At 59.5% G+C, this 115,343-nt stretch carries 98 protein-coding genes and 6 pseudogenes (2 of these 104 cut by a window edge); 44 read left to right on the top strand and 60 right to left on the bottom strand.

The genetic code is table 11. The features are described from left to right. The 4 genes from ASC85_RS01755 to ASC85_RS01740 all read right to left on the bottom strand — a co-directional run. On the bottom strand, positions 1-734 hold the 5' portion of the coding sequence (locus ASC85_RS01755; protein ID WP_057447997.1) for an ureidoglycolate lyase. The gene continues 115 nt to the left of window position 1, outside the view; 734 of the gene's 849 nt are visible here — the first part of the coding sequence; the start codon lies at positions 732-734; its stop codon lies beyond the left edge, outside the window. 31 nt (positions 735-765) lie between these two features. Beyond that, entirely contained in the window at positions 766-1,506 is a 741-nt protein-coding gene (locus ASC85_RS01750; RefSeq protein ID WP_057447996.1) for an SDR family oxidoreductase, read from the bottom strand. Next, positions 1,503-2,885, bottom strand: coding sequence for an MFS transporter (locus ASC85_RS01745; protein ID WP_057447995.1), 1,383 nt, complete (start codon positions 2,883-2,885; stop codon positions 1,503-1,505). Before ASC85_RS01745 ends, ASC85_RS01750 begins: the two co-directional genes overlap by 4 nt. 274 nt (positions 2,886-3,159) lie before the next feature. Continuing rightward, complete coding sequence (locus ASC85_RS01740; protein WP_057447994.1) at positions 3,160-4,110, bottom strand: LysR family transcriptional regulator; 951 nt, start codon at positions 4,108-4,110, stop codon at positions 3,160-3,162. Between the two features lie 113 nt (positions 4,111-4,223). Here ASC85_RS01740 and ASC85_RS01735 point away from each other — a divergent pair, with 113 nt between their 5' ends. Together ASC85_RS01735 and ASC85_RS01730 are read left to right on the top strand one after the other, a co-directional pair. Continuing rightward, the gene (locus tag ASC85_RS01735; protein WP_057447993.1) at positions 4,224-5,405 is read left to right on the top strand and encodes a fumarylacetoacetate hydrolase family protein; all 1,182 of its coding nucleotides are present in this window, start codon (positions 4,224-4,226) and stop codon (positions 5,403-5,405) included. Positions 5,406-5,454: 49 nt separating this feature from the next. After that, positions 5,455-7,239, top strand: coding sequence for an IlvD/Edd family dehydratase (locus ASC85_RS01730; RefSeq protein WP_057447992.1), 1,785 nt, complete (start codon positions 5,455-5,457; stop codon positions 7,237-7,239). A gap of 107 nt (positions 7,240-7,346) precedes the next feature. Here ASC85_RS01730 and pqqA read toward each other — a convergent pair whose 3' ends face one another. The 4 genes from pqqA to feaR all read right to left on the bottom strand — a co-directional run bounded on the left by pqqA (position 7,347) and on the right by feaR (position 11,724). Next, positions 7,347-7,418: a pyrroloquinoline quinone precursor peptide PqqA gene (pqqA, locus tag ASC85_RS30710; protein WP_082534305.1), complete on the bottom strand. Its 72-nt coding sequence runs from the start codon at positions 7,416-7,418 to the stop codon at positions 7,347-7,349. A 78-nt stretch (positions 7,419-7,496) separates the two neighbouring features. After that, entirely contained in the window at positions 7,497-8,387 is an 891-nt protein-coding gene (locus ASC85_RS01725) for a transporter (protein ID WP_236712304.1), read from the bottom strand. 87 nt (positions 8,388-8,474) lie between these two features. Next, positions 8,475-10,592, bottom strand: a complete 2,118-nt coding sequence (locus tag ASC85_RS01720) for a PQQ-dependent dehydrogenase, methanol/ethanol family (protein ID WP_057447991.1) — start codon at positions 10,590-10,592, stop codon at positions 8,475-8,477. Positions 10,593-10,764: 172 nt separating this feature from the next. Beyond that, a complete protein-coding gene (gene feaR, locus ASC85_RS30705) occupies positions 10,765-11,724 on the bottom strand; it encodes a transcriptional regulator FeaR (protein WP_082534288.1) in 960 nt (319 codons plus the stop codon). 315 nt (positions 11,725-12,039) lie between these two features. On the opposite strand from feaR, the gene ASC85_RS01705 reads away from it, so the two are divergent. Next, positions 12,040-12,258 (top strand): tautomerase family protein, encoded by a 219-nt coding sequence (locus tag ASC85_RS01705; protein ID WP_003200762.1) that lies wholly within the window; start codon positions 12,040-12,042, stop codon positions 12,256-12,258. Between the two features lie 73 nt (positions 12,259-12,331). Further along, positions 12,332-12,802 (top strand): DoxX family protein, encoded by a 471-nt coding sequence (locus tag ASC85_RS01700; RefSeq protein ID WP_057447988.1) that lies wholly within the window; start codon positions 12,332-12,334, stop codon positions 12,800-12,802. Between the two features lie 24 nt (positions 12,803-12,826). Here ASC85_RS01700 and ASC85_RS01695 read toward each other — a convergent pair whose 3' ends face one another. After that, positions 12,827-13,504 carry a TetR/AcrR family transcriptional regulator gene (locus ASC85_RS01695; RefSeq protein WP_057447987.1) on the bottom strand — a complete coding sequence of 226 codons (678 nt, stop codon included), beginning with the start codon at positions 13,502-13,504 and terminating at the stop codon, positions 12,827-12,829. A 148-nt stretch (positions 13,505-13,652) separates the two neighbouring features. On the opposite strand from ASC85_RS01695, the gene phlG reads away from it, so the two are divergent. Next, positions 13,653-14,534, top strand: coding sequence for a 2,4-diacetylphloroglucinol hydrolase (gene phlG / locus ASC85_RS01690; RefSeq protein WP_057447986.1), 882 nt, complete (start codon positions 13,653-13,655; stop codon positions 14,532-14,534). 19 nt (positions 14,535-14,553) lie between these two features. Here phlG and ASC85_RS01685 read toward each other — a convergent pair whose 3' ends face one another. Beyond that, positions 14,554-15,180, bottom strand: a complete 627-nt coding sequence (locus ASC85_RS01685) for a TetR/AcrR family transcriptional regulator (protein ID WP_057447985.1) — start codon at positions 15,178-15,180, stop codon at positions 14,554-14,556. Positions 15,181-15,598: 418 nt separating this feature from the next. Between ASC85_RS01685 and ASC85_RS01680 the strand changes: the two genes are divergently transcribed. From ASC85_RS01680 to ASC85_RS01655, 6 genes are all read left to right on the top strand, one after another. After that, positions 15,599-16,681 (top strand): hydroxymethylglutaryl-CoA synthase, encoded by a 1,083-nt coding sequence (locus ASC85_RS01680; RefSeq protein WP_003200752.1) that lies wholly within the window; start codon positions 15,599-15,601, stop codon positions 16,679-16,681. Positions 16,682-16,712: 31 nt separating this feature from the next. Then, positions 16,713-17,909 carry a thiolase family protein gene (locus tag ASC85_RS01675; RefSeq protein WP_057447984.1) on the top strand — a complete coding sequence of 399 codons (1,197 nt, stop codon included), beginning with the start codon at positions 16,713-16,715 and terminating at the stop codon, positions 17,907-17,909. 10 nt (positions 17,910-17,919) lie between these two features. Further along, positions 17,920-18,360 carry a Zn-ribbon domain-containing OB-fold protein gene (locus ASC85_RS01670; RefSeq protein WP_014337947.1) on the top strand — a complete coding sequence of 147 codons (441 nt, stop codon included), beginning with the start codon at positions 17,920-17,922 and terminating at the stop codon, positions 18,358-18,360. Between the two features lie 159 nt (positions 18,361-18,519). Beyond that, on the top strand, positions 18,520-19,569 hold the full coding sequence (locus tag ASC85_RS01665) for a type III polyketide synthase (protein ID WP_057447983.1): 1,050 nt from the start codon (positions 18,520-18,522) through the stop codon (positions 19,567-19,569). Positions 19,570-19,700: 131 nt separating this feature from the next. Next, positions 19,701-20,966: an MFS transporter gene (locus tag ASC85_RS01660; protein WP_057447982.1), complete on the top strand. Its 1,266-nt coding sequence runs from the start codon at positions 19,701-19,703 to the stop codon at positions 20,964-20,966. Then, on the top strand, positions 20,966-21,889 hold the full coding sequence (locus ASC85_RS01655) for a hypothetical protein (protein ID WP_057447981.1): 924 nt from the start codon (positions 20,966-20,968) through the stop codon (positions 21,887-21,889). Before ASC85_RS01660 ends, ASC85_RS01655 begins: the two co-directional genes overlap by 1 nt. A gap of 55 nt (positions 21,890-21,944) precedes the next feature. Here the strand turns inward: ASC85_RS01655 and ASC85_RS01650 are convergent, their stop codons facing one another. Next, positions 21,945-24,170, bottom strand: coding sequence for a TonB-dependent receptor (locus ASC85_RS01650; RefSeq protein WP_057447980.1), 2,226 nt, complete (start codon positions 24,168-24,170; stop codon positions 21,945-21,947). Positions 24,171-24,415: 245 nt separating this feature from the next. On the opposite strand from ASC85_RS01650, the gene ASC85_RS01645 reads away from it, so the two are divergent. From ASC85_RS01645 to ASC85_RS01610, 8 genes are all read left to right on the top strand, one after another. After that, the gene (locus ASC85_RS01645) at positions 24,416-25,642 is read left to right on the top strand and encodes an MFS transporter (protein ID WP_057447979.1); all 1,227 of its coding nucleotides are present in this window, start codon (positions 24,416-24,418) and stop codon (positions 25,640-25,642) included. Between the two features lie 87 nt (positions 25,643-25,729). After that, positions 25,730-26,245 carry a sigma-70 family RNA polymerase sigma factor gene (locus ASC85_RS01640; protein WP_057447978.1) on the top strand — a complete coding sequence of 172 codons (516 nt, stop codon included), beginning with the start codon at positions 25,730-25,732 and terminating at the stop codon, positions 26,243-26,245. Next, the gene (locus tag ASC85_RS01635; protein WP_057447977.1) at positions 26,246-27,223 is read left to right on the top strand and encodes a FecR domain-containing protein; all 978 of its coding nucleotides are present in this window, start codon (positions 26,246-26,248) and stop codon (positions 27,221-27,223) included. It begins immediately after the preceding gene. A gap of 99 nt (positions 27,224-27,322) precedes the next feature. Beyond that, positions 27,323-29,734, top strand: coding sequence for a TonB-dependent receptor (locus ASC85_RS01630; RefSeq protein WP_057447976.1), 2,412 nt, complete (start codon positions 27,323-27,325; stop codon positions 29,732-29,734). A 64-nt stretch (positions 29,735-29,798) separates the two neighbouring features. Continuing rightward, entirely contained in the window at positions 29,799-30,986 is a 1,188-nt protein-coding gene (locus ASC85_RS01625) for an ABC transporter substrate-binding protein (RefSeq protein ID WP_057447975.1), read from the top strand. After that, positions 30,983-32,044, top strand: a complete 1,062-nt coding sequence (locus ASC85_RS01620) for a FecCD family ABC transporter permease (protein ID WP_053187518.1) — start codon at positions 30,983-30,985, stop codon at positions 32,042-32,044. Before ASC85_RS01625 ends, ASC85_RS01620 begins: the two co-directional genes overlap by 4 nt. Continuing rightward, positions 32,038-32,793 (top strand): ABC transporter ATP-binding protein, encoded by a 756-nt coding sequence (locus tag ASC85_RS01615; protein ID WP_057447974.1) that lies wholly within the window; start codon positions 32,038-32,040, stop codon positions 32,791-32,793. Before ASC85_RS01620 ends, ASC85_RS01615 begins: the two co-directional genes overlap by 7 nt. Before the next feature lie 192 nt (positions 32,794-32,985). Beyond that, positions 32,986-33,498 (top strand): sensor histidine kinase, encoded by a 513-nt coding sequence (locus ASC85_RS01610; protein ID WP_057447973.1) that lies wholly within the window; start codon positions 32,986-32,988, stop codon positions 33,496-33,498. 1 nt (position 33,499) lies between these two features. Here ASC85_RS01610 and ASC85_RS01605 read toward each other — a convergent pair whose 3' ends face one another. The 3 genes from ASC85_RS01605 to ASC85_RS01595 all read right to left on the bottom strand — a co-directional run bounded on the left by ASC85_RS01605 (position 33,500) and on the right by ASC85_RS01595 (position 37,108). Continuing rightward, positions 33,500-33,985, bottom strand: a complete 486-nt coding sequence (locus ASC85_RS01605; RefSeq protein ID WP_032833219.1) for an ester cyclase — start codon at positions 33,983-33,985, stop codon at positions 33,500-33,502. A 64-nt stretch (positions 33,986-34,049) separates the two neighbouring features. Beyond that, positions 34,050-35,528, bottom strand: coding sequence for an APC family permease (locus tag ASC85_RS01600; protein ID WP_057447972.1), 1,479 nt, complete (start codon positions 35,526-35,528; stop codon positions 34,050-34,052). Positions 35,529-35,614: 86 nt separating this feature from the next. Continuing rightward, positions 35,615-37,108, bottom strand: coding sequence for an aldehyde dehydrogenase (locus tag ASC85_RS01595; protein ID WP_057447971.1), 1,494 nt, complete (start codon positions 37,106-37,108; stop codon positions 35,615-35,617). Between the two features lie 235 nt (positions 37,109-37,343). Here ASC85_RS01595 and ASC85_RS01590 point away from each other — a divergent pair, with 235 nt between their 5' ends. Together ASC85_RS01590 and ASC85_RS01585 are read left to right on the top strand one after the other, a co-directional pair. Next, on the top strand, positions 37,344-38,075 hold the full coding sequence (locus ASC85_RS01590; RefSeq protein ID WP_013693026.1) for a FadR/GntR family transcriptional regulator: 732 nt from the start codon (positions 37,344-37,346) through the stop codon (positions 38,073-38,075). A gap of 107 nt (positions 38,076-38,182) precedes the next feature. Then, positions 38,183-38,926, top strand: coding sequence for a PDC sensor domain-containing protein (locus tag ASC85_RS01585; protein ID WP_057447970.1), 744 nt, complete (start codon positions 38,183-38,185; stop codon positions 38,924-38,926). A gap of 52 nt (positions 38,927-38,978) precedes the next feature. Here ASC85_RS01585 and ASC85_RS01580 read toward each other — a convergent pair. The 4 genes and pseudogenes from ASC85_RS01580 to ASC85_RS01560 all read right to left on the bottom strand — a co-directional run bounded on the left by ASC85_RS01580 (position 38,979) and on the right by ASC85_RS01560 (position 44,296). Further along, positions 38,979-40,254 (bottom strand): annotated as a pseudogene (locus tag ASC85_RS01580) (MFS transporter). A gap of 251 nt (positions 40,255-40,505) precedes the next feature. Next, entirely contained in the window at positions 40,506-41,759 is a 1,254-nt protein-coding gene (locus ASC85_RS01570) for an OprD family porin (protein ID WP_057447968.1), read from the bottom strand. A 93-nt stretch (positions 41,760-41,852) separates the two neighbouring features. Continuing rightward, entirely contained in the window at positions 41,853-43,157 is a 1,305-nt protein-coding gene (locus tag ASC85_RS01565; RefSeq protein ID WP_057447967.1) for a CitMHS family transporter, read from the bottom strand. Positions 43,158-43,213: 56 nt separating this feature from the next. Continuing rightward, positions 43,214-44,296 (bottom strand): 4-oxalomesaconate tautomerase, encoded by a 1,083-nt coding sequence (locus ASC85_RS01560; protein WP_057447966.1) that lies wholly within the window; start codon positions 44,294-44,296, stop codon positions 43,214-43,216. A gap of 169 nt (positions 44,297-44,465) precedes the next feature. On the opposite strand from ASC85_RS01560, the gene ASC85_RS01555 reads away from it, so the two are divergent. Continuing rightward, complete coding sequence (locus ASC85_RS01555) at positions 44,466-45,356, top strand: LysR family transcriptional regulator (RefSeq protein ID WP_003200706.1); 891 nt, start codon at positions 44,466-44,468, stop codon at positions 45,354-45,356. Here ASC85_RS01555 and ASC85_RS01550 read toward each other — a convergent pair. Further along, the gene (locus tag ASC85_RS01550; protein WP_156395601.1) at positions 45,281-46,522 is read right to left on the bottom strand and encodes an MFS transporter; all 1,242 of its coding nucleotides are present in this window, start codon (positions 46,520-46,522) and stop codon (positions 45,281-45,283) included. The two genes, ASC85_RS01555 and ASC85_RS01550, sit on opposite strands and share 76 nt — an antisense overlap. Positions 46,523-46,833: 311 nt before the next feature. Here ASC85_RS01550 and ASC85_RS01545 point away from each other — a divergent pair, with 311 nt between their 5' ends. Beyond that, positions 46,834-47,292 (top strand): winged helix-turn-helix transcriptional regulator, encoded by a 459-nt coding sequence (locus ASC85_RS01545; protein ID WP_057447965.1) that lies wholly within the window; start codon positions 46,834-46,836, stop codon positions 47,290-47,292. Positions 47,293-47,363: 71 nt separating this feature from the next. On the opposite strand, the pseudogene ASC85_RS33485 reads toward ASC85_RS01545, so the two are convergent. Next, positions 47,364-47,582 (bottom strand): annotated as a pseudogene (locus ASC85_RS33485) (LysE family translocator); the annotation flags it as partial. A 167-nt stretch (positions 47,583-47,749) separates the two neighbouring features. Next, entirely contained in the window at positions 47,750-48,019 is a 270-nt protein-coding gene (locus ASC85_RS01540) for a YceK/YidQ family lipoprotein (RefSeq protein ID WP_057447964.1), read from the bottom strand. Positions 48,020-48,229: 210 nt separating this feature from the next. Here ASC85_RS01540 and ASC85_RS01535 point away from each other — a divergent pair, with 210 nt between their 5' ends. After that, positions 48,230-48,871, top strand: coding sequence for a LysE family translocator (locus ASC85_RS01535; RefSeq protein WP_057447963.1), 642 nt, complete (start codon positions 48,230-48,232; stop codon positions 48,869-48,871). Positions 48,872-48,880: 9 nt separating this feature from the next. On the opposite strand, the gene ASC85_RS01530 is transcribed toward ASC85_RS01535, so the two are convergent. From ASC85_RS01530 to ASC85_RS01495, 8 genes are all read right to left on the bottom strand, one after another. Next, positions 48,881-49,927 (bottom strand): M28 family peptidase, encoded by a 1,047-nt coding sequence (locus tag ASC85_RS01530; RefSeq protein WP_177343153.1) that lies wholly within the window; start codon positions 49,925-49,927, stop codon positions 48,881-48,883. 109 nt (positions 49,928-50,036) lie between these two features. Continuing rightward, complete coding sequence (locus ASC85_RS01525) at positions 50,037-51,242, bottom strand: DSD1 family PLP-dependent enzyme (RefSeq protein ID WP_162254862.1); 1,206 nt, start codon at positions 51,240-51,242, stop codon at positions 50,037-50,039. A 182-nt stretch (positions 51,243-51,424) separates the two neighbouring features. After that, entirely contained in the window at positions 51,425-52,309 is an 885-nt protein-coding gene (locus ASC85_RS01520; RefSeq protein WP_057447960.1) for an alpha/beta fold hydrolase, read from the bottom strand. Beyond that, on the bottom strand, positions 52,296-53,201 hold the full coding sequence (locus ASC85_RS01515; protein WP_057447959.1) for a DMT family transporter: 906 nt from the start codon (positions 53,199-53,201) through the stop codon (positions 52,296-52,298). Before ASC85_RS01515 ends, ASC85_RS01520 begins: the two co-directional genes overlap by 14 nt. Positions 53,202-53,206: 5 nt before the next feature. Next, positions 53,207-53,818 carry a flavodoxin family protein gene (locus tag ASC85_RS01510; protein ID WP_003200650.1) on the bottom strand — a complete coding sequence of 204 codons (612 nt, stop codon included), beginning with the start codon at positions 53,816-53,818 and terminating at the stop codon, positions 53,207-53,209. Between the two features lie 3 nt (positions 53,819-53,821). Further along, the gene (locus tag ASC85_RS01505) at positions 53,822-54,505 is read right to left on the bottom strand and encodes an iron-containing redox enzyme family protein (protein WP_003200648.1); all 684 of its coding nucleotides are present in this window, start codon (positions 54,503-54,505) and stop codon (positions 53,822-53,824) included. Position 54,506: 1 nt separating this feature from the next. Further along, complete coding sequence (locus ASC85_RS01500) at positions 54,507-55,052, bottom strand: hypothetical protein (protein ID WP_046062793.1); 546 nt, start codon at positions 55,050-55,052, stop codon at positions 54,507-54,509. A gap of 8 nt (positions 55,053-55,060) precedes the next feature. After that, entirely contained in the window at positions 55,061-56,413 is a 1,353-nt protein-coding gene (locus ASC85_RS01495; protein WP_057447958.1) for a phenylacetate--CoA ligase family protein, read from the bottom strand. A 657-nt stretch (positions 56,414-57,070) separates the two neighbouring features. Here ASC85_RS01495 and ASC85_RS01490 point away from each other — a divergent pair. From ASC85_RS01490 to ASC85_RS01480, 3 genes are all read left to right on the top strand, one after another. Continuing rightward, a complete protein-coding gene (locus tag ASC85_RS01490) occupies positions 57,071-58,540 on the top strand; it encodes an anthranilate synthase component I family protein (protein ID WP_057448221.1) in 1,470 nt (489 codons plus the stop codon). Continuing rightward, positions 58,537-59,121 (top strand): anthranilate synthase component II, encoded by a 585-nt coding sequence (locus ASC85_RS01485; protein ID WP_003200640.1) that lies wholly within the window; start codon positions 58,537-58,539, stop codon positions 59,119-59,121. Before ASC85_RS01490 ends, ASC85_RS01485 begins: the two co-directional genes overlap by 4 nt. An 80-nt stretch (positions 59,122-59,201) precedes the next feature. Further along, positions 59,202-60,020, top strand: coding sequence for an autoinducer binding domain-containing protein (locus tag ASC85_RS01480; RefSeq protein WP_057447957.1), 819 nt, complete (start codon positions 59,202-59,204; stop codon positions 60,018-60,020). Here the strand turns inward: ASC85_RS01480 and ASC85_RS01475 are convergent. Further along, the gene (locus ASC85_RS01475; RefSeq protein WP_046062795.1) at positions 59,959-60,972 is read right to left on the bottom strand and encodes an AraC family transcriptional regulator; all 1,014 of its coding nucleotides are present in this window, start codon (positions 60,970-60,972) and stop codon (positions 59,959-59,961) included. The two genes, ASC85_RS01480 and ASC85_RS01475, sit on opposite strands and share 62 nt — an antisense overlap. Positions 60,973-61,173: 201 nt before the next feature. On the opposite strand from ASC85_RS01475, the gene ASC85_RS01470 reads away from it, so the two are divergent. Both ASC85_RS01470 and ASC85_RS01465 read left to right on the top strand, forming a co-directional pair. Further along, positions 61,174-62,025, top strand: a complete 852-nt coding sequence (locus tag ASC85_RS01470; RefSeq protein ID WP_057447956.1) for a 3-hydroxybutyryl-CoA dehydrogenase — start codon at positions 61,174-61,176, stop codon at positions 62,023-62,025. Beyond that, on the top strand, positions 62,018-62,632 hold the full coding sequence (locus ASC85_RS01465) for a TetR/AcrR family transcriptional regulator (RefSeq protein ID WP_057447955.1): 615 nt from the start codon (positions 62,018-62,020) through the stop codon (positions 62,630-62,632). The genes ASC85_RS01470 and ASC85_RS01465 overlap by 8 nt, the downstream gene beginning before the upstream one ends. A 9-nt stretch (positions 62,633-62,641) precedes the next feature. Here the strand turns inward: ASC85_RS01465 and ASC85_RS01460 are convergent, their stop codons facing one another. Further along, positions 62,642-63,277, bottom strand: coding sequence for a response regulator transcription factor (locus tag ASC85_RS01460; RefSeq protein WP_057447954.1), 636 nt, complete (start codon positions 63,275-63,277; stop codon positions 62,642-62,644). 4 nt (positions 63,278-63,281) lie between these two features. Further along, a complete protein-coding gene (locus ASC85_RS01455) occupies positions 63,282-65,567 on the bottom strand; it encodes a PAS domain-containing sensor histidine kinase (protein ID WP_057447953.1) in 2,286 nt (761 codons plus the stop codon). Between the two features lie 238 nt (positions 65,568-65,805). Between ASC85_RS01455 and ASC85_RS01450 the strand changes: the two genes are divergently transcribed. Together ASC85_RS01450 and ASC85_RS01445 are read left to right on the top strand one after the other, a co-directional pair. Further along, positions 65,806-67,428, top strand: coding sequence for an acyl-CoA synthetase (locus ASC85_RS01450; RefSeq protein WP_057447952.1), 1,623 nt, complete (start codon positions 65,806-65,808; stop codon positions 67,426-67,428). Positions 67,429-67,591: 163 nt separating this feature from the next. Then, positions 67,592-69,364 carry an acyl-CoA dehydrogenase C-terminal domain-containing protein gene (locus tag ASC85_RS01445; protein WP_057447951.1) on the top strand — a complete coding sequence of 591 codons (1,773 nt, stop codon included), beginning with the start codon at positions 67,592-67,594 and terminating at the stop codon, positions 69,362-69,364. A gap of 96 nt (positions 69,365-69,460) precedes the next feature. Here the strand turns inward: ASC85_RS01445 and ASC85_RS01440 are convergent, their stop codons facing one another. Next, the gene (locus ASC85_RS01440; RefSeq protein ID WP_057447950.1) at positions 69,461-72,484 is read right to left on the bottom strand and encodes an EAL domain-containing protein; all 3,024 of its coding nucleotides are present in this window, start codon (positions 72,482-72,484) and stop codon (positions 69,461-69,463) included. Next, entirely contained in the window at positions 72,472-73,491 is a 1,020-nt protein-coding gene (locus ASC85_RS01435; protein WP_057447949.1) for a substrate-binding domain-containing protein, read from the bottom strand. Before ASC85_RS01435 ends, ASC85_RS01440 begins: the two co-directional genes overlap by 13 nt. A gap of 735 nt (positions 73,492-74,226) precedes the next feature. Between ASC85_RS01435 and ASC85_RS32010 the strand changes: the two genes are divergently transcribed. Continuing rightward, complete coding sequence (locus tag ASC85_RS32010) at positions 74,227-74,367, top strand: hypothetical protein (RefSeq protein WP_156395600.1); 141 nt, start codon at positions 74,227-74,229, stop codon at positions 74,365-74,367. A gap of 393 nt (positions 74,368-74,760) precedes the next feature. Here the strand turns inward: ASC85_RS32010 and ASC85_RS01425 are convergent, their stop codons facing one another. From ASC85_RS01425 to ASC85_RS01395, 8 genes and pseudogenes are all read right to left on the bottom strand, one after another. Beyond that, positions 74,761-76,503, bottom strand: coding sequence for an OPT family oligopeptide transporter (locus ASC85_RS01425; RefSeq protein WP_057447947.1), 1,743 nt, complete (start codon positions 76,501-76,503; stop codon positions 74,761-74,763). A 198-nt stretch (positions 76,504-76,701) separates the two neighbouring features. Next, positions 76,702-77,109 (bottom strand): VOC family protein, encoded by a 408-nt coding sequence (locus ASC85_RS01420; protein ID WP_057447946.1) that lies wholly within the window; start codon positions 77,107-77,109, stop codon positions 76,702-76,704. A gap of 23 nt (positions 77,110-77,132) precedes the next feature. After that, the gene (locus ASC85_RS01415) at positions 77,133-77,558 is read right to left on the bottom strand and encodes a YciI family protein (RefSeq protein ID WP_057447945.1); all 426 of its coding nucleotides are present in this window, start codon (positions 77,556-77,558) and stop codon (positions 77,133-77,135) included. A 244-nt stretch (positions 77,559-77,802) separates the two neighbouring features. Continuing rightward, a complete protein-coding gene (locus tag ASC85_RS01410; RefSeq protein WP_057447944.1) occupies positions 77,803-79,185 on the bottom strand; it encodes a J domain-containing protein in 1,383 nt (460 codons plus the stop codon). Between the two features lie 6 nt (positions 79,186-79,191). Further along, entirely contained in the window at positions 79,192-80,883 is a 1,692-nt protein-coding gene (locus ASC85_RS01405; protein WP_057447943.1) for an Hsp70 family protein, read from the bottom strand. A 2-nt stretch (positions 80,884-80,885) separates the two neighbouring features. Next, the gene (locus tag ASC85_RS32000; protein ID WP_269085235.1) at positions 80,886-81,395 is read right to left on the bottom strand and encodes a hypothetical protein; all 510 of its coding nucleotides are present in this window, start codon (positions 81,393-81,395) and stop codon (positions 80,886-80,888) included. A gap of 7 nt (positions 81,396-81,402) precedes the next feature. Next, positions 81,403-81,588 (bottom strand): annotated as a pseudogene (locus ASC85_RS33665) (amino acid permease); the annotation flags it as partial. A gap of 28 nt (positions 81,589-81,616) precedes the next feature. Further along, positions 81,617-82,525, bottom strand: a complete 909-nt coding sequence (locus ASC85_RS01395) for a LysR family transcriptional regulator (protein WP_057447941.1) — start codon at positions 82,523-82,525, stop codon at positions 81,617-81,619. Positions 82,526-82,630: 105 nt separating this feature from the next. On the opposite strand from ASC85_RS01395, the gene epsC reads away from it, so the two are divergent. From epsC to ASC85_RS01360, 7 genes are all read left to right on the top strand, one after another. Then, positions 82,631-83,395, top strand: coding sequence for a serine O-acetyltransferase EpsC (gene epsC, locus ASC85_RS01390; RefSeq protein WP_057447940.1), 765 nt, complete (start codon positions 82,631-82,633; stop codon positions 83,393-83,395). Between the two features lie 15 nt (positions 83,396-83,410). Further along, on the top strand, positions 83,411-84,301 hold the full coding sequence (locus tag ASC85_RS01385; RefSeq protein WP_057447939.1) for a VOC family protein: 891 nt from the start codon (positions 83,411-83,413) through the stop codon (positions 84,299-84,301). Between the two features lie 15 nt (positions 84,302-84,316). Continuing rightward, positions 84,317-85,213: an NAD(P)-dependent oxidoreductase gene (locus ASC85_RS01380; RefSeq protein WP_057447938.1), complete on the top strand. Its 897-nt coding sequence runs from the start codon at positions 84,317-84,319 to the stop codon at positions 85,211-85,213. Further along, positions 85,210-86,727, top strand: a complete 1,518-nt coding sequence (locus tag ASC85_RS01375; RefSeq protein ID WP_057447937.1) for an aldehyde dehydrogenase family protein — start codon at positions 85,210-85,212, stop codon at positions 86,725-86,727. Before ASC85_RS01380 ends, ASC85_RS01375 begins: the two co-directional genes overlap by 4 nt. A gap of 5 nt (positions 86,728-86,732) precedes the next feature. Next, complete coding sequence (locus tag ASC85_RS01370) at positions 86,733-87,890, top strand: M20 aminoacylase family protein (RefSeq protein ID WP_057447936.1); 1,158 nt, start codon at positions 86,733-86,735, stop codon at positions 87,888-87,890. A 223-nt stretch (positions 87,891-88,113) separates the two neighbouring features. Beyond that, positions 88,114-89,154, top strand: a complete 1,041-nt coding sequence (locus ASC85_RS01365; protein WP_057447935.1) for an amino acid ABC transporter substrate-binding protein — start codon at positions 88,114-88,116, stop codon at positions 89,152-89,154. A 187-nt stretch (positions 89,155-89,341) separates the two neighbouring features. Then, complete coding sequence (locus ASC85_RS01360; protein WP_057447934.1) at positions 89,342-90,592, top strand: MFS transporter; 1,251 nt, start codon at positions 89,342-89,344, stop codon at positions 90,590-90,592. 32 nt (positions 90,593-90,624) lie between these two features. Here the strand turns inward: ASC85_RS01360 and ASC85_RS01355 are convergent, their stop codons facing one another. After that, a complete protein-coding gene (locus ASC85_RS01355; protein ID WP_057447933.1) occupies positions 90,625-91,686 on the bottom strand; it encodes an HD-GYP domain-containing protein in 1,062 nt (353 codons plus the stop codon). Then, positions 91,671-94,571, bottom strand: a complete 2,901-nt coding sequence (locus tag ASC85_RS01350) for a sensor histidine kinase (RefSeq protein WP_057447932.1) — start codon at positions 94,569-94,571, stop codon at positions 91,671-91,673. The genes ASC85_RS01355 and ASC85_RS01350 overlap by 16 nt, the downstream gene beginning before the upstream one ends. Positions 94,572-94,802: 231 nt before the next feature. On the opposite strand from ASC85_RS01350, the gene ASC85_RS01345 reads away from it, so the two are divergent. Both ASC85_RS01345 and ASC85_RS01340 read left to right on the top strand, forming a co-directional pair. Further along, complete coding sequence (locus tag ASC85_RS01345; protein ID WP_236712302.1) at positions 94,803-97,799, top strand: sensor histidine kinase; 2,997 nt, start codon at positions 94,803-94,805, stop codon at positions 97,797-97,799. Then, entirely contained in the window at positions 97,796-98,425 is a 630-nt protein-coding gene (locus tag ASC85_RS01340; protein WP_014338979.1) for a response regulator, read from the top strand. The genes ASC85_RS01345 and ASC85_RS01340 overlap by 4 nt, the downstream gene beginning before the upstream one ends. Positions 98,426-98,440: 15 nt before the next feature. On the opposite strand, the gene ASC85_RS01335 is transcribed toward ASC85_RS01340, so the two are convergent. The 13 genes and pseudogenes from ASC85_RS01335 to ASC85_RS31990 form a co-directional block, all read right to left on the bottom strand. Continuing rightward, entirely contained in the window at positions 98,441-99,517 is a 1,077-nt protein-coding gene (locus tag ASC85_RS01335) for a protein-glutamate methylesterase/protein-glutamine glutaminase (RefSeq protein ID WP_014338978.1), read from the bottom strand. Beyond that, a complete protein-coding gene (locus ASC85_RS01330; RefSeq protein ID WP_236712301.1) occupies positions 99,514-99,882 on the bottom strand; it encodes a chemotaxis protein CheD in 369 nt (122 codons plus the stop codon). The genes ASC85_RS01335 and ASC85_RS01330 overlap by 4 nt, the downstream gene beginning before the upstream one ends. Positions 99,883-100,027: 145 nt before the next feature. Continuing rightward, positions 100,028-100,831: a CheR family methyltransferase gene (locus ASC85_RS01325; protein ID WP_057447929.1), complete on the bottom strand. Its 804-nt coding sequence runs from the start codon at positions 100,829-100,831 to the stop codon at positions 100,028-100,030. Then, complete coding sequence (locus ASC85_RS01320) at positions 100,828-101,352, bottom strand: chemotaxis protein CheW (protein ID WP_057447928.1); 525 nt, start codon at positions 101,350-101,352, stop codon at positions 100,828-100,830. The genes ASC85_RS01325 and ASC85_RS01320 overlap by 4 nt, the downstream gene beginning before the upstream one ends. 75 nt (positions 101,353-101,427) lie before the next feature. Further along, entirely contained in the window at positions 101,428-101,940 is a 513-nt protein-coding gene (locus tag ASC85_RS01315; protein ID WP_057447927.1) for a chemotaxis protein CheW, read from the bottom strand. Positions 101,941-101,943: 3 nt separating this feature from the next. Beyond that, positions 101,944-103,296 (bottom strand): annotated as a pseudogene (locus ASC85_RS33660) (methyl-accepting chemotaxis protein); the annotation flags it as partial. A 33-nt stretch (positions 103,297-103,329) separates the two neighbouring features. After that, positions 103,330-103,464 (bottom strand): annotated as a pseudogene (locus tag ASC85_RS33655) (hypothetical protein); the annotation flags it as partial. Between the two features lie 894 nt (positions 103,465-104,358). After that, positions 104,359-106,485, bottom strand: coding sequence for a chemotaxis protein CheA (locus ASC85_RS01305; RefSeq protein WP_057447925.1), 2,127 nt, complete (start codon positions 106,483-106,485; stop codon positions 104,359-104,361). A gap of 16 nt (positions 106,486-106,501) precedes the next feature. Further along, positions 106,502-106,819: an STAS domain-containing protein gene (locus tag ASC85_RS01300; protein ID WP_013692987.1), complete on the bottom strand. Its 318-nt coding sequence runs from the start codon at positions 106,817-106,819 to the stop codon at positions 106,502-106,504. 32 nt (positions 106,820-106,851) lie between these two features. Then, positions 106,852-107,220: a response regulator gene (locus ASC85_RS01295; protein WP_013692986.1), complete on the bottom strand. Its 369-nt coding sequence runs from the start codon at positions 107,218-107,220 to the stop codon at positions 106,852-106,854. An 11-nt stretch (positions 107,221-107,231) separates the two neighbouring features. After that, positions 107,232-107,834: pseudogene (locus tag ASC85_RS33650) on the bottom strand (methyl-accepting chemotaxis protein); the annotation flags it as partial. Between the two features lie 832 nt (positions 107,835-108,666). Beyond that, entirely contained in the window at positions 108,667-109,890 is a 1,224-nt protein-coding gene (locus ASC85_RS01285; RefSeq protein WP_057447924.1) for an HD-GYP domain-containing protein, read from the bottom strand. Between the two features lie 540 nt (positions 109,891-110,430). Next, positions 110,431-110,520 carry a YHYH domain-containing protein gene (locus ASC85_RS31990; RefSeq protein ID WP_100264172.1) on the bottom strand — a complete coding sequence of 30 codons (90 nt, stop codon included), beginning with the start codon at positions 110,518-110,520 and terminating at the stop codon, positions 110,431-110,433. Positions 110,521-110,712: 192 nt separating this feature from the next. Here ASC85_RS31990 and ASC85_RS01280 point away from each other — a divergent pair, with 192 nt between their 5' ends. After that, on the top strand, positions 110,713-112,020 hold the full coding sequence (locus tag ASC85_RS01280; RefSeq protein WP_057447923.1) for an MFS transporter: 1,308 nt from the start codon (positions 110,713-110,715) through the stop codon (positions 112,018-112,020). Between the two features lie 39 nt (positions 112,021-112,059). Here ASC85_RS01280 and ASC85_RS01275 read toward each other — a convergent pair whose 3' ends face one another. From ASC85_RS01275 to ASC85_RS01265, 3 genes are read right to left on the bottom strand one after another with little or no spacing between them, the layout of a single operon-like run. Then, positions 112,060-112,803: a TraX family protein gene (locus ASC85_RS01275; protein ID WP_057447922.1), complete on the bottom strand. Its 744-nt coding sequence runs from the start codon at positions 112,801-112,803 to the stop codon at positions 112,060-112,062. Between the two features lie 5 nt (positions 112,804-112,808). Continuing rightward, positions 112,809-113,945 carry a nickel/cobalt efflux protein RcnA gene (locus tag ASC85_RS01270; protein ID WP_057447921.1) on the bottom strand — a complete coding sequence of 379 codons (1,137 nt, stop codon included), beginning with the start codon at positions 113,943-113,945 and terminating at the stop codon, positions 112,809-112,811. Between the two features lie 7 nt (positions 113,946-113,952). Then, entirely contained in the window at positions 113,953-114,249 is a 297-nt protein-coding gene (locus ASC85_RS01265; RefSeq protein WP_014338967.1) for a metal-sensing transcriptional repressor, read from the bottom strand. A 106-nt stretch (positions 114,250-114,355) separates the two neighbouring features. Here ASC85_RS01265 and ASC85_RS01260 point away from each other — a divergent pair, with 106 nt between their 5' ends. Further along, the gene (locus ASC85_RS01260) at positions 114,356-114,718 is read left to right on the top strand and encodes a hypothetical protein (RefSeq protein ID WP_057447920.1); all 363 of its coding nucleotides are present in this window, start codon (positions 114,356-114,358) and stop codon (positions 114,716-114,718) included. Positions 114,719-114,765: 47 nt separating this feature from the next. Then, positions 114,766-115,343, top strand: partial view of a HupE/UreJ family protein gene (locus tag ASC85_RS01255; RefSeq protein ID WP_057447919.1) — the 5' portion only. Its footprint extends 160 nt past the window's final position; the window shows 578 of its 738 coding nt (coding positions 1-578); it begins with the start codon at positions 114,766-114,768; the stop codon falls past the right edge of the window.

Here is a 115,343-nt window from a genome sequence, read left to right as displayed (position 1 = left end):
GGCGGCGTGCCGGTAGAGATCACATCCCCCGGTTGCAGGCTCATGCAGCGGCTCAGGTAGGCAATCAGTTGCGGCACGCTGAAGATCAGCGTTCGGGTATTGCCGTTCTGATAGCGGTGTCCGTCGACCTCCAGCCACAGGTCCAGCGTATGTGGGTCGGCAACTTCGTCCCGGGTCACCAGCCACGGCCCGAGGGGGCCGAAGGTGTCGAAGCCCTTGCCCTTGTCCCAGGTGCCACCGCGCTCCAGTTGCCACTCGCGCTCGGACACATCGTTGATGACGCAGTAGCCGGCGACATGCTCCATGGCGTTCGCTTCGTCGATGTAGCGCCCGCCTTTCCCGATGACCACGCCCAGCTCGACTTCCCAATCGGTCTTGAGCGAGCCGCGCGGGATCTGGATGTCGTCGTTCGGCCCGCAGATGGCACTGGTCCACTTGTTGAAGATGATCGGCTCTTTTGGCACCTCCATGTTCGACTCGGCCGCATGGTCGGCGTAGTTCAGGCCGATGCAGATGAATTTGCCGACCTGCCCGACGCAGGCACCGATCCGTGGCTGGCCGGCCACGATCGGCAGGCTGCGCGGGTCGAGGGCGGCGAGCGCTGCCAGGCTGTCCGGGCCGAGGACCTGCCCGGCGATGTCCGGCACATGGGCCGAGAGGTCGCGGATCTGATTGTCGGCATCCAACAGCCCGGGTTTTTCCGAACCTTTTTCGCCGTAGCGCAATAGTTTCATGTCGTGCTCCTGCTCAAGTGAAGACCGGGGTTCAGATGCTCATGCCACCGTCGATGATGTGGATGGCACCCGTGGTGTAGGCGGACGCATCACTGCCCAGGTACAACGCCAACTGCGCGATCTCTTCAGTATGGCCGATGCGGCCCATGGGCTGGCGGTCGAGAAATTGCCGGTAGACCTGCGCCTCATCGACGCCCTGCTGCGCGGCCTGGTCAGCAATGCGCTGGCGCAACGAGGGGGAATCCACGGTGCCCGGGCAGATCGCGTTGCAGCGGATGCCCTGGCTGACGAAGTCGATGGCGACGGCCTTGGTCAGGCCCACTACCGCGGCTTTGCTGGTGGCATAGGCGAAGCGATTGGGCACGCCCTTGACGCTGGAGGCCACCGACGACATGTTGATGATCGAACCGCCGCCACGGGCCAGCATGCCCGGCAGGAACGCATGGATCATCCGGTACATGGCCGTGACATTGAGGTCCATCGAGCGTGTCCAGGCGGCTTCGTCGCAGTCGAGAATGTTGCCGCTGTGCACAAAGCCTGCGCAGTTGAACAGCACATCAAGCCCACCGATGCGGTCGCAGGCGGCGCTGATGGCAGCGGGCGACGTGACGTCCAGGGTCATGGCGGTGATCCCTTCGATCCCCGCCAGTGCCTGGATATCGATGTCAGTGGCGAACACCTCGGCCCCGGCCCGGGCGAAGGCTATGGCGCTGGCCAAGCCAATGCCCTGCCCCGCTGCCGTCACCAGTACGCGCTTGTTTTGTAGGTTCATGCGGTCTCCAGTTGCGCTGCCGTGGTGGCGTGCTTGGGTGTCCTGCCGAGCATCGAGGCGGGAATGGCCAGGATCAGTCCACCGCTGACCAAAAGACACAAGGCCAGTACATAGGTGCCGTTGTTGATGTTGCCCGTGAGGGTCTCGGCCACGGCGGTGATCATCGAACCGGTGAAGCCCGACAGGTTGCCGATGGCGTTGATCATGCCAATGCCGGCTGCAGCGGCGACGCCCGACAGCACGGTGCCCGGCAGGGTCCAAAAGATCGGCATCAGGCTGAGGATCCCCGAGGCGGAGACACTGAGGAACAAGACTGACAGCACCAGGTTATCCGCAAAGAACGCACTGAGGATCAGGCCGGCGCCGCCAATGAACGCCGGGATTGCCGCGTGCAGGCGCCGCTCACCGGTGCGGTTGGAGTGCCGGGCGTTGAGCAGCATCGCCACCACTGCCACCGAGTAAGGAATGGCGGTCAGCAAACCGATGTGCAAGCTGTTGGTGATGCCGGTGCTCTTGATGATCGACGGCATCCAGAAAGCCAGGCCATAGAAACCGGTGTTGAAGGTCAGCAGGATCAATACCAGCAACCACACCCGAGGGTTGAAGAACACCTCGCTCAAGCGCGTGGCCTTGCCCTGGTTGTCGGTTTGCAGATTGGCCTTGAGCAGGTTTTTTTCCGCGACCGACAGCCATTTGGCTTTGTCGATGTTGTCGGCCAGGCAGACGATCACCACGAACGCCATGATGATCGAAGGGATGCCTTCGATGAGCAGCATCCATTGCCAGCCCGACAGGCCATGCACCCCTTGCATGCTGTTCATCAGCCAACCGGAGAGTATCCCGCCCAGGGTCAGGCTAACCGGCAACGCCAGCAGGAACCCGGACATCACTCGGCTCTGCCGATGGGTCGGGAACCAGTAGTTGAGGTAGAGGATCACGCCAGGGAAGAAGCCGGCTTCGCAAATGCCCAACAGGAAACGCAGCACATAGAACATCGTGCTCGATTCGATGTGAAAGAAAGCCGCCAGCGGCACGGTGTAGGCCACGGCCATGGAAATCACCGCCCAACTGAGCATGATCCGAGCGATCCAGAACCGTGCGCCAAAGCGATGCAGCAACAGGTTGCTGGGGACTTCGAAGAGGAAATAGCCCCAGAAAAACATACTGGCGCCCAAGGCATATACGGTGTTGCTGAACTGCAGCTCGTTGAGCATGTCGAGCTTGGCGAACCCGATGTTCACTCGATCGAGGTACGCCGCCATGTAGCACAACAGCAAGACCGGAAGGATGCGCCAGATGACCTTGCGGTAGGTCCGGTCTTCAAAATCGAGCTCGCAGGCGGGAGCCTGGGCGGGCAACTGCTCGGAGATGGTTTGCATGAGGTAACCCCTGATTGTTTTTATTGGGTCACGTCGAATGAGCGAATCATCCGGCGATTGAACGAGGACTCTACTGTCGGGGAGCGATTCTTTCCCAATGGCATTTTTGGATTAGTTGATAACGAGGCGTTATCGAAATGATCTTCAGACCATGGAACCTGTGACGAGTCATCTGTGGGAGCAAGGCTTGCCCGCGATGAAGACGACGCGGTCTGAGGGGAAACGAGGCGCCTGCATCGCAGGCAAGCCTTGCTCCCACAGATTCATACTGCCCTTAAGCAGGCTGCATGGCGGCCAGGCGGGCGTTGTCCTTGAGGATTTCGGCAAACTCCAGCGCCACGCCCACCAACGGCTCATCCTTGCGCGTGAGAATGCCGTAATCCTGCGGCACCAGGTGCAACGGGGTATCGAGAGTCTTGAGCTGACCGCTTTCGAGCAGCGGATCGACCATCGCATTGGGCAGCATGCCGATCATGGGTCCGCGTTGCAGCACCTGGAGGAAGGTCTGCATGGAAATGGTGTCGATGGTATTGCGCGGCATTCCTACCCCAGCCTCGGCAAAGGCCAACTCCATGCGGGCGCGAATCGGTGTGCCGACCGGATAGAGAATCCACGGCAAGTCCACCAGTTGCTGCAAGGAGACCGGACCCGCGCCAGCCAGAGGATGGCGATAGTTGACCACGATGCAGAACGGTTCCGGGGCCAACGGCTGGAAATCATAGCGCTGCTGCTGGCTTTGATCGGTAAAACGGGCCACCGCCAGGTCGAGCGTCTTCTCTTCAAGCATCTCCATCAGGTGGTTACTAGTCTGCTCCACCACTTCAATCGACAGCAACGGCCAGCGCTGCTTGATCTGCAGGATCGCCTCGGGCAAAGCCACCGCAGTGGCGGCAAAGATCCCGCCGACCTTGAGAAAGCCGTGGCCGCCCTCGCGCAAGCTGCTGATCTGTTCGACGAACGAGCGCGCATCATTCAAGGCAATCTGCGCATACCGCAGTACGTGTTCACCCAAAGCCGTAGGCGGCATGCTCCGTGGCAACCGCTCGAACAAGGCAAAGCCGAGCAGGCTTTCGATTTCCTTGAGCATCTTGCTGATGGCCGGCTGGCTGAGGTTCATCTGCTGCGCCGCCAGATGCATGTTGCGGGTGCGCCCCAACGTGTCGATCAGCAGCAAGTGGCGGAATTTTAGCCAGCCACAGAAGCTGGAGAAGGACAGATCTGACATGGCTATTCCTCAGGCCGGCGATAACCCGACGTTATCAAATACTGAATATATCTCATTGGAGTTTATCGAGCGGCCACCCTAGCGTGAAGGCTTTACGAACAGGAAGACCTGCCATGTCGCTACTGCTTACTCCCGAGAACACCCTGCCCGTCGATGGCGTGACCGGAACCCTGATTGGTCGAGCCTGGGTGCCAGGCCGAATCGCCGGGCCTTCGCCCATTGCGTTGCGCAGCGACGGTGTATTCGACCTCTCGGATCGTTTTGCGACATTGAGTGATCTGCTGGAAACCGAATCGCCCCTGGCCGCCGTGCGACAGACGCCCGGCACCTTCATCGCCAGTGTCGAAGCCCTGCTGGCCAACACCGGCCCTGATGCCGACCCGAGCAAGCCGTCGCTGTTGCCGCCACTGGACCTGCAAGTGATCAAGGCCGCCGGCGTGACCTTCGCCGCCAGCATGATCGAGCGTGTGATCGAGGAACAGGCCGGCGGCGATGCCGCGAAGGCCGAAGCCGTACGCGCCACCGTCCACAGCGTGATCGGCGACAACCTGCGCACGATCGTGCCGGGCTCCGAGCAAGCCATGCGCCTGAAGGCCCTGCTCATCGAACAGGGCATGTGGTCGCAGTACCTGGAGGTCGGCATCGGCCCGGATGCGGAAATCTTCACCAAGGCACCGGTCCTGGCCGCCGTGGGCAGCGGCAGCCGCATCGGCATTCATCCCGGCTCGCAATGGAACAACCCGGAGCCCGAAGTGGTGCTGGCCGTGAACAGCCGGGGCCAGATCCTCGGCGCCAGCCTGGGCAACGACGTCAACCTGCGGGATTTCGAAGGCCGCAGCGCGCTGTTGCTGAGCAAGGCCAAGGACAACAACGCCTCCTGCGCCATCGGGCCATTCATTCGCCTGTTTGACGAACACTTCAGCTTGGATGATGTACGCGCCTGCGTGGTCGATCTCCAGGTACACGGTGAGGACGGCTATCGCCTGCACGGCTCCAGCTCCATGAACCAGATCAGCCGCGACCCGCAGGACCTGGCAGGCCAGACGCTCAACGCCAATCACCAATACCCGGATGGTTTTGTGCTATTTCTCGGTACCCTGTTCGCCCCCACCGAAGACCGTGACCATGCCGGCAGCGGTTTCACCCACAAACGCGGTGATGTGGTCAGCATCAGCAGCCCGTTGCTCGGCAGCCTGCATAACCAGGTGACGCACAGCTGCGATGCCACCCCCTGGACCTTTGGTGTCAGCGCCTTGCTGCGTAACCTCGCCGCCCGAGGACTGCTGGAGCGCTAAAACGCCACGACCGTGACCGATTCATCCAATTACAAGAGAGAAATGAATCATGAGTGACACGCCAAAACGCCGCCTGCGCAGCGAACAATGGTTCAATGACCCGGCCCACGCGGACATGACCGCCCTGTATGTCGAACGCTACATGAACTACGGCATGACCCGCGAAGAGCTGCAGTCGGGACGCCCGATCATCGGCATCGCCCAGACCGGCAGCGACCTGACGCCCTGCAACCGTCATCACCTGGAACTGGCCCAACGGGTCAAGGCCGGCATCCGTGATGCCGGCGGCATTCCCATGGAATTCCCGGTACACCCGATCGCCGAACAGTCGCGCCGCCCCACCGCCGCGCTGGACCGCAACCTGGCCTACCTGGGGCTGGTGGAGATTCTTCACGGTTACCCATTGGACGGCGTGGTGCTCACCACCGGCTGCGACAAGACCACCCCGGCCTGCCTGATGGCTGCGGCGACCACCGACCTGCCGGCCATTGTCCTGTCCGGCGGGCCGATGCTCGACGGCCACCACAAGGGCGAACTGATCGGCTCCGGCACCGTGCTCTGGCATGCGCGCAACCTGATGGCCGCCGGCGAGATCGACTACGAAGGCTTCATGGAAATGACCACCGCGGCATCGCCGTCGGTGGGTCACTGCAACACCATGGGCACCGCCTTGTCGATGAACGCCCTGGCCGAAGCCCTGGGCATGTCGCTGCCCGGTTGCGCGAGCATTCCGGCGCCCTATCGCGAGCGCGGGCAAATGGCTTATGCCACCGGCAAGCGCATCTGCGAGTTGGTGCTGCAGGACGTACGCCCGTCGCAGATCATGACCCGCCAGGCCTTCGAGAACGCCATCGCCGTCGCCTCGGCACTCGGCGCTTCAAGCAACTGCCCACCGCACCTGATCGCCATCGCCCGGCACATGGGCGTCGAGTTGAGCCTGGAGGACTGGCAACGGATTGGCGAAGACGTGCCGCTGCTGGTCAATTGCATGCCGGCGGGCAAGTACCTGGGGGAAGGGTTCCATCGGGCCGGCGGCGTGCCAGCGGTCATGCATGAACTGCAAAAAGCCGGACGCCTGCACGAATTCTGCGCCACGGTCAGCGGAAGGACCATTGGCGAAATCGTCGGCAGCAGCCTGACCAGCAACGCCGATGTGATTCACCCCTTCGACACCCCGCTCAAGCACCGCGCCGGTTTCATCGTGCTCAGCGGCAACTTCTTCGACAGCGCGATCATGAAGATGTCGGTGGTGGGCGAGGCGTTTCGCAAGACCTACCTGTCCGAACCCGGTGCCGAGAATAGCTTTGAAGCCCGGGCCATCGTATTCGAAGGACCGGAGGACTACCACGCGCGGATCGATGACCCGGCGCTGGACATCGACGAGCGCTGCATCCTGGTGATCCGTGGCGTTGGCACCGTGGGCTATCCCGGCAGTGCCGAAGTGGTGAACATGGCCCCTCCGGCGGCGTTGATCAAACAAGGCATCGACTCCCTGCCCTGCCTCGGCGACGGACGCCAGAGCGGCACATCAGCGAGCCCTTCGATCCTCAACATGTCCCCGGAAGCAGCCGTGGGCGGCGGCCTGGCGTTGCTGAAAACCAATGACCGGCTCAAAGTGGACCTCAATACCCGCACCGTGAACCTACTGATCGACGACGAAGAGATGGCCCAGCGCCGCCGCGAATGGACGCCGAACATTCCGCCGTCACAAACCCCCTGGCAGGAACTGTACCGGCAACTGGTGGGACAGCTTTCCACAGGGGGCTGCCTGGAGCCGGCGACGTTGCATCTGCGCGTGATTGCTCGTAGTGGTGAGCCGCGTCATTCGCACTGACCTGGGCAAGTCTGCTCATTGGCCCACCACCTTGCCGCTGGCAGGTGGGCCGGTGGCTATCCAACGTTTACCGTCGGATAGCCTGGACCAAGGCTCTCCCCAGAGCGTCAGCGGTTGGCGAAGTACATGGTCACTTCGAAACCAATGCGCATATCGATATAGGCTGGTTTAGTCCACATAGTGAACTCCTCTGTATGGTTTTAATAGGTATAGCTATCTGAAATGATCGTCATCCTGGCGTATTTGCTGCTGACAACTCAGTAAAAATAGGCCAGTCGAAACTGCAGCGAATTATCGATTTTCACCCCCTCACGCACCTTCACATCCCGCATCAGCTGCCCCATCAATTGCAGTTGTTTGTTGGCCATGGTCGCCACCGTGAAGCCTACCGTGCCGTTGTCGTGGCTGGTGGCTAGAGTGGTGCCGTCGAGCGTTTCCCTCGCCCCCCAATTGTGCCGATAAGTAATCGCGGCGTAAGTCTCGGGGGTGAAGTTGTAACGCAGATGGTTGTGCAGTTGGAACAGCGGATCCTTTTTCGAATCGGTGCTGCGCTGATCACTGTAGAACTCGGTTTCGGCGATCACATCCCAACTGATCTTATCCGTCAGTCCCTTGATGTAACCCACCTGGAAATCCACCGCCCAGCGATTGTTGCTCAAGGCAAAACCTTCATCCTTGTCACTGCCGGTGGGCGCAGTGAAAAATATCGACCATCCCAAGTGCTCATTGCGCTCCAGGTTGGCTATGGTCCATAGCGTACCACCGAAGGTGATGTCCCCCAGTCCAGAGGTTTTGCTGTCACTCAAACCCAGTTCCTGATAACCGAAAGGGATCACGATTTGCGGGTCCCAGGTGTATCCGGTGCCAAAAAAATCCGTGAAGTGAATCAGCCTCAGTACCCCTACATTCATCTTCAAGTCGAGGTCGTCGACCGTCTTATGACCACCCGAATAGACTTCGTCACCGCGCGGATTCTGTTGGTACAGCACGACCACATCGGTGCCCTTGGGCAAGGCCGTATAATCGCCAGGGTCGGGCTTTACATCGGCCAGTGCCACTGACGACAACACGGCAATCATGGCTGCGCACGCCACTCTCACCAGGTCGGACATAGCAAAACCAGCGATGGAAGTCTGATGATTGAACATGACATGGACCTCATTATTTTTATTGTGGGCAGCAGTTGTCCGGACGGCTCGCAGGCGAGCCGCCGAGAGAACATCAGGAAATATCGATCAGGGTTTGGCGGAGTCTTTAAGCTCGGCCTGTAGATCATGGGTACGCTTGATCAGGTACTGGCGTATGAGTTCCATATCCTCTGGCTTGAGGATATCTGCGAAACTCGGCATCCCACCGCTCATTCGAGCGCCGCTGAGAAACGCCGGGAAAGCTGCATGCTTGTCCATGGTCAAGTAACGCAGGTCCGGAACTTCGCCTCCGCTGATGGCGTTGAGTCCGTGACAGCCGGCGCACAAGCCATTGAACATGGAACGTGCCTGGACCAACTGCTCGGGACTGGCCTTGAGCACAAGCGCTGTCGGCGGCAGCCTCGGCGCGGTCTTGGGCGGTGGCAGCTCGCCTGTCGCCCCGAGCTTGAAAGCGATGACCCGCGACTCGGCGCGGACATTGCCCTTGTTGGTCAAAGGACCGGTCAAGCGTGGGATGATCCCACCCCAACCCACGGAGAAAGCCACGTACTGTTCCCCTTTGACGGTGTAGGTCACCGGCCCGGCCATCACGCCGGAGTTGGCCCTGTGTTCCCAGAGTTTCTTGCCTTTGTCGGCGCTGTAGGCAACCACGTGTCCATCAGCAGTCCCTTGGAAAACCAGGTTTCCGGCGGTACTCAGCGTGCCGCCATTGCCCGCGCTGATATACGCTTGTTTCCACACCGGTTTCTGCTTGACGGGATCCCAGGCAATCAACTCGCCGGACCATGCATTGCGAATAGGTTTCAACTGCTTCGGGTCTTCCGGCAGGTCGGGCACATCCAGGCCAAAGTTGACCACCGACTTGTTTGGGAAAAACTGCGGCTGCTCAGCGGCCTTGAGCTCAGCCAGGGTCAACTGCGCCGGGATATAGACGTAGCCAGTTTTTGGGTTGAACGACATGGGATGCCAGTTATGCCCACCCAAAAAGCTCGGCTGCACGACCTTGGGTCCGGTCGAATAGTCAGCCTTGCCGGTAAAAATCGGCCGGCCCGTCTGCAGATCGATACCACTGGCCCAGTTGACTGGAACAAAATTCCTGGCAGACAAAAGCTTGCCGTTGGTGCGGTCGAGCACATAAAAAAAGCCGTTCTTCGGCGCCTGCATCAGCACCTTTCGCAGCTTTCCCTCGATTTCCAGGTCGGCCAGGATCATGTGCTGTGTGGCGGTGAAATCCCATTGATCCTTGGGTGTGACCTGGTAATGCCAGACGTACTCGCCGCTGTCTGGACGTAGCGCGACAATCGAGGAGACGAAGAGATTGTCACCCTCGCCGTCCGTGCGAAATTTATAATTCCAGGGCGAGCCATTGCCGGTGCCGATGTACAGCAGATCCAGATCCGGGTCATAGGCCATGGAGTCCCAGACAGTGCCACCACCGCCCCACTTGACCCAGCCATCACCCTTCCAGCTTTTGAGGGCCATCGCCATGGCAGGATTCTCGGGAGGCAACTTCGGATCGCCTGGCACTGTGTAGAATCGCCAGGCTTGCTTGCCCGTTTCGGCATCGTAGGCGGTTACATAACCACGTACGCCAAATTCGGCACCGCCATTGCCGATCAGCACCTTGCCTTTGACAATGCGCGGCGCGCCAGTAATCGAATAACTCTTGCTGCGATCAATGATGGTGTCGACACTCCAGGCCGGCTGGCCGGTTGCCGCATCCAGAGCGATCAGGCGACCGTCAAAACTGCCGACATAGACCTTTCCGTTCCAGACGGCAACACCTCGGTTGACCGGTCCGCAACATCCCTGACTCAGGTTCTCAGCGGGAACCTTCGGGTCGAACTTCCACAAACGTTCACCGGTCGCGGCATTGATCGCATAGACAATGCTGAACGCCCCCGTGGTGTACATCACCCCATCAACGACTATAGGCGTGGCCTCGGTGCCCAGATCGATGTCCAGCTTCTGCGTCCAGGCCATGCCCAGTTGCTTCACATTGCTGTCATTAATAGTGGTCAGTGGACTGTAACGCTGCTCGTCATAGGTGCGTCCGTGTGACATCCAGTTGCCTGGTTCACTGTTTGCCTGAACGATTCGCGCGCCATCGACACGCGCAGCCGAAGGCTGTGTATCAGCCAATCCCGACAGACTGGACACCAACAAAGGAAGCCCCAATAGCAGCGGCAAGGGCAACGTTCTCATGATCAGGATGCTCCAATCTCATACTTATTGTTGTTATCAGAAACGGTCTGGAAACCTACGCCAGCGCCCAAGATCTTGTCTGGCCAGCTGACGTTCATTAGAGCTGGGACAGAACAAGGACGCTTGACTGAGCGTGACAAGGCTACTTGGCATTTCCTGCCAGATGGTGGTGTTATCGCTTTGCCAGAGAGACATTCATTCGATAATTGCGGGGGGACAATTCGAAGTGACGCTTGAAGGCTCGACTGAAATGAGCGGCGTCGAAAAAACCCCACTTGAAAGCGATCTCCGTGACGGATTCGTGGCGAAGTTCGTAAGCGCAAAGATCGTGCGCAACCTGCTCCAATCGTCGACATTGGATGTAACGGCTTACTGTTTCACCCTGCTCTTCAAACAATCGGTACAGCTGTCTGACAGAGAGACCCAATTGGCTCGCCAGATGGGAGGGGCTGAGCGAGGTGTCTTGCAATTGCTCATTGATCAGCGTTACCACCAGGCGATACAGCTCGCCAGGCTCAAGCTTTTCTTCAATGACGGGTGGTCGCGCCTGTTCAGCCAGCGCGGGTACCAGAAGTGCCAACAATGCAGACTGCATGGCGTCTCCGTCTTCCTGCGGATACCTGACGCCGCCACAGAGTTGCGGATCACTGACCGAGTGGATCAGTGTGCGAATCAGCCGCGTGGAGACGCAATTGCGTGACAACTTTCCAAATAGCGCCCGTCCCTTCAGTTGTTGTTCGACAGTGCTGCGCAACAGATGAGTCGACACATTCTCAATCAATCCGCCCGGTTCGATGGCAAAAGCCTTGGCCGAATCGACCAATGCCAGATCACCGGCAGTCAATTCAATTGTCTGTCCTGCCTGCTGGATACGTTGCCGGCCACTTCGTTGGAAAATCAAAAAACAATACTGGTCGTCACCGTGATCGGCATTGGCGCGCTGACGGGCAATGTGCCCGGCGTTGGTCCTGACATGGGCAACGCCCAACCCGCCGAAATCCCTTCGGCAAACATCTCCGATGAATAGACCATGATGGTGCGAGGGCGTCGTGGCGAGGCTCCCGCAAGCGGCTCGCAGAGATGCACTCCAGCATTCAAACGCGACAGCATCATCGGAGGACAGTGAAGGCATCAATGGTTGCACCTCGAGAAGGTCGAGACGTACGTTATTATTTAGTTAACATATTATCCATTTAGATAAAGCGCAAGCACGTCGATGATTGCCTAGCGCACGTTCTCATAGCGTGTCAGGGGGATTGCAGCAGAAAAGACACAAGGAATAACGACGGAGGCCCGCACGTGAGGGCGATCCACGGCGTCGATTGTTCTCGGTTATTGAATTCAGATGGCAACTCAGCGGGGTTTATCTCCCGGGCCCAAACAAGAAAAATGCGCGCCATGGGCTGTTCGCCCGAACCAATCTGTTTCACACCCAAGGAGCAAACCGATGCCATTCGCCAACTACAAATTTCCCGAAGGAATCCTGGACCACGCCCGCAAAGAAGAGATCATCCATCGCACCACAGAGATGTTCGTCGAATACTTCGGTGAGGGAGTTCGTCCGTTCACCATGGTGCTGGTCGAAGAGGTTGCAGACGGCGGATGGGGGCGCGCTGATGAAACGCTGACGCTGGCGAAGATGGGGCTGCCTGCCAAAGGACAATAGCGCCTTCGGAGTATTCAAAAGGCCTATCGACGTCATGTATCAGTGCTTCAAGCAAACCAGCCAAGGATTCCCCATGACAACTCAAGACCTATCATCGCTGCGCTGCGCGGTGGCCACGGTGACTGCACGAGTCGCCCGCTTCGAACCTCACCTGTACGCCGCGCTGCGGATCGTCTTCGCCGTGGTCCTGTTTACCCACGGTTTGCCGAAGGTTCTGCGCACCGCCCACGGCTCGATGGCGGACCCAATGAGCGCGTCGATCAACCTCATCCAGAACGTGATGGGACTGCCTTTCGCGGCACAGCTTGCCTTCCTGGTCATGCTCCTGGAGACAGTCGGTGCGCTCATGCTGGCGATAGGGCTCGGTACGCGACTCGTCGCCCTGCTGATCGCCATTGAGATGGTTGCAATCAGCTATGCGCTGGGGCCGACATGGCCCTGGATAGATCGAGGCATCGAGTTTCCAGTGCTGATGGGTTTTCTTGGCCTCTACATCGTCGCGCGCGGCGGCGGCGCCTACTCAATGGACGCGCGCCAACGGTAGACCCCGCTAACCATGGATCCCGCGTCAGTGTGCAGCGTCGTGCGCAGTCGCCGCCACTGCCTGCAGTCCACCAAGGGCATAGCTCATCATGTGGTCGATCAAACCCTGCGGCTCGAGACTCAACCCTTGCAGTACATGCTGCTTTAACGGCTGATGGGCGATAAGCAGAAAAAGACAGGGAGCGAAGACGCTGATGGCGCTGCGCAAGGTTGTCGGGTGATCCGCTGGCAAGTTCATGATTTGTCCAAGCAAGCCACGCAGAATGTGCGCCTTGGGAAACGATTGTTCCTTGAGCACCACCTCGAACTCGGGAGAAGGCGAAAGCACTTCGCGCGTGAGCACTTTCAGCGCCCAGCCATCCGGATGGTCGTGCAGGCGCTCGACCAACACAGTGATAAGGGCACGTAATTTGTCTTGCGGCGAACCGGGCCGCTCGTTAAGCGAAACCAGAGTTTCCATCCGCACCAACCGAGCGTGGGCTTCGAGCAATACCGCGCGGTACAGGCCCTCCTTGTTTACGAAGTGATAATTCACCGCCGCGCTGTTGGCTTGCGAACGTTCGCAAATCTGCTTGCTGGTGGTGTTGGCCAACCCTTGTTCGGCAAACAACTCACCCGCCTTTTCCAGAATCTGCAGCCGCGTTGCCTGCCCATCGAGCCGCGAAGCACGAGGCAGGGAAGGCTTGCCAATGGCATTGTCCATGAGCTCATCTCTTTATAGTTCTAATTCAAATTTGACTTTTTATTTCAGCCTACCTATTTTGGTCCCGTCATTGTCCCTTTACAACACCACGTGAGGACTTTGCAGCCGATGCTGTGGGCTTTTCACGCACCACCAAGGAAATACCGTCATGGAAGCGCGCGTAATGACACCTTTCACCTACTTCTCATTGCCAATGCAGAAGCAGTTCCTGGCCAATCAGCAGGCCATCCAAGGCAAACCCTACGCCGACTTTTTCCGCTCGAAGATCAGCGTGCCGCTCAGTGCCGTCGAAAAAATACAGCAAGGCCCCATGCCCTTGGCTGACGCCTTGACGCCCAGCGTTGAAGACCTTAACCGCATGCTCGCCGCTGATTTCATTAGCGAAGAGGCCGGATACGCCCTGCTGCCAGGGCCGATGGCCTATGTGCAAAGTCGCAAGTTTTTCCCCAACTGCACCGCTGAGATGCTCAAGTGGTGGTTCATGTGGCATCCACTGGAGGCTGAGCGCTACACCCTGTGGTTTCCTTATGCCCACGTGGAAAACCCCTGCGTTCATCACGAGCGCCTCCTGGACGATACCTTGAGCTTCGAGGAGCGCTTATATGGCAATACCTTTTGCGCCTCCGAGTACGTCGGTGACCGCCTCATGCACCTGCACATTGATTTCAGGGACCCCTGCGAGCTGGGCTTCTGTCCGGACCTGTACCGCGAATCCAAAATAGACGGCAGCGTCAGCGCCCTGATGAGCCTGGCCCACGAACCGCAAGTGCCGGTGTCGCTGATGGCGCATTTGTTCAAGGAATGTCCGGAGGGTTTGTACCTGACGAGCCGTTACTGGGTCGGCAGCCACCCTGCCATGCAGCGTTTTCCAGGCGCCGAGCGAGCCGCTCAGCTACTGGAAGAAAACGGCCTGGGAGAAGTGGAGCTGGAAACCCTGGCTTATGAATTTGCGGTGCATGACTTGTGTGAGTTCAACCACCTGGCCAGCATCCTGCCGAGCCTTCATGCACGATTCAGCGGCACGAAATAAGCGCATCCCCTCCCGATAATCAGGCTTCGGCGGCGTCTTGAACCGCCGTCGAAGTCGGGCGCAGTACCCCGTTCATCAGCAGTGTCGTGAACTCATTGATATCTGCCTCCACCTCCAACTGCTCGGTCAACAGCCGGTACCAGCAAAACCCAAAGATCATATCCAAGAGCAATTCACGCGACGTATCCTTGGGCAACTCGCCCTGCTGAATAGCTTTTTCCACCAGCTTGCGAGGCAACTCCCTACGCCGCTCCATGAATTCGTCTTTCAGCTTGGGCAACGTGCTGGGATCGAGCTGGGCCTCGGCAATGACGCATCGAAAAGCCTCCCCGCAAATCGTTTCTCGCCAGACCTTCCAGAGATTGAGCAGCAAGAAATTGAGATTCTCCTTGAAAGAGCCTTTATCCGGCTCTTTGCGAATCTGCTCGCTTTCACTCTCGTAGACCTCGGCGATCAAGGCTGCCTTGTTACCCCACCACCGGTAGATTGTCGGTTTGCTCGCGCCAGCGCGGCGGGCCACCGCCTCGATGCTCAACCCCGAGTAACCGCACTCCTTAAGGGTTTCTATGGCAGAAATGATGATCGCTTTGTGCGTGTGAGGGCTCCTCAATGAGCCAATGGAGCTCCGAGATGGTTTACGGGCCATAAATCAAAATCTCCAATATGGCGCTTGACAAAAGAGACTCAGGGTATAGGATTCTCTCGAAAAGCAATGAAACGGATCGTTTCGTTTTGTATGTTTATTTGATCTCTGCTTCTGCTTAGAAGGGGGTCTCTTGAGCGCTTATTACCTCTAAATAGGGAGATATGAGAAGGGAAGTCATAAATTTTTAACGCTGCCTTAACGATACGGTACGTTTCGTATCATACATAATGATTGTACGAAAACAAACCTATTGTTCATAGGTTGACCGGTAGGTTCTGACGCTTGAACCTGCCGGTTTACGGGCATGGGACCGCCATTTGTCACTTTGCGAGCACCAATAGATAGTTTCTAAATATTTCATGCGCCTGTCACGGCTTTCTGCCAGCAGGTGAAAGAACGGAATCTGGAGGAAGTACACATGAATAAAGTAGGAATTGTGAGCTATGGCGCGGGCATCCCGGTCTGCCGGCTCAAGGTGGACGACGTGATCCAGGTGTGGAAAAACACCGATTTGAGCTTGGTAAAGGGTCAACTGGGCGTTCTCGAAAGGGCTGTGCTGCAGCCTGATGAAGACGTCATTACCTTGGGCGTCCTTGCCGCCCAACGCGCACTGGACAAAGCGCCGCCTTGCTCCCTTGAAGCGCTTTATCTTGGCACCTGCACCAATCCATATGACTCCCGGGCCTCGGCCGCGATCATCCTGGAAATGCTTGGCTGCGGCTATGACGCCTTTTGTGCTGACGTGCAGTTTGCCGGCAAATCAGGCACCAGCGCCCTTCAGATTGCATACGCCCTGGTAGCATCGGGCATGGTGGGCAACGCGTTGGCGGTGGGCGCCGATACGATCAACCGCAACACCGCCCCCGGTGATTTGACAGAGTCCTACGCCGGAGCAGGCGCCGCTGCCCTGCTGTTGGGTACAGAAAATGTGATCGCGCATTTTGACGCAAGTTTTTCTTGCGCGGCGGATGTCGCTGACAACATCAGGCCTCAAGGGGACCGCTATATCCGGTCGGGAATGGGACTGGGCTCGGACAAGAACAGCATCGGACTTGAAGACCAGACTCGCCGTGCTGCCTCGGGATTGATGGCCAAGATCCATGCGCAGGCGGGTGATTTCGATTATGTCGTCTTCCAACAGAACCTGGTGTCGACCCCCTACTCTCTCGGCAAGCACCTGGGATTCACGACGGCGCAAATCGAACCGGGCATCTATGCCCAGAGTGTCGGTGATGCTGGGGCAGCGAGCCCTTTGCTGGGCTTGGTCAACGTCCTCGATCAAGCGCGTCCCGGCGAAAGAATCCTGGTGGTTTCCTATGGGTTTGGTGCGGGCAGCGATGCCATTGCCTTGACCGTCACCGATGCCATCGAAGCCTATCAAAAGACCAACGTTCCGCTGCGCACGCTGCTGGAGGATAAGTACTACGTGGATTACGGGACGTCGATCAAGTACGAGTTCAAATACTTGCGGCCCGACTATGCCCTGACGGCCTATCTCTGATTCCAATCCATCCAGCAAGGAGCACTTTTTTATGAGCGCACGACGCGTTGCTATCGTTTCGGCTGCCTATACCCCTAAGCCCGGCAGCTCCAGAGTTCGTCAGACTTTCAAGGAGATGATCGTCGAGTCCGCCTACCAAGCGCTCAACGCCATCAAGATGCACCCCCGCGAACTCCAGGCAGTTGCCTATGGCTACCACGGTGAAGGCATTTCTGAATACGGAGGCCTGGGCCCGACCATTTCCGACGCCCTGGGTATCAGCCCTGCCCCCACGTTCATGAGTACTGCCAACTGCACCAGCAGCTCGGTGTCTTTCCAGATGGCCCACCAAATGGTCGCCTCAGGTGAGTACGACATCGTCCTGTGCGGCGGCTTCGAAAAAATGACCGACCACATCAACTACGCCGAATACATCGGCTCCAGCACTGAATGTGAATACGATTATTTTCTCGGCATCTCACACACAGACGCCTTCGCCCTGGCGACTGCCGAATATTTTGAGAAGTTCGGTTATGCAGGACGCGAAGCGGATGTATTGGCGACTTTTGGGCGGCAGATGCGTATCTATGCCCATAACACCCCCACGGCTACCCGCTATGGCGTGCCAATTCCATCTCTCGAAGCACTCAAGAGTAGCGAAGCCTGTGGCTCGATGTTGGCCTGGGGTGAAGCCAGCGGTTGCGCCATCCTGGTTGCCGAACACCTTGCGCACCGTTACACGACCCAACCGGTCTTTATCCGTGGCTGTGCCTACACCGGCGTATCGCACTATTTCGGCACCCGCTATCACAACCCGACGTTGCAATTTCCGGGGTTGCCAAAAGATGTAGGCATGGCGGTTTCCGCCAACTCGATGGCCTGCGCCGAAATCGCCTATAAAAAAGCCGGTATCACGGCAAAGGATATCGATGTGGCGCAAGTCTACGACTTGCTGGGCGCCGGGTTGATTCAAATGGAGTCCATGGGCGTATGTGGTCCAGGCCAGGCAGGCGACTTTGTATTGGAAGGCGGCATCGCCCTTGATGGGCAACTTCCCCTGAACACTGACGGCGGCAACATCGGACGCGGCCACGCCTCCGGTTGCGATGGGATTTTGCACATTACTGAATTGTTCCGACAGCTTCGCGGCGAGTCCAACAACCAAGTCAAAGGCGCCCGTATTGGCGTCTCGCAGAACCTGGGCGGTTACGCCGCGCACAACAGTGTCATTGTGCTTTCCAACGATTAAGGAGCCGACCATGTCCCTTTACCCTGAACAGATTCACCGCATGACCACCGCCAGCATGTTGCGCGAATGGCGCGAGCATGGCGGCAAATACCGTCTCGAAGGCAGCCGTTGCCAGGATTGCGAAGAAATTTTCTTCCCTCGGCGCACCGTCTGCGGCGCGTGCAATTCGTTGAATGTGGAACCGTATCGCTGCGCACGCACCGGCACGATCCAAGTCAGCGCCCATGCCGAGAATCCGATACTGGCGGCCATGGGCTATGGCGAAACCGTGCCCCGTTTCATGGCGATGGTGCGCCTGGATGATGGCCTGGTGATTGCCTCGGAAATCGTTGATGTCATCGATCCCCGGCAAGTTGTCAGCGGTGCGCCTGTGCGCATGGTTATTCGCAAACATGTCCGAGAAAGCAATTTGGCCTGGCAATATGCCTATAAGTTTGTATTGGTGAAATAACAAACTAGGCGCCCGCTACACCCCGCTCTTTCGATAACAACAGTCAAGTTTTTTGGCTCTCCAGCCCGTTGCTTTGATTCTGTTTTTCAGAATCCAGCTTTGCTGTTCATTGCCTTAAATGTGCTTCTAACTTTATTGGCTATTAGCCGAGGACTTGTCATGTCTACTCTTTGCAAACCCAGTCTGTTGTTCCCGCAATACAAGATTACTCAGCAACAAATGATCGAGCATCTAGAGCAGTTGCATGATGATCATCCACGAATGGCACTTGCCAAACGAATGATTCAAAACACGCAGGTGAACGAACGGCACTTGGTCCTGCCTATCGATGAACTGGCGGTGCATACCGGCTTTACCCATCGCAGCATCGTTTATGAACGCGAAGCCCGCCGCATGTCATCCATCGCGGCGCGCCAAGCCATTGAAAATGCCGGGCTGACCACCGACGACATTCGCATGGTCGCGGTGACATCGTGTACCGGCTTCATGATGCCTTCGCTGACGGCCCACCTGATCAATGACCTGGGCCTGCGAACGTCGACCGTGCAACTGCCCATCGCTCAACTGGGCTGCGTGGCAGGCGCTGCGGCGATCAATCGAGCCACTGACTTCGCCAGCCGGGCGCCGGACAACCATGTCCTCATCGTGTCCCTGGAGTTCTCATCGCTCTGCTATCAACCCCAGGACACCAAGTTGCACGCGTTCATATCAGCCGCGTTATTCGGCGATGCCGTATCGGCCTGCGTCATGCGCGCCGATGACCAGGCGCCTGGTTTCAAGATCGCCAACACCGGGTCTTACTTCCTGCCTGATAGCGAGCACTACATTAAATACGACGTTAAAGACAGCGGCTTCCACTTCACCTTGGACAAGGCTGTCATGAACTCCATTAAAGATGTCGCACCAATGATGGAGGAATTGAACTACGAGACCTTCAATCAACATTGCGCTCAAAATGACTTTTTCATCTTCCATACCGGCGGACGGAAAATCCTTGATGAACTGGTCCTGCAACTGGACCTGGAACCCGGTCGGGTCGCGCAGTCTCGCGACAGTTTGAGCGAAGCCGGGAACATCGCCAGCGTGGTGGTCTTCGATGTGCTCAAGCGCCAGTTTGACAGCGGGCTTGTCGATGGCGCGACGGGCATGCTGGCGGCCTTCGGCCCCGGCTTCACCGCTGAAATGGCCGTGGGCAAGTGGGTCGCCTGACAGACCGATAAAACACCGGCACCCAGCCAGGGGCACATCTGCCCCTGGCTGCCGGCGTATGGATCGCAGGCGTTCACCTCGTTCGAGAGGGCTTCGAAAGCGCTAGGGAAAGAAGGGGAAGGAACATGGAGATGAAATATCTGGTCGCCCGACCTTGGGGCGGCTATGAAAGACGCATGATCACGCTTCTGTCACTGAGCTTCGGGCTGGTAGGACTGGACAGGTTCATTATCATGCCGCTGTTCCCGGTGATCATGCGTGACTTGGCCTTGGACTATCAGGACTTGAGCATGTTGTCGGCCATCCTGGCATTTGCATGGGGAGGCTCTGCCCTGTTCATGGGCGCTGCCATCAAGGTACTGGGCCCCAAGAAGTTGCTGGTGCTGTCGATCACCCTGCTATCGCTCCTGGCCGGTGCGTCTGCATTGATCACCAGCCTGGTGGGCCTGGTGCTCTTGCGCGCCTTGATGGGCGTCTGTGAAGGTGCCTTCACTCCAGTCAGTATCATTGTCACCGATGAAGTTTCGCAGCCTTGCCGGCGCGGACTCAATCTAGGGATTCAACAGGCCTTGTTCCCCATCATCGGCCTGTGCCTCGGACCGCTGCTGGCGGGCGTCTTGCTGGAAATATTCGGATCCTGGCGCGCCGTATTCGCCATCATTTCGTTACCCGGCCTGTTAGTGGCCTGGTACCTCTATAGAACCTACCAACCGACCCAGGCGCCCAGCGCGGTGTCGATTGCACACACCTCCAAAAGTCAGTGGAGGACGGCCCTGTCCAGCGGGAATGTGCGGCTCAATATTGCCTTGATGCTTTGCATACTGACGTGCCAGTTCGTTCTGTGCGCCCTGCTCCCCAGCTACCTGACAGACATCCTGCACCTGAGCAATTTCTCCATGGCCATGATCATTTCCGCCATTGGCCTGGGTGGTTTTTTTGGCCAACTGGTCATTCCCGGCTTGTCCGACCAACTGGGTCGCAAGCCCGTGGTTTCCATCTGCTTCATGATCAGCGCGCTGCTGGTGGGTTTATTGATCATCAGCCCACCGCTGCCCTGGCTACTGTTCCTTCAATTATTTTTCTTGTCCTTTATCAACTTCAGCCTGATCTGCATCACGGTCGGTCCACTGACCAGCGAATCAGTGCCGCCCAGTCTATTGGCCACCGCGACGGGCCTGGTGGTGGGCTGCGGAGAGATTCTTGGAGGCGGTGTCGCGCCTGTCGTCGCTGGCTACATCGCCATGACGTGGGGACTTACCGCGATTCTGTTCCTGGCACTGGCCGGAAGTATCACGGGAGGCTTGCTGTCCTTACGGCTCAAAGAGACAAACCCGGCTTTCAACGGACTCAAGGACTACGCCCCACTGTCCGCACGCTTGACCCTGGAGGATAAGTGATGACCCATTATGTAATGTTGCTGGACTCTCCAGTGCCGCGAGGAGGCCTTGGCGTATTTGACTTCAAGTCCGGGCAAAGCCGGGAGGTTCGTCCACCCCAGGGAAATCTTTATGAAGCCCTGGCCCATTGCGCGGATCGGAATATGGACTGGGAGTCCTATCTCAAGGACCTGCCGTCCACGCCCTACCCGCTTACGCCTGCAGCGGTGAAATACCGACCGCCGCTCAAGCCCGATAACAATTTATTGGTCCAGATCAGCGAAATCACCCTCTGTACCGCCAAGACAGAACAAGCCTGGTATTACAAAGGTAACGGCCGCCTGCTCAAGACCGACGGCGACCCTTTGCAGGTGCCTTATCATTCGCAAAGCATCAGTAGCGAGCCGTGCATTGTCTGCCTCTATTGGGTCGACCCGTTTGGCGCGCTGCGCTTCATTGGTTTTACCCTGGGCAACGATATTCACGATCACGTATTGCACAGTCGTGACGCCATTTCCTCAACGCATGCGCACTTGCGTACCTGTGCGATTGCCCCGGCATTGATCGTGGGGGAATTGCAGGCTGATCTGGCCATCAATGTCCAGATAGAACGCGACGGCCAACCCTTGACGGCAAGTCACCACCGGATGAGTTTGCATCGCTGGCAGAGTTTGCGCCGATACTCGGAAGAGTTCCTGGAGAAACATGAGCAGTTTCTCGAGCCTGGGCTGGTTCATTACGTGTTTCACAGCTTGAGCCATCGCACCGCGAATGTGCCGCTCCAACACGGTGACTGGCTCAGCATTGACTGCCCCGAGCTGGAATTGGCCATGAGCAATCAAATCGTCGAAGAGGAATTGGTTTCGCTGGTGCCCTTGCCTGCGCGACACGCACCTGACCATGGCTGTATTGACCGGCCCCTGCCCGTGCCGAAAAAGTTCTGATCGACCGCTATACACGAGGGGGTGGCCCTTGGTTTGAGCCACCCTTGCCCGCTTCTTAAAAATCGACCGTGGCCGACAGTTGCAATGTGCGCGGAGAGCCGGGAGAGAACGCCCCATACGAGGCGACACCCGACCAGTATTCGCGATCAAAGACGTTTTGAACCGTGGCTCGGAAAGTCGTAGGCCGACCTTCGATCTTGGTGGCGTAGCGAGCCCCCGCATCGAAGCGAGTCCACGCATCCAACTGCTGGGTGTTGGCCTGGTTCACGTATTGGCTGCCGGTGTAAATCGCACCGCTGGTGAGAGTAAAGCCCTCCACCCACGGGGTGTCCCATTCAGCCCACAGGTTAGCTTGTACCTCGGGCACGCCCACCGGTTTATTGCCACGGTTGGCCGCCGTGGCGGAATCCGTCAGCTCGCCATCGAGCAGGGTCACGCCGCCCATCAAGCGTGTGCCGGGGGCCACTTCGCCGAACATACTCAACTCCACGCCACGGTTACGCTGTTCGGCCTGCACCGAAAACACATTGCCCGCGCCAATTTCGCCACTGGGCTTCTCGATCTGGAACAGCGCCAGGGTAGTCATGAAGGTGCCGTGCTCATACTTGACACCCATTTCGTGCTGCTTGGATTCGTAAGGTGCAAACGTTTCGCCGGCATTGCTCGCGTTGCCTGGCGCAATGTCACCTTTACTCAGCCCCTCGACATAGTTGTAGTAGAGCGACACGTCCTCCCAGGGCTTGACCACCACGCCGAGCATCGGCGTCGTGGCGCTGTCGTCATAACGGGAACTGACCGAGCCGGCGGCATTGTAATTGCGCGATTCGATGTTTTGCCGGCGCAGCCCCAGGGTCAATTGCAGACGGTCATCCAGTACCGACAAGGTGTCGGTCAAGGCGAAGCCGGACAACTGTGACTCGGAAACGCGCAGCACCTTGGGCGCATTGATGGCGGGCTTGGGCACGTCCACCGGGTGATAGATATTCGAGCGGACCTCTGGCCCGTTGGTGATGCCGCGGGACAGTTCATCCTGATACGTGGTCGCCATCAAGGTGGTCGTGTGGGTGACCGGGCCAGTGTCGAACACCCCGCGGATCCCCACGTCGGCGGTGGAGCGGTCCACGTTGAATTTGTAGTACCCGGGCGTGTTGCTGGTATCACCGGCACTGTTGAGAATTCTGGGCACCTGGTCGGACATCCGCTTGACGTCCGACCGACCTCCACCGGCGTGGGCAAACACCGTGACCGCGTCCGTCAGATCATATTCGCCGCCGAGCAATGCCGATTGCTCCTTGGTGTCCGACCAGCCCCATTTCTGCGACGTGTTGGTACGGCCATTGGGGGCAGACGGAATCTCAACGCCGGGCGCGACGGTGAAGGGTCGCGAGGCGCCGTCGAAGTTTTCCTTCTGGCTGATGAAGTCGAGGTTCAAGCGCAAGCGCTCGCCTCGATAATCGAAGGCGATCGCCCCGATATTGCCTTCGCGTTCCTGGTCATCGACGGCCGTGTCGCCACCTTGAAGACTGCCGTTGAAACGCACGCCGAACTGGTTTTCCGTGCCGAATCGACGGCTGACATCCAGATGCCCGCCCACTTGGGAATCGGACGCGTAGCTGCCGGTGAAGCGCGTCAGGTCTTCCTCCAACGGACGCTTGGGGACGATATTGATCACCCCGCCCACACCACTGTTCGGAGAAATTCCGTACATCAGCGCGCCCGGCCCCTTGAGCACTTCGACCCGTTCGGCGTAGTCGGTAAACACCCGGTAGTTGGGCGCCACGCCGTACACGCCGTCGTAAGCCAGCTCGCCGAGGTTACCCTCGCCGATTGGAAAACCACGAATGAAAAACGAGTCGACGATGCCACCCACCTGGCCCGTCGAGCGCACCGAAGGATCTCGTTGCAGGGCGTCAGCCACGGTCACGGTTTGCAGATCGGCCAGGGTCTTGGCGGTGTAACTGGTCACGCTGAACGGCGTGTCCATCACGTCCTTGTTGCCCATCATCCCCAAGCGTGCACCGCGCGCCACTTGACCACCGGCCAACACAGGTGGCAGTGCGCCTGGGTTGTTGCCGGTACCGGTGATAGTGGTCGCATCGAGGGTCAAGCCTTGCCCGTTGCCGACCACCACAGCGTTCGAAATTTTATCGGTAGCGGGCTCCTGCCCGGGGGTGGCCGCCCAGGCGGTGGCGCTTCCTGCGACCAGAACGAAACTCAGCGTGGCGGTACGAATCGCGACGGATAATGCAGACTCACCACAAGGTCGACTTGCAACAGACATGGCTTAAGGATCCTTTCCAACGAGAGAAAATGGTAATCACTCCTATTGCCAGTCGACCTGCGGAAAAGTATCACCTCCCGGGGTTTATTTTTTCAGGCTGCGCCAAAGCACTCACGCATACCGACGCTGCTGCGGTATCGACACCTTGCAACCTCTCTCGCAGCCGGGCATCTTGCCGACCCTGTCATCGCCTGCAGCACACGCAGCCCTACCCGCTTGCTGGCGTTTAACCACCGAGGCTGATCATGTCCCACACCGGTGTCGTCCAGGGTTCGAACGTCAGAGTCCTGATTTATCTTCTGTTCGCGATCCAGCTCATCTCCATGGGCGCGATGGAAATGAGCGGGCCATTCTGGCCGGTTCACCTGCGCGGGCTGACGTCCTCGGAGTCGGTTTTCAGCTTCGCCAGCATTGCCGTGTATGTCGGGCCGATGCTGGGCATCATGCTGACCAGCGCCTTTTGGGGCCGTATCGGTGATCGCTACGGCCATAAGTGGATGATGATCCGCGCCCTGGCAGGCTTGTCGCTGACCCAGCTCGGCCTGGCGCTGTGCAGCGATATCTGGATCATTCTGGTCCTGCGTTTCTTGCAGGGCGCCTTTGCCGGATACATCGCCCCGGCGCAGGCCTACGGCGTGAGTATCGAAGCCCCGTCGCGGCGAGCGCGGCTGTTCGCGATCCTGCAAATATCCACCAATGTCGGCTCATTGCTCGGCGCAGTAGTCGGGGGGCTGATCCTCGACTACGCCACGTTCTTCTGGATCAACCTCACCGCCTCGGCGTTGTGCGCAGTGTGCACAGTGGTGGCCGCCGTGACTTTGCCGGATGTGCCGCCAGTGAAGAAAATCCCGGCCAGCCAGGCCCCGGCAGCGACGAGTCGTACCGACAGCACCGGGCAAGGATCGCCGTTGCTGTCGTTGTTATGCGTCATGGGCATTCTGCTGTTGGCGCGGATGCTGCCGCAAACGTCATTCGCCTTGTATGTGAGCGCAGTATTCGAGGTCAGCAACTCGCTCGTCGGCCTGTGCTATGGCTTGCTGGCGCTGGGTTTCATTCTGTCGGCCACGGCCTGGTCGCGCTATTTCGAGCACCGTACCCAGCAGCAAACCTTGCAGCGCATCCTCTACATCGTGCTCGGTTGTATCGCCCTGACCGCCCTGGCGGGGGTCACGCGCAATGTCATCGTATTTGTCATTGCCTACTTTATCTGGGGCGTGCTGCTGGGTGCCACCACGCCAGTGCTGATGGCCCTCATCTCGAAATCCGCCGATAGCTCACGACAAGGCCACGTGCTGGGCATTGCCCAGGGCACCACGCAATTCGCTTCGATCGCGGGCATTTCGATCGGTGGATTGCTCAGCCAGGTCTACGGGTTGCAATACACCTACCTGTTCGTTTGCCTGGCCTATGTGCTGGCGCTGATCCCTGTCATCGTGTTGCGTTACCGGCCCGTGAACCCGCTGCGTACCTGAAACAGCGGTGGTTGAATGCCGCTTGCGTCGCGGGCAAGTTGTCCATTAGCATTGGGAATACTTCTCAATTGCAAAAAAACTGCAGCCATGAGCGAAACCCTGCCCGCGAACAACGACCATCATCTGCGCGTGATCGAAGCGCTGTACGCAGGTCATCACGGCTGGCTGTACGCCACGCTGAAGAAGAAACTGGGCAACGCCATGGATGCGGCGGACCTGGCGCAAGACACCTTCGCGCGCATTCTTGCCTCGCAAGTCACGGCCATTGACCAACCCAGGGCCTACCTGAGCTGCGTGGCCAAGGGCATCCTCGTCAACTGGTATCAACGCAAGGCATTGGAACGTGCTTATCTGGAGGCACTCGCGCATTTGCCGGCCCAGGAAGTGCCGTCCCCCGAGTTGCGTTTCCTGGTGCTGGAAACCCTGCACGAAATCGACGCCATGCTCGACACCCTCCCTGCGCCGGTCAAACGGGCATTCCTGCTGTCGCAGATCGGCGGCCTGAAATACGACGACATCGCCCAGCAGTTGAACGTCTCGCTGATCACGGTCAAACGCTACATGAAGCAGGCGTTCGTGCAGTGCCTGATGCTGGTGGACTGAATGCTCACCCGTCGTCATGAGCCCCCGCTCGACCCCAAGGTCCTCGAAGAAGCCGCCGAGTGGCTGATGCGCTTGAGTGAACGCGACCTCAGCGACAGCGAGCGCGCCGAATGGGAGTGCTGGAGAGTCAGCAGCCCCGAGCGTGGCCGGGCTTGGTCCCGTGCGCAGTTGCTGCAAAGCAAGCTCGGCGGTTTGCCACGCTCGTTGGCGATGTCGGCGCTGGATCGCCCGAGCAGCCCCGAACGGCGGGCGGCCCTCGGCAAACTGGCGTTGCTGCTGGCAGTCGTTCCCGCCGGTTGGGGCAGCTGGAAGCTGGCGCAATCGCAGCAATGGTCCGCCGACTACCGCACCGCCGTTGGCGAGCGTCGCGAGTTGACCCTGGCCGACGGTTCTCACATCACCCTCAATACCGGCACGGCCATCGACGTCCTGTTCGACACCCACCAGCGGCTCATCCAGGTGCGCGAAGGAGAAATCCTGGTTCAGACCGCACCGGATCCTTCGCCACAGGCCCGCCCCTTCCTGGTCAGCACCCGCGAGGGTCGGATGCAAGCCTTGGGCACGCGGTTCACCGTCCGCGAACTGCAATCGCGCACCCATCTGGCGGTACTCGAAGGCGCTGTGCGGATTGAACTGGCCGATGCTCGCCAGGCCGCGCCGATCATCGTCAACGCCGGACAGCGCACTGATTTCTCATCACAGACCGTTGGTCCGTTGAACCCAACAGACCGCAACGTCAGCGCCTGGACCCAAGGCATGCTGATGGCCGACAAGATGCGCCTGGCGGATTTCGTCGCCGAGTTGGCGCGCTATCGCCGAGGCTTCGTGCGCTGTGACCCGGCCATCGCCGAGCTGCGTGTTTCCGGTGCGTTTCCTATCAGCGACACCCAGCGCACGCTCAACATGCTGCTCCAGACCTACCCGGTTCTCGTCACCGGCCACTTGAGCGGTTACTGGCTGACGCTCACCCCTGCCTGACCTCACAGAAAATAGTTGCTACGCAGGTGATACTTTTTTTGATCTCGACTGGCAAAGAAAGGAATAACCATTTCATCTCGTCCATAGGGTCATCCATCCATGCTCGTTGCACGGCCCCTGCGTCCGGATCGTCCGTCCAAGCCCGTCATTCGCAGTGTGCTGTTGAGCCTTGCCTTGAGCACGGTCATCGGATCGTTCGCCTTGGCCGCCGTGCCTGTGCAGCTGGAAGCCATCGCCCCCCGAACCTATGACATCGCCCCCGGGCCGCTCGGCCCTGCCCTGTCGAGCTTTGCGCTGGCCGCCGGCATTGCCCTGTCGTTCCAGCCCTCGATCACCGAAGGCCTGGTCAGCCCGGGACTTTCCGGCACCTACACCGCAGCGCAAGCACTCACACGCCTGCTGGCCGACAGCGGTGTGGAGATGGTTGCGCGTGACGATGGCAGCTACACACTGGTGCTGCGCCAGGTGTCCTTGCCGGCGATCACCGTCGACGCCATCGGCAGACGCAACACCAGCCTGCCACCTACCTACTCCGACGGCCAGGTCGCCCGCGGCGCACGCCTTGGCCTGCTGGGCAATACCGACGTGATGGACGCGCCTTTCAGCGTCAGCAGCTACACCTCGACAATGATCAAGGATCAACAGGCGGTCACCGTGGGCGACGTGCTGGAACGCGACTCTTCGGTGCGCTCCACCGGCCAGGCGGGAGGCATTGTCGACTCGTTCTTCATCCGAGGTTTTCCTGTGGGCGAAGGCAATCTCGGTGAATTGGCCTTCGACGGTGTGTACGGCGTGGCGTCCAATTACCGGGTATTCACCGAGTACGCCGAGCGTATCGAACTGGTCAAGGGCCCTGGCGCCCTGCTGTATGGCATGTCACCCAACAGCGCCGTGGGCGGCGTGATCAACGTGGTTCCCAAGCGAGCCCTCGACGAGGACCTGACCCGCTTCACCAGCCGTTATGCCATGGACTCGCAACTGGGCGGCCACCTCGACGTCAGTCGGCGTTTTGGTGACGAACGCCGGTTCGGGATCAGGATCAACAGCAGCCTCCAACAGGGAGACACGGCCATCGACAAGCAGTCCCGAGCGGTCGGCACCGGCGCCATCTCCTTGGATTACCAAGGGGATCGCCTGCGCACCACCCTGGACCTGATCAACCAGAAGGAAAAATTCGACGCCGCATCACGGCCCTTTCTGATCGCCTCCAAGGTGCAGATTCCCTCCGCCGCCAACGGGCGCACCAGCGTCAGCCAGGACTGGGGGCGGTCCGAAGCCCGGGACACATCGGCGTTGCTGGGCGGTGAGTATGACCTCAGCGATCACCTGACGCTGTTTGCTCATGCCGGCGGCGGAAAATCGGAGGTCGAACGCATGTCCGACCAGACCCCGACCATCATCAACGCCGCCGGCGATACGTCATCCGTTCCCGGTTATTACAAATTCAAAGTCCAGCGCTACACCGTCGACGCGGGCGCGCGCCTGGGCTTCGACACCGGGCCGGTCAGCCACCGCACGGTGCTGCAAGTCAGCCGTTATCGCGATGAGTTGTTTCGGGGCATCCTTTCCGGCCCCGCCATCCTCTCGAACATCTACCAGCCGATTGACCGGCCCAGGCCAAACCTCGCCGAGCCCCGTACTGCGAAAGTCTCCGCGAGCGAACTGTCGGGCATCGCCTTGGCCGACACCTTGTCAGTGCTCGACGAACGCCTGCAAGTCACCCTCGGCCTGCGCCAGCAGAACATCCAGTCGGACAACTACAACACCGCCGTCGTCACCCCGTCCTACGACCAAAGCAAAACCACGCCACTGCTCGGTATCGTCGCCAAGCCCTGGGACCATGTCTCGCTGTACTACAACTACGTTGAAGGCCTGAGCAAGGGCGACATCGCGCCGTCCGCCGCCACCAACGCCGGGGAGATATCCTCACCATACATTTCCCGCCAGCAAGAGATCGGGGTCAAGGTCGACTACGACAGCTTCATGGCCACCCTGGCGCTGTTCCAGATCAAGAAGCCCAGCGGCGAATTATCGTCCGGGGTGTTTTCGGTACAGGGCGAGCAACGCAACCGTGGCGTGGAACTGAACCTGTCGGGCGAGATTGCCCGGGGCACACGCCTGCTCGGCGGCGTGACGCTGCTCGATGGAGAACTGACCAAGACCGGCGTGACCACCAATCGCGGCAACAGACCGGTGGGCGTCCCGCAGGTCCAGGCCAATCTCTGGACCGAGTGGGACACCCCGGGCATCGAGGGCCTGACGCTGACCAGTGGCGCAATCTACACCGCCCGCCAATACGTCGACCAAGCCAACACCCAGGCACTGGATGCCTGGACCCGCTTCGATGTCGGTGCCCGCTACGCCACACGCATCGCTGAGCGACCCACGACCTTTCGCGCCACGGTGCAGAACGTCTTCGACCGCGCGTATTGGTCAGGTGTCGCGTCCTATGGCGCGTTTTCCCAAGGCGCGCCGCGCACGCTGCTGTTGTCCGCCACCGTTGATTTCTGAAACGTCCGGTCGGGAGCGGCGCCGTGCGCCGTTTTCCGGTCCGGCTTTTGTAAAGGCATGAACCATGGTTACCGTTTTTCGCCGCCCTCACACGTTCGTCGCACTGCTGTTCGCCGGGCTGCTCGGAGTGTCGTTTCTTTCGCTGACGCCACGCCCTGCGCTTGCCGCCGATGCGGATCCAGCCCTGGGCAGCGTGACCGACCTGCTCGGGCGCCAGGTCAAGGTTCATCTTCCCGTTCGACGGGTCATCCTCGGCGAAGGTCGCCAGCTGTACCTGGTCGCGGCGCTGGACACACAAAACCCCATCGAACGCATCGTCGGTTGGCGCAAGGACCTGATCCAGTCCGATCCGGACACCTACGGCGCCTATCTGCGCACATTTCCCGCCATCGCCAAGATCCCGACCTTCGGCGGCTTCGAGGACGGCACCTTTGACATCGAGCAGGCAATCTCCCAGCGTCCGGATGTGATCATCCTCAATATCGAAGCCCAGCACGCCACCGAGGACGCGCGCTACATCGAAAAGCTCGACGCCTTGGGCATCCCGGTGGTCTACGTCGACTTTCGCAACAACCCGATGCAGAACACCGAGCCGACCATGCGCCTGTTCGGCCAACTGTTCGGCAAGCAAGCCCGTGCCGAGGCCTTCATCGAGTTTCGCAACCAACAGATTCGCCGCGTTACCGATGTCATTGAGGCGCGCCACCCTGCCCGGCCAAAGGTCTTCATCGAACGCATCGGCGGTTACACCGATGATTGCTGCCTGAGTTTTGGCAACGAGAACTTCGGCCTGTTCGTCGAAATGGCCGGTGGCGACAACATCGCCAAGGGCATCATCCCCACCACGTTCGGCCAGTTGAATGCCGAGCAAGTGGTGGTCGCCAACCCGGCCCATGTGGTGGTCACCAGTGCCAACTGGGAAGCCTTTGCCCCCGGCGGCCATTGGGTCGGCGTCGGCCCGGGTGCGGACATGGCCCAAGCCAGGAAAAAACTGGCGTGGTACACCCAGCGACCGGCCTATGCCGGCATCAAGGCCCAGGACGACCAGGCTTTCCACGCCATTTGGCACCAGTTCTACAACAGCCCCTATCAGTTCGTGGCCATCCAGCAATTGGCCAAATGGTTTCACCCGACGTTGTTTGCCGACCTGGATCCGGATGCCGCGTTCCGCCAATTGCATGAGCAGTTCTTGCCGGTACCTTATGAGCCGGGCTACGCCGTCAGCCTGCGCCCGGCAGAGGTCACGCCATGAGCTCGCTGAACGAAGCCTTGGTGGTTCAACGTGACACCTACCGACGCCTGGTGCTGCGCAAGCGCCTCATCCTCGGTGGGCTCGCGCTGCTGCTGATCTGCAGCGTCCTGCTGGACCTGGCCCTCGGGCCGGCGCGCTACAGCCTCGACGAAGTGCTGGGCGCGTTGTTTTCGCCAGACAGCGCATCGCCCCAGGTCCGCGTGGTGATGTGGGATATCCGTTTGCCCGTGGCGCTGATGGCCGTTGCGGTCGGCGCCGCGTTGTCGCTGGCCGGCGCGCAGATGCAGACGATCCTCAACAACCCGCTGGCCAGCCCGTTCACCCTGGGCATTTCCGCCGCCGCCAGTTTCGGTGCGGCCATGGGACTGGCGTTTGGCGTCGCCTTGTTTCCACTGGCGGCACAGTACATGGTGCCGGTGAACGCGTTCATCATGGCCATGTTGTCGGCCTTGCTGATCCACTTCCTGAGCCTGCGCCGCGGTGTCAGCGCCGAGACCATCGTGCTGCTCGGCATCGCCCTGGTGTTCACCTTCAACGCGCTGTTGGCACTGGTGCAATTCTTCGCCACCGAACAAGCCGTGGCCGCCGTAGTGTTCTGGACGATGGGCAGCCTGACCAAAGCCACCTGGCCCAAGCTCGGGGTGATCTGCCTGGTGATCCTGGTCACCCTGCCGATTTTCGCCCGACGCGCCTGGGCCTTGACCGCGCTGCGCCTGGGGGATGACAAGGCCGCGAGTTTCGGCATCAACGTGCGCAGCCTGCGCTTCCAGACGCTGATCATGGTCAGCCTGCTGGCCTCGTTCCCGGTGGCGTTTGTCGGCACCATCGGCTTCATCGGCCTGGTCGGCCCGCACATCGCGCGAATGCTGATCGGTGAAGACCAGCGGTTCTTCCTGCCAGCATCGTTGTTGACCGGCGCATTGATTCTGTCCGCCAGTTCGGTGATCAGCAAAACCCTGATCCCGGGCGCCATTTTCCCCATCGGCGTGGTCACGTCGCTGATCGGCGTGCCCTTCTTCATTTCCTTGATTCTCGGCGGGAAGAAAAACTCATGGTAACGATCCAGCTGGAGAACCTCGGTGCCCGCTACGGCCAGCGCACGATCATTCACGGTGTGACCACGGCAGCCTTTGTCGGCGGCCAGGTGGTGGCGGTGGTCGGCCCCAACGCAGCGGGCAAATCCACCTTGTTCAAACGGATGGCCGGATTGATTGAAGGCCCCGGACAGATCGTCTTGCAGGGCTCGAAAAAGGGACCGCAGGGCATCAGCTACATGCCCCAGGGCTTGAACGCCAGCGCGCGGTTGACGGTGTACGAATCGGTCCTGCTGGCGCGCAAGCAGCTCACGCCGGGCTGGGTCGTCCATGACGATGAACTGAAGTTGGTGGATGACATTCTCGCCGCACTGGGCATCACCGAATTGTCGTTTCGCAACCTCGGTGAACTCAGCGGTGGACAGCAGCAGTTGGTGTCGATCGCCCAGACCCTGGTGCGCGAGCCGGAAATCCTGTTGATGGATGAACCGACCAGCGCCCTGGACATGCACCGGCAGGTCCAGGTGCTGGGCTTCATGCGTGCCCTGGCGCGCAAGCGCGAAGTCATTGTGTTCATCGCCATCCATGACCTGAACCAGGCGCTGCGCTTCGCCGACCAGGTGTTGGTGATTGCCGACGGCACCGCCCAGGGCAGCGGCCCGAGCGCCGAGGTGATTACCGAGTCGATGCTTCGCCAGGTCTACAAGGTCGAGGCGCGGCTCGAACGATGCAGCCGCGGACAGCCCCACATCCTGATCGACGATATCGTTTGAGCACAGACCCGTGGTCAGAGCTTGCTCCCGCTGCTGTAGGAGCTGGCGAAGCCTGCGATCTTTTGATTTTGATCTTTCGCTTGCGACTCAATTGTCTGGGACAAGATCGCAGCCTCGTTGCACTCGACAGCTCCTACACAGCTCCTACCGCAGCCGAGCGGGAGCAATCTCTGGCTTTCGACAGATAACCGTTTGCAGGTCAGCAGCGTACCGTCCGAAGTCGTGCCACTGGTGGACAGTTTCAATCGGGTCCTCCAGCGCCTGGAAAATGGCTACCGGACCCAGCAGGAGTTTCTGGCGACCGCGGCGCACGAACTCAAGACACCGCTGGCGCTGATACGCGCACAAATCGAATTGATGGACAGCCACGATCGCAACGCGCTGCTCAACGATGTCGCTCACATGACCCGTCAAGTCCAGCAACTGCTGCTCCTCACCGAAGCCAGTGAGGCCCAGAACTACCTGTTTGCCGAAGTCGAACTGGCCGATGTCGCAAGGGAAGCCAGCGACTATTTGCAGCGCATGGCCGAAGCCGCCGAGGTACGCCTGGTACTGGTGCAGAACGCTGCCTCTGCTGACCCATGGCAGGCGGATCGCAGCGCCCTCTTCACCTTGTTGAAGAACCTGCTGGAAAACGGCTGGACGCTCTCTGCCAGGAGAGCCGAGCCTGGTTTGTTGCTACAGCTCTCGCGGCGGGAACATTGATCTACCAGCCGAGCTGCTTGTTGAAACCCAGGGCGTCATAGTAGTCGTGCTGCGTGATAATCTTGCCCTCCTTGAGCCGGATGAAACTCACCCCCTTGAAGCTGAGGGGGCGCTGGGTGGCCGGCGTCTCGGTGCTCCAAGGCCCGGTATTGTGTCCCTTGAATTCCCATTCGAAGGCAATGCTTTCACCGTTGACGATCGGCTCGCCCAGCATCGTCCATTGCAGATCCGGCACTGCGTGCATGAACACTTCGATCACCTGGGTCTTGGCATTTTCCCGGCCGACCTGCGGTGTCCCCACCGAGGCGTCGAGGAACTCGCCGTCCTCGGTGAAGTACTTCGCCGCAGCCTCCGCATCGCGAGCGTTCCAAGCTTTCATATAGTCATGGATCACACCCAGGGTATCGTTTTGACTGGCTGCCAGAACCCCATGGCTGGCCAGAATCAGGAGCAACCCAAACAGCATCGAATGGATTCGAGACGTCATAGCGTTCACCCTTTTCTCATCAGAGGATTTGCCTGCCGCGCCCGGCGGCAGGCCGTCATGTCGCTTAGGTTTTTTTCCAGGCATCGGAAGCCGGGGCGGTACCTTTCTCGTAGGGGCGAAACAGGACCATGTAGACGAGGCCGACGAAGATCACGATGGCGCCAACCAACACGATGCCGTAGTTCACATACCACGGCGCGTCTGGCATACGCGGCCAGGACATATTGACGATGGCGAACAAGCCATAGCAGAGCGCAGCGATGTTCACCGGCCAGCCCCAACGTCCCAAGGTGAACTGGCCATTGGGTGTCCAGCCCCGGAGACGGGCGTACATCACACCCCCGACGATCATCTGGAATGCCAGGTAGATACCGATGGCGGCAAAACTCACCACCAGCGCGATGGCGTTCTGAAGATAGAAACCGACACACACGATGATCGCCGGCAGCACCCCGCAGACCATCAGGGCGGCGGTCGGCACATGGGTGGCCGGGGAGATTTTCTTCAGCACGCCACTGCCCATGAGCATCTCGTCTCGGGCGTAGGCATACAACAAGCGGCTGGCGGATGCCTGCAAGCTCAGCACACAGGAAACGAACGAAACCGTGATCACCGCCATGACCACCCGCGACATGACCGGACCGAACGCCGCGCCGAATATCGTGGCCATGGGGTCCTTGTCCTGGCCGGAAACAACGGCGGCAATATCAGGCACGGCCAGGATCAAGGCCAGGGCGGCAAAGATCGACGCGGCACCGCCGATCCAGATCGTCATTCGCATGGCCTTGGGGACTTGGCGGCTGGGATTGGGCGTTTCCTCGGCCACATCGCCGCACGCTTCAAAACCGTAGTAAAGGAACATCCCGGCCAGTGATGCGGCCAGGAAGGCCGGCCAGTACTCCCCATCGATGGAGATATCGAACGTGTCGAACAACACGCTCAAGGACTGGTGACGCTCAAAAATCAGCAAATAGCCGCCGATCAATAACGCCCCGACCAGCTCACACAGAAAGCCGAACATAGCCACCCGCGCCAGCAGCTTGGTGCCGCTCAGGTTCAAGACCGTCGCAGTAGCGGTCAGGACCAGCGCGACCAAGGTATTGGTGACCGGCGACGGCTCGAAACCCAGCAGGTTGGCAATGTAGGGACCGGCGCCCAGAGCTACGGCAGCAATGGTCACGCACAGGGAGATGGCGTAGATCCAGCCGACCATCCAGGCCCATTTTTTCCCCACCAGGCGACGGGCCCACGGATAGACACCGCCGGAGATGGGATATTGGGACACCACTTCGCAAAAAATCAGGCACACCAGCATTTGCCCTAACCCCACCAGCAGGTAGGACCAGAACATGGGCGGCCCGCCCGTTGCCAGGCACAGGCCGAACAATGTGTAGACGCCGACTACCGGCGACAGGTAGGTGAACCCGAGGGCAAAGTTCTGCCACAGGCTCATGCTACGTTCGAAACTCGAGGTGTACCCGAGGGCACGGAGTTGCTCCGCGTCCTGGTCCACGGCTGCCGTGGAGCTTATTGAGCTGTTCATTGCGCCATCCTTCAAAAAGGAATTCGTTGAGTAAGCGTCAAGCAGGCAGAACCATTCCACCCGTAACGTGGTTCACCAGAAATGCCTCAGAGCTGTATCCAGGTGGCCTTGATCTCGGTGTATTTATCGAAGGCATGCAGGGATTTGTCGCGGCCATTACCGGACTGCTTGTAGCCACCGAACGGCGCCATCATGTCGCCGCCGTCATACAGGTTGACCCAGACACTTCCGGCGCGAAGTGCGCGGGCCATGGTATGGGCGCGCGACAGGTTGGCCGTCCAGACGGCTGCAGCCAGCCCGTAAGGCGTGTCGTTGGCGATGCGCACCGCATCCTCGGCTTCGTCGAATTCGATCACCGACAGCACCGGGCCGAAAATCTCTTCCCGGGCAATTGTCATCGAGTTGCTGACATTGTCGAACAGTGTCGGCTCCACGTAGCTGCCGCCGGTTTCCTCCAATGCCACGCGCCCTCCCAGCAACAACTGGGCGCCTTGATCCTGTCCTTGCCGAATGTGTTGCAACACCCCTTCCAGGTGGCGCGCGTCCACCAGCGCACCGACATTGGTGTCGGGATCCAGCGGATGGCCTGGCTTCCAGCCTTTCATAGCCTCGACCACCATCGGCACGAAGTGCGCCTTGATGGAAGCCTGGACGAGCAAACGTGAACCGGCGGTGCACACCTCGCCCTGGTTGAAAGCAATGGCGGCCGCTGCCGCTTCGGCGGCTGCCTGTAGATCAGGGGCATCTGCGAAGACAATGTTCGGGCTCTTTCCCCCCGCCTCCAGCCAAACCCGCTTCATGTTCGACTCGCCCGCATACACGAGAAGTTGCTTGGCCACTCGGGTGGAACCGGTAAACGCCAGCGCATCAACGTCACCGTGCAAGGCCAGGGCCTTGCCCACCGTGTGTCCATAGCCTGGTAGCACATTGAGCACACCGACCGGCAATCCTGCTTCCAGGGCAAGCTGTGCGATACGAATAGCCGTCAGCGGCGAACGCTCTGAAGGCTTGAGAATCACCGAGTTGCCGGTCGCCAATGCCGGCCCCAATTTCCACGAAGCCATCATCAACGGGAAATTCCACGGCACGATGGCAGCGACCACCCCGACCGGCTCCCGCGTCACCAGCCCGAGCTGATCTACCGCCGTCGCGGCCACCTCATCGTAGATCTTGTCGATGGCCTCCCCGCACCAGCGAATGCTATCGATGGCGCCGGGCAGGTCGACCGCCAGCGAGTCGGCGATCGGTTTGCCCATGTCCAGCGTTTCCAGCAGTGCCAGCTCTTCGGCGTGAGACTGCAAGAGGTCGGAAAAACGCAGCATGACCGCCTTGCGCACTGCCGGTGCCTGACGCGACCAAACGCCGGAGTCGAATGCCGCCCGTGCGCTGGTCACGGCCAGCTCGGCGTCCGCGGCATCGCAACTTGCAACCAGGCCCAGCAATCGCCCGTCCACAGGACTCACGCATTCAAAGGTAGCGCCTGAACTGGCAGGCCTGTATCGCCCGTCGATAAAGGCACGGCCCTCGATGTCCAGCGCCTTGGCTCTGGCTTCCCACTCTGCTCGGGTCAAGTGACTCATGATTGAAGTGCTCCTGGGTTCGGATGAATGCGATCTCGGCTCGCTTAAACATATGGAACCATATCTTTTAATCCATGAGAACCCCATGAAATCCAAATTCAGCCAGGTTTTTTTGACTTCAACGCCTTTTCATCCCTAGAATTCCGCCCCAACGGCCCCTGAAAATGCCTTTGAACTATGAAATAGAATTTTTTTAGTCCCGGCGTCGAGGACGCCGCCAATGAATGAAACGACCATGAGCCCTACATCAAGCCTCATACGCCTCAGTCAGGAAGGGAAAACGGAATCCGTCACCCGCCGCCTGGTTGAAATGATTGACCTGGGGTTGCTGGTCGAAGGTGAACAGCTCCCCAGCGAAAGTACCCTGGCCACCCAACTCGGCGTCGCCACGGTCACCCTGCGCGATGCGTTGGCTGCCTTGCGAGAGCGCGGGGTCATCGAAACCCGGCGTGGACGCAACGGCGGCAGCTTTATCTGCGCCGCCCCACAAACCACCGATCAGGCGTTGTTCGATCAATTGCGTGAAATGAGCACGCTTGAATTGCGTGACCTGGCCGACGAGCACGCAGCCATTTCAGGCGCCGCCGCCCGCTTGGCAGCCCAACGCGCCGGCCCTGAGCAACATGCGCGGCTGGGTGGCTACATCGATGCGCTGGCCAAGGCACAAGAACGTCTGGAGCGCCGACGTGCCGACGCCAGGTTCCACATCGAAATTGCCGTGGCGTCGCAGTCGGTACGGCTGACCCACAGCGAGGCCCGCTTGCAGGCGGAACTGGGGGAGTTGTTATGGTTGCCATTTGATGAGCAACCGGATCCCCAAGTGATCGAGCGGGAACACCGGGCGATTCTGGAGGCCATCATTGCGAACGATGCCAATCTGGCGGGGGCACTGGCCGAAGCCCATGTTGCTCGCGGCGTCCGGCGTTTGACCGCCATACGCTTGCAGCAGATGGCGCAAGATGCCTGATGACTGGAACAGAACTTGCTCAACAACTGACTCCAAACACCGCCCGACAGCCTGTCCGTGTCGCCAGCAAACACCGCACTGTCCCTTCCGAGGCATGAGTTAGAGCCATGGATAACGAAATTTCAGCAAATGGGTTATCCCAATGCGCAACGTTGATCAACGCTTCCATTGGTAACGTCTTCAAGGGTCTCAACGACCTGGGCGCCCAGGTATCGAGCATTTGGGAACGGCAACGGTGCAAGACCAGGCACCCCAATCAACGCGACCTCAAGCCATTGTTGGCTGGCGTCCGGCAGATCCTTGACTCCGAGAGTCTCAAGTTTCATGGCGCTGGCGTGGTCTTCGCCCCTGGTGAGCTGGAAGATTGCGAGATGCACCTGCAATGGTGGTGCCGGACCCAGAACGAACAAATCCAGCCTTTGCAGCTGAATCTCGATAGCCGCAGCGATCGTTTCTACGATTACCTGCACATGCCTTGGTACACCCGTCCGCAGCAGACTCGCCAGCCCTCCATAGACGGGCCTTTTGTCGACTTGTATGGCACCGAGCAGTACATCGTTGCCTTCTCCGTGCCGATTTTTTTCGATGATCGCTTCATTGGCGTTGCAGCCGCCGACATCTCCCTGCACTCGTTGGAACCCTTGCTCGTGCGCAGCCTGATGAGAGTCAGCAATGAAGCGCTGTTGCTCAATGCCGAAGGTCGAGTATTGGCAGCTAATACGGCGAGCTGGTTAGCCGGTGATTTGATACGAGGCGTGCTGAACCAGGACATGGACCAAGGGCGCGTTTTGAGCCTCATCGACACCTCGTCCTATTGGAGTGTCGTGGAACGGCCGGTACCCAGGCTCTGATTGCCGGTCGCCATCGCGAGCAAGCTCGCTCACACATAGGTGATACGCAGGCTCAGGCGACCCCGCCGTCAGCGACCGTAAGCGTGTCGGCCTGTGGAACGCGGCTTGGCCGGAACGTTTCGGGCATCGCCAGCGACAGACCGAACGCCAACGCAGCAATCGCCGCCAGGGTCAGGAACGCCGCGCTGTAGCCAGCCCCTTGCACCACAAAGCCGGCCAGGCTGTTACTCAACGCCGCGCCGAATCCGAACACCGTCGACAGCACCCCGAGGCTGACATTGAAACGTCCGGTGCCCTGGGTCAGGTCCTTGACCACCAAGGGAAACAGCGCGCCAAACAGCCCGGCACCGATCCCCATCGAGCAACTGCACCGCCACCAACCAATAGGGGTCGTCCGAGAGCACGTACAACACCCCTCGAATGGGCAGGATCAGGAAGCCGGCCAGCAACAACGGCTTGCGTCCCCAGGCATCGGCCTTGACGCCGACCAGCCACGCCATGGGCACCATGACCAGTTGCGCCGCGACGATACAGGCCGACGTCAGTGGCGTGGCCAGGTGGGCATTGGCCTGGGCGAGCTTCTGGCTGACCAGCGGGAGCATCGCCGCGTTCGCCAGGTGAAACAGCCCGCAGCAAATGGCGAACAACAGCAGCGTGCGGTTATCCAGCAACACGCGCAGCGCCGGGGGCGCCGGGCCCTGCACCGACTGACCGGCCTCCAGGCCACGGGCCACGTCATGGTCAATGGCCTCGGCGGATACGCAACTGACCGCCACGATGCTGGCCAATGCCATCGCGGCCATCAGGTAGAACACCGCAATGGGACCGAACAGCCAGGCGAACCCACCCGCCAGCAGCGCTGCGCAGGCATTGCCCGCGTGGTTGAATGTCTCGTTGCGCCCGGTGCGCCGCGTAAAGGCGCGGGCGCCGGTAATGCCCAGGGAAATGGCCGCAATAGCCGGCGCAAAGACCGATGCCGCCACAGCGCCGAGCGCCTGGGTCAGCGCCACCAGGCCGAAGGAAGACGTGAACGGTAGCACCAGGCAACCCAGCGTCACCATCAAGGCAGCCACAGCCACCACGGCACGTTTGCTGCGCACCCGGTCGATCAGCGCTCCGGCAGGCGCCTGGGCAACGAGCCCGGCCATCGCCGCCACGGTCATTACCACGCCAATGCTGGCCGGGTCCCAGCGATGCACCGCCAGCAGGTAGATCGCCAGGTAAGGACCCAGCCCATCGCGTACATCCGCGAGGAAAAAATTCAGGCCATCCAGGGAAAGGTTGTTACGTCGGTCTCGGTTGCGATCCACAGCGGCCTCGACGGGCATTGCCTCAAAGAAAATTGCCGCCATGATGTCGCAAAGAATCGAACCGGGCCACCGTGATGAAACCGAGGCCACTGAGAAAGCCGTGGCGAGGGAGCGAGCTGTCGAGTGCAACGAGGCTGCGATCTTTCCCCAGACACTTGAATCTCAAGCGAAAGATCAAAAGATCGCAGGCTTCGCCAGCTCCTACAGAGCCGAGCGGGAGCAATCTCTGGCCACAGGTCCATCGTTTTTTCTTAGGCGAACAGCATGATCTACCAAAGCGCGATATCGTAGGTGAAATAGATCCGGTTGCTGTCACGGCCACGGGAAAAGTCCGAGCGATAGACGTAGTTGCGCAACTTCACCCCCAGCCCCTTGAACGTACCCTGCTGCACCACGTAGGCGATCTCTGCGTCGCGCTCCCACTCTTTGACCGTAGTATTGGACTTGCCGTCGTTGCCGCTCAGGTAGCGGGTGGAAAATGTCAGGCCGGGCACACCGAGGCGAGCGAAGTCGTAGCCGTACCCGAGCATCCAGGTCTTCTCGTCTTCCTCGATGAACTTGCCGATCCCGACGTTGCTGAAGGAGTACACCGTGGCGCCGCTGACATAAGGCAGGCCCGCCTCGCCACTGAGGGTCTGGTAGCCTGCGCTCAGTGTGTGGCCGACAACGGCGTAGGACAGCAGCCCACTGAGCATGTCGTTGTCGATCTTGCCACCATAGGCCGAACCCGAATCGACACTGTTGAAGTAGCGCAGGTCGCTGGTCAGTACCCCGGCGCCCAAGGGAAGATCATGCTGGATACCGGCAAAATTCTGTCGATAGAAATTCTCCAGCTCGCCATAGAAGTAACTCAGACGGATGTTTTTGCCCAACTTGTAGTCGGCACCGGCATAGCTGAAGTCACCGGACTTATCGCCACCGTAGCCATCGGGCACGATGGGCATGCTGTCGCTCGAATCGCGCAGCTTGAAACGCTCCAGATGCCCGCCGGTGACGGTGAGGTTGTCGATGTCAGTGCTGCTGATCTGGGTGCCCTGGTAAGTCTGGGGCAACAGCCGCGCATCGTTGTAGACCAATACCGGGGTCTTGGGCAGCAAGGTGCCGTATTTGAGCGTGGTCTTGGCCACCCGGGCCTTGGCGGTCATCCCTGCGCTGGCAAACTCGTCGGCGGCGCGACCGTCGTCATGCACCGGCAGCAGGCCGGTGCCGCTGCGACCACGCCCGGAGTCGAGCTTGACCCCGAGCAGGCCCAGGGCATCGACCCCGAAGCCGATGGTGCCCGGCGTAAAACCCGATTGGTAATCCAGCAGGAAGCCCTGGGCCCATTCGGTGCGTTCACTCTTGGCGGTCCTCGCCGCCCGTGCGCTCATACCGTGCTCGTCGCGAAAATTTTCGTTGAAGTAGACGTTGCGCAATTGCAGCTTGAGCTTGCTGTCGTCGATGAAACCTTCGGCGCTGGCCGTGGCCAGGGGCAACAGCCCAAGGATTGGAAACAAAGCCCCGCGGGTAAGCAAAATGGTCATGTCGAGCTACTCGTTGTTGTTATTGGACGTGCAGGCCGGCACACCCCCACTTGCGGGGGCGTGTCAGGCAAGAAACCAAGGTTGTCGGGTGAATCAGGAAAACAGCGTCAGCGCCCCGGTCAGCAGGGCCAGTGCGGTAATCACCAGGGAGGTGAGCACCGCCCATTTGACGGTGGCTTTCTGGAAGTCGCCCAGGTCGCGGTCGACCATGCCCACCAGCAACAGGGTCGAGGCCACCAGCGGGCTCATCAGGTGCACCGGCTGGCCGAGAATGGACGCCCGGGCAATTTCGACCGGATCAATGCCATAGGCGGCAGCGGCGTTGGCCAGGATTGGCACGACACCGAAGTAGTAGGCATCGTTGGACAGCACAAAGGTCAACGGCATGCTGGTAATCGCCACCACCAGCGGGAACAGATGGCCCCAGGAAGGCGGAATCCAGTCGACCAGGGTCTGTGCCAACGCATCGACCATTTTCGTCCCGGAGAAGATCCCGGCGAAGATGCCCGCGGCAAACACCAGCAGGACCACGGTCATGGCGTTGCCCGAATGGGCGAGAATGCGCTCCTTCTGAATATCCAGTTGCGGATAGTTGATCATCAGCGCCAGGACGAAACCGATCAGGAACAGGATCGCCGAGTGCATGAGCCCCATCACCAGTGCGACCATCACCGCGACCACCAGCAGCAGGTTGACGTAGGCCAGTTTCGGGCGCTTGTGTGGCGTGTCTTCCATGATCGCGTTGATGTAGCAATTACCGCCACCGCTTTGCAGTTGGACGTTGCCGATGCGCTTGCGCTCGGCACGGCCCAGCAGGAACGCCGTGAACACCACCCACATCGCACCGCCGATCATGGTCGGCAGCAACGGCACGAAATACTCACCGGCATCCAGGCCCAATGCTGCGATCGCGCGGGTCGCCGGGCCGCCCCAAGGGGTCATGCCGCTCATGATGCTCAAGGAGAGCATGGAAACAGTCGCCAGGATCATCGGATTCATGCCGATGCGTTTATACAGCGGCAGCATCGCGGCACAGGTGATCATGTAAGTCGTCGTGCCGTCACCGTCCAGCGCCACCAACAGCGACAGCAGCGCCGTACCCACGGCGATCTTCATCGGGTCGCCATTGACCCGCTTGAGGATCTTGCGGATCAGCGGGTCGAACAGACCGGCGTCGATCATCAGGCCGAAAAACAGGATCGCGAACAACAGCAGCGCCGCCGACGGCGCGACCATTTTCAGGCCGTCCAACATCATCTTGCCGGTGGTCCCGCCAAAGCCGCCGAGCACGGCAAAGACGATGGGCACCACCGTCAGGGCGACGATCGGTGACAACCGTTTGGTCATTATCAGGAAGGTGAAGACCACCACCATGGCCAAGCCAAGTAAAGCGAGCATATGTCAGATCTCTTGTTGTTATTGAGTAGCTGATGCGATGACGAGGTCTGCCTGGACTATCCAGCCAGGCGCTGGGAAACCGTGGCGTAGACGAAACCAGAGAAAAGTCGGCGGGCGGTGCGTACCACCGAAGCACGAATGGTCTCACCCTTTTCGCCGGTGTAGGACAACACCACATCGATACCGCCGCTGGGGTGCTCGATGCGAACTTGCTGCAAACGCGGCTCACTGACGGTACCGAGCAACTGTGCGACGACGCTGCCGTTGGTCACGCAAGCCGTCGCCAACCCGATGGAGCCGGTAATCGCCAAAGCGCGATGACAGTTGTGCGGCATGAAATAACGCACCTGGACCGTCCCGCCAGACTTGGCCGGAGACACCAGCACCGGTTTGGGAATGACCTTGTCACTGACATCACCCAAGCCCATTGCCAGGCCGGCTTTCAGCCGCAGGGACTCCAGGCGCTGCAGGAAGGCTTTATCGGCGTCCAGCTCAGCGGGGCTTTCATCGCCGCGCTTGCCAAGCTGACTGGCTTGAACGATCACCATCGGCATCGCCATGTCGATGCAGGTCACCGGGATGCCGTCGATCAGGTCCTGGGGTTGTCCGGTGGGAAAGAGCTTCCCTGTCTTGCTGCCCGCCGCATCGAGAAAGGTCAGTTGCACCGGAGCCGCTGTGCCAGGCACGCCATCGATGGCGGTGTCGCCTTCATAGCTGACTTTGCCTTCCGGGGTTTGCACTTCGGAATTCACGAAAGTCCCGGTATTGAGGTTGCGAATACGCACCCGGGTCAGGTCGCCGGTAGGCTTGACCAGGCCCTGCTCGATAGCGAACGGGCCGACGGCGCAGAGCATGTTGCCGCAGTTGGGGGCGGTATCGACCCGACGCTGGGAAACCATGACCTGGACAAACAAATAATCAACATCCGCGTCAGGGTGCAGCGATGGGCTGACGATCGCCACTTTGCTGGTTTGTGGACTGCCGCCACCGATGCCGTCGATTTCCAACTCATGGCCGGAGCCCATCAGGTTGAGCAGCAGCTCATCACGTTCGGCGATGGCGACCGGCAGATCCCAGGCAAGAAATACCGGGCCTTTGGACGTACCGCCGCGCATTAGCACACAAGGAATTCGCTGCATGATCACTAACTCTTGTTGATCAATCTGGATAATTGATGCTCTGGAAACAAGAGTGTCAGGGTTTTAAAAGTGTTTCCAATGCAAAGATCAGAGCGATTATTGCGTTTCACAAATGAATTGTTCTACGCTAATTGCCATCGCGCACTGCCCTTCTCCAGTGAGGTAGCACATGGAATATGAGCTCCAGGACATACGATCTTTCGTGAAAATCGCCGAACTCGGCAGCTTCCACGAAGCCGCCGACGCGCTGCATCTGTCGCAACCAGCCTTGAGCCGACGGATGAAAAAACTCGAGGAAGGCCTGGGAACCGCGTTGCTCGATCGCACGACCCGCAAGGTCAGCCTGACGAGTGTCGGGCGTGATTTCCTGCCCAAGGCGCGGCGCCTGCTGGATGATTTCGACGACTCGATTCTCAACATCCGCGAGTTGGCGGAGCGACAGATCGGCCGGGTGACCTTGGCGTGCATTCCTACGGCCGCCTTCTATTTCCTGCCTTCGGTGATTCGCCTCTATAACGAGCGCTACCCGAAAATCCGCATCCGCCTGCTCGACCTCAGCGCCAACGAAGGGCTCGAAGCGGTACTGCGCGGCGAAGCCGACTTCGGCATCAACATGATGAGCGGCCAGCACCCGGACATCGAGTTCGTGCCCCTGGTCAACGAACCCTTTGTGCTGGCCTGCCGGCGCGATCATGAACTGGCTGAACGCAGTGCGGTTACCTGGTCGGAACTCAGTGATTATCGGCTGATCGGCGTCGGTCGCCTGAGCGGCAACCGCATGCTGCTGGACCACGCGCTGTCGGGCCTGAGCTGGCGTCCGCAATGGTTTTACGAAGTGCAGCACTTGTCGACGTCGCTGGGATTGGTCGAGGCTGGCCTCGGCGTGTCGGCGATGCCCAGCCTGGCGATGCCGGCCGGGGATCACCCAACGCTGGTCAGCGTGCCGCTGATCGAGCCGGTGGTAAACCGCTCGCTGGGCCTGGTCTACCGCCGGGGCGCATCGCTCTCCCCAGCTGCGGAGAAGTTTGTCTCGATCCTGCTTGAGCAGTGGCCGCAATGAAGCGAGAGCCTCCACACCGCCAACGCGGCGAAGCTGATCAAGGCGCCTAGCAGGCTGACCGCCATCCAGCCCCACAGCGCATAGGCCTGGGTCGCGGCCGCCGCACCCAGCGCGCTGCCCGCCGAGTAGAAGCACATATAAGCGCCAACCATGCGACTTTGGGCGTCGGGCCGGGCAGCGAAGATCAAGCTCTGGTTGGTGACATGCACGGCTTGCACCGCGAAGTCGAGCAACACCACGCCGCACACCAGTGCGATCAGGGAGGTCTCGGTAAACGTGATGGGCAGCCAGGAGAGCGTCAGGAGTCCCAACGACCAGCCCGTGACACGCTGCCCAAAACCTTGATCGGCCCAACGACCGGCCCTTCTGGCTGCCAGGGCCCCGGCGACGCCGGCCAGGCCAAACAGGCCGATGGCCGTGTGTGAAAGCGACAGCGGCGCGGCGCTCAACGGCAGCACCATGGCGGTCCATAACACCGAAAACGCGGCAAAGATCAGCAAGGCCAGCAGCCCCCGGGTCCGTAGCACCGGCTCGGTCATGAACAGCTTGAACAGTGACCGGATGAGTGCCAGGTAAGGCTGCCGGTCAGGTGGCGACACGGCGGCAGGCACCACTGCCCAGAACACCGCAGCAATGGTCAGCATCAATCCCGCGGAAACGAAATAAACCCCGCGCCAGCCCGCCAGATCGGCAATCACTCCAGAGGTAAACCGGGCCAGGAGAATACCCAGGACAACGCCACTGGTGACGGTTCCCACGGCCTGCCCCCGCTGGGAGGGCGAGGACAGCACGGCAGCATAGGCCACCAGCACTTGGACAACCACCGCCAGCAAGCCCATCACGATCATCGCACCCAGCAAAGCCAACCAATGCTGGGCTGCACCAACGGCCGCCAGCACAAGCGCGGACAACATCAATTGCGCGAAAACCAGTCGTTTACGGTTGACCCTGTCCCCCAGCGGGACGATGAACAGCAACCCCAGCGCGTAACCCACCTGGGTGGCCGTGACCACCACCCCGATCAATCCTGACGCGACGCCCAGGCTCTCGGCCATCGAGGCGAGCAAGGGCTGGGCAAAGTAGACATTGGCGACGGCCAGTGCGCAGGTCACGGAAAACAATAACGTGAGCGCCGGCGAGAGCCCTGGGTGATGCTGTTCATTCAAAGAACCCGTTGCCCCCCTGTAGGAGCTGCCGAAGGCTGCGATCTTTTGATCTTTCCCTTGGGGTTCATGTGCCTGGGGAAAGATCGCAGCCTCGCTTCGCTCGACAGCTCCTACACGGGAGCACTCGCCCCCACCAGGGTGATTGCCCGAAGGCTGCTGGGTGAAACAGTCGACATCTGCTGTCATGCGCGTCTCCTTGGCGCTAAACTGGTTTCAATTAAAAACCTGACTGGATTGTCACCCGATCAGGTTTCAAATTGCAACCACGCACATCGACCGGACTTGCGATCCTTTTTCAGAAGGTCAATAAAATGGAAAACGCTTCACCGCAAAACAGCGAATGCCCGGTAGCCAGGACACTGGACGTGATTGGCGATCGCTGGTCGCTCATGATCATCCGTGATGCATTCGACGACATTCGCCGCTTCAGCGAATTTCAGAAGAGCCTGGGCGTGGCCAAGAACATTCTGGCTTCGCGACTCAAAGCGTTGGTCGAGGTCGGTGTGTTCGACGTTCGCCCCGCCTCAGATGGAAGCGCTTACAAGGAGTACGTCCTGACGGACAAAGGCCGGGCGATCTTTCCGGTCGTGGTCAGCCTGCGACAGTGGGGCGAACGCTTCCTGTTCGAGCCGGGAGAAACGCGTTCGGTGCTGTTGGACAACACGTCCGGGCAGGCCCTCATGCCGATGGATGTTCGTTCCTCAAGCGGTCAGAAACTCGGACCGGCCGATTGCCACAGGGTGAGGCTCATTGCCGACAACCTGACGTGAGCACTTTTATCCCCGCAAGACCAGCTGCGACGCGGCAGGCAACGAAGGCTTGCGCCAGCAACGGCTACTCGCTAAACCAGCTGGCGAACCCCCAGAGACAAGATCAAACCACCACACAGTCGATCAATAGCTTTTTTCCTACATTGATAGGCGCAAGCAATCCTCGGCTGTGAAAGCGCAATTGCGACCATTGCATACCAGGCCATTGAAACCATCACGACAACTGCCAGCATCGACAAAAACGTGCCTGGCGAAACGTGGGCGGGAGCCGCGCTTAAAAAAACAGCGGCATTGATCGTTCCCACGCTCTGCGTGGGCATGCATCCCGTGACGCTCTGCGTCACCTTCCAGAAGCGGAACGCGGGGCGTCCCTGGCGACGTTCCCACGCAGGAGCGTGGGAACGATCGATAATGCCGCATTGCTGCCCCACGGATTCAACCCGTCGAGGCGATACACCTACTCCTCGGCAGGCCTCATATGAAAAATCGTATAGGGCAGGATCAGCGTATCGGCGACGATGCTGAAAGGAAGGTCGACGACGGCAAACGGTGCCAGCGCGCGTGAATACACGTCGTGGTCATTCGTCGAGGCCTTGATGATCTCGATATCGGTCGCCGCACCGCAGTAAGGATGGCGGCCACAGAGCTGGCCCATGCCAAAGGTTTCGTTGGCCGTGGCGCATCCACCCAGCAACGCCATCGCCAAAGCCATTACTACGGTCCGCATGACACGCCCTCCCCCAGCAAAGGCCGGACTGTAGCATCAAAGCCACCCCAACGACTCAGCGCTCAAGACAAGGTCCCAGCAGGGTCGCGAACCACTGATGAACACCCCGAGCGTGGCTGCACCGATAGAAACGTTGTGGCGGCTGTATTCAGACAACCCCAGGTTCTCCTGTAGGATGCAGATATCGTCAATCAGTCGCGAATGTGATCAATGGAACTGCACTCAATTTTCGCCTTTACCCTGGTCGCGGCAATCGCCATTGCCAGTCCCGGACCTGCCACCTTGATGGCGATCAATAACAGCCTGGCCTACGGGCCGCGCTACGCGGTGTGGTCGTCGGTGGGCAACGCCAGCGGGCTGTTCTGCTTGTCGGCCGCCGCGATGCTGGGGCTGGGCGCGTTGCTCGCCAGCTCCGAATGGCTGTTCAACGCCGTGAAAGTCCTCGGGACGGGTTATCTGTTCTACCTGGGCGCCAGGCAGCTGTTCAAAAAGAGCCCGATACTCGCGCAGGATGTGCAAGCCGATGGCAAAACCAGCAAGCCATCGCGTTCAAAGCTGTACAAGTCGGCCTTCCTGACAGCCATCACCAACCCCAAGGCGACGATGTTCTTCACCGCCCTGTTCCCGCAATTCATCGACCAGAGCGCCGCACTGCTGCCGCAGTTCCTGATTCTTACCTCGATATTCGCAGGCTTGTCGCTGGTTTCCTTGAGCCTGTATGCCGCCATCGCGGCCCAGGCCAAAGGCGTGCTGAAACGGCCCACGTTTTCCGTGTGGATCAGCAGGCTCGTCGGCTCGACGTTCATCGGTTTCGGTGCGGCCATTCTGGCGATGCGGCGGCCGGCTGTTTAGGAAGTACTTTCACGTACCCCGTACCAGGTATTCAGTGAGTGTCGCCGCACACGCAATGATTCCTTCATGGAGCACCATTTCAAAGCCATGGGTATTTTCCGTTGGAATGGCGATGCACCCCACTCGCGCCGCCACTCCAGCACTCATGATGGCACTGGCGTCGGAGGCGAAATCCACCAGAAGGGCAACTTGTGGGTCATACCCCGAGCGCTGTGCTGCCTTGATCAGGGCGTCCACGACAGAGCGGGTGTAATAGCCCTTCTGGTCCCCGGTATTGATGATCGGGTCTGCCGATAAAACCGTTCCGTACTCGTCCAGGACCGGCCCCACCTCTACAGCAATGGTGGTATCCCCCGGCACGCGGGCAGCGGCATATAGCGCACCGGCGTTGGATTCCTCCTCAAGCGTCGTGCAGACGAACCAAACGTCTTGCTTGAGCTCATGCCTGCGGTTTTTCAGGTGCTGTGCTGTTGTGATCACTGCCGCCAAGGGCGCCCTGTCATCGAGGAAGTGAGCAGCGACTGAATCTTTCACTTGGAACGGCTGACGCCAGTGGCGACTGAGTACAACGCGTATGCCGGGCCGGACACCGGCATCGGCCAGTTCCTGCGGCGAACACCGGGTGATGACATGGACATCGCTCCACTTCACAGCCCCTGAAAGAACATCGCGCCCCTGCGCCGAACCACCACTGTTGTGCATGGAGCCATAAGACAGTACGCCGGGCAGGTATTGGGTATCGCCGAGTATGTCTACCGGACAAACGCCGAAGCAGATGGGCTGGGCACCGCCCAATGCTACGACCTCCAGATTACCGTCGTGCCTTACTTTCTTCACGATCATGGCAATTTCATCAAGGTGAGCCATGACCCTGATGGGCGCTTGCAAAGAATCAGCGGTAGCCTTGATCAGGCCCCTGACATTGCCTGCCTCGTCGACAGATATCTCATCGCAGTGCTTGCCCAGCTCCCTGAGGCATATTTCCCGAACCTCGTCTTCCTGCCCGCCGGGGCCGCGAGCCAGGAGCAATTCTTCGAGCAAGGGCTGAATGTCCATTGAAGACATCGGTTATTTTCCTGTTACGACGCTTGAAAAACGTAGACCGCCTCTTCTGTTCATCCGTTCAAATTCTGCGGACGCCCAAGCATGGCGGGGTCAACCCAATTCAATACACAGGCCAGGTTTCAACAATCTTCCCGCCGCGCACAGCCAGCAAATCGCCAAATTGCAGCAGCACGGATTCAGCCTGGGTCGGCCGTAAAAACACCTGGTCCTCCACGTTCAACCCTACGGCCGGCGAGCCGTTGACCATTTCCTGGTTGGAGCTGCGACCATAAAGCTCATTGCTTTGCAGCCCCTTGGGTGACTCGAACTCGGCCATCCAGTTACCGCCGTAGAGGAAGAATGTCGCGCGCTGATTGGGGTCCCACCAGGAGAACAATCGGGACTTGTCGTCCAGGGCTGGGAAGTTGACGGCCCCCGTGCTCTTTAGCACGGGCGTTGCGATAAAGGCCGCCGGCACATGCTCGGCCAGCGATGGCAGGTCGTAATGGGTCGGCTTGAGAAACGCCGTCCCCACCGAGACCTCGCTGCTCAAACGTTCCTGCTCATGTATACCGTAGCTGGGGCTGCCGGCTGTATTGAGCGTGAGCCCTTCGTGCCAAAGCGCAGGGAAGTGTTCACGCAGGTAATTCACATGGCCGTTGTAAATGACCATCACCTTGTCGAACAACGCCTGGGACGAACCAAGGACCCTGGGCACGCCCATGCCGACAAACGGGTCATACCCCATGAAGCCTGAAAATTCGAGCTGCTGCGCATGGGCACTGATTAGCGTCAGCATCTCGCCGAGCACCGCGTGGTCGGCGACTCCGCCACGGTGCAGGCCGACATCCAGCTCGATATTGATCCGCATCCGGATGCCCAGGCCTTGCGCCAATGCCAGGTAATCCATCAGCCGCCGGGGGGTATCGAGCAGCCATTGCAGTTGCCTGGAAGGGTCGAAGGTTCCCTTGTGGGTTTGGTAAAACACCTCGGCCGAGCGTACCGGTAAAGGCTTGCCGAGCAAGATGTCAGCCTCGGGAAAGGTCACTGCATCGTGATTGAGAAACGGCTGATGAAACGACATCAGCCGTCGGGTATCGGTACGTTTGGCGATGTACGCCAACAGTCCCGGTGATGGCAGGGATTTCTCCACCAGGCGCAAATGTTTACCGGCGCGGGTGACTGATTGCTTGACCACATTAATATTGTGATCGAGCAGGTCCAGGTCGATCAGCATCACGGGGCGCATCGGCCCATGGCGCTTCAGCTCCTGGTTCAGCGCGCGAAAGTACTCGTTGTAAGGGCTGCCCCGATCGCTCGGACGCAACAGCGCCCCCGCCCCGACCATCAATGCACCCACTCCTGCGGTGCCGAGCATAAAGGTTCTACGATTCATCAAGACGCTCCCGCGTGCGCAGTCAGGTGCACGTTACGGCAGCGGTACCCGGCTGTTGAGGCTATGGGAGGTCAGAAAGGGGACTTTGGCGGCCAGGCTTTGATCGATTCCTCCTAACCCCTGGACGTTGCAATGAACCCTGTGATGGCCGCCACCACATCGGCGCCCCGTTCAAGATAGGGCACATGCCCGCAGTCCTCGATGAACTCGCCGCGTGCATCGGGCAGTTGCTGGAGCAGGTTATCCAGGGTCGCCGGCAGAAACACCTGGTCGTGCCGCCCCCAGATCACCAGCGTCTTGGCAGCAATCTGTGGCAGCCGTTCGAGCAGCACGTCCAGGCCTTCACGACGGAAATCCTCAACGACCCGCTGCACAGCGGCAAACCTCGACTTGCCGCTGGCCGCCATGGCCTGGGCCAAGCGCCCTCCTACCTCGGGCGGCGCCTTGAACACCAGGCTCCAGAAGCGCTTCATCTCCTCGACCGTACGATAGCCAAACACCGTCCCCGGCCCTTGCAGGCTGGCTTTCAATGTGGGGCCTAGCGCTTGCTCACCCAGACCGGCAGGCGCCAGCAAGACCAAGTGACTGACACGCTGCGGGTGTTTCGCCGCATACAGCCCGGCCACGCACCCACCCAAAGAACTGCCAACCAGCACGAAGGGACCCTCGACGAGCGTATCCAGCAAGCCTTCGAGCTCCGCCAGCATTGCCTGGGGTCCAAAGCCAGCGCCCGCCTCGTAAACGGATTGGCCATGCCCCGGCAAGTCGACGAAAACGCAATGGTGATGGCGCGCCATGCCCAGCATCGCAGGACCCCACTGATCCTTGCTGGCACCCAAGCCATGGAGCATGACCAGCGTCGTCCGCTGTTGCCGTACAGGGCTTTGCAGATAAGCCAAGCGTCCATGCGCACCGCTGTGCCAGCGCAGTTTCAAACCGAACTGCCAGCGGTGGACCAGGCGCAAGGTGCCGAGCAGCAGTCGATCAACGCGGTTCATCCGCCACTCCTTGTCCTTTGTCAGCCGCCTTGGGGAAGAGTCTTGCCGGCAGGCGCAGTTGGCATAGCGCCACACCTGACAACGTCAACACGGCGCCGATCACCAGGCGCTGGCTGAAACCTTCGGCGAGCATGACCTGGCTGACAGCGATCGCGAACACCGGCACCAGGAGCAGGTACGGGCTCAGTTGCTGCATCGAGTTGCGGCCGAGCAACCAGAACCACAGGCCGAACCCCAGCAGACCACCACTGAGCGCGGTGTAGAGCACCGCCCACCACGCCTGGGCGCTGGCCGTGTAGACGCGTGTCCATTGCTCGCCTTCCTGGACGAACGACCACAGCAACAGTTGCGGTGCGGCGATGACCGCCGTCCAGGCACTCAAGGCCAGCGGATCGAGAGGCCCGAGACGCTTGGTCAACACTGATCCGGCAGCGAATGCCAAGGCCGCCAGCGCCACCAGCAACATGCCGATGAACGTCCCGCCCGCCGATGGCGTAGCGAGTAGCACCAGGACACCGGCGAACGCCAGCAGGATGCCCGCCAGGAGCCTCAGTTTCAGGACTTCCCCCAGTAACGCGAATGCCAGGACGAGGGTAAACGGTGCCGCCAGTTGATAGATGATCGCCGAGGTAGAGGCGTCTACCCGGGCGATACCGCAATACAGCAAACCGAAATGCAAGGTCCCGGTAATCGTGGCGATCAGGGCCACGGACGCCAACTGTTCACGTTTGACGCGCTTGAGCAGCGGCAGGAGAAACAGCGCCATGATCGCGTAGCGCATGGCGACCATGAGGATAGGCGGCAACTCGGCGCCGCCGATTTTCACTGCAGTGACCTGCGCGCCCCAGAGAAACGCGACCAGTAGCGCGAGCAAGGAATCTTTCAATGGCATGACAGTTATCCCTTCTGAAATTGAATGGGCCGCAGGATTCTTTCCGGCTTGCCTGTCGCAAGGGCTGGGGGGTTAAGTCGACAGTGATGCTCACAGAGCCGGTCCAATGTCTCGCGCAGGGCCTGTTCCGCTTCAGGATCGTGGGCCAGTTGGGTCTGGAAGCACGGCGGAAATCCCGAGCCGACCAGAATCATTTTGTTGAGCAGGACATTCAGCGCAACCTGGGAGAAAACCGCCGTGTGTCCATAGCGTCGGCCGACGACCGCAATCGCCGCGAGCTTGTCGCGCAGCGGACGCTCCCGTGGCCGCAGGAAGCCATAGCCGACTCGTTCCAGAAACGCCTGGAAGCGACTGTTGGTGCCGTAGGCATGCATGACGGGGAGATAGAGCACCGCATCGGCGCGGTCCAGCCGCGCCACCAACTGCCCGACGTCGTCCTGCACTTGGCAGTCCTGGTCGGAACAGGCGTTGTCGGCGTCGCAGTAGTCGATCCGGTAATCCTTGAGCCAGATGTCATCGACCGCGACCTCCTCGCCCAGGTGGCGGCGCACCAGCGCCACCACCCGTGCACTGACACCACAAGGTCGGCTTGACCCGACAATGATGGTCAGATTCATGATTCAGGACGCCTCCCGCAACCCTTCTTCGCCAGCCAGGTAGGCGCGCAAAGCCTCTTCCATCAACTGCCCGGTCAGCCACAGCGTGACGCGTGCCACTTCCTTGATCTGACGACGATCTTCTTCGGTCTTCACCGCACGCTGCATCGCCATACGCACTTCCTCGGCGTGCTTCTCGTCGATGGTCGAGTGGGCGACGAAGAAGGTCATCTGCTCATCCTTCAAGCCCAGGTCGGCGCGGAACCGCTCCAGGATAGGTTGGATGTGCTCGTAGACGTCCTCGGCCCAGTAGCTGTAGCCCAGGCGAGCGATCGGCCCCTTGCGGATGGCCACATCGTTGAGAAAGGCGATCAGGGCCTGGGTCGGCGCCAGGGGTGCCGGCATGGCCTGCGGCAACAGCCCGACCGATTCCAGGTCACGTAGCACCATGCGCTCGTGGCCCAGCTCTTCCAGGGCGTGCTTGTAGACGAAGCGCAACAGCGTCGTTTCCTCAGGATCGGCACTGAAGGCGCAGGCGGCCTGGTTCACCGAGTTGTAGCGGGTGTAGTGGTAGACCTGCAGCATGAGCTGTTGGTAGAGGGCTGGCGGCGTCGGGTTGTCCAGGCTGAATTTCCAGTAGGCGCCCTGCTTGATCTGGGCCCAGCCCGCGTCGACGATAGCGTCGAGTTCCTTGAAGAATGCTTGCATTTCAATTGGCTCCTTTAACATTGAGGTAAACACTTTCGAGTTCCAGGTACACGAGGCTGTAGCGCCGCTCGACCTGTTCCCCGGTCCAGGTAACGTCATCCACCAGCACGCGTCCGCCCAGGCCGACATAGAGCGCAGCCAATTGGCCGCGGCACAGTGCCGAGATGAATCGCAGGTGGGTGTTGGCTTTCAGCCAAATGGCCGCTTGCAGGAGAAACAGGCGCAGGTGCCGACCGCCGCGGTATCGCTCGTCCAGCACCAGGCGATTGGCATCGAAGGCATCCGTCGATTGTTCGAAATAAGCCTGCACGTCGACCGCTCGCTCGACGAAGCTCAGGCCATGACCCAGCGGGGTGACGCGCAACGTCCCAACCACTTCGTCCTTGTCCAGGTAGACCAGGTGATAGGACAAGGCGTCGCGCACCTGCTCCCTGCGCTCGAAGTCATCCTCCCGTGCCGGGTTGGTCCCCAGGTAGCGACTCCTGAGTTGCCGGACGGACTCGAACAGTTCATTGGCGTTGTCGATCACGCGAACAGACAGGCTCATCGCTGACCTCACTGGCCTTGACGCTGATCGACGATGCGTGCTTCTTTCCAGCTGAACCAACTGCCCAGGTTCACATGCTCGGCCAGATCGCCCACCACCATGACCGTGGCATCGACTCCCAGCCGTTCGCGCAGGCGCTCCTTGATCAGCAGCACCAGACGCCCACGATCGCCTTCGAAGAAGCGCGACATTTCCAGCTTGGCGATGACGGTGTCGCGATCATTGGCGCGACTGAGGATGATCTGGTAACCCAGGCATTGTTCGACGCCTTCAAGCAGCGCCTGCTCGATCTGTGCGGCGGAGAAGGCGCGATCGTTCAGTTGCACGGCATCCTTCACCCGACCGACGACCTTGACGGTCTGGCGCATCGATTGCGGATAGCCGGGACGCGACTGGATCGAGACCAGGTCACCCGTGCGGTAGCGAATCAGCGGCTTGCTGCCAGGGATCAGCATGGTCACGCACAACTCACCGTCGCCGGTGCAGCCCAGGCTTTCCCCGGACTTGGGATCGAGCACTTCGATGATGTAGTTGAGGCGATGCGGCACCAACTGGTCGTTGGCGTTGCAGGCGGCGATGATCAGCGCTTCCTGGGAGCCGTACAGGCTGTTGTAGGCCTGCGCGCCCCACAGGCTGTAGAGGTTGTTCTTCAATGCAGGGGTGCACAGTTCGCCGCTCATCATGAACGCGCGCAGGGCGAAGTCCTCGCGTGGGTTCAAGCCTTGGCGCTCGGCTTCCTTGGCCATGGCCAGCAACAGCCCCGGTGCCGATGCGAGCACGCCGATCCGCAGGTCCTTGAGCAGTTGCAGTGCCTTGGGCCAACCGATCACCGGCGAGTGCGGCCAGATCTTGGCGTTGCACAGGTCGAGCTGGGTGCAGACATCGCCCAGGGTGTCACCGAAGGAATGGACCTCGGTGGGTCCCATGATGCCGACCACAGTCCTTTCACCCGGGAAATGCTTTTCGATCACGGCCTGGTAGGCCATGGCCAGTTGGCGATTGCTCGCGTAGCTTTCCTTGCGGTCCCGTGGGCATGGCGTGGCGGGCCCGGTGGTCCCCGTGGTCTCGTAATAGAAGATGCTGTCTTCCAGCGGGCCGGACAAGATGTCGAAGCCTGCTTCGCGCAGATCATCCTTGGTCGTGAATGGCAAGGTGGCGAGGTCATCCAAGGTCAGCGAACGCTCGTCGACCTGGGCAAGGTGCCTGGAATAGAACGGCGAGGACCGCTTCACGTGGCCGATCACTTCCCGCAACTGTGCCTGGTGCCAGGCCGCCAGCTCGGTGTCGCTGAGGACGTCGGTCCAATAGGCATGATGAATCGGATCGTACCGCTTCTTGAATGTCTCTAAATGCTCTTTCATTTCAGCCGCTCAGGTTTGATGGGTTACTGGAACTCAACGGCCGCTACGTTAGTAACAGAACTTACAAATACCCAGCTGCGCTATCTCGCAGTTGTGCGCGCACGAGTTTCTTGTTAAAAGCACGCGCGATTACATACGCGCAGGGTTAGCTCTTCGCCTCGTCGACATTCAGAAATGAATGAAATATTAATATTCCCTCAGCAGTTGACAGCCCCAGGGCACGCTGGTAATTTCGCCGCACTGCCAATTATTCCCGCAGTGCTTAGCCAAGACTGGGATGTCTAAAAATGTACTATCACCTTTCTGCTATCAGTTCCTCCCACAGCTATCCCGACAGCTGTTCCCGGGCCATTCTGGCCATCTTCAAAAGCAATATCTGGCGTCGCTAATCTAGCGAAGACCGGAGCCTGTCTGCTGCCTGCCAGCAACGTCCTGATCTTTCCCCTCTGAAATCGAAGGCGCTCGCGCCTTGTGCCCTGCGCAACAATTGGCTGCAATCCATTGCAAGCTTTTTAGTGCGCGCGACATGAACAGCGTCCGCCACGTCTATTCAGGATATCCGTCAACACGTATTTAAAGTGCCTGCGCGCTTTATATTCCCGTGGCGCTCTCTTAATCGAGCGCCTGAATCGTTACACCTTGAATATGGTATTAACCGTGAATACAAATCTAATTGGCGTGAATGTTCTTCGTCGCGAAGAACGTCGACCTACGGATGCACTTGGCATATATGCAAATGCACTGGAACAACTGGGTCGCGAGTCTGTTTTCATTCTTGAATCACTGTCCGGCCCAAGCCGTGATCGCCGGGCGACGATCATCGGGCTCGAACCGCTGTTCGAGGTGTGTATCAATGAGGGCCAGGCCCAACTGCGAGGCTGCGCCGCCCTGTGTGAACATTTGTCCGCCAGCCTGCGGCAAGCGGGCATGCAGGTCGACCAGGAACACAAGATCCATCTACCCGACAGCGAAGCGGCGTGGAACCTGCTCCGGGCTATCCAGGCAACATTCCAGCCTGCGTCCAATGCCCCTTCCAGCCTGGCCTTCTTCGGCTATTTCTCCTACGACTGCGTTCGCCTGATCGAGCGACTTCCCGATCTGGCCAAACAGACCTACGACTACCCGCTCATTGCCCTGTCGGTCTATCAGACGCTGGTTTATTTCCACAGCAATGGCATCGTCGAAACCCTGATCAACAACCACGATCTCTGGTCGCCCCGTACGTTGGAGGACTACCCCTTCCTGAGCACAACCCCGGCAGCCGAGGCACTGGCTCCGCTACCGTACCCCGAGGGCTTCGAGGAAGAGCGCACGGTGACCCCGGAGCAATTCGTCGAGCGCGTCGAAGTGGCGATGGAGCACATCCGCGCCGGCGACGTCTACCAGATCCAGCTCGGCCATGAGATTCGCATCCGCTCGCAGGTTTCACCGTTCGATGTGTACCAGAACCTGCGCCTGCGCAACCCTTCGCCCTACATGTACCTGGCCCACGTAGGCGGCATCGACCTGATCGGCGCCAGCCCCGAGCTGTTCGTCAGGATCAAGGACGACTTGATCGAGATGCGCCCGATCGCCGGCACCGTGGGCAAGAAGCCTGGTGTCGATCCGACTCAGTTGGTCCTGGAGCTGACCCGCTCCGAAAAGGAGCGCGCCGAACACCTGATGCTCATCGACCTGTGTCGCAACGATATCGGTCGCGTGTGCCAGGCCGGCTCGCTGGAGGTCGATGAGTTCATGCTGGTGGAAGAGTACTCGCACCTCTACCACATGGTGTCGAACGTTCGCGGTTTGCTGCGCCCGGGCCTGGATGCCTACGATGTGATCAAGGCCTCGTTCCCCGCGGGCACCATGTCCGGCGCGCCCAAGGTCAGGGCGATGGAGCTGATCGAGGGGATGGAAAGCAACCGCCGGGGCATTTATGCCGGGGCCCTTGGCCTGGTCGGTTTCGATGGCAGCGTCAACACCGCATTGTGCATTCGCTCGACGGTCTTCGACGAGGGTACCTACCACTTGCGTGCATCCGCCGGAGTGGTGGCCGATTCGGTGCCAGAGCTTGAGTGGAAAGAGACGCTGTACAAGATGGGTTCCGTCTATCGGGCAGTGACCGGCCAGGAGATCGCACTGTGAAAGTATTCTTGATCGACGCCTATGACAGCTTCGTCTTCATCATCAGCCAGTACCTGGAACAACTGGGGCTGGAAACCCACGTCGAGCGTCACGACGTACCGGACCTCATCCAGCGCATTGAAGCGTTCTCGCCGGATTTCTGCGTGCTGGGCCCTGGGCCTGGGCATCCGGCCGACGTGGGCTACATCGAAGTGATCAGGCACTTTCAGGGGCGCCTGCCGCTGTTGGGTGTGTGCCTGGGTCACCAGGCCATCGGCCTGGCCTTCGGTGCCCAGGTTTGCCGGGCCCCACACGTGATGCACGGCAAGGTGAGCACGATCGAGAACGACGGCAAGGGCGTCTATGACCACACCCAGGCACATGCGATTCGGGCGACCCGCTACCACTCGTTGATGATCAGCGAGCAGCCGTTACCCGACTGCCTGGAGATCACGTCCAGATCCACGGACGACGGCTATGTCATGGGCGTGCGCCATCGCCACCTGCCGGTGGAGGGCGTGCAGTTCCACCCTGAAAGCATCCTCACCGAAAACGGCCTGGACCTGTTCCGCAGTTTCATCCGGTGTCACGTGCACAAGTGATCCGCCCGGAAGGGGCATGCGCCCCTTCCTTCCATGTACTGCGACTGCTTCATTCCTGCTACAACTAGAGCGATCCGTTTATGGACAAACACCACTCCCCCGCCTGCGGCCGGACCCAGGCCGAGCGTGCCGCTACGCTGACCGCCTTCACGAGCCTCGCCAAGGATGCCAACCGTTGCGATTGGGAGCGCCTGCTGAACAAAGTGCTGCGCCAACTCGGCTTCGGCAACTACCTCATCAGCCTGGGACCGGTAGCGCCGAGGGATACCGACCCTCTGGCCGGCCTCATCACCACCTTTCCCAAACGCTGGCTGGAACACTACCGCTGTGACGGGCTGATCGAGATCGACCCGATACTCAGGCACTGTCGACGCGAACTGGTGCCGCTTTTCTGGGACAGCGAGCGACGGCGCGCCCGGGGACGCTCCCGGCACTTCTGGGAGCAACGCGAGCAACACGGCCTGCGCAGCGGCGTGAGTATCCCGCTGCGCTACGAAATGCTCAGGGGAACACTGAGCGTGGCCTTCGACGACACACAGATCACCGAACAAAAGGGTTTTTCCAACCCCGCCGTTTACCAACTGTTCATGCTCATCCCCTACCTGCTCGCCGGGATACGACATCAGTTGCAACGACCTGTCCAACCGCGCCAGGACCTGACGCCCAAGGAAATGGACTGCCTGTACTGGGCCAGCGAAGGCAAGACCACCTGGGAGATCAGCCACATCCTGACCTGCTCCGAACGCACCATCGACTTCCACCTGCTCAATGCCCGACGCAAGCTGGGTTCGGTAAGCCGCCAGCAGGCCGTCAGTGCCGCGGTGGCCTGTGGGCTGGTCATGCCGACCGCTGGAAGCGTGCACGATAGCGACCGGGGCTTTCGCCGGTCCATTTCTTGAAGGCACGATGGAAGGCGCTGGGCTCCTGAAAGCCGGTCTGTTCGGCAATGTCACTGATGCTGCTGCCGGTCTGGCGCAGCAGCTCGACGGCCAGCCCACGGCGGACCTCGTCCTTGATTTCCTGGAACGAACTTCCTTCGCGCTCCAAGCGTCGACGCAAGGTGCTGGGGCTCATCCGCAAGTCACTGGCAAAGGCTTCCAGGGTCGGCCACTGGCTGTAATGGCTGTGGCGCAGGCACTGATGAAGCCGCGTAGCCAGGCCATGCTGATTGCGAAAACGGATTACCAGCCATTGCGGCGCACTGCGCAGAAATACCTTGAGGGAGGCCAGGTCCTGGACGACTGGCAAGCGCAGGTAGCGGCTGGCGAATTCGATTTCCGTGCGCTCGGCGCCAAAGCTCAGGTTGGGCCCCCAGAGCAGCGCATCGTCGCTGAGGGCCAGGCGCGACTGACGAAAGTCTGCGCGATCGATGGGAATGCGCCGCCCGCCCAGCCAACACAGCAGGCTGATCATCAGCACAAGGAAGGTTTCCTCGCCAAAACGCCGGGCATCCGGATCCGCCGAGCACGTCTGCAGACTGATCACCGCCCGCTTGCCGCGCACGCTGAGGCTGCCGCGAAAGTCCCTCAGGAACAACCCGAAGTTACCCAGGCACTGGCGCAAGGCCTTGCCCAAGTCGGGTTCCTGGATCAATCCCCGACAAATCAGGGCAAAACTGCCGACCGGCATGCCGTGGGAATCCAGCTGGAAGAACTCGTCCTGTAGTTCGCGAATCTGGATCAGCCACAAGGCAGCAAAAGCGCTCGCTGAAACCCGTGCCTCAGGCTGGCCCAGCAACGCCGGGTCGATGCCGGCCTCGGCCAGTATCGCCGCCAGCCGTTGAGGCTGGTCCCGCAGCGCGTGGATCATGGTGTGCACGAAGTAGACCGCGACCGAATCCTTTTCCCGCATAAACCCAGTTTCCCCACGTCCCGGATGGCAAAAAACGCCAGCATCGCTGAGCAGTTATGGCATAGGCCCACCCAACGGCGGCCTCTAGACTGGCGGCATTAAGGGGCACGGCACACTATCTGTCGAGCCCTTCCAGCGGACCGCGTCCAAGGCCAGCCATTGGCTGCACGTTGGGGCGCGCTAAAAAGGGAAACACTCCACATGCATCTGCACACAATCGGCGTGATCGGCGCCGGCACCATGGGCAACGGCATAGCACAGGTTTGCGCCCTGGCCGGTTTCGAAGTGATCTTGCTGGACATCTGCGCCAGCGCCCTGGAAAAAGCCCTGGCCACCGTGGCCAAGAACCTCGACCGGCAAATCGCCAAGCAGACCCTGAGCCAAGCGCAGAAACATCTCGCCCTGGAGAAGATCCGCACCAGCACCGACTACGCCAGCCTGGCCGATGCACAACTGGTGATCGAAGCCGCCACCGAGAACCTCGAGCTGAAACAGCGACTGCTGCAACAGGTCGCCACTCAAGTCAGCAGCGACTGCGTGATCGCGTCCAACACCTCCTCGCTCTCGATCACACAACTGGCCGCCGGCGTCAGTCATCCAGAACGCTTTATCGGCCTGCACTTCTTCAACCCGGTGCCGGTAATGGGCCTGATCGAGGTGATTCGTGGCCTGCAGACCCACGACGCGACCCACGCCATGGCCCTGGAAATGGCCCGACGGCTGGACAAGACCGCGATCACCGCCGGGAACCGTCCGGGCTTCGTGGTCAACCGGATCCTGGTGCCGATGATCAACGAAGCCATCCTGGTCTTCCAGGAAGGCCTGGCCAGCGCCGAAGATATCGACGCGGGCATGCGCCTGGGCTGCAACCAGCCCATCGGACCGCTGGCCCTGGCGGACCTGATCGGCCTGGACACCTTGCTGGCAATCCTGGAGGCGTTCTACGAAGGCTTCAACGACAGCAAATATCGCCCGGCTCCATTGCTCAAGGAAATGGTCGCCGCCGGCTATCTGGGACGCAAGTCCGGGAGGGGTTTCCATGCCTATGGCTGAGCGCTGCTCGCGCTTCGCCGAGAGCCGGGACAAGGCCCTGGAGCTGTTCGCCAACAAGGGCTTCGGCCAGGTTGGCATGCGGGAGCTGGCAAGTCACCTGGGGTTGACGCCTGGCTCGCTGTATCACCACTACCCAAGCAAGCAGCACCTGCTGGCCGATCTGATCGAGGAGTTTTTCGAGGAGCTGTTGGCCACCCTCGGGCGCATTGAACAGCAACCCCGGGACAAGCGCGGCAACCTGCAACGGTTGATCCGCGCCCACCTCAAGCTGCACCGGGAGATGCCCTGGCATTTTCGCCTGGCGGAGCGCGACAGCGGTTGTCTCAATGTCGAGCAGCAACAGCGAGTACGGTATTTACGCGAACACTACGAACGGCGGCTGTTGCTGATGCTGGGCCCTGCTCGGCGTCTCCCCTCCCAAGCATTAGCCGCTGCCGGCCACGCCATTGCCACCCTGCTCAACAGCGCACCCAGTTGGCTGGCGCAGCAGCCTCTGGAGCAACACGAGCACGACGAGTTGCTGGAGAGCCTGCTCGCTGGGGCCATAGAACGGGTATTGGCTTCCAAGGTCGCAGCCGAAGCAACGTTGTCTGTCACCACGGCTTGAGCCAAGTCCTCAGCGCAACTGCAACGGGTCGACCAGGCCAGCGACAATCGCCATGCCAACCAGCTGCGGCAAGTTCTCGGCCTCCATGCGCTTCATGACCCGGGAACGATAGAGGTCGATGGTCCTGACATTGACCCCAAGCTGCTCGGCGATTTCCCGGTTGGTGTAGCCCCGGACCAGAGGCAGCAACACGTCATTTTCCCTCGGGGTCAAGCTCTGGAGCCGGGCCTGCACCCGCGCCTGGCCTGCGCTGACGGTCTGGCTGTCGTCGGCCAGGCTCAAGGCCTGCTGCACGCTGTCGAGCAGCAACTGTTCGTTGTAGGGCTTCTCGATGAAATCATGGGCCCCGGCCTTGAACGCCCGCACCACAATCGGCACATCGGCATGCCCACTGACGAAGATTACCGGCAGGCGCAGCCCACGGTTGCGCATCTCTTCCTGCACGTTGAGCCCCCCCATGCCTGGCATGCGCACGTCCAGCAGCACGCAACCATTGAGCGGGTTGTTGCAGGCCTCGAGAAACTCCCGGCCACTGGTGAACGAGAGGGCCTTGAGGCCCACGGACTCCAGCAGCCAGACCGTCGAGTCGAGCAAGCCTTGATCATCGTCGACCACATACACCACCTGCTCCGCCACACTCACCATTGCCTTACTCCTCTTGTTGTCGGGCCGAGCCGGCCAGGGTCGGCCCCGGCAAGTTGCAGCGCATCTGCAAGCCCACGGCCAAGGGCCGGGCCTGCAACTCGCCACCAAAACCTTCGATGATGCTGCGACTCATGGACAGCCCCAACCCCAGGCCGTTGACCTTGCTGGAATAGAACGGGGTGAATATCTGCTCCAGTTGCGCCGTCGGCACGCCGTGTCCCTGGTCGCTGACGCTGACCTGCACCCCGCCGTCGGCCCCAGGTTCGACCGCCAGGACGATCTGCGACGGCAGGCCGGGATGGGCCTCGCGATTGGCCTCGATGGCGTTGCGCAGCAGGTTGAGCAGCACCTGCTCCAGCAGCACCCGGTCGGCGTAGACCAGCGGCAGATTATCCGGCAACCGCTCCACGATCTCCACCTGGCAACTGTTCGCTTCCCAGAGGCACAGGCGCGTGGTTGCCCGGGCAACTTCACTGAGGTCCAAGGCCTCCATACGGCGGCGACCTTTACGCAGAAAGGCGCGCAGGCGCTTGATCACCTCCGATGCGTGATTGGCGTGTACGGCGATCCGCTCCAGCCCCTGGGCTACCTTCTCGGCGGCCTCGGAATGACTGCCCAGGGCTTGCAGATAGCGCTGGCTGGCGTTGGCATAATTGACCACCGCCGCCAGCGGTTGATTCATCTCATGGGCAATGCCCGAGGCCAGTTCACCAAGGGTCACCAGGCGCGCTGTGTGAGCCAGTTCGTCCTGATGATGACGCTGCTGGGCTTCACGCAACTCTCGTTCGGACTGGTCGTGAGCCACCAGCGAATAGAAACGCTCGCCACTGGCCGCGCGGTGGGCCAGAAGCATCAACGACACCGGCACCGAAGCCCCTCCGGCCGGCGGTTGCAGGCGAGCCTCGATGCTCCAGCGGCCGCTGCGCTCGGCATAATCCCACCCTTCCTGTTCCAGGCTGGCCAGCACCTCGGCGCTGAGAAAGGCATCCAGCGTAGGCAGGCTGTGTTGCACCTCCAGTCCAAGGGTGCGCCGCGCCGCCGGGTTGAGGTAGGTCACCGCGCCATCGGGCTGGATGAACAGCACCGGGTCGGTGTTGGCTTCCACCACCTCCGCCAAACGGCGCTTGTTTTCTTCGGCCTGGACCCGGGCGGTGATGTCCCGGGACACGCTGATCACCTCAACCACCGCGCCGGTGTAGGTTTCGCGAATGGCACGGCACGCGGTCTCGAACCACAAGTAATGGCCGTCGCGATGGCGAATGCGGTAGGTCATGGTGTGATAGCCGTCCAGCTCCAGGGCATCGCGGGTGCGTTGCATCAGGCCAGCCTGGTCCTGCCGGTGAAACAGGCTGTGGGCCTGGCGCCCATGCAGCTCCTGCGGCCAGTAGCCAAGCAAGGTCCAAGAAGCCAGTGACGCATCGAGGAAGCAGCCGTCCGGGGTATGGCGGGAAATCAGGTCGGTGGTATTTTCGGTGATCAGCCGGTACAGGCGCCGCGCCTTGGTCGACTCGCGCTCAGCGAGGATCTGCGCGGTGGCCTGGCGACAGCGGGCCAGCACACGATTGGCCTTGGGGTCGGGAATGAACGTCCAGATCAGGATCTGCTCAGCGACCTGCACCTCCACGTTCTCGATGGCTCGCTGCTGGGCCAGACAGGCCTGCACCAGGTGCGAGTGGCTGACCGGCAACAGGCTCGAGGCATCGACCAACGACAGCTGTTCGAGCAGCGCCATCAGCGCCTCATTGAGCTCCAGCGGTCGGCCTCGCGAATCAAGCAATGCACTTGGCTGCGGGTCATGACCGAGCAGCGGCGAATCGCGCAACTGGCCACCGACACTGGCTAACAGCAGATTCAGCAATTCGTGCACGGCCACCAGCCAGTCCTGGCCCACTTCCGGCTGTAGCTCAACCAGCAGCAAGCCCTGCTGCCCCGGCTGCAGGGTCAACTCCAGGACCTGGCCATGCTCGAGGGCCGCACGACGCAGACGACCGGCCAGCCAGCAATCGAGCTGGCGCACCTGCGTCAGCTCCAATCGTCCCTCGTCCTGCAAACGCTGGAAAAGTGCCCGGTCACTGCTTTGCAAAGCTTCACCAAAGCCCGGCGGCAAATGCCGGGCACGACCTTCATGCCGATAGATGCCACTTGGCGCATGCCAGCTCAGGTAGACCGCCCGGCGGATTTGCGCGCAATCCTGCAAGGCCCGGCAAAGGGCATCGGCGCAAGCCGCCAGGGCCATGCCTTCACGTTGCAGGCGCAACCAGCCGTGCAAGCGAACGGAGGTGGAGATCATCAGAAAACCTGTCGTAAAGAGAGGGCGAGCCGCATATGGTATATATACTATACAACTCAGGTAGTACTTCCATATCAATCGGCAAACAGTATATAAATTCCCCCGGATAAGTCACCGAGCTTTTCTGTGGTGAACGCGTCTGCCGACAATCGCACTGCGATTCAGCGAGCACCGGCAGCCCGTGACCACGAGAATCTCGGCCAATAGAGCTAATAATCAGCCACCGGGTACCCCAGCCATGTCCATCTACGAGCAAGGTCTTGCGCCAACTGGCGTCAACCACATCGCCCTGACACCCCTGAGCTTCATCGAGCGCACCGCAAGCGTCTATCCCGATTACCCAGCCGTGATCCACGGCTCGATCCGGCGCACCTGGGCCGACACCTACAGCCGCTGCCGGCGCCTCGCCTCAGCCCTGGCCGGACGCGGCATCGGTAAAAACGACACGGTGGCGGTCATGCTGCCGAATATTCCGGCCATGCTTGAAGCGCATTTCGGTGTGCCGATGATCGGAGCGGTGCTCAACGCCCTCAACGTACGCCTGGATGCCGAGGCCATCGCATTCATGCTGGCCCATGGCGAAGCCAAGGTGTTGATCGCCGACCGTGAGTTCCATGACGTGGTACAAGCGGCCATCGGCATGCTCGACCACCCGCCCCTGGTGATCGACCTTGACGATCCGGAGTACGGCGAAGGCCAGGCAAACAGTGAACTGGACTACGAGGCGTTTCTTGCCGAGGGCGACCCGAACTTCGCCTGGCAGTGGCCAGACGATGAATGGCAGGCCATTTCCCTGAACTACACCTCTGGCACCACGGGCAACCCCAAAGGCGTGGTCTATCACCACCGCGGCGCCTACCTCAATTCCCTGGGCAACCAGATGACGTGGGCCATGGGCAATCACCCGGTGTACCTCTGGACGTTGCCGATGTTCCACTGCAACGGCTGGTGCTACCCCTGGACCGTGACGGCCCTGGCCGGCGTCCATGTGTTCCTGCGCCGGGTCGATCCGCAAAAAATCCTCAACCTGATTCGCGAGCATCAGATCACCCATCTTTGCGGTGCGCCCATTGTGCTCAACGCCCTGGTGAACATGCCCGACTCGGCCAAGGCCGCGATCGATCATCCGGTCAGTGCCATGGTTGCAGGAGCGGCGCCACCGGCCAAGGTGATTGGCGCTGTCGAGGAAATGGGCATCAAGGTCACCCACGTCTACGGTCTGACCGAGGTCTACGGGCCAGTAACTCTCTGCGCCTGGCACGCGGCCTGGGATGAGCTGCCGCTGGAACAGCGAGCCCAGATCAAGGCTCGCCAAGGCGTACGCTACCCTACCCTGGAAGGGTTGATGGTGGCCGATCCAAGGACGCTCGAACCAACGCCTCATGACGGCCAGACCATCGGTGAAATCTTCATGCGCGGCAATACCGTGATGAAGGGCTACCTGAAAAACCCCAGCGCCACCGCCGAAGCCTTTGAAGGCGGCTGGTTCCACACCGGCGACTTGGCCGTCACCCATGCCGATGGCTATGTGGAAATCCGCGACCGGCTCAAGGACATCATCATTTCCGGTGGCGAGAACATCTCCACTATCGAACTGGAAGGCGTGCTCTATCGACACCCGGCCGTTCTGGAAGCCGCCGTGGTGGCCCGTCCTGACGAAAAATGGGGAGAAACCCCCTGCGCCTTCATCACCCTGAAATCCGACCGTGAAGAGGTGCACGAAGCCGAGATCATCAGCTTCTGTCGCGAGCACCTGGCAGGTTTCAAGGTGCCGCGCACGGTAATCTTCACCCAATTGCCCAAGACTTCCACCGGCAAGATCCAGAAGTTCGTACTGCGCGACATGGCGAAAAATCTCTAGCCCGAACGCCAAAAAACCCCAGGTATCGCTGACAGCCCCGGCGTCTCACCGGCCGTCTCGTGGGCCGGCGAGCACCCGCACGTCAGCGGTGCCTGGGATCGTGATCCGTGAACCGCGCAACTGCGGCCATCCAACCTCCTTTCCTTGCATGAGGCTCATTGCAATGCCCGAATTCAACGCCCCGTTGCGCGACATGCGTTTTGTCCTGCACGAAGTCTTCAACGCACCGAACCTCTGGGCCCGCCTGCCCGCGCTGGCGAATACTGTCGATGCCGCCACCGCCGATGCGATTCTCGAAGAAGCCGCCAAAGTCACCCATAACCTGATCTTTCCACTCAACCGCAGCGGCGACGAAGAAGGTGCCCAGTGGCACGACGGCCAGGTCAGCACGCCGAGCGGCTTCAAGGCAGCGTATTCGACCTACATCGACGGCGGCTGGGTTGGCCTGAGCGGCAACCCGGCCTATGGCGGCATGGGGATGCCAAAGATGCTCGCCGTACAGTTCGAAGAAATGCTCTACGCCGCCAACTCCAGCTTCGCCCTGTACTCGGCGCTGAGTTCCGGCGCCTGCCTGGCCATCGACGCCCACGCCAGCGAAGCACTCAAGGCTCTGTACCTGCCGCCGATGTACGAGGGTCGCTGGGCCGGCTCAATGTGTCTTACCGAAGCCCATGCCGGCACCGACCTGGGCATCATTCGCACCCGTGCCGAACCCCAGGCGGATGGCAGCTACCAGATCACCGGCAGCAAGATCTTCATCACCGGCGGTGAGCAGGACCTGACGGAAAACATCATTCACCTGGTCCTGGCCAAGCTGCCGGATGCGCCCGCCGGGCCCAAGGGCATCTCGCTGTTCCTGGTACCGAAAATCCACGTTGATGCGCAGGGTACGCTTGGGGAGGCCAACGCCGTCAGCTGCGGTTCGATCGAACACAAGATGGGCATCAAGGCCTCGGCCACTTGCGTGATGAATTTCGACGGTGCCAGTGGCTGGCTGATCGGCGAGGCCAACAAGGGGTTGGCGGCGATGTTCACCATGATGAACTACGAGCGACTATCCATTGGCATCCAGGGCATTGGCTGCGCCGAAGCCTCGTACCAGAACGCCCGCCGCTATGCCCAGGAACGCATCCAGAGCCGGTCCCCCGCAGGCGCCCAGGCCAAGGACAAAATTGCCGACCCGATCATCGTCCATCCCGACGTGCGCCGCATGCTGCTCAGCATGAAAGCCATGACCGAGGGCGGCCGGGCCTTCGCCTGCTACGTCGGCCAGCAACTGGACCTGGCCAAGTTCTGCGACCACCCCCAGGAGCGACACGACGCCGAAGCCTTGGTGGCCCTGCTGACCCCTGTGGCCAAGGCGTTCTTCACCGACACTGGACTGGACAGTTGCATCCATGGCCAACAGGTATTCGGCGGCCACGGCTACATCCGCGAATGGGGCCAGGAACAACTGGTACGCGATGTGCGCATCGCTCAAATCTATGAAGGCACCAACGGCATCCAGGCCCTCGATCTGCTGGGGCGCAAAGTAGTGGGCAACGGCGGCGTGGCCCTGCGCCTGTTCGCCACTCAGATCCGTGACTTCGCATACCTGCCCGGCGCCGCCTATGCCGCCGAGCTGCTGGACGCCGTGCAACGCCTGGAAAACCTCAGCGACTGGCTGCAGCAACAGGCCAGCCTCGATCCCCACGCCATCGGCAGCGCGTGCGTCGAGTACCTGCACCTGTTCGGCTACGTCGCTTACGCGTACATGTGGGCACGCATGGCCCAGACAGCCGAACACCAACACGCCACAGACCCTGCGTTCTATGGCGCAAAGCTGGGCACCGCGCGCTTCTACTTCAGCCGTCTGCTGCCGCGCATCCTCAGCCTGGAACAAAGCATCCGCGCCGGCAGCCCGTCACTGCTGCAACTGCAACCCGAACAGTTCTGAGGCCGGATAACACCGAACACCTGCACGCCCGTGTGGGTGTTCGCGCCTGATTGCAGGCTTGGCCGGCACAGCAGCGCGCTACCGCACGTTGCGTCATCAGCGCCCGGACATTGGACCGTTCGGGCGTTTTGCACCGCGTTTTTTTTGCCTGACCGAACCAGGGTTGGCAAGGCGGCTTGGTTCAGATACTCCGGACGTACGCAGTAACCGGCTGATTTCCTGCGCACTGACCGCCTTGCTGAAAAAGTGCCCCTGGATTTCATCGCAGCCGTTTTCACGCAGGAAGGTTTGCTGCTCCTGGGTTTCGACACCTTCGGCAATGACCTTGAGATTCAGCTTGTGCCCCAACGAAATCACGGCAGTGGCGATGGCTTTGTCGTTCTCGTTGTCGGGTAGATCTCGCACGAAAGACTGATCGATCTTGAGCCTCGCGATCGGGAAGCTTTTCAATGCGGCGAGGCTGGAATAGCCGGTGCCGAAGTCGTCGATCGAAAGGCTGATCCCCATGGCTTGCAGGGCCTTCATTTTGCTGATGGCTTGCTGAAGGTCTTGCATGATCAGGCTTTCGGTCAGCTCCAGCTCGAGGTACATCGGGTCCAATCCGGTTTCCTGCAAGGCATGCATCACCCGGTCGATCAGGTCCCTTTCGATGAACTGGCGGGCCGAGATGTTCACCGACATGGTGATCGGTGGCCAGCCGGCATCCTGCCACGCCTTGTTCTGTCTGCAGGCGGTATGAATCACCCAGTCGCCGATGGGCACGATCAGCCCGGTCTCTTCGGCCTGGGGAATGAATTTGATGGGAGAGACCATGCCGAGCTCGGGATGCTGCCAACGGATCAATGCCTCCACGCCGATGATCTGGCCTGACTGCAAATCCACCTGTGGCTGGTACAACAGCAGGAACTCGTCGTTGTTGAGGGCGCTTCGCAGCCCGTCTTGCATGGCGAGCTTGCCCTGGACCTTGTTATTCATCTCGCTCGTATAGAACTGGAAGCTGTTGCGCCCCAGCTCCTTGGCCCGGTACATGGCGGCGTCCGCATTGCTGAGCAACGTGTCGGTATCGCCGCCGTCGGCCGGGTATGTGGCCAGTCCCATGCTGCAGGTGACGTGGAGCGTATGGCCGCTCAGTTGAATCGGCCGCAGGATGGCTTCCTGGATTTTGTGCAGGACTGGCGTCACGCCGTCCAGGTCCGAGGGCTGGTCGAACAGGATGATCACAAACTCGTCGCCACCCAGTCGCACGACGGTGTCGGTACGCCGTACACACCCCAGCAGGCGCTGGGCGACGGTTTTCAGCAGTTCGTCCCCGGCACTGTGCCCAAGGCTGTCATTCACCAGTTTGAACTTGTCCAGGTCGAGGAACACCACTGTCACCAGCCGGTTGTAGCGCTGGGCATAAAGCATCGCCTGCTTGAGGCGGTCTTCGAGCAGCGTGCGATTCGGCAGCCCGGTCAGTGCATCATGGTCGCCCATGAAGCGAATGCGTTTTTCGGTCAGTTGGCGTTCTATCGCAATGCCGGCAAGCGGTGTCGCCAGGTCGATCAGTTGTGTCTCGGCCGCGCTGGGGCTGCGCACGGTGTTGGCATACAAGGCAAACGTACCCAAGACCTTTCGCTCATGGGACAGGATCGGCGTCGACCAGCAGGCGCGAAACCCATAGGGCGCAACGAGTGAACGGTATGCTTCCCATAGTGGATCCTGCTCGATGTCCGTGACGATGACCGGCTCTCGTCGATACGCCGAGGTGCCACATGAACCGACGTTCGGACCGATTTCAATTCCGTCGATGAGCTGGCAGTAGGCTTTCGGCAAACTGGGAGCAGCCCCATGCAGCAGGTGCTTGCCCTCCTCGTCCAGCAGCAGGATGGACACTTTCATGCCCTCCAGTTGGGACTCGACCAGGTGCGCCAGGCTGTCGAGCACCTCTGCAAGCTCGGTGCTCCTGGCGATCAGTTCCAGGACATGACCTTGTCCGGTACGGATGATCGCTTCTTGTTCCAATCGGTCGTTTTGCACGGCAAGCCGCTCTGTGGCGATACTCAATTGAGCCGTTCTTTTCTCCAGCTGAAGCCGGTCTTCGAGAAATTGATTCACCGCCCGCGCCATGTTGCCGATCTCGTCCTTTCCATGGTCGGCCATCATCAAATGCGTTTTGTCCGTGTGTTCCTGACGCAATTGCCGGCTAATTTCATTCAGGCGCACGAGCACATGACGGCCCATGAAAACCCGGGTCACGAACCAGGCGAACACCAGGCTGGCGCCCAACATGATCAGCACCCATTGCTGGCTGCGATTCGAGGCCTCGACCAGACGCTGCACCGCTTCGCGATAGTCTTGGGTGTAGGCGTTCGATTGCGTACGGGCAACCGCGACGAGGACCCCGGCCTCATTCTTGAGTTGCTCATTGAAGCGCTGCAGGACGTTATGTTGATCGATGAGCGTCTGGCGCAGGGAGAAGAGATCCGGCGTCTGCACATCAGCGTCGGATAACGCGCCTGCGGGGCGTGGCAGGCGCTCATATCGGGCCCGCAGCCGTTGCACGGCCTCACTGTCAATCGCCTGCGGCAGATCGAAAAGCAGCACCGCCAGTTCCAGGCTGGCCCGGGTCTGGGTCGCCGTCAATCGGGCGGTACGGTCCTCCAGGGCCTGCTCGAAGGTGACTTCGGTTTGCAGCAGGCTTTCTCGCAGCTGCGCAACGATGTTGGCGGTATTGCGGAACATCTGACTCGACTGATGCATGTCGAGTATCGCCACGCCACTGTTTGCGGCAGTCAGTTGCTGCACCAGTTGATCGAGGGCTTCAAGCTGCTCGACGGTCGCCGCATAGCTTGAACGCAGGATGTCGGGGGAACGGGTGGTCAGAAGCTGGTCGGTCTGGCGTTCGATCAGCAAGGTGTGCTGCACCATGTCTTGCCCATTTTGCATGCGGACCAGTCGTTCATCCGTCAGCTGGCGAGTGGCGTTGTTTGAGGTGCGCAGCGCGTAGACCGCCGTAGCACCACCTGCCAGGATCAGCAGCGCCAGCGTCAGGAACGCCAGGGTGAATTGTGCGCGCAGCGATTGTGGCAAGAGCTTGCGTCCAAACCGGGAAGTCATATCCAACGTCAGGGATTCCATTGGTGGCGATAGATGTCTCGATAGCCATTGTCAGGATCGTACTGGAATTTTTTCCCGCCATCGAAGGCGATATTGTCGTTATTGACCAAGTGAATCGGCGCGACGAAGCCGCTCACTGGCTGACCTGCAAACAGCCGGTTCAATTCATCCATCACTTGCCAGCCATGCTGGTTGAGCGGCTCGGCCACAGTCACGGTCTGGTAGGTCTTTGCCTGTATGCGCAGGAAAGCCGAAGCGCTGCCGTCACCGGCAGACAACAGACTGATGCCATCACTGGGTATGGCGGCGCTGGTCAGCGAGGCAATCGAGTAGTCGAAATAGATGTCATTGATAGCCAACGCATGGGTCCAGCGCTTGCCATAGCGCTGAAGCAGTTCCTTGGTGATCGCCGGCATCTTCTCGCCACTTTCGGAGATCGCCACATCGCGCACCTCCAGCAACGTACATTCACGACAGGCCCGAATGACGTCTTCCATGGCCTTGGCTTTCGCCATGGCAATGCTGTACTTGGAGTCGGTCAGGATGACCACGCCGGCGCGTCCGTTTGACTGCGCCACTGCCGCCATGGCCGTGAGGCGCGCCACTTCAAGCGGGTCGGTGGTGACGTTCATGGCCACCGGCGTACCGTCAATCGGCCCCGGGCGTACTCCGGCGTGCCAGCCAACCACCGGTACCTCCTTGTTGGCGAAGAGCAGCAGCGCTGCCTTGTTCTCAAGGGCATCGGAGCCACACAGGATAAGGCCGTCGGGCTTCGCGGCCAGGGCATCGGAGAACGCCTTTGCGCGTCCGGCCGATGAGCCGGCACCATCGAATATCTTCAGCGTCCAGCCCAACGCGCTGGCGGCCTCCCGTGCACCCTGCGCGACACCGACAATGCCTCCGTTACGCAAATCTTCTGCGACAAGCGCGATGCTCTTGCCCCGCTGGGCCTGCGGGCCAGATTCAGGGCCGCTCCAGCGAACGGCGCCAAGGGTGGCCTTGGAAACGATTTCCTGCGCTTGAATCACCGTAACCGTGGTGTTTTCGAGCCCCGCTGCGGTTGTCAGGTCCTGGCTGTATGCGCAAGTTGTCGTGAAAAGACAGGAAACCGTTATTGAAGCCATCCGGAGTAACGAGGATCTTGGAAACCTGGGCCCAATCGAACAGGTTCGATCACCGCATGTGATGCCGTGTCTGGGGCCGGTGGTGCGATCAATGTCTGGCATGACGTCCCTTTTTGCCAAGAATGCAGTGTTCCGAAAGAATAGTCGGTTCTGCTGCCATCAGCTCCTTTATGGGCAAAGGGAATTTCCAGCGGGAGCGAGCCCGTTCCCACAGGTTTCGTTTCTTAACTGAGCGGCATTTTCCCTTATCCCATCCTTTTCCTTTTTAACGCCTGAATATCGGTGCCTGCAGGCTATCCCGAGCGCTCCTCAAAGCGTCTACTACAGCCGCCATGGCGCCAACTTATTGGCAGAAAAACCAACCCGATAAAAATAAATTAATACAGTGACGGTTTCCCGACGCACGGTACCCATGTGCCATTGCTGGGGGTTCAAATCGAAGCTCATCATCCACAGGCAACCCCCGCAAAACGTTTAGGCCGCCGACCTGGACTACAGGAAGTAATCAATCGCATCACTCAATGGAGCGACACCGAGATGATGACTGTCTATTTTGTTGTGATGACGATCTGCAGTGGCTTCGAAGGCTGTGTCGATGAACGACAACCAGGGCCAACCTTTGCTTCCAAGGCAATGTGCATGGAGACGGCCAGAGTCATGGCGCCGCGCAAAGGGGTGAAGTTCAAGTGTCGCAAAGAACGTACATTGGTGGTCCATGAGACACTGCCGGTAGAAGGTTACGGCAAGATTGTCTCCACCAAGACCGCGGGCCAGCCTTAGCAATTTGACCTCGTCGCCAACGCCCCCCAGCTTTCGTGGACTGAGCGGTCTTGGGGCTGCTCACCGGGCCTTGAACCAGCCGATAGGGAGATCAATTGGCAACACAGCCCCTTGCCCAGAGCATGTGTCCGGCCCAAATCTTGTGCTCGACTAAATCGGCGGCAATCTCCATGAAGGCGTCCTCGACATACTTGGCCGCGGGGCTGACCCGCCTGTTCGCAGGGAAGACCTGAACCAGAGGGCTTGGCAGGCTCAATTGCTGCTTAGGTGTGTGTATATCCGTTGCTGCGGTAACGGCCGCTGGCGGAACCCTAAGTAGCCGTAACCGCAGCAACGGATATACACACCCACCCTGAAATACGCTACGACCGTGCTTCGATATAGTTGCTCCCCTTACCCATCCCCAAGCATCTGCCACAACGACGCCCCCACCCCGGTAATACTCTCCCCGGCAATCAACCCCGCCGCCGCGGTGATGGCGAAGCGTTCCGTAAGGCTCGGCCAACGACAGCTCACCAGCCACGTCAGCACCGCACCGAGGGCCATCATCAGCGACACCGAGGCCGGCAAGACAAAGGCCAGGCCCAAGGCCGCCGTGCTTGGCAGGTAGCGGGCCCGATGCGCCGGCAGCAGGCTGTCGAGGATTCCCAACAACAAGCCGACCAGGCCGCCGATGAAAATCGCCCAGCGGATGCTCGCTGACAATGAATCCAGGCCCAGGGTCAAGGTTTGTGCCACAGCCTTCCAGGTAGCCACTGCCGGGGCCGGCCACTCTTCGGTGAGCAGCATGGTTTGCGGGTCCGGGATCAGAGCCAGGTAAGCCAACACCCCGACGATGCTACCGACGAAAATCCCCAGGGTCTGGGCGATCAACTGCTTGCGCGGCGTGGCGCCAATCGCCCGGCCTACCTTGAAGTCGTTCATCAAATCGGTGCACTGCCCGGCCGAACCACCGGCGGTGTTGGCGCTCATCAGGTTGATCGGCACCTGCCCTGGCGCGACGATGCCGAAACTCAACTGAGACAATTGGCCGATGGCCCCGATCGGCGGAATGCCCGTGGCGCCGACCACTCGGGCGGCCACCGCCGCCAGGCAGATCGCCAAGGGAATGGTCAACAGGGCCATCCACGGGTTGATGCCGAACAACAGCACTTGCAGGCTCACCACCAGGATGATCGACAGTACAAAACCGGTGGCAGGCCCAGGCTTGGGTATCGTCCAGATCGCCCCGCCGTCCGCCTTGGTAGACCGGTGCAATGCCCACAAGCGAATCGCCAACGAGGCCAGGGTCGAGCAGACCATCAGGCTCACCCCCGGCCAGAGCAACCACTCCACCAGCGCCGCGAACTGCGGGCCGCTGCTGCCGTGCGGCAACCGCACCAAGCCTTGTTCCAGCAACCACGGCGCCAACCCACCCCACGCCAGCAAGGCACCGAGCAGCAAAGTCAGGCCCACGCGAATACCGATGATGCCGCCGAACCCCACCAACAACAGCGAAGGGTCGGCGGTAAACGTCAGGCGCTCCAATTGGGCACTTGGAGACCAGCGCGGGATGGCCCACATGAAGGTGTCGACCGCCTTGACCAGCCCGGACAGCAACGCGGCGCTGAGCAGCACCTTCAAGCGCGTCGCGGCTTCGTGGCCGTGGTTGTAGATATGCAGCAGGGTTTCCAGGGTCGCCATGCCCTCGGGAAATTTCAGCGCCTTGTCATTGAGCAGTGAGGGGCGCAGGTACCAGGCAATCCAAATCCCCAGGAAACTCACCGAAAAGACCCAGGCCACCATGGGAATGGCGTCCAACTGCTGGCCGGTCAGCAAGGTGTAGGCCGGGATGGGCGCGACCAGCCCACCGGAAATGATCGACGCAGCGGCAGAGGCCACGGTCTGGTTGATGTTGCTTTCGTGCAGTGTCCAGGGCAGTCGACCCACCGATCGACTCGCCAAGCCTTGCCAGATGCCATAGCCAACCAGCAAGGCAATGATCGACATATTGAACGACCAGCCGATCTTCAACCCGGCATAGACATTGGAAGGTGTCAGCAGGATACCGAGGACGATTCCCGTACTGACCGCACGTGGACTGAGCTCGCGTTCGACGGCGGCGTTCAAGGGGAATGTGGACGAGGTTGGATGCATGCGAAATCCTTGTCGGCACTGGAGGGCAGCCGCCAGATCCAGACTGATCCCTTGTGGGAGCGAGCTTGCTCGCTCCCACAGGAGCACTTAAAACGGCAACTTAATAAGTGAACGCAGTATTGGCGCAAGGTTCACCCGACAGAGGCAAACCCTGGAGCGTGCTCATCCGAGTCGTCCATCCATGGGGCTGCGCTCGACTTATTTTCCCCCCTCGCAATTGACCATCCAGGCAATCCCGAAACGGTCTTCGAACATGGCAAAGCGTTCCGCCCAAAAGGTCTTCTCCAGGGGCATGTACACGCTGCCACCTGCACTCAAGCCACTAAACAGCCGCTCGGCCTCCTCCACGCTGTCGACGTTGAGGGAAACCGACACGCCTTGCGGCTTGCGAAACGGCTGGCCTGGCGGGCAATCGGAGGCCATCAGGCTGAAAGCACCGACGGTCAGGCAAGTGTGCATGATCAGGTTGGGATCCTTGGGCATCCCGGTTTCCTCGGGGGCCTCGGCAAAAGACATGGAAAACAGATCGCCGCCCAGTACCTCCTTATAGAAGGCGAAGGCTTGCTTGCAGTTACCGTTGAAGGTCAGGTAAGGAATGATTCTCATGGTAGGGTCTCCTGTAGTCGGTTTCACGATTGGCCAGACATCTGCGCCCGCAAGCGTTCTTCCTGCTCGCGCAACTCGGGGGTAAAGGACTCGCCGAACTCCTCGAGCTCGAAGATCTGGCGGATCTCGATTTCACTGTCGCTGACCATCGGGTTGGGGCAGCGCTTGACCCAGTCGATAGCCTCCTGCAACGACTGGACCTTGAAGATCCAGAAGCCGGCGATCAGCTCCTTGGTTTCCGCAAAGGGCCCATCGATCACCGTCCGTTCCTTGCCGGAAAACTGCACGCGCACGCCCTCGACACTGGGGTGCAGGCCCTCACCGGCGAGCATCACCCCGGCCTTGACCAGCTCTTCGTTGTAGGCACCCATGGCGGCCAGCAGTTCCTCGCTGGGCATTTCTCCGGCTTCCGATTCCGGACTGGCTTTGACGATCACCATAAATCGCATGCTCTGATCTCCTGAGAGTGAATGGATTAGGCCGTCCGTGTGGCGGCTCTATGGGTTAATCGAATGGCATTGGCCGAAATCGACAGGCTGATGCGATTATTTTTCGACAGATGTGGTGTTCAGCATTTCCCAGGCACAAAAAAAAGCCACTCAATGAGTGGCGTCGTTCTGAACCCTGGAGCGGACAACGAGACTCGCCTGCCGTGTGATTGGCTAAAAGCTATCAAGCGCTGCGCGCGTTACCCTAAACAACAGCTTTCATGCGGAAATAGACGATAGCGGCCATCCCTGCCACTGCAATCACAGCCAAGAGGCCTTCGCGTTTCAACATGTACCAGGGCAGCCGCCCTATTCCCAATTTAAGTCCCCGTAATGCTCGAGCCCAAATGGAAACCTTACCGCCGCTCAGTGTTTCATTCGTAAAATAAATCGTACCGAGGAACACCGCTAACGGGCTTACCCATCGAAGCCACGGGACATGACTGGACCATGCGCATGCCAGGGCTGCGGGCACTGCACTGGGGAGTATGTGGCGGAGCAACAAGAGCCCAGCGCCTTGTCGATACCAACGGTGCGGGAGTAACAACCGGCTGAGCAGCACATCCAACCGCCCCGCTGCCACAGCCACCATAGCCCAGACCTGGTACGCCTTCATGCCAATCCAGTTCAGCACCAACATCATCAGTGGCATCAGAACTGACGTGCCCAGCCAATCCTTCCTCATCAGCCCGGTAAACACCGAAATGACAAGAACAGCAGACAGCGCCAGCCACAGGAAAAGATAGACCCCTCGATAGCTTGTGGGCGGTAACCAGTCCCGCCAGTTGTCGAGTGGTTGCAACCCAAGACGCTGAGGCACTTCAGGATATTGATACTCGATGGCCTGGGCGAGCTCCGCAAAGCGTTGCCAGTCGAGGCTGCTAAAGCCGTCGGCCATTTCACGGCGGCGCTGGTCCGTCATCGGTTTGAACAGCATAGCGGCTGCCTGCCCGCGGACTTTATCGTCGTCGAACCTGGCCAAATCGCCGAGTATGGTCTCTGCCAAGGCTTGAGCCTCGCACCGTCGGATCAGGCGGTCCCAGCGCCAGTACTCACAAGGTAGATTGCCCTGGGCTTCGTCCCACCCCAAGACCTGGCACACACCATCGAAAAAAGCTGGCGACCATCCTTCTGCGGATTCGAGCCAATCCAATATGTTCTGCTCGAACTGCTGGCGGCGCTCGAACGGCAATAGCCAGTCGCTCACCAGCCAAAGGCGCAGCGCGTCCATCACTTGGCGGTCTTTGCCCTCGGCCAACCATTGCTGCATCTGACCCAAGGACGGTTCCGGAGGACTGATGGCGGTCGAAATCTCGACGTGTTGGGGGATAACCAGCGTGGGACCTTCCTCGGTGTGGTAGCGCTCGGCGGTTGGCGCGCTTGCGGCCAACGGGGCATAAACGATTTCCTCATCCGCTTGAGCGCGCCAGCGGGCCTCGGCCAGTGAAGCCTCATAGGCTTCACGAAGGCGCTGGAACTCATTGGGGTTTTCGTCTGGGCGGTGGATTTTGAGCAACCGTGCATAGGCGCGCTTGATGCTGCGTTCGTCCGCATCCGGGGTAAGGTCCAGCACTTGCCAATGGCTCATGGTGGCTTAACCCTCTTGCTCAAAATGGACAAGGCGCTGGGTGATATCGCTACGCGCTTCGCGGATCCGGTGTTCATCCTGGGTGTCGAGCATTTGCTGAAAATGGTTCGCCAGCCCGGCAATATACTGCCGGCCATCGCCGAGGGTTTCCTGATACAGGCGGTCCAACCGAGCCAGCAGCAGCGTATTGATCTGCTGGTCGCGCGGGTGCACTTTCAACGCTTCGAGGGCAGTCAGGCGTTCTGCGATTTCTTCGGGAGCCAGTACCCCAGGGTTGTTCTCGATGACCAGCCGGCGGGTTTCGCCATTGATTGGCAAATGCACCTGGGCTTCGAGCAAACCGTTATTGTCGTAGGTGAAGCGTACGTCCAGGGTTACCTCGCCAGCCTTGCGCGGTGGCACAGGGATTTCCAGTTCACCGAGGAAAATATTGTTGGCCACCAACCGGCTTTCGCCCTGGTAGATCCCCAGCCTCACCACCTTCTGGTTATCGCTGAGGGTGGACACGTTACGAGAACGGCTCACGGGCACCACAGTGTTGCGCTCGATGATTGGCAGGTAGTGGCCGCTTTGGTAATCGGTGCCCAACTGCACCGCGGTCTCGATCCCCAAGGTATAGGGGCATACATCGGTCAGAACCACTTCTTCGAGGGAGGCATGGCGCGCTTGAAGCGCCGCCTGAATGGCCGCTCCCTGCGCAACGACCTCGTCCGGGTTTAGCTGCATCGCCGGGATTCGCCCAAACAACGTCGCGACCAACTTGCGCACCAGCGGCATACGCGTGGTGCCGCCCACCAACAATATTTCGTCCAGGTCCGCGACCTTGATCCGGGCGTCGCGCAGCGCGCGCTCGATCGGGGCACGCAAGCGGTCCAACAAAGGCTGGACGATGTCCGCCAGGTCGCTCTGGGTCAGCTCCAGGCTCCACTCACGCGCTTGCTCGCGAAGGATAAAGCGCGCGACCTGCGCCTGCCCCAAGGCATGACGAACCCGCTGTGCCTCACGCCGCAACCGCTGTGCGGTGGCAGGGCGTGTTGTGTCAGGGAGGTCCGCGGCACCGATTCTGGCGATGAAATGCTCCACGAGCCGGTCATCGAAATCTTCACCGCCAAGAAAGTTGTCCCCCGCACTGGCGCGCACTTCCATGACGCCTTCGAACAGCTCCAAGATGGACACGTCAAAGGTGCCACCACCGAGGTCGAACACCAGAAAAGTCGTTTCGTTTCGCTCTTGCAGGCCATAGGCCAAGGCTGCGGCGGTAGGTTCGTTGATCAGTTTTTCGATCTTCAGTCCGGCCAACTCGCCAGCAATGCGCGTGGCCTTGCGCTGGGCATCGCTGAAATACGCAGGCACGCTGATCACCGCTTCGTGAACAGGCTCGCCCAAGGCACGCTCGGCATCGGCCTTGAGGCTGCGCAGCAAGATTGCCGAGAGTTCTTCTGCGCGGTAGACACGCCCGCCCAGCAGCGTTTCACGGCCGCTGCCCATGTAGCGCTTGAACAGCGATGCGGTGAGGTGCGAGTGGGTGTGCAGACGCTCGCGGGCAATATCCCCGGCGATCAGTTGGCCATGGTCGTCGAGGCCAACGACGCTGGGTGTAAGAAGATTGCCCAAGGCATTGGGAAGCAGCCGGGCGTGTTCGCCATCCCAAGCAGCCACAAGGCTGTTGGTGGTGCCCAGGTCGATACCTATGATCACAGTCACTTTTCCTTAAATGACGCGGCCGGCCAGCAGAGCACCTTTGTCGCAAGGTCAGTCAATACTGATATAGACGCGGTTTGCGGATTCATGGTCGAAGCTATCGGCAGCGCTGGCGATGGCTTTAACCCATCCGCATTGCCACCGATCCTTTTCCGGTAAATTGTCCAGTAAACATCCGCGAGATAGAGCAGCCACAGAGCGCCGGCGATCACGCCAAAACGTGTGTCCTCGACGTAACTCATAATGGCCAGAACAAAAAACATGAAGGCAATCGTCACATAGTTGCTCAACGGCCACCAAGGCATTTTGAAGGTGTGACTCTTCACTTCAGAGACGCTGAGTGTTCGACGGAACTTGAGCTGCGCGGCGAGGAGGATGATCCAGGTCGTCATGTTGCCGGTGGCTGCAACTGCCGTCAGCCAGATGAACACCTTTGCGGGCGCCAGGTAGTTGAGGACCACCCCAACAGCGAGGATCGCTAACGTCAGCACCGATGCCCGCCGGGGCACACCCTGGACGGAAGGCAAGCAGCACACCCACGACTCCGTTGGGCATGAAACCGCCGTGAGTCCAAAGATTGCTGATCCCGACAGCGTCACCACCGTTGCCGATCCCCCACACAATCATCCCCAGCCCTGCAACGATCAGCACAATGATGGTGATCACTTTGATCAGGGAAAACCAAAACTCGAACTCTAGAAAATCTGTATGTCCAATGTCATGACCCGTGTCAGCGCGGTTTGAATGCAGACATTTCCTGAAGCAGCATCGTGAGCAAGCGATTCGAACCGACACTCAGTTGCCGTCCCAGGCGACTGATCAAATGAACGCGCGGGCTGGCAAAGATTTCGTTGTGCAGAGCAAGGGTGCAAAGACGTCCGGCCTCCACTTCTTCATCCACCACGAACGTGGGCAGGAGCGTCACTCCGCCTTGCATGGAGTAACGCTTGAGCATGGCGATGGTGTTGCAGGTCAAGGTCGGACTCAGCATGACACCCAATTGATGCTCGGCGAGCGTGAGAATCTGTCTGATACCGAATGAGACACCTGGCAAAGCCAGGCGGTACGAATCCAAACCCTCAAGCGGGATCGGGTCGTTAGTCTGGGCCAAAGGGTGCTGTGGGTTCACAACCACACAGACCGGCTGAGGTTGCGAGGCATGCGAGCGTAGTTTCGGATCCGCCGCCGGGTTGAAGACCAAACCTAAATGCGCTTCATCCTCTACGACCTGCCGTATGACCTCGTTACTGCCGCATACATTTACCTGAATCTCGACCTTGGGGTACAGCGAGGAGAAGTTACTGAGTGGACCTGCCAGCCCATCGATGAACCCCTCCCCCACGGCCAGCACGACAGACCCGCTCTGAAGCCCTCTCAATGCCTGAAGCGAATCCAATAAAAGTTCCTGGTGAGTCAGGCGCTGACGGTAGTACCCAAGCACACGGTCACCGGCTTCGGTGGGTTTGACACCTCGCCGATGCCGCTCAAGCAGTGGCGTACCCAGTTCCTGCTCAAGCTGGCCTATCTGCCGGCTCACAGCGGACGGCGCAACGTTCAGGAAATCAGCCGCAGCTCGTACGCTGCCAAGTCTTACCGCCTCAAAGAAATAGAGAATTCGACGATCTTGGACCAAGCTCATACATCTCCTGTGTTGCGATAAAGGCAACAAAGTTTCGAATTTGTGAATATTGCTGGAGCATCTACCCCCTGTCCATACTCAATCCATCAGCAACAGGAGATGGATATGAGTTCTCTTTGGCAGCGCCTTCGCGATCAAGCCCAGCAGTTGACCGAGCGCAACCCGGTACTGCGCGACTATGCGACAAGCCACCTGCTGGCTTATTCATCCTTCGCGGATGCGCTTGCGGCGAACCTTGCCCGCCAGATGCAAACCCAGGCGGGCGAAGTCGCTTTGGAAAGCTGGTTCAAGTCAATCATCGACGCCAGCCCCTCTATCGCCGAGGCTGCGACCGCAGATATCAACCACCTGGAAATCGTCAATCCTGCCTGCCCAGACCACCTCACGGCTTTTCTGACTTTCCGTGGAATTCAGGCCGTTCAGGCTTACCGCATCGCTCATGCGTTGTGGATTGAGGGGGACAAGCAAAGCGCGGTGCTTGTGCAGAACTGGGCGGCGAACACTTGGAGCATCGACATTCATCCAGCAGCCCGGCTGGGCAAATCACTGTTCGTCGATCACGGCATTGGTCTCGTCATTGGTGAAACCGCTGTAGTCGAAGATGAGGTGAGCCTGTGGCATGGCGTCACGCTGGGCAGCACGCTCAGCGAAGCAGGCGACCGACACCCGAAAATCCGCCGAGGTGCACTGATTTGCGCCGGAGCCACTGTTCTCGGAAACATTGAAGTGGGTGCCAATGCCATCGTGGCAGCCAACTCTGTCGTGCTTAAACCAGTGGCCGCTGGAACCGTTGTAGCCGGAACACCGGCCAAGGTTGTCGGTAATGCCCCTGTCTCTCTCGCCACCTTCACAACAAAGTCCAAAGGCTAACCAGGAGCTAACACCATGACCGCCGCTGCTCAGTTCCCGCAAGGTATCGACCACCCCCTCGTCACCGTGCGCAATCACGCCGAGGTTTTGGAGCTGTACCGCAAAATGGGATTCGCACCTTCTCCGGTCAGCTATCACCCATGGGGAAGCGTGACTTCCTTGATGATGTTCCCCAGTAACTTCATCGAGTTGATTGGTGTCGACGACCCTTCCAAGTTCGGTACCAACTCGGTGAACGGTTTCTGCTTCGGGCGTCAGCTGGGTCAATTCCTTGACCGTGGCGAGGAAGGCGTTTCGTTGGTGGCGCTGCATAGCAAGGACGCCGACGCAGATCATGCTCGTATGGTTGAAGCTGGACTCCAAAGCCAGGGTCGCATTGATTTTCGCCGCAGGATGACGCTTCCTGACGGCCGCCACGATGAAGCCGTGGTTTCCCTCGCCCTCTTCATCGATCCGCAATTACCGGACGCCTCCAACTTTATCTGCCACCAGCATCGACCCGAGCTGATCTGGGTTCGAGGCTGGCAGAACCATCCAAATGGTGCAGATGGGATTCTCGCAATCACTTATCTGGCAGACCCCAAGCTGCTTGAGCCTCGCTGGCGAGCCATCTATGGCGATGCCGTGAAGTACAACGGTGCTGTCTTGGAGGCCGATACCCGATGCGGCGTGTTCCGAGCCATCGATGCGGCAACAGCAACCCTGGAGTTCCCAGGTGTTGAGCTGCCCAAAAGTACTCAGGAGCGCGCCCATGCCATTTCCATTCGATTGCACACCACAAGCCTGAGCGTATTGCGCTCGATCCTCGAACACAACGAGATCCCTCACCGTGAAGTCCCGGGTCGCGTCTTCGTAGAACCAAAGGCGGCAGGCAACGTCATCCTCGAATTCGTACAGAACATTTAACTGAGACTTCTGAAAATGACTATGAAAGTAGGCGTCATTGGCTTGGGCAATATGGGGGGCGGCATGGCCGCGACCCTTGCCGGCAAAGGCTTCGATGTGAGCGGATTTGACCTGTCCGAGGCTGCACTGGCCCAGGCCAAGGCGAACGGTGTCAAACCCACTGGCGATCGCAATCTGCTGATCAATGAGTCAGATATTCTGATCCTGTCACTTCCAAAAGCGGAACACGTGGAAGCGGTCTGCCTTGGCAATGGCGGGATCATTGAGCGAGGTCGTGAAGGCTTGATCGTTGTGGACACCACCACCTCTACGCCGGAAGCCAGCCGCAAGGTCGCCGCAGCGCTGGCCAGGGTCGGTATCGCCTTCATCGATGCGCCGGTCTCTGGCGGGCCTAAAGGTGCCGCGACCGGAACCATGTCAATGGTCATCGGGGCGCAGGATGCGGATCTGGCACGCGCCATGCCAGTGCTGGAAGGCATGAGCGGTACCCGTGTCCATGTCGGTAAATGTGGCGCTGGCAACGTGGCAAAAATCGCCAACAACATGCTGGCCGCGTGTCACTTGATCAGCACCGCGGAAGCGGTCTCGATGGCCGCTAAAGCAGGTGTGGAACCTGAAAAGCTGTTGCAAGGGTTGAACGCAGGTTCGGGCCGCAGTGGTGCTACTCAAGTCATGTTCCCTAACTGGGTACTGAACAAGGCTTATGACTCAGGTTTCACCATGGGTTTGATGCGCAAAGACGTCGGGCTCGCCAGTGATCTGGCCGACAGCCTGGATCTCGACCTTCCCCTGTCCAGGATCGTCGCCCTGCTTTGGAAAGCCAGCAGCGAAACGCTGCCAGACAACGAAGACTTCTGCGCGATTGTCCAGCGCACCGATGCCAAGCTTTATGGCCGTGAGAATAATCAATGAGCACGCAAAAGATCCTCGAACTGATGCGCCCATTCTGGGGTGATCGCCGTGTTGTCGGCAGTTTCGTCGGTGGCGAGTTCATCGATGGCCACGGCGCCCCGGTAGAAGTACGAAACGCTCACGATGACAGCGTGTTGCTCACCTTCCCCGACGCTGATGAGACGTTGATTGCGCATACCGACAAAGTGGCAAAGGCAGCACAAGCCCAATGGTGGGCGCTCACTGCGCAAGCGCGTGGTCGCGCGATGTATCAGATTGGCGCGCTTATTCGTGAACACACCGACAGCCTCGCACAGATCGAATCGCTGACGGGCAACAAGCCCATCCGTGACGCTAAGGTCGAGGTGTCAAAGGTCGCGGAAATGTTCGAATACTACGCGGGTTGGGCAGACAAACTGCACGGCGAAGTCATCCCCGTCCCGACCTCCCATTTGAACTACGTCACCTACGAGCCCTTGGGCACCGTGCTGCAGATCACGCCCTGGAATGCCCCTGTTTTCACCTGCGGCTGGCAGATTGCACCGGCCATCGCCGCTGGCAATGCAGTCATCCTCAAACCCTCTGAGCTGACCGCCCTGTCGTCGCTCATGGTCGGCGTATTGATCGAGCGTGCGGGTGTCCCTAAAGGGCTGGTCAATATCATCGCAGGCTTCGGTCACACCATCGGCCAAGGCTTCATCGCCAAGGCGGACATTCGCAAAGTTGTATTTGTTGGCTCGCCAGCGACAGGCCGACACATCGCCGTCGCGGCCGCGCAACGTTGCATCCCAGCGGTGCTGGAATTGGGCGGAAAATCGGCAAACATCGTGTTCGAGGACGCCGATCTGGACGTCGCATTGCGCGGTGCTCAGGCGGCAATCTTCTCCGGAGCTGGCCAGAGTTGCGTATCAGGCTCTCGCTTGCTGGTCCAGGAATCGATCTTTGAAAAATTCACCCAAGCCCTTGCCCGGGCAGCCAAGAACTTCAAAGTCGGCGATCCGAGCGACCCTGAAACTCAGATCGGCCCGATCAACAACGCCAAACAGTACAACCATGTGAAAACCATGGTCGAAGGCGCATTGAAAGATGGTGCGAAACTGGTCGACCAAGATGCAGATCCCATTCCGAACAAGCCTGGGTACTACATCAACCCAACCGTATTGGCAGGTTCCAACGACCTGTACTGCGCCCAGGAGGAAATCTTCGGGCCGGTGGTGGTCGCCATCCCGTTCAAAGACGAAGCTGATGCAATCCGCATCGCCAACGACAGCCGCTTCGGCTTGGCCGGCGGTGTATGGACTCGCGATGTCGGTCGGGCACACCGAGTGGCCAAGCAAGTCCGCGCGGGGACCTTCTGGATCAACGGCTACAAGACGATTCACGTCAGTTCGCCGTTCGGTGGCTACGGTGAAAGTGGCTATGGCCGCTCCTCCGGGCTCGATGCCCTGCGCGAATACAGCGAAGTCAAAAGCGTCTGGGTTGAAACCGCTGCTGAACCCGCCGCCAGCTTCGGCTACGGCGCGAGCCTGGAGTAAGCACCATGTCGATCTCCAAAGCCTTGATAGAAGATGCCATTACCTGGCGCCGTGATTTTCACGCAAGCCCCGAGCTCGGCTACAACGAACTGCAGACCTCTGACCGTGTTGCACAGCTTCTTGAAAGCTTTGGAATCGAAGTCCATCGCGGGTTGGGCGGTACCGGCGTGATTGGCACCTTGAGCAATGGTCCGGGCCCGACCATCGGCATCCGAGCCGACATGGACGCCCTGCCCATCCAAGAGTTGGGGCAATGTACGCACAAGTCGACTCATCAAGGTTGCATGCATGCCTGTGGGCATGATGGCCACACCGCAATACTGCTCGCAACCGCTCGCCATTTGAGTGAAACCCGAAATTTCAGCGGGACTGTCCACTTTGTTTTTCAACCCGCCGAGGAAGGTCTTGCGGGGGCGAAGCAGATGATTGATGACGGATTGTTCAAGCGTTTTCCCATGGATGCCATCTATGGGTTGCACAACTGGCCGGGCGCCCCGGCGGGGCACGTAGTGATCAATCCCGGTCCCATGATGGCGTCGCTCGATACCTTTGAAATCACCCTGACGGGCAAAGGTTGTCACGCCGCTATGCCGGACAAAGGGGCCGATCCAATCATTGCCGCGGCAGAGTTGATCCTGGCCTTGCAAACGATCCCCTCTCGACGGCTTTCACCGCTCGACAGTGCGGTGATCAGTGTCACCCAGATCAATGCGGGCGAAGCGATCAATGTGATTCCTGAAACGGCTGTTCTCAAAGGAACAGTACGCTGCTTGCAGTCCCCGGTTCGCGACAAGGTTCAAGCGCTGATAAGTCAGTTCGTGGAACAGCTACCGGGGGCTTTCGACATCAAGGGAACGTTGACGTATCACGTTGGATATCCCGTCACGGAAAACCATGTGGAAGCCGCTTCAATCGTTCGCCGCGCGGCGGTCGCAGCGGTGGGCGAATCAAAAGTCCAGTGGGGGTGTAACCCTTCAATGGCCTCAGAAGACTTCTCTTTCATGCTCCAGGCCTGCCCCGGTGCTTACTTGTGGATGGGGGTCGATGGGGAGAAACCGTCAGCCGCGCTGCATAACCCTTACTACGACTTTAACGACCAAGTCATTGAGCCCGGTGTAGCTGTCTGGACCCAATTGGTAGAGCAATCACTACCGATAACCTGATGGAACGCTGACCTCCCGTAACCGGCATTCAAAACCGAAACAACAATAAGAAGACGACCATGCCAAATAATAAAAAGAAATACAGTCCTTGCTGGGTCCCCTGACGCCCGCTCTTGTTTCTGCCCTCCAATTCTTGATGTTTAACGCTACGCCAGAAACCTGGCCGACGGCCTGTCTGCGCGCGGATTTAGCACTTTCCCGCCACACACACGAGAGCACCGCAATGAAACGAGAAAGAAAGCTGTTGAAATTGGCTTCAACCGTAGCGTGCCTGACCCTCAGTACTGTGTTTGCAATCAATGCCAACGCGGGCGCTACGCTTGATAACGTCAAAAAGAAAGGATTCGTACAATGCGGCATCAGCGACGGCCTTCCGGGGTTTTCATATGCGGATGCCAAAGGTGAATTCCATGGGTTCGACGTCGATGTCTGTCGTGCCGTGGCTGCAGCCGTTTTCGGCGACGCAAAGAAGGTCAAGTACACCCAGTTGACCGCCAAGGAGCGCTTTACCGCACTGCAATCGGGAGAAGTCGACATGCTCTCTCGAAGTACTACCTGGACGTCGTCCCGAGACGGAGCCATGGGCATCCAGTTCACCAACGTCGCTTATTATGACGGCCAGGGTTTCCTGGTAAATAAAAAGCTCGGCGTCAAAAGCGCACGGGAGCTGGATGGCGCCACCTTTTGCATCCAGGCCGGTACGGTTACCGAACTGAATCTGTCGGACTACTTCCGTAGCAACGGCATGAAGTACACCCCCATCACATTTGATACGTCTGATGAGAGTTTCAAGGCACTGGAGTCAGGACGGTGTGATGTTCTGACCACCGATCAATCGCAGTTGTACGGTCAGCGCCTGAAACTCGCCACACCTGATGATTTCGCTGTTCTTCCCGACGTGATTTCAAAAGAGCCATTGACCCCTGCGGTACGCAGAGGTGATGAAGATTGGTTCACGGTTGTGCGCTGGTCTCTGGCTGCGATGCTCAATGCCGAGGAGCTGGGCATTACCTCGAAGACCGTCGCCGACATGGTCAAATCTTCCAAGAATCCCGACATCGCGCGGTTACTCGGAACGGAAGGTGCACTCGGCAAAGACCTGAACCTGCCCAATGACTGGGCGGCGAAAATTATTACCCAGGTCGGCAACTACGGCGAATCCTTTGAACGCAATCTGGGGACGGGCAGTGACATGAAGATTAAACGCGGGCTGAACGCATTGTGGAGCCAAGGCGGCCTCCAATATGCCCCGCCCGTACGCTGACATTCACTCGCCCGGCAGTTAACTGCCGGGCCCTGCTCCCTTGATGAAAATCGATTTACGTTATACCCAGGGCGTGAAGAAAACCAAATCCAAGGAACCATGGTGCTCGACATCCACAGTTCGACGCACCTCGAAGTGAAGAACCGGTCGATCCCATAGTCTGTGAGCCACCCTGGAGGAGATGGCGATGACACACACCCGCTTTTTTGGAAAAACCGTACTGGCCTGCACGTTCATCCTGGCGATGATCGGCTGGGGAATCGGCTTCTATGGGCCGCCGATTTACATGCAAGCGGTCATGGAGCGCACGGGTTGGCCGATCGCCCAGGTCTCGGCTGCCGTGACCTTGCACTTTCTCAGCGGCACGCTTGTCATCGCCAACCTGCCACGCCTTTACGCACACTTCGGGATACCCATCATCACCCTGCTGGGCAGCATCCTCCTGGGCATCGGCGTGAACATCTGGGCTCACGCCAACCAGTTATGGGTGCTGTATACCGGCGCCCTCTGCTCGGGTATCGGCTGGGTGACATTGGGTGCTGCGGCCGTTAACACCTTGATCGCGCCGTGGTACGTCAAGGAAAGACCCAAGGCCCTGGGCAAGGCCTACAATGGCGCCAGCCTGGGAGGGGTGATCTTTTCGCCGCTGTGGGTGTTGCTGATCGAGCGTTTCGGCTTTGCCATGGCGGCGCTGGTGATCAGCATTGTCGCGGTGCTGCTCATAGGCGCCTTCGCTTTCCTGGTCTTCAACAAAAGCCCACAAAGCCTGGGGCAACATCCCGACAATGCAGACCAACCGGAACCCGTGCCGATCAGCGCCAGCGCCACGCCGTGGACCGCAAAGCAGACCCTCGGCTCGGCAAGTTTCCGCACCCTGGCAGCCGGCATGTCCTTGGGGCTGTTCGCCCAGATCGGCTTGATCGCGCACCTGTACTCGATCCTGGTGGGTCGCATGGGGGCGCATGACGCCTCATTCGCCATGGGTCTGGCCACTGCCAGTGCGATGGGCGGGCGATACGTCGCCGCACGCTTGATGAGCCAAGGCATGAACCGCCGACAACTGGCCTGCCTCGGTTATGCCATCCAGATGCTGGGCACGCTGACGCTTCTCGGCCTGGACCTTCACCCGACAGTGGCCTGGATAGCCGTGGTGTTGATCGGTTCGGGCATTGGCAATGCCACGTCCTTGCCGCCACTGATAGCCCAGACCGAGTTCAGCCGTGAACAAACCGCCAGGGTACTCGCCCTGATGGTCGCGATCAGCCAAGCCACCTACGCCTTCGCCCCGGCCTTTTTCGGCCTGGTGCGCTCGCTCTTCAGCGATCCGAATCACGCCATCGTCGCCGTCGTGACAGCAGCGGTCGTCGTGCAGGGGCTCGCCATTTGGTCGTTCTTTCGGGGCGTGTCCGCTCGCTGCTTCAAGAAAACCGCTTTCTGACCGCTCCCCTTGGCCAGGCAGTACGCTGAACATCAGCCCTCCCGCGCATCAGGCAGGCGCAAGCGATCTACTTCGTCAAAGAGATTACAAAAGACATCCACCAGGAAAGGATCGAACTGGGTACCGGCTTGCTCGATGATGAAACGCCTGGAACGCTCGACATCCCAAGCCTGTTTATAGGCTCGAGGCATCCTTATGGCGTCATACACATCACATATCGCCACAATCCTTGCCGATAACGGGATCTCCTTGCCTTGCAATCCCTTGGGATAGCCGGTGCCATCCCAACGTTCATGATGCGACAGGGCAATTTCCGCTGCCAGGTCCGTCAACGGAGAGCCCTCTGGGTCATGCAGGATTTCATAACCAATGCGGGCATGCTCCTGCATGATCGCCCGTTCCTGCGGCGTCAACGCTCCAGGCTTTTGCAGAATGGCATCTGCAATGCCAATTTTTCCAACGTCGTGCATCGGTGCAGCCATCCTCATGAGGTCACACCATTGCGCGGGCATGCCGATTGCCTTGGCCAACAAAGCCGCGGACTCGCCAATACGGACAATATGCTGCCCCGTGTCGTCATCGCGATAGCTGGCTGCTCGACTCAAGCTGCTGCTGATCGCCTTGTAGCTGGAAGCCAACTGGGCCGTGCGCAGCTCCACTTTGCGCTCGAGCTCGACATTGACGTCGCGCAGGAGCTTGGCCGCCTGCGCCAGCTCCAGGCAATTACGCACCCTGAGCAGCACTTCAGGCAGATCAATGGGTTTGGAGATGAAGTCGTTGGCGCCCCTTTCCAGTCCTTTGCGCCTGTTCTGCTGATCACTCAAGGCCGTCACGATGATGACCGGTGACTCCGTGCGGTCACGTGTATTGAGGCGATCAAGGATCTCAAAGCCGTTGGGTGCGGGCATGTCCAGGTCCAACAACAGCAGGTCCCAGGCGTTCGCAAGCAGCCAGTCCAGTCCTTCGGCAGAGTCGCTGAATGTCGTGATGTTCTGCAGGCCCACGGCTCGCAAGCATGAATCCAGAAGCCGGAGATTGGTGGCCACGTCATCGATAATGACGATCCTGCTTTGCGCATTTACTTTGGCAAACATACATCCGCCCTCCCCGTGGTGAGCGTCAATACCAGACTACGAATACTCTGCCTCTCCAACGGAGAAGAGACGATGGCCTGGCATTCAAGCTGGTCAACCGAAGCGTGCTCGACGGCCGCACGGACCACGACGATCGACATGGCAGTCTTTGCGATACGCGTGCGCAAGCCGCTGAAAAAAGTGTTCAGCACGGGCACTGGGTCGGCAGTGGCGACGATCAATACGCTGACCGCCGTGGCATCAAGCACGAGACCGGCTTCGGGCAAGGTATCGACCCGTTCCAGATCAAAATCGCCGATTAACGCCTCTCGAACCACCTCACCATCCTTGGGGTCGTTACTCACCAACAGCACGCGTGGCAAGGCTATCGTCGACACTTTGGAGTCGTTCCCCGGCGCAGGAAACGCCGCCGAGCACAGGTCGATCCAGAAAGTCGTCCCGACTTCGACGTGGCTTTCAAAGCCCATGGTGCCGTGCATCAGGAGCGCCAGGTCTCGGCACAACACCAAGCCAATGCCAGTTCCCTGGATGGACGAGTTCTCTTTACCCAAACGCTGAAAGGGCCTGAAAAGCTCGCCCTGCAAAGCCGGGGAAATACCCATGCCGGTATCCGTCACGTAAAGACGAAGCCTGGCTCCGCCCTCGACAACCAAGGCCCCCAGAGTGACGCTTCCACCGGGCCGGTTGTACTTGATTGCATTGGATAACAGATTGATCAGGACTTGCTTGAGGCGACGCTTATCCGCCCAGACATGCCATGTATCCAGGGGAGCATTGATGTGCAACGTCTGGCCATGCGCCGAGACTTGCTGCTGGACCATGTCAGCGCAGTTGGATAACAGGCTTGCCACGTGTACGGGCTTGAGATCCAACAGTGGCTTTTCAGCCTGCAAGCTGGAGAGATCCAGCAGATCGTCAACCAACTGCATGAGGTGTTCACTGGCCTTGATGATTTCCTGCAGGTTGGCCGTCTCTTCCAATGCCGGGGCAGGCGACTGCATGAGCCCCAACTGGGCAAACCCGTAGATCGCATTCAATGGCGTACGCAACTCATGGCTCATGCTGGAGATGAATTTGGACTTGGCGGTACTGGCGGCCTCTGCCTCCAGGGTTTTCTCCCGCAGATCCAACTGGGTCTGCTTGAGTGTGGTGATGTCGACACACGCCACGACCACGACACTGGAATCATCCAGCCGAGAGGGTTCCAGCGTACGCCCCCGGCAAAGGATCCAGATCAGCTTTCCATGCACGTCCCTGATCCGGAACTCCACTTCCGGCGCCACGCTTGCACTGCCCCTGGCCTCCTCCAGAAACTGGGTGAAGGTTTGCCGATCTTCAACGGGAATGCTCTCCAGCAATGTCGCCATCGGCACTTCATTGGCGGCAAAGCCAAAGCGCTGGCACAGGGCGCCCTTGAGAATAAAACGCTGCCGTTTCGGGTAGTACTCCCAGAGCCCTTCGGCAAAACTCTCCATGACCAACTCCAGACGCTGCTGTGTGGAGCTGCGAATGAATTCGGCCTGGGCCAGCTGCCTGCCCATCCCCAGCGCCTGGTCAGACATTGACCAAAGTTCGGTGATATCGGAAGGACTTGCCGCTGGTTGCCAGTTACCCCCGCCGATCTCTCGCATCATGCGTGAGACCCCTTGTACCGGCGTGCTCAACTGGCGACTGAGGTCACGTGTACGCCACCACATGAAGGCAAAGAACAAGGCATAAAACACAACCAGCCCCGCGACCAACAGGTACCCCACCTCGCGGTAATGACTGGCAAGCAGATTGGTTTCCTGCATCGCCGCCGCTTCGTCCACTACCGCCAACAAGAGCCAGCCAGTGGTGGGGATCTCACTCCAGGCGACCAGGTGAGGCCGTCCATTCAACGTCAGCGCAACGATGCCCTCTGGATGGCCCGGCAAGCTCTTATTGAGGCTGGCGAGGTCCGGATAACGAGTAAGGTTCAAATCCGGCGATTGCAAGCGCTCGTGATCAACCGGCTCTCTAGTGAGCTGGTTCTCAGCGGCTCGCAGGGAAAAATCACGTTGCCCCGCCTTGGGCACGGCCATGATATCGAGCTTATTGTTGACCAGCATCAGGTAGCCACCCCAAGGCATCTTCAACTGTTCTATTTGCTTCAAGATGCCATCGACCGTTACGTCGACCCCGGCTACGCCCTCCAGGAAGTCGCCTCTGTAGACCGGCGCAATGGCAGACATCATCCACCCCTGGCCGGCGGGATCCAGGTAGACATCGGTCCAGACTACTTTTTTATCAGGGTTATGTTTTGCATCGGCCAAGTAGTAGAAGTTGTATTGGGGGATGTCCATATCATGTGGGTACTGCTCGAGCGTATTGAACCAGGGATAAATCCGGTTATAGCTGTCCCACGTATTGAAATAGATGCTGGCAATCAGAGGATCCCCGTCCTTCAACTGCTTCATCATGAAGTCCTGATTCGCCAGCAGCGATATCTTGTAGAGGTCCTGCTTTTTCAGCGGGGTGACATTCGAATAATACGAGGCGGACGCCCCGTCGTTTGCTGCGCTGTAACGGACACCATCGGCACTTACTGAAAGCGATGCCGCCACGGGAGGCTGGTTTTCGGTGAGTTCATGCTCAGTGGACTTGGCATAAAGACTGATCGCTTTATGAACCTGCTCCAATTGTCCTTGCACCAACAGCGCATTCTGCTGAACCGATACCTGAATGTCTCGTGTTGCACTTTGATGCAGGTGCTCGATCTGGGAGTTTCGAATGGACTGGTTCGTGATGAAATAAGTGGTAATCAGCACGCCTTCCACCAAGACGAGCGGCAACAGGCTGGTACTGGCAAACGCCCGCCAGATCCATCTGCGCAAACTGACCCTCTTCTTTGAAGCTGCTTGCATAGATACGCTCGTTGCGCCGGCCACACAATTGATATCACAGCGACATCATTGTGGTCTCATCCTTGATATCTGTCCAAGGTAACCCCCTTCCTTTCGTCCGCGGGCAAAACCCTGCAGGTATACCAAACATTGATCAAAACCCGTGGGCAGCCCTATGACCATAGTCGAACACTCGATTTAGCTCTCAAGACTTAAGCTATGCTCAAGAACGAGTTGCCAGAGGATGGGCGAATGGATTCAGCCATTGCGGTAGCAACACCGGACACGCAGGAGGCGGACGACGTGGGCGTCTTGTTGCTGGATGCCCAGGGGGCGCTGCTCATCATGGATGACTGCGCCAGCGGATTGCTGGGGTTAAGCGAGACCGCCGCTTCCCTGGTTCCCTTACCCTCCCTGTTTTCTCTCAAGCCGCAGACTTTTGAACAGCACATCACTAATGCTCGGCTTAAGGGTAGCTGGCATTTCCAGGGCATGTCGGCCGGTGGCGACACGCTGAGTGTGAAGCTCTACTACAAAGCGCAACAATCCACGTACCTGGTAAAGATCCACCGCGCCGAACACATCCACCTTGCCGAGCAGGATTATCGCTTGGCGTTCGACTCCGCCGGTACGGGCCTGGCCTTGCTGCGAATGAGCGGGGAATGGATCGCTGCCAATCGAATGTTGTGCCAGATGTTTGGCTATACCGAAGACGAACTTCGCGCGACGTCTTTCCAGCGGCTGACTCATCCGGACGATACCGATGTCAGCAAGGACGAATTAAACAGGCTCATCCAGGGGCAGCGCACCAGCCTGACACTGGAAAAACGCTACATTCGTAAAGACGGCAGCACACTGTGGGCACGATTAACGGTAGGTATCGCCCGTACCCCCGATGCAAAGGCGCTTTACTTTGTGTCGCAGCTTGAAGACATCAGTGAACATCTTGCCCTGCGCCAGGCCTTGTTCGATAACGAAAAAAAGTACCTGTCACTGGCCAAAAACTCACAAAACATCATTCTTCGCTACAACCGGCTGGGACAACAAATCTATGCCAACCCCGAGCTTGAGCGCGCCAGGGGCTTTCCCAACACTCACATCACTGAACGCACCTCGACACCCGATCAGCTCGACGAATACTTCCGCACGCAAGTAAAACTCACGTTATCAACCGGCGCAGCAAACACGTTCCTGGTGGAAAGCAGGGACCCGTACTCAGGTCGTTCCGTGGATTTCCTGTGCAACCTGACGCCGGAGCATGACGAAACAGGCGAGCTTTGCGGAGCGCTTGTCACGGCCCAGGATATCAGTGCGTTGCGCCGCCAGGAGCGCGCCGAGAATGCGCGCTCCGCCATTTTCCAAAAGATGGTCACTAACGACACGCTGCTTGAGGTGCTGCCGCTGCTCAGCGCCTACCTGGAAATCCTGACACCCGAGTTTCGCAACGCCATGGCTTTCAAGGCCTTGCCCGGCGACGATTCCCTTCGCACGCCTCCGACGGACACATCCTTGATTGAAACCTGCCTGGCCGAGGACCTTGATCGACATCCCGGGCTGTTCGAGCACCCCCGCTTCATACGTGATTTAAGCCGCGATGCCTCTGACCTTGCTTTCAGCCAGCCCGCCTTGCAGGCAGGTTACCGCGGGTGTTGGGTAGAACCGGTGATCAATAAGACCGGCGTCACGCTGGGCGCCATCCTGTTGTTCGTCTGCGGAGAAACCCAGCTGAGCGAGCAGGACCGCAAGCATGCACAAATGGCCAGTCATATCGGCGCCATCGCCTGGGAGCGCTGCTCAGCCCACAGCCACTTGGCCCAAAGCGAACGTCGCTACCGCGAAGTCTTCGATCATTCGCAAGACATGCTTTGCCTGCTCGCGGTGGATGCCGACCAGCAACTCAGTTGCCTGGAGGCCAATCCAAAGCTGTGCGAGATGCTCGCCAAGAGCCATTCGGACATGATCGGCCAACCGTTGGGCCAATGCCTGGAAAAAGAAGCCGCAAGTATTGTCGAGGCTATCTGCCTGCACTGCATCGCCGTCGGCGCTCCCATCGAGCTGGATGCGCATCTGCCTTGCGGTCAACGCTCGATCGTTGTCCACTTCAACCTGGTGCCCGTAGCCGATTCAAATGGGCGCTTGCATCGCCTGGTCTGCATTGCTCGCAACATTACCGATATCCGGGAGGCCCAGCGCAACGAACTGGCCCGGCAGCAGGAAATCGGCACATTGGTTGAAAACTCGCCTGATGGCATTGCACGACTGAGCCGCACGGGAGAACTGTTGTTCATCAATCCGGCATTGGAAATCTGGTTGGATCGTCCACAGATCGACCTGCTGCACAAGGACCTGCTCGAGATCCTGCCGAAAAACCTGCAGAGCCAACTATTCCGCGCAGCCGTCATCGAAGCCGTGGAAAAGGGCCAACCCCTGGAACATGAGTATGTGCTCACCGAGCAGCATCGACTGCAACGCGTCTATCACATCAGCCTCGTTCCCGAGCAGGACATCCAGGGAAAAATTGCCACCGTGTTGGCTGTCGTTCGCGATATATCACAGCTGCGCCTGGCCGAACTGCGCCTGGCATCACTCAACAAGCAACTGCGCCAATTGATGTCCAGTCGGGAAAGTGCGCGGGAAGAGGAACGCAAACTGATCGCCCAGGAGATCCACGATGAACTCGGGCAACATCTGACCGCAATACGCATGGGCACTTCGCTGCTGCGCTTCCAGTACGGCGAGCAACTGCCCCAGCTCGGTGAACAAGTCGCACGCCTGCTGCAACTGATCGACCAGACGGTGCAAGTGGTCAGGAATATTTCCACCAGCCTGCGCCCTTCCATCCTCAACATGGGTATCGCCGCGTCACTGGAATGGCTGACCGACACGTTCAAGCAGCAATGGGGCATCGACTGCAACCTGCAGATTCATCCGCCGCAAATCCGTCTGGACGATGCCAGTGCAACCGCTGCATTTCGGATCGCCCAGGAGTCGCTGACCAACATCGCCCGGCACGCCGAAGCCACCCGGGTCAACATCACGTTTGAGCAAGGCGACAATGGCTGGTCGCTGGAAATCACCGATAACGGCAAGGGCTTTGAGCAACGTGAACAATCGTCCAGGACCCTCGGCTTGCTGGGCATGCGCGAACGGGGCCTGACTTTGGGAGGGACCACCACCATATCCAGCAGCATCGGCAGCGGTACTACCGTTCAACTGCGCGTACCTGTTTCAAGGAGTCACGATTCATGATCCGTTTAATGGTGGCCGACGATCACACAATCATGCGCGAAGGCCTCAAGCAGCTGTTCGCGCTGGTCAAGGACTTTTCCGTGGTGGCGGAAGCGGAAAATGGTGCCCAGGTCCTGGAGTTGCTGCGCCACACAGACGTAGACGTGCTACTGCTCGACATGACCATGCCCGGTTCAAGTGGCGAAGATTTGATTGGCCGTATCCACGCCCATTACCCCAAGCTGCCGATGCTCATCTTGAGCATGCACAATGAAGCCCACATTGCCCAACGTGCGCTGCGCGCCGGCGCCTCAGGCTACATGACCAAGGACCGCGACCCGGAAGCGCTGCTGGCAGCGATCCGCAAGGTGAGCACCGGGGCGCGCTACCTGGACCCACAACTGGCCGAGCAGATCGCACTTCAGAGCAGCGGTGTAACGCCCGAAAACGCTGCGCAGAGCCTGACCTCACGTGAATTCCAGATCCTGCGCATGCTGGCTCAAGGACTGAGCGTCAACCAGATCGCCGAACAACTGGTGATCAGCAATAAAACCGTCAGCACCCACAAGACTCGGCTGATGGAGAAGATGTGCTTTGCCACCAGCACAGACCTGGTGCGCTACGCCTTGAATGAAGGGCTGGTCTGAAACGACGGCACGATCTCAGGGCTGATGTCCGCGAACGCCAAGGATGGCCGAAGCAATCTGCTCCAATGGCAACTCGCGCTCGACCGCTCCCAGCTTGAAGGCCTCCCGTGGCATTCCATACACCACACAAGAGTCTTCATCCTGCCCCAGGGTCCTGGCGCCGGCATCGCGCATTTCCTTGAGGCCACGAGCACCATCATCTCCCATGCCCGTCATGATGATTCCAAGGGCATTGCTGCCGGCGCTACGGGCGACCGAACGGAACAGGACATCCACCGAGGGTCGATGCCGACTGACCGCAGGCCCCTGCACGATATCCACCTGATACTGGGCACCGCTGCGCTTGACCAGCATATGGGAGCCACCCGGTGCGATCAGCGCACGCCCGGGGATGATTCGATCGCCCTGTACAGCCTCCCGGACCTCGATCTCGCAAACGTGATTGAGGCGCTCGGCGAAGGCAGCGGTAAATTTCTCTGGCATGTGCTGCACCACGACAATGCCCGGACATACCCGCGGCAACCCTTGGAGTACCTGTTCCAGAGCCTGCGTGCCCCCAGTGGAAGTGCCAATGGCAACGATGCTTTCAGTCGTGCGGGCCATGGCCACCAACGAAGGGGGCAAGATCGAGTCGGCATTGAGCCGGGGCGGCACGTCAACAGGCACCCGGGCGCCCGCTACGCGCCGCATGTTGGCCTTTGCTGCGGCCCTGACGGCCTGGATCAGATCATCCGCGCTTTCAGTCAGGAACTGTCGAAGGTTGGACTGCGGCTTGGTGACGATGCTGACGGCACCAGCCGCCAGTGCCTGCAAGGTGGTCTTGGCGCCCTTCTCGGTCAGCGTCGAACAGATCACCACCGGTGTAGGCTTTTGCGCCATCAGTTTTTTCAGGAAAGTAATGCCGTCCATCCGTGGCATCTCGACGTCCAGTACGATGACGTCAGGCCATTGCCTGCTCATCTTCTCCATGGCATACACCGGGTCGACGGCAACGTCGATAACCTGGATACCGCTGGCCTGGTTCAAGGCCGCACTCAGCACCTGGCGCACCACCGCCGAATCATCAACGATCAACACCTTGATATCGGTCATCTGGCATTACTCTTGGGCGATTCGAACACTTTGCGCACGAAATCGGCATGATTGAGTTGAAGGCGTCCGGTGCCCACGTCGAACACCAGGTGGCGATGCCCCCGGCCACCTACGTGATAAACCTGGCATTGCAACCCATGGGCCTGGATCAGGCTTCTGGCGGCATTGACATTCTGTTGGCCAATCCCGATACCGTTGCACCGTTTGATCCCGGGAAACATGTCAGCCCCGCCAAAAAGGCTCACCTCAAACTGCTCGGGCCGAGCCCCCGCGCGATGAATGCACTCCAACAGCAGCGCCAACGCATCTGCTGCGTAACGACCGTTCAGGTTGCCCGCGCCTTGCGACCGTTGCCGCGGCAGCATGTAATGACACATGCCACCCAACAAGCGTTGCGGATGCCAAAACACCAGTGCGACGCAGGACCCCAGGACGGTACACAAGCGCATTTGGCGCCCTCCAAACACCACGTCTCCAGGTTGCAGGAAATATTCGACCGCCCGAGCCATCTCAAGCGTCCGGTTTGCGGTAGATAGACGGTTTGACCAACTGCAATTCATCGCTGATGCCGTTCAGGCTTTCTGAATGACTCACGATGAAGTAGCCGCCTGGCCGCAGGTGTTTGCTCAAGCGTCTCACCACCTCAGACTTGGTCTGGTTATCGAAATAGATCATCACATTGCGCAGGAAGATCACGTCGAACTGCCCCACCGAAGGCAGTGCATTGTTCAAGTTGATCGAAGTGAATGTGATACGTGACGCCAACGCGCGATCAACCATGAAAACGCCGTTGTTGCTGCCCACGCCCCTCAGGCAGTACCTGTTCAGCAGCGCCTCGGGAATGCCGCGGATACCGTCCAGCGGGTAGCGTCCGCCCTGGGCTTTTTCCAGCACCCGGCTGCTGATATCGGAAGCGAGGATCTCCCATGGCCGGGTGCCCAGGCTGTCGGCCAGCACCATGGCCAGGGTGTAGGGTTCTTCTCCCGTGGAACAGGCCCCACTCCAGATGCGCACCGGGCCATTGCCACGAAGCTCGGGGAGAATCACATGGCGCAGGAACTCAAAATGCTTGGGTTCGCGGAAAAAGTAGGTTTCGTTGGTGGTCAGCAAGTCCACCGCCATTTGCAACTCGCTCCGGTCCTTCATCAACAGGCGATAATAGCTGCCGTAGGTGGTCAAGTTGAAAAACTGCAAGCGCTTGGCCAGGCGGCCACTGACCAGCTGTTTCTTGGCAACGGATAAGCTGATCCCGGCAATTTCGTGAATCATTGCCCGAAACTGCTGGAACTCGTTGTCGGAGAGCACGACATTCATGGTCTCGGCCCATCAGCGTTGACGTTCGAAGGGAGCAGCGTCGACCAGTCCTCGCTACTGAGCATGTGCTCGATGTCCAGCAGCAAGACGAAACGATCATTGAGCTTGCCGACCCCCACCACAAATGCAGGGCTAAGGCGCCCTTGGAGTGCCGGGGCCGGCTCGATCTGCTCGGCCGGTATCTCCAGCACTTCGCTGACTGCGTCCACGATGATGCCCACCAGGCCTGCGCCGCCGCTGCCGTGGACCTCCAGCATGACGATGCAGGTGTGTGGGTTTTCCAGGGTCTGGGCGCCGCCAAAACATAGCCCGAGGTCCAGCACGGGAATGGCCGCTCCGCGCAGATTGGTGATGCCGCGAACCTTCGGCGGCGCCATCGGCAACGGCGTAATCGGACCGTACTCGACAATTTCCCGAACACACAGGGTGCCTATCGCGAACATCTCCTGGCCCACGCTGAAGGTCAGGTACTGTGGCGCTGCCGTCCCTGGGGCCGGCAAGCGCGAGGCAGATATGGACATGATTCATTCCTCCGGATCCACCGTAGACGGCAGCATCCATCTCAAGACAACGTAGGCATGCCTGAGCGCTACAACTCAGTGCAACTGGCTGGCGATCTCACTGACACACAGCACCTGGTCGATCTGAAGCACAGTCAGGAACGAACCTCGCACCTTGACCATCCCTCGAATGAAGTCTTCACGGATCCGGTTTCCGATCGCCGGAGCGGCCTTGATATCGGCCAACTCGATTTCGATCACCTCGCTCACCGAGTCGACGACGATACCCAGCACTTGCGGCTCGCCTTCCTGAAGCAGTTCCAGGATAACGATGCAGGTCCTGCTGCCTTGCTGCGTGGCGCCCTTGCTAAAGCGCGCCTGCAGATCGATCACCGGCACCACCGAACCGCGCAGATTGATCACCCCGCGGATAAAACCCGGCATCATCGGTACGCTTGTAACCTGGCCGTACTCGATGATTTCTCGCACGCACAAGGTATCGATCGCATAGAGCTCCCTGGCGGATACGAACGTCAGGAACTGCAGGAATTCGCTGTCACACGGACTCTGCGGTGCATGCTCGAAATGGCTCAAGACTGCAGGTTCCATGGCTCAACTCCCGAAGCGAATGAAACCGCCTTCCTGGGCATGCTCACTGCTTTGCATGCCACCCAGACTGGAAGAAGCGGCCCGTGGTACGGCAGAAACCGCAACCCGACCATGCAGGGTGAAAAAGCCCATCAACTCCTGCAACTGCTCGGCCTGGCTACTCATTTCCTCGGCGGTAGCAGCCAGCTCTTCGGACGCCGAGGCGTTTTGCTGAGTGATCTGACTCATCTGTGACATGGCGGTATTGATCTGCTCCGAGCCGATGGACTGCTCTTCAGATGCAGCGGCAATCTCCTGAACCAAATCAGAGGTCTTGGTAATCGAGGGCACGATTTCATCAAGCAGATTGCCGGCCCGCTCAGCCAGGGCAACACTGTTCTTGGCCACTTGGCCGATCTCCTGCGCCGCGACCTGGCTGCGTTCGGCGAGCTTGCGCACCTCAGCAGCGACGACTGCGAAACCTTTGCCGTGCTCACCGGCACGGGCCGCTTCGATGGCCGCGTTGAGCGCCAGCAGATTCGTCTGGTAGGCAATCGAATCGACGATCCCAATCTTTTCGGCGATGGTTTTCATGGCCGAGACGGTGTCCTTGACGGCCTGTCCACCTTCACTCGCTTCCTTACTCGCCTTGCCGGCCATGCCGTCGGTCACTTTGGCGTTCTCAGTGTTCTGGGAAATCGACGCCGACATCTGTTCCATCGACGCTGACGTTTCTTCAACCGACGCCGCCTGTACCGAAGCCGACTGGCTGATACTTTGGGCCGTGGCGGAAATCTCTTCCGAGGCGCTGGACAGCGAGTCGGCGGAACTGCGCACCTCGCCAATGATCTGCGAAAGCTTGCTCACCGTTTCGTTGACCGCATTCTTCAGGTCTTGCAGGCTGCCCTGGTAATCACCTTTGACGGTGCGGGTCAGGTCACCACTGGACAGGGCCACCATGACCGCCATCGCCTCGTTGAGAGGGGCAACGATAGAGTCCAGGGTGCTGTTGATCCCCGCCACGATGCGGCGGAAGTCACCTTGATGGCGAGTGCTGTCTGCACGGGTATCGAGCTTGCCGATCATGGCATTCTCGCTCAGCATCTGGGTGTCTTCGATCAGCGCCTGGACGTTGCTGCGCAGTTGTTCGATGTTGTCGTTGATGAACGCTTTTTTGCCGGGGAAACGGGCCAGCGGTGCCGACAGGTCACCTTCGCCGAAGGAACGTATGCAAGCCATGGCCTGTTTTTTCACGCTGATGTGGCCATTGACCATGTCGTTGATGCCCTGGGCAATCTGACGGTACGAGCCTTGGAATCGCTGTACGTCGATCTGCACATCAATGTCGCCTTTCTCGTGCTCGTCCGACATGTGACGCATCTCTTCGATCAACGCCGTGATGGTGCTGCGAAGATGCTCGATGGTGACGTTGATAAAGGCTTTCTTGCCGGGGAACGCTTGCAGGGACGCCTGCAGATCGCCTTCGCTGATCGACTTGATGCAGGCCATGGCTTGCTTCTTGACGCTGATATGGCCACTGACCATATCGTTGATGCCTTGGGCCATCAGCCCATAGCTGCCAGCAAAACGTGCCGCATCGATCTGTACGTCGATGTCGCCTTTGTCATGCTCCGCGGACATGTGATTCATTTCGCCGATCAGTTGATTCAAGGTCCCGCCCAGCCGGTCCATGGAGCCCATCAGCCCGGTACGTTCAGGGCCATTGTTGCTGCCCTGTACATCCAGTTGCCCAGCCACCAACCGCTCGGCCAGCAGGCGAAGATCATCGGGCTCGCCACCCAATGTGTGGAGCAGCCGGCGTACCAGGAAGAAACCGATCAAGCAGATGACCAGCAAGGTGGCGCCGCCGACCAAGGCGATGCTGTAGATCGCCGTCTGTTCGGTCGATGCCGCGATCGCGGCATTCTTACGCCCCAGGTCCAGGTTGTACTGACGGATATCGCTCAAGGCGGAAGTGACCTTTTCGCGCGTCACCTCCAGGTCGAGCAGCAAACTACGGGCTTCAGGGGCGGCATTCTTGAAGGCGTTATCGAAACGTTCCATGCCCCGGTTGTATTCATTGACCGTGCTGCGCAAGGTGCTGAGCAGCGTCGCATCATGATCATCGGAGACGAACTCCTTCTGGTAGCGATCCAGCGCCTGGATCACCGTTTCCTTGTCGCTTTGCTGGGGACTACCGGCAGGTCCGGAAAGACTCTGCCATTGCCGGCTGTGGCTATCCGCCAGGGCCAGGGCCACTTGATCCAGCAACTGCAGGCTGGGCACAGTATTGACTTGTGCATAGCTGGCAGTAGTCCTGACCCCACCCATCAGATAAAGACTGAGACTGACCAGGATCAGGATGCCCAACACAGCTGAGGCGACCAGCAGCGAGATATTTTTTTTGACGGTCATGATGCTGTACTCCAGGGAGAACGATTAAGTCAATTCAGGACTGAGGGTCGCACCGTGCTTCTGTCGGCTAGGGACCTGCCCGAGTAGTTTTGGAATATCCAGGATCAACGCTACCGCTCCGTTCCCCAGGATGGTGAAGCCGCCCAGTCCATGAGCTGTACCGAAAATCTTGCCCAACGGCTTGATCACTGTCTGGAACTCACCGAGCAATTGATCGACGACCAGGCCCACCCGCATCCCTGCGTAATGCACGACCACGATGTTTTCACGGCCATGGTTAGGCTCATCGATGGCGAACATCTCGCGCAGGCGCAGGACTGGCAGTACCGAGCCCCGCAGGTCCAGGAAGTCCTGATCGCTGCGGTCGTCGGTCGATAGCTCGATGCACTCCTCAACCACGTCCAGAGGCAAGACATAAGAGGCATTGCCCACCCCGATCAGAAAGCCATCGATGATGGCCAGGGTCAGCGGCAGGCGGATACGCACCGTGGTGCCCACCCCTTCCTCGCTTTCCAGGTTGACCGAGCCTCGCAGGGCGACGATGTTCCGTTTGACGACGTCCATTCCCACGCCGCGCCCGGACAGGTTGCTGACCTGATCGGCAGTGGAGAAGCCTGGCTCGAAAATCAGATTGAGAATGTCGCCGTCGGCCAGCTGTTGCCCTTCGGCAACCAGGCCGCGCTCAATCGCCTTGGCAAGGATGCGTTGCTTGTTCAGGCCACCACCGTCGTCACTGACTTCTATGACGATGCTGTTGGCCTCGTGATAAGCGTTGAGGCGAACCGTGCCCTGTTCAGGCTTGCCACGCTCGCGCCGCAGCTGGGAGGGTTCGATGCCGTGGTCCATGGCGTTGCGCACCAGGTGGGTCAGGGGATCGCCGATGCGTTCAACCACCGTCTTGTCCAGCTCGGTCTCGGCGCCGAGCACCTGCAGGACGATGTCCTTGCCCAGTTCCTTGGAGACATCGCGCACCACCCGCTGGAAACGGTTGAATGTGCCGCCGATCTGCACCATCCGCAGGGTCAGGGCGCAGTCGCGCACCTCCTCGACAAGACGCGAGAGCGAGCTTGTCGCTTCAATCAGCTCGCCGATGCCGCTTTGTATGGCCCCCAGATTGGCGCCAGCGCCGGCGATGATCAGTTCGCCCACCAGGTTGATCAATTGATCCAGTTTTCCGGCGTCGACACGAATCAGATTACCTTCGGCCGGACGGGCCTCTTTTGCTCCCCGGTTCTTGGTGACGTCATCGCGAGCCGCCTGGTCTGCTGCCACGGCGGGCACCGCGACAATCGTCGATTCATCGGAAGACGGGCTCGCCAGCCAATCTTCACGGGACACGGAACCACAGGCGATAAAGGCTTCGACCATGACATCGGGCTCAGCATCGAGACGGCCGATCAACGCCCGGAAGCCTGCCAGGTCGCCGTTGCACGGCAACACGCAGATCTGGCTGCCCTCACGAACGAAGTCGAATGCACCTTCAATGGTGGCCTGGTCGGCATCACTGACAAATCCCAGCTCAAACCCCAGGTAACAGGTTTCCGGGTCCATCGTCGAAATATCCGGCATGCCCTCGGTGATGCACACAACCGCGCCGATCTGACCGAAACTGTTGAGGTAACGCAGCAGCGACAGCGGGTCCATACCGTTGCGCAGGACGTCGGGACACAGGCGCAGGGACAAGTGCCAACGCGCGGCACAAGTCGATTGCAGCGGCTCGATCGTCGCCAGGGACGGTGCCGATTCGTGACGGTGCTCCAGGTAGCCGTTAAGACGCTCGACCAACGCCGCGCCCTGCCGCTCATGCTCTGCGGTCATGCCTTGCAGGTCACCGTGGCTGGCAAGCAATTCAATCAGCGTGCACAAGTGGTCCCGCACTTCCAGGAACAAGGCACTCAGCGATTCGTCCACCCGCAGTTCATGTCCACGGACCCGGTCCAGCACGCTTTCTGCCACATGGGTAAAGGCAACGATCGGCGTGAAGCCAAACAGGCCGGCAGAACCTTTGATGGTATGGGCGACGCGAAACAAGGCGTTGATGGTGTCGACATCATCCGGCGCCTGTTCGATCTGCAGCAACGCATCTTCCATCAGGAGCAAGAGCTCCTGGCTTTCGGCGATGAACGTTCGTAGCACGTCGTCCAGATTCATGGGCGAACTCATGGCTTCAACCTCTCTGCTGAAGGGACGGAGCCGATTGATCGAAAAAGCTGTGCAACCCACTCATGTCCAGTGCATCAAGCACCGCCGTACTGGGGTTGCTCAGCAGCAGGTTGGAGCCATGGCGCAGCGACTCTTGCTTGATCAGCACCAACAACTGGAGCCCGGCGGTATCCATTTCGTCCACGCCGCCCAGATCCATTTCAACCTCCTGAGCCAAGGGAAACAGCTCCAGCAACAGGTCTTTGCGTTCGGCGGCGGTGTAGATGGTCAGCGGCCCTTCGAGCACCAGAATCCGACGCAGACAAGCCGTGGTGTTTGTCATGACAACCTCCTTTCCAGGGACTCTGGGCGGCACTACGGCATGATCAGTTTGGAGACGGCACCCAGCATCTGGGCCGGCTGGAAGGGCTTGACCATCCAGGCCTTGGCACCGACGGCCTGGCCCTGTTGCTTCATGGCCTCTCCGGTTTCGGTGGTCAGCATGATCACGGGCGTGAATTTGTAGGCCGGCAGTTGTTTAGCGGCCTTGATGAAGCTGAGGCCGTCCATGTTCGGCATGTTCACGTCACTTACAATCAGGTGGATCTTGCGTCCGTCGAGCTTGGTCAGGGCGTCACGACCGTCAACACCTTCGATGACCTCGTATCCGGCGCCCTTCAAGGTGATGCTCACCACTTGGCGAATGGAGGCAGAGTCATCGACAATCAGGATGGTTTTGCTCATGGGGAAACTCCCTAGAAAAAAGTGATCTCGGATGAAGTGCTGCTCACCACAGGCTTACCGTGATGGATCGCATGCTGTTCAGGCATGGTGTAGGTGCTTGCCAGTTGCTCAAGCCAGGCATCCGCGATGATCGGGGCCGGTGTGCCGCCGGCGAGGGCGAATTGCTGGCGCTCGACGATGTGCCCATGCAGCTTGCCAAGGTCGTTGTTGACCAGGGAAAGCATCTGGCCGACTCGATCCTGGAACTGCAAGGCGACCAGTACCCCCGATATCTCGGTGGCAACGTTCTCGCTCTGCTGCTGAAGACTGCTGCTGGTATCGACGATGGCCTGGGCGTTGTGCCGGAAGTGCTCGATCACCTGGGACACCAGTTGCTCTGAATGAGCCAGGGTTTGCGAATCCTGCTGCGCCTGGTGCTGAGACAGCTCGACGGTGCGAGAGATGGCAGCGTTGACGGCATTGACCGTTTCGCTGATTTTCTGCCCCGTCTCCCCGGATAAACTGGACAGCTTGCGCACTTCATCCGCCACTACCGCGAAGCCGCGTCCGGCATCCCCTGCCCGCGCCGCTTCAATCGCGGCGTTGAGTGCCAACAGATTGGTCTGCTGGGCAATATCACCGACGAACTTGGCCATCTCCTGCAATTGAGAGGTGAAGTCGGAAAGGAGCAATACCTCCTTGAGTTGCGACTCCTTGCGCAACAGCGCATCGCGAAGGGCAACCATGATCGAGTCCAGGTCCCGCTGGCCGACCTCAAGAATTTCCAGCAACCGTGTACCCGAGCTCTGGCTCGCCCCTTGGGAAGCAGAAGCACTGATGTCTCCCGACAGCGTCGCGAAGCGGTTACTCAGCTTGAGGATCGACTCCTCGCTGAGGATGCGCGCGGCATCGATCTGCTGGCTCCAGATCGGCAGTACCTGTGCGCATACCTCACCCAATCCTTCATCCGGCGAAGCGGTCAGCGGAACGTGAAGTGGCTGATCGTCGCCTTGCTGTGCGCTCTGCCGGGTGCCCAATAAACGCAGCGTCCACACACCCATCAGCAACGCGCCAAGCAAGACCAGCGCGCAACTGACTGCACTGCGCAAACTGAAGTCCGTGCTGAGCAGAATCGCGACACAACCGAAAACTCCCGTCAGTCCCGCGGGCAGCATCAAGATCAGGGGGGAGGAAATTGCCTGTCCTTTCACCTTCATCTCTCCAGTTCAGTGCGGATCCGACGGGACCCCGCGCAAGACATCCACGATTGGGATGCCTGGTTTTGTTGGCCTGGAGAGATAATGGCCAAGTGATGGCCTTGAAACTATCGGAGCATCCTGATTTACAACTAAGGATTGCGGTTGGTGCGGTAGGAGAATTCCTACCCGACAGTGACAGGCCCCCAAAACGACAGCAAAAAAAAAACCCAGCGACAGGCGCTGGTAAACAAACTCGGACTCGCAGGCGTCATCCGAATCGCGACTCGCTGCCCTGCCCCGTGCCCACCCAGAGCGCTTCAAGGCTCTTGAAGCCCCAGGTCTTCTCCGACTCAATGCTGACGATACTGTCCTGTCCACAGGCCAGATCAATAGATTCGAGAGGCAGCGGCATACGACTCGACGCCGAGTAGAAAACCTTCACCCTGGGCGTGAGCAAATAATCGGCGTGTTGCTCCATTACCACCGCCAACCTGCCACTTTGAAGGCGTACCAAAGCACCAACCGGATAGATACCAATGCATTTGACGAAGGCGTGAAACACTTTCTGATCGAAATGCCCGCTCCATCCCGCCATTTTTCGAATCGATTCGGCGGGGCCCCAGCGATCTCGATAAGGACGGTCAGACGTCACGGCGTCATACACATCACAGACCGCTGCCATGCGCGCGAATAGACTGATCTGGGTGCCACATAACTTATGGGGATAGCCACTGCCGTCGACCTTCTCATGGTGATGCAGGCAAACGTCCTGCACCCTGGAAGTGAAATGCCTGCTGTCCGCCAGCATCCTGGCACCCTCCTCAGGGTGTGTGCGCATCGTCGTATGTTCCTGGTCATTCAAGGGCAATGGTTTCGCCAGGATGGCCGTGGGTATCACCATCTTGCCCACGTCATGCAGCAAGCCCGCCAGCCCGGCTTCTTGAACCAGCAGCGGCGGTAAATCCAGCTGACGCGCCAAGCCAATCATCAACCCACAGACGGCTACCGAATGCATGTAGGTATATTCATCGGCAGTCTTGAGGCGCACCAGGCTGAGCAGTGCATCAGGATGACGTAACAGCGAGTCGGAGATTTCACCAACCATGTCCGTGACTCGATCCAGTTGAACGATCCGTCCCATGCGCAAGTCGCTGAACATCTCCGTGACCGCCGCCTTGGAACTGGAGCAAAGCTTGACCGCCCTCAACAACTCTTCGCTCATTGCCACCCTCGGACGCGGTCCGGGTACTTCGGTGTACGATCGGATCGACAAGCGTGGCGGCTGCGGAGCCTGCACAGTGGTTTGTACGTCCGCCCCCTTGGACAGGTCGATCCATGCACCCACAATGTCCGAGGCAATGACTTTCTCCAGCACCTCCTCATTCTGAATCAGGAAGCTTTTGCTCCAGAACGGACGCTCTACACAGGAACCGGACAGCTCCTGGACATACATTCCTACGCAAAGATCGGTCACACCGATATGTTTCAACACGATGCAGATCCTCCTCTGTCCGCAACCGCTCACCCTGAATTGCCCGAGGCGCGGTTGTCTTGGATACGCACCAGGATGCCACCCCAGCCCTTGAATAATAGCTAGGTGCCATCAAACAAATAATCGGAGCAATCTTATTTAGGACTAGGGAATACAGAGGGACGTGTAGGGATTTTCCTACGCTGAAGATTCTCAATTCGCTTCATTTCCCGGGTTTAAGACAGTTGGGGCGCCTAGACAAACACCTGATGCCCAGCTCACCTGGTCACTGCCAACCGCAAACGCGACGGAGCGCATGCACGCTTGGCGCGCCCTAAAGGCTTCGGGGGCTGCCGTCCTGGGTTTTGATGGCCTGTGCACTTGTCGGCTTGGCCGTGCATCTGTTGCGCTAGAGCACCGGAGACTGACTATCTCTGGCAGGCACTGGACCTGCCAGAGCACCCGCCTAAGGATTTTCTGGGCGAATTGCATAACTGGCCTCCGCACATGTGAGGAGGCCAGTTCGTACCGACACCCAGCCTGACGCTGGGCTTTTTATCTTTAGTGGCAGTGGTAATCGTTGGTCTTGTGGTTGCGGTGACAACCTTTTGCATCAGTGCCACCACTATGGGCGAAGGCAGTGACAGAAATGCAGCTACTTCATTCCTCTGTCGAGTGTTCGACGAAAGGTTCGTGTGGCTATTTCTTGAGCTACCAGGGCCTCTGGTTTAGGATGGCCTTATATCCCCCCTAGGAGGATGTTGCGTTCCTTGAGAACGAACATTTTTCTCAAGCGTAACTCGACAATCAAGTGATCACACGCCCTCCCCTGCGAGATGCCTCATGTTGAAAATACTCGCCAACCGCACCTACCGGCATCTGTTCCTGGCTCAAGTCATTGCGTTGGTAGGTACGGGGCTTGCCACTGTTGCATTGGGGCTGCTGGCCTTCGACCTTGCGGGAGCCCAAGCGGGTGCAGTCCTCGGCACAGCGTTGGCGATCAAGATGACAGCCTATATCGGCGTTGCACCGATTGCCGCGGCTTTTGCAGAACGCCTGCCACGCAAGGCAATGCTGGTCTCGCTGGACCTGGTACGTGCTTTGGTCGCGCTTGCCCTGCCGTTTGTGACGGAGATCTGGCAGGTCTATGTGCTGATTTTCATCCTGCAATCGGCCTCGGCCGCGTTCACCCCAACCTTTCAAGCAACCATTCCGGACATCCTGCCCGATGAGGACGAATACACCCGCGCCCTGTCTTTGTCGCGACTGGCCTATGACCTCGAAAGCGTCGCCAGCCCTATGCTCGCTGCTGCATTGCTGACCGTGATCAGCTTCCATAGTCTGTTCGCCGGCACCGTCATTGGTTTCCTGGCTTCGGCGGCCCTGGTTGCGACAGTATTACTACCGAAAGCGAAGCCGACACCTAAACGCAGCATCTACGAACGAACCACCCGCGGCATGCGCATCTTCCTGGCGACGCCTCGCTTGCGCGGACTGTTGGCGTTGAACCTGGCTGTAGCGGCCGCCAGCGCCATGGTCATCGTCAATACGGTGGTGCTGGTCCAATCGCGTTTCGCGTTGCCTCAAACTTCCACGGCACTTGCGCTGGCCGCATTCGGTGGCGGCTCTATGATCGCTGCCTTGGTGTTGCCTCGGTTGTTGAAAGATATCAAGGACCGAACAGCCATGCTGTTCGGCGCAGGGATACTGGTTATCGGTCTGGCCATGGGCATCAACCTGACCACCTACAATTTCCTGCTGCCGCTTTGGATGTTGCTGGGCGTGGGCTATTCGCTGGCACAGACTCCGAGTGGCCGGCTGCTGCGTCGCTCGGCACACACTGAAGACCGCCCTGCGCTCTTTGCTGCCCAGTTCGCGTTGTCCCATGCCTGTTGGTTGGTGACCTATCCATTGGCAGGATGGCTGGGCGCCGACATCAGCTTGACGGCAGCATTTTTCGGGCTCGCCCTGGTGGCCGGTGGCGCATTGTTAGTCAGCGTGGTGATCTGGCGTCCTGTCCATGATCAGGACTCGATCAAACACACTCACGAAAACCTTGCGCAGGATCACTCCCACTTGGGCGGTGAGGGTATTGAGCACGAACACCCGTACGTGATTGATGATCAGCATCGCCGGTGGCCAAATAACTGATCATGAGTTCAACGATCTTCAGAAACTGGCCGGGCGCCGTCAAACCAGCAAACGCACAGCTTGCAGTGCAACAAGATGCCCCGGATAGAACCAATACCCCCATTGCCCCACCGGCCAGACGTTGAAGCTTAACCTCTGGCGAAGCAGCCAGAGCCCGATCAGCGGAGCCGCAAAAGCCGTGCCCAGAACCAATAACGAATAGAGTTCAAAATCCAGCGCCCGGCTGACAATGCTGCTGCGGGTATTGATCAACACACACAGACTCGCTGGCAACAGCCACAGCACAGCAGGCTTGTTGATCACCAACAAGACCGAGGCCGGGACAAGGACTCCGTAGAAACCAAACATCAGCGGATCATCCAGCGCACTGGCGATGGCGCCAGCGAACAGCGCCATGGCGCCACTCGAGAATGTCCGATGGTGGCAACCCCAGGCCACAACCAACCCCAACGCCAGGGTCAGCAGCACGTTGTACGAGCCCGAAGTGCTGATCATGCGATAAGGCACCTGCGAAATGGCCGCGAACAACAGCATCAAGACGAGATAGCGTCCGTTCTTGTAAGTCAGCCATTCACCACGTCTGGACCGCGCGACGTTGGCCGCTATGGCGACACAAAACAGCGGAAAAGAGAGCCGCCCTGGAATGAACGGCATGCTCAGCTCCGGCCACACCAACCGCAAATGATCGATGACCATTGTCAGCATCGCCAACCATTTGATCAGATCGAGGCTGGCGCTGCGACCTTTCAACGAGGGATTCAGAACTGGGTGAGTCTCAGTCATAAGCCTTATGCGTTCAAACCGATCCAGCCGTGAAAGCCCACGTACAGACCGACACCAATGATCAACACACTGGACAAATAAGGAGCCCGCCGCGCAACGGTGCCCAGCCATGGCCAGCGATTGGAGGCCTGCCGCGCGCCAATGGCCGCGGCCGCTCCAACGGTCACCAGGGTGATCGCCAAGCCAATGCTGAAGCACAAGACAAGCATGCCCCCCAGCGCAACCTCCTTGACCTGAAGACAGAGCAGCAGCACGGTAATCGCGGCGGGACAAGGAATCAGCCCACCCGTCAGGCCGAACACGATGATCTGGCCCGTGGTCACTTTGCGATTGGTAAAGCGCTTGCGGATATCGTTGGCATGCGCCCGCTCGTGAGCGTCCTGGTAACCCTCCAATGACAGTTCCAGGCCCTCCAGTTCGGAATGCTCATGCCCATGATCATGCTCTTGATACTCAAGGTCGTAATCGTGGGAATGCCCCCCATGCCCCAGGCTCAAGCGAGCGCTGAACTCATGGGGCTCGGGAATATCGACCGTCGACTCCAGGAATCCATCGCGCTCGGCAAATGAGAACGTCTGAACGCTTCCATCGGCGCGAGTGGTCGTCAGGCGAACGTCCTCGGCGGACCAGGCATGGCCAGTCAACGTTTTCAGGCGCCAGTGGGGTGGCATGCCTTGCTCGAAGATCGAAAGTTCGACACGGCCATGGCCGGTATCGATGCGATGGGTTTCATCATGATGTCCATGGTCATGTTCGCCGTGATGATGCTCATCAACCTGCTCGAACTTGAACATCTGTTCGCCACGCCAGGTACGCCACAACATCCATAGCGCAATGACGATGATCAGCGCAGCCGATGCGAGCTGGAAGTAAGGTTCCGTGGTTTCGGCATCCAGCCCCTGGCCCAGGTACATGCCACCGATGGCGACCAACCACACCACGGCCGTGTGGGACAGCGTCGCCGCCAAACCCAGCAAAACTGCCTGTTTCACCGAGCCCCGAATAGCCACGATAAACGCCGCCATCATGGTTTTCGAATGACCGGGCTCCAGGCCATGCAAGGCGCCCAGCAAGATCGCGCTGGGAAAATACAGCCAGGCGCTAGCGCCACCCTGTTGCAGCAATTCGGCAAAATTGGGCATGGGGGGCCTAGAGGTACTTGGTGATTTGCTTGAAGGCTTCCAGCGGCGCGCGCTCACCCTTGTTCAGCGCCGAAACGGTGTCTTCCAGACAGTGATCGATGTGATCCTGAATCAAGGTCCGCTTGGCCTGGCACACCGCTTTTTCCACCGCATGCAGTTGCTGGGCGATATCCACGCACTCACGACCTTCTTCGATCATGAGGATGATGCTGCGCAGGTGACCGTCCGCCCGCTTGAGGCGCTTGATGATCGCTTCATGGCTTTGGTGGGTATGGGGATGGCTGTGTTCGTGCTCGTCACTCATGACTTGAGTCTCTGACTTCAATGAATTACGCTGGCAATCCTATCCCCCCATAGGGGATATGGCAAACGTATCACACCCCAGAATAACGAGTCGAAACACGATCACTATGTTCAGCAGAACACTGACAACGGCAGTGGTATTCGCGCTGGCTTTTGCCATGTTCATGGCCTGGGCCGGGCATACCCGTACGCTGTCCATGATGTCGCAACAGCCCGCCTGGGATGTCGCGCAAGATGCCCATCATCATTCCCATGATGAGCAGACCAACGTGTCGTGTTCAAACTGCTCGGATCACTATCACTCTCCCCTGACGCCCGATCATCAGCACGAGACGCCGCAACTCGCCGCCACGCTGATCCTGGCGGCTCAACTACAGCTCTCGCCACAAGCCGAGGCTCTCGGTTACGCCGTTCCTCGTGCGCCCATTTTTCTGATCGAACGTCCACCTCGTCCTTCGCTTGCCTCCTGACATGGTCGCGCTGCGACCCTTGATCACTGCAACGAAGGATCTTATTCATGCATTCGCACTCAATGAGTGGCGTCGGCGCGTTCACTGCGCCTTCGCATCGCCCACTACTGCTGTTGTTTCTATTGCTTGCGTCATTTCTTGTCGGAATGCCCGAAGCTCTCGCCCACGCCGTCGCTGAAGGCGATAAAGGCTTCATCCAGGAAAGCTCCGGCGTCATGTTGCTGCCCTTCATCTACATGGGCGCCAAACACATGATGACGGGCTACGATCACCTGCTGTTTCTGCTCGGGGTGATTTTCTTCCTGTATCGCCTGAAGGACGTAGGGCTCTACGTCACATTGTTCGCCGTTGGACACTCGATCACGCTGCTGCTTGGCGTGCTGACCGAGGTCAGTATCAGCGCCTACATCATCGACGCCATCATCGGCTTCTCGGTGGTGTACAAGGCGCTCGATAACCTGGGCGCATTCCAGCGCTGGTTCGGCTTCCAACCCAATACCAAGGTCGCCACGCTGATCTTTGGCCTGCTTCACGGGTTTGGCCTGGCAACGAAGATCCAGGAATACGAAATCTCGCCCGACGGCCTGATTCCCAACCTGATCGCCTTCAACGTTGGTGTCGAGAT

The sequence above is a fragment of the Pseudomonas sp. Root401 genome, assembly GCF_001425105.1.
Taxonomy (GTDB): Bacteria; Pseudomonadota; Gammaproteobacteria; order Pseudomonadales; family Pseudomonadaceae; genus Aquipseudomonas; species Aquipseudomonas brassicacearum.
The sequence above is the reverse complement of the archived record's forward strand: the minus strand, read 5'-3'. Positions and strand labels throughout refer to the sequence as shown.

What these genes read in the sequence shown, in the direction of transcription:
- ASC85_RS01315 (WP_057447927.1), bottom strand. Translation starts at nt 101,940, where the DNA reads ATGGAACCTGCAGTCTTGAGCCATTTCGAGCATGCACCGCAGAGTCCG.
- ASC85_RS01470 (WP_057447956.1), top strand. Translation starts at nt 61,174, where the DNA reads ATGCATCTGCACACAATCGGCGTGATCGGCGCCGGCACCATGGGCAAC.
- ASC85_RS01565 (WP_057447967.1), bottom strand. Translation starts at nt 43,157, where the DNA reads ATGCTCGCTTTACTTGGCTTGGCCATGGTGGTGGTCTTCACCTTCCTG.
- ASC85_RS01355 (WP_057447933.1), bottom strand. Translation starts at nt 91,686, where the DNA reads ATGTTTGCCAAAGTAAATGCGCAAAGCAGGATCGTCATTATCGATGAC.
- ASC85_RS01360 (WP_057447934.1), top strand. Translation starts at nt 89,342, where the DNA reads ATGACACACACCCGCTTTTTTGGAAAAACCGTACTGGCCTGCACGTTC.
- ASC85_RS01265 (WP_014338967.1), bottom strand. Translation starts at nt 114,249, where the DNA reads ATGAGTGACGAGCACGAACACAGCCATCCCCATACCCACCAAAGCCAT.
- ASC85_RS01385 (WP_057447939.1), top strand. Translation starts at nt 83,411, where the DNA reads ATGACCGCCGCTGCTCAGTTCCCGCAAGGTATCGACCACCCCCTCGTC.
- ASC85_RS01340 (WP_014338979.1), top strand. Translation starts at nt 97,796, where the DNA reads ATGATCCGTTTAATGGTGGCCGACGATCACACAATCATGCGCGAAGGC.
- ASC85_RS01625 (WP_057447975.1), top strand. Translation starts at nt 29,799, where the DNA reads ATGGTTACCGTTTTTCGCCGCCCTCACACGTTCGTCGCACTGCTGTTC.
- ASC85_RS01730 (WP_057447992.1), top strand. Translation starts at nt 5,455, where the DNA reads ATGAGTGACACGCCAAAACGCCGCCTGCGCAGCGAACAATGGTTCAAT.
- ASC85_RS01705 (WP_003200762.1), top strand. Translation starts at nt 12,040, where the DNA reads ATGCCATTCGCCAACTACAAATTTCCCGAAGGAATCCTGGACCACGCC.
- ASC85_RS01745 (WP_057447995.1), bottom strand. Translation starts at nt 2,885, where the DNA reads ATGCAAACCATCTCCGAGCAGTTGCCCGCCCAGGCTCCCGCCTGCGAG.
- ASC85_RS01455 (WP_057447953.1), bottom strand. Translation starts at nt 65,567, where the DNA reads ATGATCTCCACCTCCGTTCGCTTGCACGGCTGGTTGCGCCTGCAACGT.
- ASC85_RS01605 (WP_032833219.1), bottom strand. Translation starts at nt 33,985, where the DNA reads ATGACGTCTCGAATCCATTCGATGCTGTTTGGGTTGCTCCTGATTCTG.
- ASC85_RS01380 (WP_057447938.1), top strand. Translation starts at nt 84,317, where the DNA reads ATGACTATGAAAGTAGGCGTCATTGGCTTGGGCAATATGGGGGGCGGC.
- ASC85_RS01665 (WP_057447983.1), top strand. Translation starts at nt 18,520, where the DNA reads ATGTCTACTCTTTGCAAACCCAGTCTGTTGTTCCCGCAATACAAGATT.
- ASC85_RS01615 (WP_057447974.1), top strand. Translation starts at nt 32,038, where the DNA reads ATGGTAACGATCCAGCTGGAGAACCTCGGTGCCCGCTACGGCCAGCGC.
- ASC85_RS01560 (WP_057447966.1), bottom strand. Translation starts at nt 44,296, where the DNA reads ATGCAGCGAATTCCTTGTGTGCTAATGCGCGGCGGTACGTCCAAAGGC.
- ASC85_RS01300 (WP_013692987.1), bottom strand. Translation starts at nt 106,819, where the DNA reads ATGACAAACACCACGGCTTGTCTGCGTCGGATTCTGGTGCTCGAAGGG.
- ASC85_RS01540 (WP_057447964.1), bottom strand. Translation starts at nt 48,019, where the DNA reads ATGCGGACCGTAGTAATGGCTTTGGCGATGGCGTTGCTGGGTGGATGC.
- ASC85_RS01345 (WP_236712302.1), top strand. Translation starts at nt 94,803, where the DNA reads ATGGATTCAGCCATTGCGGTAGCAACACCGGACACGCAGGAGGCGGAC.
- ASC85_RS01475 (WP_046062795.1), bottom strand. Translation starts at nt 60,972, where the DNA reads ATGCGGGAAAAGGATTCGGTCGCGGTCTACTTCGTGCACACCATGATC.
- ASC85_RS01680 (WP_003200752.1), top strand. Translation starts at nt 15,599, where the DNA reads ATGAATAAAGTAGGAATTGTGAGCTATGGCGCGGGCATCCCGGTCTGC.
- ASC85_RS01350 (WP_057447932.1), bottom strand. Translation starts at nt 94,571, where the DNA reads ATGCAAGCAGCTTCAAAGAAGAGGGTCAGTTTGCGCAGATGGATCTGG.
- ASC85_RS01270 (WP_057447921.1), bottom strand. Translation starts at nt 113,945, where the DNA reads ATGCCCAATTTTGCCGAATTGCTGCAACAGGGTGGCGCTAGCGCCTGG.
- ASC85_RS01415 (WP_057447945.1), bottom strand. Translation starts at nt 77,558, where the DNA reads ATGCGATTTATGGTGATCGTCAAAGCCAGTCCGGAATCGGAAGCCGGA.
- ASC85_RS01600 (WP_057447972.1), bottom strand. Translation starts at nt 35,528, where the DNA reads ATGAACAGCTCAATAAGCTCCACGGCAGCCGTGGACCAGGACGCGGAG.
- ASC85_RS01395 (WP_057447941.1), bottom strand. Translation starts at nt 82,525, where the DNA reads ATGAGCTTGGTCCAAGATCGTCGAATTCTCTATTTCTTTGAGGCGGTA.
- ASC85_RS01325 (WP_057447929.1), bottom strand. Translation starts at nt 100,831, where the DNA reads ATGAATGTCGTGCTCTCCGACAACGAGTTCCAGCAGTTTCGGGCAATG.
- ASC85_RS01685 (WP_057447985.1), bottom strand. Translation starts at nt 15,180, where the DNA reads ATGGCCCGTAAACCATCTCGGAGCTCCATTGGCTCATTGAGGAGCCCT.
- ASC85_RS01640 (WP_057447978.1), top strand. Translation starts at nt 25,730, where the DNA reads ATGAGCGAAACCCTGCCCGCGAACAACGACCATCATCTGCGCGTGATC.
- ASC85_RS01660 (WP_057447982.1), top strand. Translation starts at nt 19,701, where the DNA reads ATGAAATATCTGGTCGCCCGACCTTGGGGCGGCTATGAAAGACGCATG.
- ASC85_RS01460 (WP_057447954.1), bottom strand. Translation starts at nt 63,277, where the DNA reads ATGGTGAGTGTGGCGGAGCAGGTGGTGTATGTGGTCGACGATGATCAA.
- ASC85_RS01650 (WP_057447980.1), bottom strand. Translation starts at nt 24,170, where the DNA reads ATGTCTGTTGCAAGTCGACCTTGTGGTGAGTCTGCATTATCCGTCGCG.
- feaR (WP_082534288.1), bottom strand. Translation starts at nt 11,724, where the DNA reads ATGCCTTCACTGTCCTCCGATGATGCTGTCGCGTTTGAATGCTGGAGT.
- ASC85_RS01420 (WP_057447946.1), bottom strand. Translation starts at nt 77,109, where the DNA reads ATGAGAATCATTCCTTACCTGACCTTCAACGGTAACTGCAAGCAAGCC.
- ASC85_RS01545 (WP_057447965.1), top strand. Translation starts at nt 46,834, where the DNA reads ATGGAAAACGCTTCACCGCAAAACAGCGAATGCCCGGTAGCCAGGACA.
- ASC85_RS01530 (WP_177343153.1), bottom strand. Translation starts at nt 49,927, where the DNA reads ATGGACATTCAGCCCTTGCTCGAAGAATTGCTCCTGGCTCGCGGCCCC.
- ASC85_RS01740 (WP_057447994.1), bottom strand. Translation starts at nt 4,110, where the DNA reads ATGTCAGATCTGTCCTTCTCCAGCTTCTGTGGCTGGCTAAAATTCCGC.
- ASC85_RS01630 (WP_057447976.1), top strand. Translation starts at nt 27,323, where the DNA reads ATGCTCGTTGCACGGCCCCTGCGTCCGGATCGTCCGTCCAAGCCCGTC.
- ASC85_RS01645 (WP_057447979.1), top strand. Translation starts at nt 24,416, where the DNA reads ATGTCCCACACCGGTGTCGTCCAGGGTTCGAACGTCAGAGTCCTGATT.
- epsC (WP_057447940.1), top strand. Translation starts at nt 82,631, where the DNA reads ATGAGTTCTCTTTGGCAGCGCCTTCGCGATCAAGCCCAGCAGTTGACC.
- ASC85_RS01335 (WP_014338978.1), bottom strand. Translation starts at nt 99,517, where the DNA reads ATGACCGATATCAAGGTGTTGATCGTTGATGATTCGGCGGTGGTGCGC.
- ASC85_RS01555 (WP_003200706.1), top strand. Translation starts at nt 44,466, where the DNA reads ATGGAATATGAGCTCCAGGACATACGATCTTTCGTGAAAATCGCCGAA.
- ASC85_RS01720 (WP_057447991.1), bottom strand. Translation starts at nt 10,592, where the DNA reads ATGAGAACGTTGCCCTTGCCGCTGCTATTGGGGCTTCCTTTGTTGGTG.
- ASC85_RS01295 (WP_013692986.1), bottom strand. Translation starts at nt 107,220, where the DNA reads ATGAGCAAAACCATCCTGATTGTCGATGACTCTGCCTCCATTCGCCAA.
- ASC85_RS01305 (WP_057447925.1), bottom strand. Translation starts at nt 106,485, where the DNA reads ATGAATCTGGACGACGTGCTACGAACGTTCATCGCCGAAAGCCAGGAG.
- ASC85_RS01330 (WP_236712301.1), bottom strand. Translation starts at nt 99,882, where the DNA reads ATGCTGCCGCGGCAACGGTCGCAAGGCGCGGGCAACCTGAACGGTCGT.
- ASC85_RS01505 (WP_003200648.1), bottom strand. Translation starts at nt 54,505, where the DNA reads ATGCAAGCATTCTTCAAGGAACTCGACGCTATCGTCGACGCGGGCTGG.
- ASC85_RS01735 (WP_057447993.1), top strand. Translation starts at nt 4,224, where the DNA reads ATGTCGCTACTGCTTACTCCCGAGAACACCCTGCCCGTCGATGGCGTG.
- ASC85_RS01590 (WP_013693026.1), top strand. Translation starts at nt 37,344, where the DNA reads ATGAGCCCTACATCAAGCCTCATACGCCTCAGTCAGGAAGGGAAAACG.
- ASC85_RS01495 (WP_057447958.1), bottom strand. Translation starts at nt 56,413, where the DNA reads ATGAAAGAGCATTTAGAGACATTCAAGAAGCGGTACGATCCGATTCAT.
- ASC85_RS01320 (WP_057447928.1), bottom strand. Translation starts at nt 101,352, where the DNA reads ATGTCCATATCTGCCTCGCGCTTGCCGGCCCCAGGGACGGCAGCGCCA.
- ASC85_RS01725 (WP_236712304.1), bottom strand. Translation starts at nt 8,387, where the DNA reads ATGTTCAATCATCAGACTTCCATCGCTGGTTTTGCTATGTCCGACCTG.
- ASC85_RS01450 (WP_057447952.1), top strand. Translation starts at nt 65,806, where the DNA reads ATGTCCATCTACGAGCAAGGTCTTGCGCCAACTGGCGTCAACCACATC.
- ASC85_RS01510 (WP_003200650.1), bottom strand. Translation starts at nt 53,818, where the DNA reads ATGAATCTGACCATCATTGTCGGGTCAAGCCGACCTTGTGGTGTCAGT.
- ASC85_RS32010 (WP_156395600.1), top strand. Translation starts at nt 74,227, where the DNA reads ATGGAGACGGCCAGAGTCATGGCGCCGCGCAAAGGGGTGAAGTTCAAG.
- ASC85_RS01275 (WP_057447922.1), bottom strand. Translation starts at nt 112,803, where the DNA reads ATGACTGAGACTCACCCAGTTCTGAATCCCTCGTTGAAAGGTCGCAGC.
- ASC85_RS01440 (WP_057447950.1), bottom strand. Translation starts at nt 72,484, where the DNA reads ATGGAATCCCTGACGTTGGATATGACTTCCCGGTTTGGACGCAAGCTC.
- ASC85_RS01515 (WP_057447959.1), bottom strand. Translation starts at nt 53,201, where the DNA reads ATGCCATTGAAAGATTCCTTGCTCGCGCTACTGGTCGCGTTTCTCTGG.
- ASC85_RS01260 (WP_057447920.1), top strand. Translation starts at nt 114,356, where the DNA reads ATGTTCAGCAGAACACTGACAACGGCAGTGGTATTCGCGCTGGCTTTT.
- ASC85_RS01365 (WP_057447935.1), top strand. Translation starts at nt 88,114, where the DNA reads ATGAAACGAGAAAGAAAGCTGTTGAAATTGGCTTCAACCGTAGCGTGC.
- ASC85_RS01520 (WP_057447960.1), bottom strand. Translation starts at nt 52,309, where the DNA reads ATGAACCGCGTTGATCGACTGCTGCTCGGCACCTTGCGCCTGGTCCAC.
- ASC85_RS01445 (WP_057447951.1), top strand. Translation starts at nt 67,592, where the DNA reads ATGCCCGAATTCAACGCCCCGTTGCGCGACATGCGTTTTGTCCTGCAC.
- ASC85_RS01700 (WP_057447988.1), top strand. Translation starts at nt 12,332, where the DNA reads ATGACAACTCAAGACCTATCATCGCTGCGCTGCGCGGTGGCCACGGTG.
- ASC85_RS01500 (WP_046062793.1), bottom strand. Translation starts at nt 55,052, where the DNA reads ATGAGCCTGTCTGTTCGCGTGATCGACAACGCCAATGAACTGTTCGAG.
- phlG (WP_057447986.1), top strand. Translation starts at nt 13,653, where the DNA reads ATGGAAGCGCGCGTAATGACACCTTTCACCTACTTCTCATTGCCAATG.
- ASC85_RS01410 (WP_057447944.1), bottom strand. Translation starts at nt 79,185, where the DNA reads ATGAGCCATTGGCAAGTGCTGGACCTTACCCCGGATGCGGACGAACGC.
- ASC85_RS01465 (WP_057447955.1), top strand. Translation starts at nt 62,018, where the DNA reads ATGGCTGAGCGCTGCTCGCGCTTCGCCGAGAGCCGGGACAAGGCCCTG.
- ASC85_RS01635 (WP_057447977.1), top strand. Translation starts at nt 26,246, where the DNA reads ATGCTCACCCGTCGTCATGAGCCCCCGCTCGACCCCAAGGTCCTCGAA.
- ASC85_RS01370 (WP_057447936.1), top strand. Translation starts at nt 86,733, where the DNA reads ATGTCGATCTCCAAAGCCTTGATAGAAGATGCCATTACCTGGCGCCGT.
- ASC85_RS01595 (WP_057447971.1), bottom strand. Translation starts at nt 37,108, where the DNA reads ATGAGTCACTTGACCCGAGCAGAGTGGGAAGCCAGAGCCAAGGCGCTG.
- ASC85_RS01695 (WP_057447987.1), bottom strand. Translation starts at nt 13,504, where the DNA reads ATGGACAATGCCATTGGCAAGCCTTCCCTGCCTCGTGCTTCGCGGCTC.
- ASC85_RS01675 (WP_057447984.1), top strand. Translation starts at nt 16,713, where the DNA reads ATGAGCGCACGACGCGTTGCTATCGTTTCGGCTGCCTATACCCCTAAG.
- ASC85_RS01570 (WP_057447968.1), bottom strand. Translation starts at nt 41,759, where the DNA reads ATGACCATTTTGCTTACCCGCGGGGCTTTGTTTCCAATCCTTGGGCTG.
- ASC85_RS01480 (WP_057447957.1), top strand. Translation starts at nt 59,202, where the DNA reads ATGGACAAACACCACTCCCCCGCCTGCGGCCGGACCCAGGCCGAGCGT.
- ASC85_RS01425 (WP_057447947.1), bottom strand. Translation starts at nt 76,503, where the DNA reads ATGCATCCAACCTCGTCCACATTCCCCTTGAACGCCGCCGTCGAACGC.
- ASC85_RS01535 (WP_057447963.1), top strand. Translation starts at nt 48,230, where the DNA reads ATGGAACTGCACTCAATTTTCGCCTTTACCCTGGTCGCGGCAATCGCC.
- ASC85_RS01585 (WP_057447970.1), top strand. Translation starts at nt 38,183, where the DNA reads ATGGATAACGAAATTTCAGCAAATGGGTTATCCCAATGCGCAACGTTG.
- ASC85_RS01655 (WP_057447981.1), top strand. Translation starts at nt 20,966, where the DNA reads ATGACCCATTATGTAATGTTGCTGGACTCTCCAGTGCCGCGAGGAGGC.
- ASC85_RS01280 (WP_057447923.1), top strand. Translation starts at nt 110,713, where the DNA reads ATGTTGAAAATACTCGCCAACCGCACCTACCGGCATCTGTTCCTGGCT.
- ASC85_RS01750 (WP_057447996.1), bottom strand. Translation starts at nt 1,506, where the DNA reads ATGAACCTACAAAACAAGCGCGTACTGGTGACGGCAGCGGGGCAGGGC.
- ASC85_RS01670 (WP_014337947.1), top strand. Translation starts at nt 17,920, where the DNA reads ATGTCCCTTTACCCTGAACAGATTCACCGCATGACCACCGCCAGCATG.
- ASC85_RS01375 (WP_057447937.1), top strand. Translation starts at nt 85,210, where the DNA reads ATGAGCACGCAAAAGATCCTCGAACTGATGCGCCCATTCTGGGGTGAT.
- ASC85_RS01620 (WP_053187518.1), top strand. Translation starts at nt 30,983, where the DNA reads ATGAGCTCGCTGAACGAAGCCTTGGTGGTTCAACGTGACACCTACCGA.